The sequence below is a fragment of the Pseudomonas sp. AC463 genome (assembly GCF_979253585.1).
The window spans coordinates 1-114,030 of the sequence record NZ_CEEDDZ010000012.1; the positions used below are offsets into that span (position 1 = coordinate 1).

A 114,030-nucleotide genomic window follows, 5' to 3' on the forward strand; every position below is an offset into this window, starting at 1 on the left:
GTCCCCGCCACGGCCCCCTGCCCCCCCTGCCTCGAAGTCAAAACCGCTGGAGTTGCCGCCGGCGCCGCCGTTCCCGCCCTTGCCTCCGTTGACGCCACTGGCGCCACCGCCCCCATAGATATAGTCATTGTTGGTCAGCGTAAAAGAACTGCCAGAAACACCAGCACCACCGGCAGCGCCTGTACCGCCGCTGGCACCGGTGCCACCAGCGCCTCCGGCAGCAGCAAGACCACCCACCCCACCCGCTCCGCCATTCCCGGCCGAAAGCACGGATGAGCCCTGTCCGCCGAGTACGCCGCCATTGTTGGTGAGCGCGAAGAAACTCCCGCTGACGCCATTCGAAGCAGCGGTTGCGCCAGCCAGGTAGGTGCCGTTTTGCCCGGCGCCACCTGTGCCACCGGCACTGCCATCGGTCGCATAACCTGCGTCTGCGGCCCGGCCATTGAACCGGCCTGAAATCGCGGTGGCCAGCGTGCCGACGTTGGTCCCGTTCAATACCAGGGCACTGCCGCTACCGGCCAGGCCCGCGCCCGAAATGGTCAATGGCGCCGTCACATTCAACGTCGAGTTGTGGAGTACCGGGACATCCGAGTTGAGGGCAATGCTTTGGATACCTGGGTTGATCTCCAGATACCCCGCCTGGTCCAACCCTTCACGCAACGATCCCGCGCCCGAATCGGCGTCGGTGATGACGAGATAACGCGGCGCCGCCATCGCGCCGGTCGCCATGCTCAGCGACAGCAACGCCAGCGGCCAGACCACGGCTTTACGCGGCCCGGTAGAAGCGCGGGCGCACGTTTTCGACGTCGCCACTTCGGACACCACCTGCAATGCACCCTGGCTACGGTTCCATACCAGCCGAAAAACGCCCTTGTTCATCTCTACCGCTCCGTTTCTTTCAAGTCGTACAAGGGCGGTTCATTGAATCCGGACCCATTGAGTGTTGTGCCGCCGCCGATTCAGCGGCGCGAGCGGCGGCACTTTATCACTCAATTGATATCATAGCGCCACCATTCGGCGCACTGGCGCATGCCTCAAGGCTGCTTGCGATACATCCCCGTCAAATATTCCGGAAAGTCCGGCGCCGAGTTATGCTCGATCACCGCAAAATTCTTCACCAACTGAATGTGATAAGGCCCTGCACGGCCGCCCGCCTCGGGTTCGCGCACGATGATGAGGTTTTCGGTTTCCATCGGCACAGTCAGGTGGGTGGTGACGATGACCTTGTCGGTGCCGGTGTCTTTGAGCGTGAGGGTGAACTCCGCCAGTTCCCTGCCCTGGGCGTCGCGTTCAGGGAGGATTTTCAGGTCCAGGTCGCCGTCGCGGTCGAGGAAGTCGTCACGCATCTGGTAGTGGCCGTCGCGCTGGTCGCGGGCGACGTTGTCGATTTTTCCGAAGTCGGGTTCGCGGTATTCATCGCGCAGCTGGATCGCCATTTCACGGGTCGGCCCCTTGACGGCGCTGAGCCAGGTGCCGGTGTAGTCCTGCTTGATGTGCCAGACGCCGGTCTGATGCCCGTCGTCGCTGTATTCGTGCAGGTACAGGAAGGATTCGTCGCCATACTCGCCGCGATTGCCCACCAGCTTGATCAGCTTGCCATTGCCGTTCCTGGTGTAGCGCAGCTCGCCGATCATCACGGTGCCCTGTTGCTGGTACCAGAGTTCCACCGGGATCTTGCCGTTAAGCGTGCCGACCAGCCGCTGCGGGTCTTCATTGACCGGGCCCTCGAGCCTGGGCGTTTCCAGCCATTGACCGTCTTTCCACTCACCGGTGGTGCGCAGCATGTAACCGGCGGGCATGCTGTCGTTGGCGTCGCCATCGGTCGCCGGCACCTGTTCCTGGGTGTATGAACTGAGCTGCACCAGGTCGCCGTCGCGCATCTGCCAGATGCCCGAACGCGTCCAGCAGCAACCCCGGTCAACTTGCGTTTGGAGCGTGCCGTCCTTTGGATTGACCAGGAACATCCCGCCGAAGTTTTCGTTGGCCAGGTCGGTCAGGGGGCGGTTGAGCACCCACTGGGTTTTCTGCGAGTCTTGCAGGTACACGTCGTAGTTGAACTGGAAGTCCTTGTCGGCACCGTCGCCGTTACGGATCGCCAGGTCCTGGCGGCCATCACCGTTGATGTCGGCGAAGTACAACAGGCCGTACTGCCCCACCAGGTGCCCCTCGTCGGTTTTGCCGTGGCGGTCCAGCGGTACGTTGCCCGCCGGGGTTTCCAGTTGCTGGAGGATCGCCAGCGTGGTTTTGTCACGCACGGTGATCAGCGCGCGGGTCAGTTCGCGCAAGTCTTCGGGTACTTGCGGGAACAGCACTTCGACCAGGTAGTGGCCGCCGGGGTCTTCGACCGAGAACGAGCGGGGTTCGGCCATGGCCGGGGCGGCAAGCGCCGTGGAGAGCAACGCAGCGCTGACAAGCGAACGCATTCAAAGCATCCTTGCTGAAATTCGGGGGCGGCAGTGTAGCCTGTGTTTCCGAACAAATCGCTGTTTGGCGGCACGCGTTGACTGATATGTTTCGTGCCTCAAAAAGCCCAGGGACCTGCCATGGAACCGTTAGCCACAAACGCTGCGTTGATGATCATCGATATGCAACAAGGCATGGCCCAACCAGCACTTGGGCGACGCAACAACCCCGACGCCGAAGTGCAGATGCGCCAACTGCTCGAGGCCTGGCGCCAATCGGCACGGCCCATCGTGCATGTGCGACATATTTCCCGCACGCCCGGCTCAGTGTTTTGGCCGGGCCAGCCGGGCTGCGAGTTCCAGGCCGCGCTGCAGCCGCTGCCCCATGAACACGTAGTGGAAAAAAACGTCCCGGATGCCTTCACCCACACCGGGCTGGAGCGCTGGCTGCATGCGCGCGCGATCCGGCAGATAGTGATCGTTGGGGTGATCACCAACAACTCCGTCGAGGCCACGGCGCGCTCGGGTGGCAACCTGGGCTTTGAGGTGATCGTGGCGGCGGACGCCTGCTACACGTTCGACCAGACCGATCTGTCCGGGCGCCTTTGGCCGGCGGAGGATGTGCATGCGCTGTCGCTGAGTAACCTGGCGATGGACTATGCCAAGGTGGTGGAAACTGCCCAGATACTCACTGGTTGCGTTACACCAAAGGTTTGAACGCACCCGCTTGCTCCAACATCTCCACCAGCGCTTCTGGCCAGACGATTTCCTTCGTCGAACGCAACTGCTCGGCAGACCACCAATGATGATCCGCCATCACCTGAGTCTCTGCCAGCGTCCACTCAGCTCTGGAAAGCTCAGTGCTGACGGTGTGAACCAAGAAGTAGTGTTCAACCGCGAGCACCGTCTCACCGCTGGGCAGCATCAAGGCAAAACTGCGCTCTGCAATGGGCGCTGCCACAGCATTCACCTGCATACCGGTTTCCTCGCGCAGCTCACGGATGGCCGCCGCCTCGAAGGTTTCCCCCGCCTCCACGCCCCCACCTGGCGTCGCCCAGTAGTTGCGCCCGGCTAATGCACCGTCTTTATGCACGAACCTGAATAGCAGCACCTCATGGCAGGGGCTGATGACCAGCAGGCGTGAGGCCTTTCGTTGACGCATGAACTCTATTCCTTGCTTGATAAAACGTGTTGATGGGTCTGCAGGTAGGCGGTCAACAACAAGGTGGTCTGTTGTTCCAGACCGGCCTCGAAGGCAGGCGACGCATTGCCTTCGAGCAGCGTGCGCACCGGGCCGGCGATCGCGCTGAAGGAAATGGCCGCGGTCAGGTGAGGGTCGTCAAAATGCGCATCGGCGGCGGTCGCGAGCATTTCTGCGATCACCGCCACCACGCGCGTATTGACCCGAGCGACTAACTCAGCGCCACCCCGCTCGCCCGCGATGGCATACAGAGCTTTGGAAATGCCCTGGTCGCGCAGTTTGGCGGCGACCATCGCCGACACCAACCCGGCCGCCATTTCAACCACCGGCATGCCATGATGGCGGGCACAAGTCTGCTCCACAGTCTGGGCGAACCGTTCCAGGTGTTTCTCCAATACGGCGGCGAGCAAGGCGTCGCGGTTGGGGTAGTACTGGTAGACACTGCCCACCGAAATGCCCGCCCGCTCAGCCACGCGGGTGGTGGTGCAACGCACCAACCCCTGCTGGATCAAAACCTGAATAGTTGCCTGGTGCAGCGCCTCGACAGTCACCGCTGAGCGCGCCTGAACCGCCGATTTTCTTGGCTTCAATGAGGGTTTGGGAAAGCTCATGGAATGCGAATTCCAATATCTGAAGGATCCTTCATATTAGAGCCTTACTCAGTTGAAGCAAGGGCGACGCACATGACACGTTTGACAACTAGCGGCACATTCACCCTCGGCGACCGCCAGGTCAACCGCATCGGCTACGGCGCCATGCAGCTGGCAGGCCCCCATGTGTTCGGCCCGCCCAAGGATCGTGACGCGGCACTGGCCGTGCTGCGCGAGGCCGTCGCAGCCGGTGTGAACCATATCGACACCAGCGACTTCTACGGGCCCCACGTCACCAACCAGATCATCCGTGAGGCGCTGCACCCTTATCGGGATGATCTCACCCTCGTCACCAAAATCGGTGCCCGTCGCGACAATGAGGGCGGATGGCATGCCGCCGCGTCAAAAGAGGAACTGACCCAGGCCGTACACGACAACTTGCGCAACCTTGGGTTGGACGTGCTGGATGTGGTTAATTTCCGCTGCGCATATAACCTGATGGGGCCGGGCGAAGGCTCAATCGAAGCCTCATTGACCGCGCTTGCCGAGCTACAACACCAGGGGCTGGTACGCCATATCGGCATCAGCAACGTCACGCCGACGCAAGTCGCCGAAGCGCGTGCCCTGGTCAAGTTCGTCTGCGTACAGAACCTGTACAACATCGCCCATCAGCACGATAACGCCTTGATCGACGACCTGGCCGAGGACGGCATTGCCTATGTGCCGTTCTTCCCATTGGGTGGTTTCAACCCGGTGCAGTCTTCTACCTTGTCCAGTATTGCGCAGCAGTTGGAGGTGACGCCCAAACAACTGGCGCTGGCGTGGTTGCTGCACCGTTCACCCAATATCCTGCTGATTCCCGGCACTTCGTCGGTCGCTCATTTACATGAAAACCTGGCGGTGGGGGAACTGGAATTGTCGGATGACGTGGTGGCGCAGTTGAACGCCATCGCCGGTTGAGGTCTCAGCCCAGCAACTGCGCAATAGCCTTGCGCAGTTGCCCATGCACGTCTTCTGCATACGGCTGCGCATTGTTCCAGTCATAAAACCAGGCCGGCATCCGGCGTTTGTCGTCCGGCTCCGAGGCGTAGCGCGGGAACAGATGGCAATGCAACTCGGGCTCGGAATTACCCAGGATTTCGTAGTTCATGCGCAACGCGCCGGTGGCCTGCAACACGGCGTCGCCGAGGCGCGCCATGTCCAGCAGGTAGGTAGCACGGGCCTCGGTGTCCAGGTCGTTCAGACTCGCCACTACCGGGTCGGGCAGCAACAGGCAGTAGCCTGGTAGAAACTGCACATCCCCCATTACCGCCCAGCCGGAAGCCATGCGGCAGATGACTTTGTCGTTGGCGCCGTTGCGGGCCAGTGCTACGCGTTCCATGATCAGCGCCACGGCGTGTCCTTGATTAAGCAGAGTGGGAGCGGCATCTTAACGCGCTGCAACTCGATTTCCAGCACTGGAACCTGACCATGCGCATTGCCTGCCTGCACACCGCCGCCAGCAACATCGCCGTGTTTGACGCGGCCGCCCAAGCCTTGGGGATCGGCCCGCAAGTGCTGCGCCATGAAGTGCGTGCCGACCTCTTGGCCGCCGCCGAACAGGTTGGCCAACTGACGGCCGAGATCGCCGCGTCAACCGCATCGGCGCTGCTCGCGCTGGCGCGGCACGCGGAGGTGGTTGTCCTAACCTGCTCGACGCTGGGGCCGGTGGTTGAAGGGATCGCCACCAGCACGCCGATCCTGCGCACCGACGCAGCACTGGCCGCTTCAGCCGTCCAGGCTGGCGGCAAGGTCGTGGTGTTGTGTGCGGTAGAGACGACCCTTGAACCCACCTCGCGACTGTTCCGCGCGGCGGCGTTGCACTCGAATGCGACCGTCGAGGTGCAGCTGGTTCCAGGGGCGTGGGGATTGTTCAAAGCGGGTGACATCGACGGCTATCTGGCAGCTGTCGCCAAGGCCGCCGATGCCGCCTACACAGCGGGAGCGTCAAGAGTTGCGCTGGCTCAAGCATCGATGAGCGGCGCGGCCGCTTACGTCAGCGCAGGCCCACGCCCGCTCACCAGTGCGCTGGCCGGTCTTGAAGCCGCCGTGCGCTCAGTTGAGAACCCGCTCAAGGTAGGCCTCCAGAAGGTCGACCTGGGCTGACGACACAATCGCCCCGACATACCCATCGGGACGTACCAGCACCCAATCACCGATCGCCAGCCCATAGGCGCGTTGAAAATGGCCCTGGTCGTCGACCAGTTCACCTTGCGCGCCGAATGCATGGACATGCAGCCCGGGCCGTGGCGCTACCAGACCGCGGTTTACGCCGTAGCCCAGCAGCGTCCAGTGCGGGCCCTGCATAAGGTTGAACAGACGCACTGCTTGCCCGGCGGCGCCGCGGATCGGTGCATCCGGCGCGCGGTCGCCGGCAAGGAGTGTGGCCGCACGCGTTGGATGTGCCAGGGCCAGCGAGGACTGCGGGTAGCCGATATCCAACTGGTGCACTTCCCTGCCCCGGCGCATCTCGCCCTTTTTCATCTCGCCCAGCAACTGAGTCGACAGCCCGAGCACACTCGCGGCGACAGGGCGGCGCTCTTCCTCATAGCTGTCGAGCAGTTCATCCGGCGCACCGTTGATTACGGCGGCCAGCTTCCACCCCAGGTTATAGGCGTCCTGCACGCTGGTATTGAGCCCCTGGCCGCCAGTGGGCGGGTGGATATGCGCCGCGTCGCCCACCAGCAATACCCGGCCAACCCGGTACTGGTCGGCCAGGCGCGCATTCATACTGTAGGCCGACGCCCAAGCCACGGCATGCACCTGTATGTCAGCGCGGCCGGTGCGCTGGGCAACGATTGCGGTCAGGCCCTCGGCGCTGAAATCGATGTCGGCATCCGGCGCAATCGGCCCCTGGATCTGGAACAACTCGGTTCCGGCCAGCGGGCAGAGGGCAATCTGGCGCTGCATGTCGCCTTCGCCAAAGCGGTGCCAGTGGTCGCGTGATAAACCGCTCAACACCACATCGGCGACCAGCGCGCTGACGCCCAGGGTCTTGCCTGGAAAGCCGATATCAAGCGCATGCCGCACCAAACTGCGACCGCCATCGGCGCCGATCAACCAGCGTGCGCGAACGCGCTCTTCACCCGCCGGGCCCACTAGCTGGGCAGTGACGCCCTCCTGGGCCTGCACAAAGCCCACCAGCTCACAGCCGAACTCAGGCTGATGACCCAACTCCAGCAGGCGCTCGCGCAGCACCCGCTCGGTCAGAAACTGCGCCAGCATCAACGGTTGTTGATACGGTTCGGCCGGCGTCGGGGCCTGGGCTTCGATGAAATCCGCATCGCTGTAGCTGCCATCGTCGCGGTAGCGCCGCTCAGTCGGATAGACTCCCCCCAGTGCCACCAAACGGTCGAGAATCCCCAGGTCTTCGAAGACTTCCTGCGAGCGTGGCTGAATGCCTTTGCCGCGCGAACCGTGGAACGGTTGCTGGCTTTTTTCGATCAGGCGCAAGGTGACGCCCCTTCTGGCCAGGTCAATCGCCAAGGTCAGGCCGGCGGCACCGGCACCACAAATCAGTACATCGACAGCGGCTTGCTTGTTCATATGGATCACCTATATGTGCAATACGCACATATTAAGAGGGAGAAATTTAGTGTCAATTAAAAATGTGCAAAGCGCACATATATCCGCTCAGCTGCGCGACCTGCATGGCTCGCTGGTGGAGATCGTGGGTGTGATGAACCGCCCGCAACGCGACGAAGCCATGGTGCGCGAAGCCGGGATTGCCCTGGATCGCGCGCTGTTTCCGCTGCTGGTGCTGGTGGAACGGCTGGGCCCGATCGGCGTGGTCGAACTGGCCGACCGCGTCGGCCGCGACTACACCACCGTCAGCCGCCAGGTGGCGAAGCTGGAAAGCCTCGGCTTGATCCTGCGCCAGGCAAGCGCAGCCGACCGCCGCGTGCGCGAGTCGGTGATCACCGAAAAAGGCAAGGCCATGACCGACCGTGTCGATGAAACACGGGAGAAGATTGGCGTATCGATCTTTTCCACCTGGGACGAGGGTGACTTCGACAACCTGGTACGGCTGATGCGCAAGTTTGCCGACGAGCTGAAGGACGATTCGGACCGCGCCACCAAAGATATCTACTGACCGGCACTGTTGCCGCGCCAACAGTGCCTGGACAGCTTGTGCTGAATCAACACACGCCACTTTCCCGCACAACCGCTGTATCCCATTGAATTAAAAGTTTTTATTCCCCTGGCATGGGCCATGCAATCGCCTTCGCATCAACCCCGAAGGATGCACCCATGCCCCACACTCTGCCCCAGGCACTGTTGCGCCAAGCCCAAACACGCGGCACGGCGATTGCGTTGCGTTACAAGCGGCTGGGCATCTGGCATGAGCGGCGCTGGAGCGAACTGGCCGACGACATCGGCCAACTTGCTGGCGCCCTGCAACAACGCGGTGTCGGGTGCGACGATGACCTGTTGATCCTCAGCCAGGCGCGCCCCGAGGCCCTGCTGCTGGCGCTGGCCGCGCAATGGTTGGGCGCCAGCGTCACCCTGCTGGACCCCGACCGCGATAACCGCGCGCTGCTGACCCAACTGCGCCCGCGCTGGGTATTGGCACAAGACCTGGAGGCCGTGCAGCAGGTCGGTGAATGCGAGGCGGTGGTGTACCTCGACGGGCGCGGCCTGAATCAGCCCCAACACGCCCGCCTGATTGCCTATGCCGACCTGTGTGTCGGCGCCGCCACGCCGGCGTGCGCTGCTCATTCAAACGATCTGGCCTTCGTGTTCCATACCGACACCCGCGTGCAGTTGACCCATGCGCAGTTGCTGGCAGGCGCGCGCACACTGATCGCCCGCGAGCACCTGGGCAGCGACGAAGAAGCCCTGGCCGCACGGGTATTTGCCGCCAGCGGGCAGGCGCGCTACCTGCTCGCACCCTGGCTGCTCGCCGGGTTCTGCCTGAACTTCCCGGAAGCCCTGAGCACCCGCGACACCGACCGCCGCGAGCTGGGCCCCACCTTGGTGCTGGGCACTCGCGAGTCCTACGGGCGCCTTGAAGAATGGGTGCGCGAACGCCTGCCGCTGCCTGGCACGTTCAGCCATCGCGTGTACACCTGGGCCATGCAGCCAACCCCGTCGCCCGTGCGCCGCTGGCTGGGCCACTGGCTGGTGCGCCGGCCGCTGCGTGACGTACTCGGCATGAGCCGGCTGCGTGCGCCCTTGCTGGTGGGGCCGGCGTTGAGCCCGCACAGCGCAGCGTTTTTTGCCGCGCTGGGGATTCGCCCCGGCAACTGGCAGGAACCCTCCACGCGCCACGAACCCGTCGCCCCCCTGCTGTCTCAAACCGTCTGACGAGCCCGCCATGCACGCACCCACTGAAACGGTATTACTGCGGCTCGATGACATATCGCTGTCGTTCAAGGGCATCAAGGCCATCACCTCCATCAGCTTCGAGGTCAAGGCCGGCGATATCTGCGGGCTGATCGGCCCCAACGGTGCCGGCAAAAGCTCGTTGCTCAATGTGATCAACGGCGTCTACCAACCGCAGAGCGGCAGCATCCGCTACGCCGGCCAGACCCGCCGGCGCATGCGCGCTCACCAGGCCGCCGAGGGCGGTATCGCGCGCACCTTCCAGAACATCGCGCTGTTCAAGGGCATGAGCGTGCTCGACAACGTGCTCACCGGCCGCAACCTCAAGCGCCGCAGCAGTTGGCTCGAGCAAATGCTGCGCCTGGGCCGCGCCCCGCGTGAGGACGACGCGCACCGCCTGCATGCCGAACAGGTGATCGCGTTTTTGCAAATTCACCCCTGGCGCCACGTGCTGGTGGGCACCCTGCCCTACGGCCTGCAAAAACGCGTGGAACTGGCCCGCGCCCTGGCGTCCGAGCCGACCCTGTTGCTGCTGGATGAACCCATGGCCGGCATGAACGCCGAGGAGAAGGCGCAGATGAGCCAGTTTATCCGCGACATCAACCGCGAATACGGCACCACCGTGGTGTTGATCGAACACGATATCGGCGTGGTCATGGGCTTGTGCGACCACGTGGTGGTGCTTGACTACGGCCGCAAGATTGGCGATGGCACCCCGCAACAGGTGCGCGCCAACCCCGAGGTTATCGCCGCCTACCTGGGGAGCTGAACATGGAATTTTTCTTCGAGGTCCTTATCGGCGGCCTGCTGGCCGGCGTGATGTACGCCCTGGTGGCGATTGGTTTTGTGCTGATCTACAAGGCCTCCGGCGTGTTCAACTTTGCCCAGGGCGCCATGGTGCTGTTTGCCGCGCTGACCTTTGTCAGCCTGCTCGAACGCGGCGTGCCCTTTGCCTTGGCATTCCTCGCCACCCTGGCGAGCATGGTGGTGCTGGCGCTGCTGATCGAAAAAGTGGTGCTGCGCCCGCTGGTCAATCGCCCGCCGATCATCCTTTTCATGGCCACCCTCGGGCTGTCCTACATGATCGAGGGGTTTGCCCAGTTCCTGTGGGGCGCGCAGGTGCACGGGCTCGACCTGGGCATCGCCGACGAGCCCCTGGAAATCCGCGGCATGCTGCTCTCGCAATTCGACCTGTTTGCCGCCGGCACGGCCGCTGCGCTGGTGCTGGCGCTGTCACTGCTGTTCAACAAAACCCGTGTCGGTCTGTCATTGCGTGCGGTGGCCGATGACCCGTTGGCGGCCATGGCGGTGGGCATTCTCCTGCCGCGCATCTGGGCGCTGGTATGGGCGGTGGCGGGGTTTGTCGGGCTGGTGGCCGGCTTGCTCTGGGGCGCACGCCTGGGGGTGCAGTTCTCGCTGTCGCTGGTGGTGCTCAAGGCGCTGCCGGTGCTGATCATCGGCGGCTTCTCGTCGATTGGCGGCGCGATTGTCGGCGGCTTGATCATCGGCGCGGCGGAGAAAATCGCCGAGATCTACCTCGGCCCGATCATCGGCAGCGGTATCGAAAACTGGGTGCCCTACGTGCTGGCGTTGCTGTTTTTGCTGGTGCGGCCTGCCGGGTTGTTCGGCGAGCGTGCCATCGAACGGGTCTGATCGTTTTTAAGGAAATGCCTGCATGCTGTATCAAGAAGTCGGTCAAATCAGCACCTCCTACGCGGCCGAGCGCCGCACCTTCCGCCTGCGCCAGGACCGCATCGCACTCTGGCTGTTGCTGGGTTTTGCGTTTGTGGCCGTGCCGTGGCTGGGCAATGACTACTGGTTCAGCGCGATCCTGGTGCCGCTGCTGGTGCTATCCCTCGCCGGGTTGGGGCTGAACCTGCTCACCGGCTACGCGGGGCAACTGTCGCTGGGCTCGGCGGCGTTCATGGCGGTGGGCGCCTTTGCGGCCTACAACCTGCAACTGCGCGTGCCTGGCTTGCCGTTGCTGGTGAGCTTTGCCCTCGGCGGTGTGATCGCCGCGCTCGTGGCAGTGTTTTTTGGGTTGCCGAGCCTGCGTATCAAGGGTTTCTACCTGCTGGTGGCCACCCTGGCCGCGCAGTTCGTGGTCGAGTGGGTGCTCACCCGATTCAGCTGGTTTACCAACGACAACGCCTCCGGGGTGATCACCTCGCCGCCGCTGCTGATTGCCGGGCTGGATTTCAGCTCGCCCCGGGGCCGCTACCTGTTGACCCTGGCGGTGGTGGTCGCGCTGTTCTGGCTGGGTAAAAACCTGGTGCGCAGCGAGATGGGCCGCAACTGGATGGCGGTACGCGACATGGACACTGCCGCCGCCGTGATCGGTATCCGCCTGCTCAAGGCCAAGCTGCTGGCGTTTGCCATCAGCGGCTTCTACCTGGGCGTCGCCGGTTCACTGTGGGCATTCGCCTACCTCGGCACGGTGGAGCCCCATGGCTTTGACCTGAGCCGCTCGTTCCAGGTGCTGTTCATCATCATTATCGGCGGCCTCGGCAGCGTGCTTGGCAATGTACTGGGCGCGGCGTTCATCGTGTTGTTTCCGATCCTGTTGGGCAACCTGTTCGGCCTCTTGCCCAGCGGGCTGATGGACGCGGGCCAGCTGGAAAATATCCAGAAGATGCTGTTCGGCGCGCTGATCATCACCTTCCTGATCAAAGAACCGGAGGGGCTGGCCCGGCTGTGGCAGCGCTTTCGCCAACGGGCCAGGGTCTGGCCGTTGCGTTACTGACTTTCATCACCCCCCAGGAATACCCGCTATGACACACCGCTTATCGCTGCGCCGCCTGGCCTTGGGCCTGGCGTTGATCACCGCCGGGCTCACGGGCACGGCCCAGGCCGCCAACGAGCAGTACTTCCCGTTGCAGAGCTACCGGGTCGGACCTTACGCCGCCGGCGGCACCGGGTTCTTTGGTGGCTTTATCGACTACCTGCAATACATCAACGCCAAGGGCGGCGTGAACGGGGTCAAGTTGACCTGGAGCGAATGCGAAACCGAATACGTGGTGGAAAAAGGCGTCGAGTGCTACGAGCGCCTCAAGGGCGGGCTCAACGGCGCACCGGCTGCCGCCACCAACCCGCTGTCGGTGGGCATCGCCTACGCCACGCTGGACCGCTCCACCGCAGACAAATTGCCGTTGATCACCATCAACCACGGGCGCACCGATTCCACCGACGGCAGCGTGTTCCCCTATGTGTTCCCGCTGCAACTGAACCCGTACTCGGAAGTCTCGGCGATCATCAACTACATCGGCCAACGCGAAGGCGGCGCCGACAAACTCAAAGGCAAGAAAATCGCCGTGCTCTACCACGGCTCGCCCTATGGCAAGGAAACCAACGGCGTGCTGCAAACCCTGGCGAAAAACGCCGGTTTCGAACTGACCCTGCTGGAAGTGCCGCACCCCGGCAACGAGCAGCAATCCCAATGGCTGAACATCCGGCGCCTCAAGCCCGACTGGGTGATCCTGCGTGGTTGGGGTGTGATGAACCCGGTGGCGCTCAAATCCGCGCAAAAAGTCGGCTACCCGGCGGATCACATCATCGGCAACATCTGGAGCAACTCGGAAGAAGATGTGGTGCCGGCGGGCAGCGCGGCCAAGGGCTTTATCGCGATCACCACGCACCCGTCGGGCACCGATTTTCCGGTGCTGCAAGGCATCAAGCAAAGCGTGGTCGACGCCGGCAAGGGCAACCTGGCCGACCCTGAACGCTTCGGCACGGTGTATTACAACCTGGGCGTGGTCAACGGCATTCTCAACGTCGAAGCCGTGCGCCTGGCCCAGGAAAAATACGGCCACCAACCGCTGACCGGCGAACAGGTACGCTGGGGCTTCGAGCACCTGAACCTGGACGATGCGCGCCTGCAAGCCCTCGGCGCCAAAGGCCTGGTACAACCGCTGAAACTCTCCTGCGCCGACCACGAAGGCGGCGGCGCGGTGCGCTTCCAGCAGTGGGATGGCCAGCGCTGGAACCTGATCAGCGATTGGGTCCAGGCCGACCGCGCGTTGCTGCGGCCGATCATCGAAGCGTCGGCGGCGCAGTATGCGAAGGAGAAAGGCATCACCCCGCGCGATTGCAGCAAGGAACAGTAGAAAATGTGGGAGGGGGCTTGCCCCCGATGGCGGTGGATCAGCCAATGAATCTGTTGACTGACACACCCTCATCGGGGGCAAGCCCCCTCCCACATTTGGACCGCGTGGTGTCAGTTGACGCCGAGTTCCACCACGCCGTTGTTCAGTCGCACCGGCCACACCCGCAAGCGCTGGTTTGGCGCCTCCAGGCACTGCCCGTCGTGCAAACGGTAATGCTGCTTATAGATCGGCGCAGCCACCACCAGGTCGCCTTTGATACTGCCCACCAGCCCCCGGCCGATGACATTCGCGCCGGATTCCGGGTCATGGTTGTCGATCGCAAACAGCGTCTGGTCTTGGGCGCCGGGCAGGTAGAACAACGCGACTTGCGCGCCATCGAGCCACACCACCACGCCGGAATTGCTGACCAGATCGTGTTCGCTGCAGACGTTTCTCCAGGCAGTCTGGCTCATCAGGCAATCTCCTCGATGACGGGAATCAGGTTGAGTTCGGTGGCCATGATCGGCCGGCGCTGGCCGCGTTCCTGGACAAAGTGGATGTCCGGGTCGGGGCGTTTGTCATTGACGAAGGTGCGGAAGCGCTTGAGTTTTTCCGGGTCCTTGAGAGCATTCGCCCATTCGCATTCGTAGCGGTCGACCACCAGCTGCATCTGCGCTTCCAACTCGGCACCCAGGCCGAGGCTGTCGTGCAGGATCACGTCCTTGAGGAAATCCAGGCCGCCTTCCAGGCTTTCGCGCCATACCGAGGTGCGCTGGAGTTTGTCGGCGGTGCGGATGTAGAACATCAGGAAGCGGTCGATGTACTGGATCAGTGTGGCGTCGTCCAGGTCGGTGGCGAACAGCTCCGCATGCCGTGGGCGCATGCCGCCATTGCCGGCGATGTAGAGGTTCCAGCCCTTCTCGGTGGCGATCACGCCCACATCCTTGCTCTGCGCCTCGGCGCACTCGCGGGTGCAGCCGGACACCGCGAACTTGAGCTTGTGCGGCGAGCGCAGGCCCTTGTAGCGATCCTCGATCAGCAGCGCCATTTTCACGCTGTCCTGCACGCCGTAGCGGCACCAGGTGCTGCCCACGCAGGACTTCACCGTGCGCGTGGACTTGCCATACGCATGCCCGGTTTCAAACCCGGCGGCGATCAGCTCGGCCCAGATATCCGGCAGTTCATGCAGCTGTGCGCCGAACAAGTCGATGCGCTGCCCGCCGGTGATCTTGGTGTAGAGGTCATATTTTTTCGCCACTTCACCAATCACGATCAGCTTGTCGGCGGTGATCTCACCACCCGGAATCCGTGGCACCACCGAATAGGTGCCGTTCTTTTGCATATTGGCCATGAAGGTGTCGTTGGTGTCCTGCAACGGCACCAGGGACGCGTCCATGATCGGCTGGTTCCAGCACGACGCCAGGATCGAACCCACCGCCGGCTTGCACACGTCGCAACCGGTATGGCCACGCCCGTGTTTGGCCAGCAGTTCTTCGAAGGTGATCACCCCTTCCACACGCACCAGGGCATACAGTTCCTGACGGGTAAAGGCGAAGTGTTCACACAGGCTCTTGTCGACGCTGACGCCACGGGCAATCAACTCATGCTCGAATACCTGCTTGAGCAAGCCGGCGCAACCACCGCAGCCGGTGCAGGCCTTGGTCTGGGACTTGAGCAAACCCAGGTCGCTGCAACCGCCGTCGATGGCCGAGCAAATCGCGCCTTTGGTCACGTTATGGCAGGAGCACACGGTGGCCGACTCGGGCAACGCGCCGGGGCCAAGAGTCGGTGCGCCGGCGGACGACGGCAGGATCAGGCTGGCCGGTTCCGCCGGCAGCGCAATCGCGTTCTGCATGTATTGCAGCAGCGTGTCGTAATAGCTGTTGTCGCCGACCAGCACCGCGCCGATCACATGCTTGCCGCTCGCATCCACCACCAGGCGCCGGTAGCTGGCGCTGGCTTCGTCGATAAACTGATAGCTGCGCGCGCCCGGGGTGTGGGCATGGGCGTCGCCGATGGAGCCGACGTCGACGCCGAGCAGTTTCAGCTTGGTCGACATATCCGCACCCACGAACGGCTCGGCGGTCTGCTCGCACAACAGCGCAGCCACGCCTCGGGCCATCTGGTAGCCCGGCGCGACCAGGCCGAACAGGCTGCCGTTCCAGGACGCGCACTCGCCGATCGCGTAGATATGCGGGTCGCCACTCAAACATTCATCGTTGATCACCACGCCGCCGCGCGGGCCGATCTCCAGGCCGGCCTGGCGCGCCAGGGCATCCTGGGCGCGGATCCCGGCGGAGAACACAATCAGGTCGGTTTCGAGGAATTCCTCATTGGCGAAGTTCATCCGATAGCGATAATGCTCGCCCGCACTGATCGACTGCGTGGCGCGGGACAGATGCACACCGACGCCGAGGCGTTCGATCTGCGCCTTGAGCGCCAGCCCGCCAAAGTCATCCAGCTGCACCGGCATCAGGCGCGGCGCGAACTCCACCACGTGGGCTTCCAGCCCAAGGCTTTTCAGCGCGTTGGCGGCCTCAAGGCCCAGCAGGCCACCACCGACCACTACGCCACGGCGGGCATTGGCGGCGGCAGCGCGGATCGCGTCGAGGTCTTGCAGGGTGCGGTACACCAGGCGCGAATCGCCTTCGGCGCCTTCAATCGGCGGTACAAACGGGTAGGAGCCAGTGGCCAAGACCAACGTGTCGTAGGCCACGCAGCCATTGGCGGTGATCACCTCACGACGGGCGCGGTCGATTTCCAGTACCGGCACGCCCAAGTGCAAGGTCACGCCCGGCGTCTGGTACAGCGCCGCGTCGGAGAGTGCCAGCGACTCGGCATCGCGGCCGGTGAAATACTCGGACAGATGCACACGGTCATAGGCGCGCATCGGCTCCTCGCTGAACACATGCAGGTGGTAGTGATCCAGCGCACCGCGCTCGATCAGTTGCTCCACACAGTGATGGCCGACCATGCCATTGCCCACGACGATCAGGGTTTTCATCGGTTTGTTCATATCAGCACCTGACACCATTCATCACGGTTTAAAAAGCAAAAAAAAACGCCTGAAACCTTGCGGTTCCAGGCGTCTTTGCCTGTTCTTGTGGCGGGATCGGTTCGGCGACTGCGCCGGATCCATCGCTATTGCCCTTGTAGTCGATCGTCGTTGACCGAGGTGGGTTGAGGGTGGACTTGCAGGCGGCGTGCCAATCCGTAGATCGCCCGTGAATGCGCGCTCAAGCCGAATTCAACCGACGCAAATCCGCCTCCAACTGGTGCGCCACGCTTCATAACCGTGCACATAACTCCCTCGCCACAATAAGCACCTGTCCACAAAAAGCCACTGACCACAAGGGCCATGCCAAACCTGGCGCGTGACTTGCTAGAGACACCACTAACAAGCAGTCAACGCAGATTGCCCATTCACGACAAAGGCGCCGTGCAGCCCCCGTTTCCAACGGAGGGTTGCAGGGCGCTTTTTTTGTTGGCGAGAAAAAAGTTTCGAGGGTTACCGATGGCAAATCAAAGCGTACGCAGTGTGTGCCCCTATTGTGGCGTGGGCTGCGGCATCGTCATGCAGGTCGAGGACAATAAGGTGCTCAAGGTGATCGGCGACAAGGCCCACCCCACCAATTTCGGCCGCCTGTGCACCAAGGGCACCACCTGCGGCCAGGCCATCGCCGAGTCCGGCCGCATGGAAAACGCCTACCTGCGCGAACAGCGCGACCACGACCCGGTGCGCATCGCCATGGACACCGCCATCAGCGAAACCGCCGCGCGCCTGCGCCATATCCTCGACCGCGATGGCCCCGACGCGCTGGCGTTCTATGTGTCCGGGCAGATGTCGCTGGAAGCCCAATACCTGGCCAACAAATTGGCCAAGGGTTTTGTGCGCACGCAGCACATCGAATCCAACTCACGCCTGTGCATGGCCAGCGCCGGCAGTGGCTACAAACTCTCGTTGGGCTCCGACGGCCCGCCCGGTTCCTATGAAGATTTCGACCGCGCTGACCTGTTCTTCGTGATCGGCGCCAATATGGCTGACTGTCACCCGATTCTGTTCCTGCGCATGATGGACCGGGTCAAGGCCGGGGCGAAGCTGATCGTGGTCGACCCACGGCGCAGCGCCACCGCGGACAAGGCCGGCCTGCACTTGCCGATCAAGCCGGGCACCGACCTCGCGTTACTTAATGGCCTACTGCACCTGCTGGTAAAAAACGGCCACACCGACCCGGCCTTCATCGCCGCGTTCACCGAGGGCTGGGACGCCATGCCCGGGCTCCTCGCGGACTACCCGCCGCAAACCGTCGCCGAGATCACCGGCCTCGCCGAAGCGGACATCCGCCAAGCCGCTGACTGGATCGGCCAGGCCGCCGAGTGGATGAGCTGCTGGACCATGGGCCTCAACCAGAGCACCCACGGCACCTGGAACACTAACGCCCTGTGCAACCTGCACCTGGCCACCGGCGCCATTTGCCGCCCTGGCAGCGGGCCGTTTTCCCTCACCGGCCAACCCAACGCCATGGGCGGTCGCGAGATGGGCTACATGGGCCCAGGCCTGCCGGGGCAGCGCTCGGTGCTGGTGGAGGCCGACCGCGAATTTATCGCCAAGCTCTGGCAGATCCCCGCCGGCAACCTGCCGCGCCAGGCCGGCGGCGGCACCGTGGCGATGTTCGAGCAGATGGCCGCCGGGCAGATCAAGGCCTGCTGGATCATCTGCACCAACCCGGTGGCCAGCGCGCCCAACCGCCAAACCGTGATCGCCGGCCTGCAAGCCGCCGAGCTGGTAATCACCCAGGACGCGTTCCTCGACACCGAAACCAACCGCTACGCCGACATCCTCTTGCCCGGCGCGCTGTGGGCCGAGGCCGAAGGCGTGATGATCAACTCCGAACGCAACCTGACCCTGATGCAAAAGGCCGTCAACGCACCGGGCGAAACCCTGCCCGACTGGCAGATCATCGCCCGGGTCGCCTGCGAGATGGGCTTTGCCGACGCCTTCACGTATGCCGACGCCAGTGAAGTCTTTGAAGAAATCAAACACGCCTGGAACCCCAAGACCGGCTATGACATTCGTGGCGCCAGCTATGCGCGGCTGCGTGACACACCGCTGCAATGGCCGTGCGCCTCGCATGAAGCCGCCGACCGCAACCCCATTCGCTACCTCAACACCGGCACCCTCAAGTTCGCTACCGAAAACGGCAAGGGCCAGTTTTTCCCACGCCCGCATATGCCGCCTGCGGAGATGCCCGATGACGCCTTCCCCTTCGTGCTCAACACCGGCCGCGTGCAGCACCAGTGGCACACGCTGACCAAGACCGGCAAGGTCGCCACACTGAACAAACTCAACCCCGGCCCATTTGTGGAAATCCACCCCGACGACGCCGCGCGCCTGGGCGTCAAGGCCAAGGACTCAGTGGAGATCCGCTCCCAGCGCGGCCGCGCCGTGCTGCCTGCGGTGGTCACCGACCGCGTACGCCCGGGCAACTGCTTTGCGCCCTTCCACTGGAACGACGTGTTTGGCGACAACCTGGCGATCAACGCCGTGACCAACGACGCGGTCGACCCGATTTCGTTGCAGCCCGAGTTCAAGTGCTGCGCGGTCGCCCTCACCCGCGTCGCGCTGATCGATCACCAGTTTCTCGACACACCGGCAGCGGCTGCCGCTTCCCCTTTAACAGAGGACTCCACCATGTCGCGCCTCGACGCCTTCGCCGACATCACCGGCATCCGCAACCTAGCCAAACCGCACCTGAGCGACAGTGAACGCACCTACCTCGCCGGTTTCCTCAGCGGCCTGCAGGCCGGCGCCGTTGGCGTCCCGGTGATGCCGGCCAGCGCGCCGTTGGCAAAGGACGCGCGGTTATGGCTGGACGGCTTGCTCGGCGGCTTGTTCAGCCGTGCAGACAGCGTTACCACAGCGCCCTCCCCGGCCGTCACCCTGCTGTGGGCCTCGCAAACCGGCAACGCCGAAGCCCTGGCCGAGCGCTTTGCCAAGCGCCTGCACGACGCCGGTATCAGTGTGGAGCTGAGCGCCATGGCGGACTTCCCGCCGAGCAAACTGGCCAGCACCCAGAACCTGGCCGTGATCAGCAGCACCTTTGGCGACGGCGACCCACCGGACAACGGCGAAAGCTTCTGGCATGGCCTGAGCACCGTCGACACGCGCCTGGAGTCCCTGCGCTTTGCGGTGCTGGCCCTGGGCGATCCGAACTACGACCAGTTCTGTAACCACGGCAAACAACTCGACCAACGCCTGCTGGAATTGGGCGCCACCCGCCTGCTCGACCGCGTGGACTGCGACACCGAATTTGAAGAACGCGCCGACGCCTGGCTGCTGCAGTTCCAGCACAGCCTCAACCCGGCCAAGCCCGTAAGCCTGCCCACACCCGCCGGCAAAACCAAACTGCATGGGGCACGCCTGCTGCTCAACCGGCACCTGAACCCCCACAGCCGCCACAAGGAAACCCGCCAGTTCGCCCTCGACCTGGCCGACTCCGGGCTGACCTACGAGGCCGGTGATGCCTTGGGCGTACGGCCGCGCAACTGCCCTGAACTGGTGAGCGAACTGCTCGACCTGACCCGCCTGGGTGCCAACACCTCAGTGAACATCGACACCTTCGGTGACGTGCCCCTGCAACAGGCCCTCACCCAACACTTCGAGATTGCCCGCCCCGGCACCGAAACCCTGGCGTTTATCGCCGAGCGCAGCGCCAACCCTGGCCTTGAGCACTTGTTGCGGCCCGAGCACAAGGCCGAACTCAAAGACTGGCTCTGGGGCCGGCAACTGGTGGACGTGCTGCAGGAATACCCGATTGAGTGCTCGGCCGACGAACTGCTCGGCACCCTCAAACGCCTGCAACCGCGCCTGTACTCGATCGCGTCCAGCGCCAAGGCCCACCCGCAGCAAGCGCACCTCACCGTGGCCGCCGTGCGCTATGGCAAGCGCAAGGGTGTGTCCTCGACCTTCCTGGCCGACCGTGCCGGCGACTGCGAAGTGCCGGTGTTCGTGCAGCCGAACAAGCACTTTCGCACGCCCGCCGACGGCGACATCCCAATGATCATGATCGGCCCCGGCACGGGTATAGCGCCGTTCCGCGCGTTTTTGCAGGAACGCCGGGCCCAGGGGCATCAGGGCCGTAACTGGCTGTTCTTTGGCGAGCAGCACGCCGCCAGCGACTTCTACTATCAGGATGAGCTGCAAGGCCTGCAGCACGACGGCTTGCTCACGCACCTGAGCCTGGCGTTTTCCCGCGACCAGGCGCAAAAAATCTACGTGCAGGATCGCATCCGCGAACAAGGCGCCGAGCTGTGGCGCTGGCTGCAGGACGGCGCCAAGCTGTACATCTGCGGGGATGCCAGCCAGATGGCCAAGGATGTCGACCAGACCTTGCGCCACATCGCGCAAACCCACGGTGGGCTGAGCGCTGAGCGTGCCGGGGAGTACTGGCGCGAGTTGAGCGAACAGAAGCGTTATCTGCGTGATGTGTACTGATTGGATACAGAACAATCGACAATTGTATTGTGTACAAAAAACCCTAAAGATTTGCCGGCGACGGGCCGACACAGCAGTGATAGCAAATCGCCTCGCGTTTTTTTCGAAGCGCGACGATTTGGCCGCCCTCCACGCTGATGGTCGTCTCGATGAAAATAAAAAATAAGCTGGTACTGGCATTTGTCTCGGTCGCGTTTATCCCGGTAAGCCTGGTGGCCGTTATCTCTGTGATGAACACACGGACCCAGGCGGTCGACCAGTTCATCGACGGCAGCACGCGGGAAATCCGCCAGATCGACGGCAACATTCGCCAGTTCTTCGACGGCACGCTGCAGAACGTCGATCAGATGGCCACCGATCCTGTATACACCTCCGTGAACACCCTGAAGAACTACCAGCCCGCCGACGCCGCCAGCCAGCCGCTGCCGGCTGAGGCGCAAAGCGTGATCGAGCGCTTCGCAAGGTATGGCGCCACGCACCCGGCGGCGGCCATCCTGTCCATCGGCCTTGAAGACGGTACCTACGCCAAGTGGCCCGATGACCCACAACTGGCCAAGTACGACCCGCGCCCGCGCCCGTGGTACAAGGCGGCGATGGCCAGCCCCGGCAAAACCGTACGCACCCCGGCGTATTACTACGACAAAGACGACGTGGCGCTGGTGGGCACCGCGCGCGCCCTGCTGGATAACAGCGGCAAGGCCAAGGGCGTGTTTGTGGTCAGCGTGTCGCTCAAAAACCTCACCGAGCTGGTCAAGAGCATCAAGCTGGGCGAAAGCGGCTACGTGATGCTGATCGAAGACGGCGTGGTGCTGGTCGACCCGCGTGACGCCGCCCACAGCTTCAAGCCGCTCAAGGACCTCGGCGCGCCCTACGCGCACTTGGCCGAAACAACCCAGGGCTCCACCGAAGTGCAGATCAATGGCGTGCGCTACATGGCCAACGTGTGGACGTCCCCCGGCCTGGGCTGGCGTTATGTCGGGCTGATCGAACACCGCGAAGTGATGGCCGAGGCCACGCGCATGACCTACCTCACCGCCGTCATCGTCGGCGTGCTGGTGTTGATCTTCGGATTGCTCGCGGCAGCGTTCTCCAAGGTCATCGTCAAGCCGATCGGCCAGGTCAGCACCGGTTTGCAGTCCATCGCCCAGGGCGAAGGCGACTTGCGCCACGAACTGCAGGTGCAGGGCAAGGATGAAACCGCCGAACTGGCCGGATGGTTCAACAAGTTCCTCGCCGCCATCCGCCAGTTGATCCAGCATATCGGCGCGGCCTCGGCCAACTTGCAGAACGCCTCCAAGGTCAACAGCGAAGTGGCGCACAACATGAACGAAGCCGCCGGGCGCCAGCGTGAGGCGGTGGAATTGGTGTCCACCGCGTTCAACGAAATGGTCGCTACCGCCAACGAGGTCGCGCGCTCTTGCAGCGGTGCGGCCGAATCTGCCGAGAACGGCCATCGCCGCGTGGCGGAAGGCAAGCAGCAAATCGAAGTGACCACCGATAACGTCAATCGCCTGGGCCGCCGCCTCACCGAGTCGTCCCAGGCCATGGTCGAGCTGGAAGCCGGCAGCCGCAGCATCAACCAGATCCTCGGGACCATCCGCGCGATTGCCGAGCAGACCAACCTGCTGGCACTCAATGCGGCCATTGAGGCCGCCCGTGCCGGCGACCAGGGCCGTGGTTTTGCGGTGGTCGCCGACGAGGTGCGCGCGCTGGCCAAGCGCACCTCCGACTCCACCGGCGAGATCGAGAACCTGCTCGGCACCCTGGAAAACAAGACCCAGGAAGTCACCCAGAAAATGGGCAGTTGCCTGGACCTGTCACGGGCCAGTGTGTCGTCCATCGAAAGCGCGCGGGACAGCTTTGAAGGCATCCAGTTGTCGGTCAACGAGATTCGCGACCAGAACCTGCAAATCTCCGCCGCCGCCGAGGAACAACACAGCGTGGCCGAAGAGATCAACCGGCATATCCAGCAGATCTACGACGAGGCACGCCTGGTGGAAAGCCTGGCCAACTCGGCGCAGGACGACTCCGGGCGCTTGTCGCAGCTGTCGGATGAGTTGAATGGGTTGGTGGGCCGCTTCAAGTCTTGATGAAGTGCGAAATCTGCTGCCACATCGCCTGCGGGTAGGAGTACATCGGGAAGTGCCCGCAATCGGCAATCGGCGCCAGGCTCACGCCGTGGGCCAGCATCAGCGAGGTGAGACAAGATCACCTTGAGCGCCTGGTCTGCGCTGGCGAGGAACAGCCAGAGATGGCGAATGAGGCGAACGTTGATCATGGGCGTTGCATAGGCACGGCGTATGTAAGTGCAGGTGCAACGCCCCTACACCGATCTATCCTTGCACTGAAACCATCCAGTCCACAAAGGCCTGGAGTCGGATGCAGAATTGATCACCCTCGGCGCTCGGGTTTCTCGCCTCAAAGAGAAAGAACGCAACCTGCGTGACCCTCGCTGGGTGGTGCTGGACGAACAATGCCACATGCTCTTCGAGTGTCTGTGGCCAGCCTGCGGCTTCACGACACACTGTTTGCGTGGCACGCACCAACTTGCGCGAGGCCTCGCGCTGCAGACGCAGACGTTGCGGCTCGGTATCAGCCTGCGCAATTCGACTGAGGTAACCGGCTAACACCGGTTCAAAGTCACCATTGACGGCCATGGCGACTTCGCGCGAAGGCCGAAAGCGTTCGAAGTGAAGCGACAGGTCCTCACCCCACAGGCAGCGGCACTGGTGCTTGAGCCAGAAGCCCCAGCGGTTGTGGTTTTCATCCGCCAGGACTTGAGCCCGGTAGCCGATATCGAAATCCACCTTGCTGACCAGCGGATGACGCCGCTCCAGGTCGCAGCGGATCGCTTCCAACTGCGCCAATACCGGTGGCGTCGGCGACTCGTGCAACACCAGTGTGAGATCAAGGTCCGAAACACCCGGCGTAGCCTCGCCACGTGCGACGCTGCCATACAGATAAATGCCGCTCAGCCCCAGGGGGTTTGCCGAAAGCAACGTACACACATCCTCAAGCAATGGCTGAAACTGCGGCTGCACAGCCGCCTCGGGGAGGGTGAGGACAAAGCCCTCTGCGTCGACGCCGTTTGAATGTGGCGAGTTCACGAACGATGCACCTCAATCACCAGCCCCTCGTCCACACTCGGCACACAAAAGTGACGTGTGATCAGCTCGAACTCGGCATCGGTGGCGGCAAAATCATGCGCCCCCCGGGCATTGCGCGCATGCAAGCGGGCGCGGCAGGTTGCGTCGTCCAACTCAAGATAGTGCAGACGGTGGGGCCCACCCGCACCCTGCGCCAAGCACAGCAGCCATTCGCGATTGGCCAGGGTGTTGGCCGGGAAATCCAGCACCACATTGATGCCGGACTTGAGCAGGTCCACCACCAACGGCTCCAACACCCCACGAATGCGTTGGGCGAAGCGCAGGTAGTCGGTTATCGACAAAATTTCACCGGGGTACAGCTGAGCGAGCCAAGCGTCTTCACTTAGCAGGATGGCCGCGTGCTCGGCCACAAGTGCCTTCGCCAGCGTTGACTTGCCAGCGGCGATTTTGCCGCACAGCAGATGTAGGGTGGGCATGGGGCAAAATCTCCTCTTCTACTTTGAACGACGCTTGAAATGCTCGTAGAACGCCAACGCCGCCACATTCTTGTCCTTGGCTTCGAGCATGATGTCGAACCGATCAAAAAACTCCAGCGCGTAGTCGTTGGTCCAGCGGTTCCACATCTGCGCGCTGTGGGCGTAGAGGTCGCGCTTGGCGACCACCTGTAACAGCGCGTCCATTTCCAGCTTGTGCTCGGCGTCGAAGCCCATTTCCTGCAAGATCTCCTGGGGTTGGGAGTAATGCATGGTCGGGCGAATTCCGCGCCAGCTGTCAATCACGCGGCTGACCCGCTCGGCATGGGGGTCGATGTAGTCGTTTTCGTTGATCCAGCAATGGTGGATGTCCAGCACCACCGGCGCCAGGTCGGCGACTTGCAGGCAGTGGTCCAGGCCGTAGGTCTTTTCATCGTTTTCAAAAGTGATGCAGTTGCGCGCCACTTGCGACAAGCGCGACCACACCGCGCGCGTGCCCTCCACTCCCAGGCGCCCGGCGATGTGCACGTTGCACTTGAGGTCCTGGAACTGCCGGCCGTAGCCCATCATGCGGATCATGTCGGCGTGGTATTCGAACTCGGCCAGGCTGTTTTCCACCACGCCAGGGTTTTCCGAGCCGAGCACGCAATACTGACCCGGGTGGAAGGACAGGCGGATATCCGACGCACGTGCCAGCTCGCCGATGGCGGCAAAGCCGTCGATCAATTGGCGTTCGATGGCGGGGTCTTTATACGCGTCAGCAACTTTCGGGTGGCTGTAGAACGGCAGCAGATCACTGCTCAGGCGCAGCATGCGCAAGGTCGGCGGCAATTCAGCAACGTAGGCCAGCAGACGCAATTGTGCCGCCAGGTTATGGGTGACCACTTCGACCAGTTTGTCACGGGCCACCTGCGGCGCCACGCTGTCCATCCAGCGCAAGGTAGTGGTGCGCGGGTTGAACGGGCCTTCGATCAACTTGAGGGCGCTGGCCGACAGCAGCCGTTCGGGATGTTTGTACTGGCAAACAAAGCCAATGCGAGGGTGAGTCATGTAGGCGCCCGGCGAAAGGAAAGGTCGGAATGATACGGCGTTAGGTGTGGGCTTAGTCAGCGGGTTCATAATATTTGGAAACCAATCACGCTGAACTTTCTGATACGTGGTGCGTTCATTTCCTATGCGCTGCCCCGCCCCAGGGGCGTTGTACAACAAGGAGCCGCCACGCCTATGACTACCCTCCCCGCCTACCGCTACACACCCGGGCCGCTGCACGCGACCCTGCTGGCCGGCACCGTGCCGCTGTTTCTCGGAGCCTTGCTCAGTGACATTGCCTACGGCCAGACCTACCAGATTCAATGGGCAAACTTCGCCTCCTGGCTGATCGCCGGCGGGTTGGTGTTCGCGGGCTTCGCGTTTCTGTTCGCGCTGGTCAACCTGCTGCGCGCCGAGCGCAAGGCCGGGCAACCGACTCTTTATGTGCTGTTGCTGTTGGCCACTTGGGTATTGGGGTTGGTCAACGCCTTCCAACATGCCAAGGACGCCTACGCCATGATGCCCGCCGGCCTGGTGCTGTCGGCCATCGTGCTGGTGCTCGCGCTGGCTTCGACCTGGACCGGCCTGCGTTCGGGAGGTGCCCAATGAAAACATTCCACACACTGAGCCTGTTAAGTGCCGCGCTGTTGCTGAGCGCCTGCGGCGGTGCTGAAGGTGACAAAACCCAGGCCCGTGGCCCCGACCCGAAACTGCCGGAGCAGCAAAGCAGCCTGTTGCCGAGCATGAAGATCGCCGAGCCAACCCCTTGGGGCGAGCAGAAACCCAAGGTGCCCGAAGGCTATAGCGTGACCGCCATCGCCACCGACCTCGCCATCCCGCGCCAGACCCTGGTGCTGCCCAACGGCGACATCATTGTCGCTGAAGGCCGTGGCGGCAGCGCGGCCAAACTCAAGCCCAAGGACGTGATCGCCAGCCTGATCAAGGCCGAAGGCAATACCAAGGTCAAAAGTGGCAACCGCCTGACCCTGCTGCGCGACGCCGATGGTGACGGCACCTACGAGCTGAAAACCGTCTTTGCCGACAACCTCAATGCGCCCTACGGCCTGGCATTTGCCAACGGCAAACTCTACGTGGCCAACCAGGACGCACTGGTGAGCTTCGACTACGCCGACGGCCAGACCAAAGCCAGCGGCCCACCCAGCAAAGTCACCGACCTGCCGGCGCAGATCAACCACCACTGGACCAAATCACTGGCCGTAAGCGACGACGGCAGCCAGCTCTACGTGGGGATCGGCTCCAATAGCAACGTCACCGAGCGCGGCATGGAAGTGGAAATCGACCGCGCCATGGTCTGGCAGATCGACGCCGCCACCGGCGCGCACAAGCCTTACGCGACAGGCCTGCGCAACCCCACGGCGCTGACTATCCAGCCGGACTCCGGGAAGCTGTGGACGGTGGTGAACGAACGCGACGAACTCGGCCCCGACCTGGTGCCGGACTACCTGACCTCGGTACAGGAAGGCGCCTTCTATGGCTGGCCCTACAGCTATTGGGGCCAGAACGTCGACCCGCGCGCGCAGCCGCAGAACCCGGCCAAAGTCGCCGCCGCAATCAAGCCGGATTACAGCCTCGGCTCCCACGTGGCGGCGCTGGGCGTGGACTTCTCGATCCCGGCCATGGGCGAAAAATTTGCCGACGGCGTGTTCGTTGGCGAACACGGCAGCTGGAACCGCGACAACCCGGTGGGCTACAAGGTGATCTTCGTGCCGTTCAGCAATGGCAAGCCCTCCGGCGAGCCGATTGACTTCGCCACCGGCTTTCGCGGTGACGACGGCAAGACCCGTGGCCGCCCGGTAGGCGTGACGGTCGACCCGAAAGGCGCGCTGATCATTGCCGATGACCTGGCCAACACCGTTTGGCGGGTGACGCGTAATAAGTAGCGGCGTATGACAGGGGCGGCTTCGCCCCTGTCAGCTTTCACTCAGCAATTGCGTTTGCAGCCAGTTCAGCAGTGCCGAAACTTCGGCGCGGCTCTTGCCTTCCTGGTGCCTGTAGACCGAAATGGCTTGCGGCAAATGCACACTCTCCGCGCAGGGCCTGACCAGCGCACCACTCTCAATCAGGCGGCTCGCAGTACGTCGCCAGCCCATGGCGACGCCATGCCCCTCCACCGCCGCCTGCAACATCAGCGGGTAGCTATCGAAGGTGACCCCGTGCCCATCAGCGGCCAGTGACTGGCCAAACACCTGCAACCAACTGTCCCATTCCATCAAGTGCGGGGGATGGGCGCTGTGGTGCAGGAACGTGCAAGGCTTTAACGCATCCAGCGACAGCGGCTGCGCTGCACTGAGGTAAGCCGGACTGCACACTGGAAACACCTCATCGGAGGCGGTGAACATCAAAGGGTGCAAGCCACTGGCGCGCTGCGTGCTTTGCAGCGCGACGTCAAAGTGATCGTTGAATTCGGTCAGTGGGCGAGTGGAGGTCACCACCTGAATTTCGATATGCGGGTATTGCTGATGGAAGGTCGACAGCCGCGGCATCAGCCAATAAAACGCTTCGCACAACTGGCACAGCAACACCACGCGATGGCTGTGAAGTGAGCCCCGCAGGCGCGTGGCAGCGTCGCTGATACTTCGCAGCGAATCGCCGACTACCCGCGCCAACTCACGCCCTTCCTGCGTAAGAAACACGCCACGATTGCGCCGGCTGAACAGCTTTACGCCCAGGTCGTCTTCCAGCCCGCGAATCTGCCGGCTGATGGCGGCCTGGGTGATGTGCAACTCGTCAGCAGCCTTGGAGAAACTGGCCAGACGCGCGGCGGCTTCGAAGGGCAACAAGCTGGCCAGGGGCGGTAGGGTTTTGCCGAGTGTATTCATAATCTGAGGTTATGCATTCGGGGCCGAGAACTTGTTTGTAGCACAGCCCTGCGGGTGGGCACCATGAATCCATTACTTGATGGATAACCCTGATGACCTCTGCGCATACCTCAATCCTCGTTGGCGTGGCCCTTGCGGTCGTCGCGACGCTCGGCTGGGCGCTGAACTTCATTGCGCCCTACGTGACGGGTGACTACAGCCTTTACGACCTGATGGCCGTGCGCTTTCTGATCGCCGGCGCACTCGGCGTGATCGGCACCATCCTGTGTCGTGCCCAGCTGCACCTGCTGGGGCCAGGCCAACGGTGCCTCGCCGCAGCGCTCGGGGCATTGGGTTGCCTGGTCTACGGCCTGTGCATCGCGGCAGGCGTGATGTTTGGCGGCCCGGTATTGACGCCGGCGTTTGTCGGGATGGTGCCGGTGCTGCTGGCCCTGCTCGGCAATGCCAGGCACAGGAGCGTCCCGTGGCGCCGGCTCGCAGCGCCGCTGGCGTGCCTGACGCTGGGGCTTTTACTGTCGAACCTCGGCAGCCTCGAGCAGCCTTCGTTGGCGGCCGGTAACTGGCTGGCAGGGCTGTTGTTTTCGCTGAGTGCGCTTGGCGTTTGGCTGTGGTTCAGCGTGATCAACCAAAAGCACTTGGGAAGCCTGGCGGCGCAAGCGACCGGCCTGTGGACCGCGCTGATGTTGCTTGGCACCGGCGTCGCCGTGCTGTGCTTGATCCCGTTGGTCTACGCCCTCGGCTTGTTCAAATTGCCGACCCTTGGTTTTGGCCTGGCCCAGGCCGGGCCGCTGTATGCCTGGAGCCTGACCATCGCTGTGATGTCGACGGTAATCGGCGCCTGGGCCTGGAACGCTGCCACCCGTCGTCTGCCGATGGTGCTGAGCGGCCAATTGATCGCCCTTGAGTCACTTTTCGCCAGCCTGCTCGGCCTGGGATTCCATGGGCGCTGGCCCACGCCAATGGAGACGGCGGGCCTGGCCGCGGTGCTGATCGGTGTGGTGATGGCGGTGCGAATTATCCTCAGTGGTGCACGGCGCTCCTTGCACGCCCGCGCCTACGAGGAAAACCTTTGACATGGTTGCCTAAGGCAACAATATAATTGCCTCAGGCAACCATTCGAGCATTCGTCATGTCTACACCCCTGCTTGTCGAACGCGCCGGCATCGTGCGCGGTTTCAATCGCTTCTATACCCATCAGATCGGCGTGTTGCAGGAACACCTGCTGCAAAGCGAGTTTTCCCTGACTGAAATCCGCGTGATGTATGAGTTGTCGTCGCGTGGCGACCTCACCAGCGCCGACTTGTGCCAAATGCTCAGCCTTGATGCCGGCTACCTGAGCCGGCTGACCGGTGGCCTGGAGAAAAAAGGCCTGATCCAGAAAGTCCGCTCCGTCACCGATGCGCGCGCGGTGCTGTTGCACCTCAGCGATCACGGCCGCGCCGTGCTGGCGCCACTGGAGCAACAAACCCAGAACGAAGTGATCGCCCTGCTCGACGGCCTGCCTGAAGCCCAGCAACAGCAGCTCACCGACGCCATGCGCCGTATCCAGGCCCTGCTGCAAGGCACTGCGCCCAGCTACTTGCTGCGCGACCCGCAACCGGGGGACATGGGCCGCGTGGTGCAGGCGCAAGCGGCGCTGTATGCCCGCGAGTACCAGTGGAATTGGGAGTTCGAAGCGCTGGTGGCGGAGATTGTCGCCAAGTACCTGCGCGAGTTCGACCCGGCGCGGGAGCGTTGCTGGATTGCAGAGAAGGATGGCGAAGTGGTCGGCTCGGTATTCGTGGTGCGCCATGACGACGACACCGCCAAGCTGCGCATGCTCTATGTGGACGCCAGCGCCCGAGGCCTGGGCATCGGCCAGCGCCTGGTGGACGAATGCCTGCGCTTTGCGCGCCATGCCGGCTATAAAAGCATGCTGCTGTGGACCGTGGACATCCTCACCGACGCGCGCAAGCTTTATCAGAAAGCCGGTTTCGAGTTGGTGGAGGAAGAACAAATGCTCAGTTTCGGCAAGCAACTGGTCAGCCAGACCTGGGCCCGCGCGCTGTAAAAAAGGGGCCTGAGAAACTCAAGCCCCGGACCGATTACAGGTCAGTGATTTCCTTATGGCGTGGCACCAGCGTCTTCATCACGCTCCAGGCCACCAGGTACGCCAGGGCACAGATCGCGAACATGATCATGTAGCCGGTGTGGATATCGTTGATCGACTTGTAGTAGTCGAACACCCAGCCGCCGATCTTGGTCATGACCACACCGCCGATGCCGCCGGCCATGCCGCCGATGCCGACCACCGAGGCCACGGTTTTCTGCGGGAACATGTCGGACACGGTGGTGAAGATATTGCACGACCACGCCTGGTGCGCCGAGGCGCCCACACCAATCAACAGCACCGGCACCCAGAAGCTGATGTAGCCAAAGGGCTGCGCCAGCAACACCACCAATGGGAACAGCGCGATCACCAACATGGCTTTCATGCGGCCGTCATAGGGTGCATCGCCGCGCGCCATAAAGTAGCTGGGGAACCAGCCGCCGCCGATGCTGCCGACCATGGTCATGCTGTAGAGCACAGCCAGCGGCATGACGATATCGGCGCCTTTCATGCCGTATTGCGCCGACAGGTAGGTGGGCAGCCAGAACAGGAAGAACCACCACACGCCGTCGGTCATGAACTTGCCGAAGGCAAACGCCCAGGTCTGGCGGTAGGTCAGCAGTTTGAACCACGAAACTTTCTTCTCGACGCCGCCGGCCGGCGCCTGGGTAAATGCCTGCACAGGCTGGTCGCTGCGGATATAGGCCAGCTCGTCGGCCGACAAACGTTTTTGCTGCTCGGGCTTTTCATACACCGCCGCCCACACCGCGACCCACACAAAGCCGAGCATGCCGATCACCATAAAGGCCGCTTCCCAGCCCCACATGCCGGCAATCAACGGCACGCAGATCGGCGCCAGGATCGCACCGACGTTGGCGCCGGAGTTGAAAATACCGGTGGCCAGCGAGCGTTCTTTCTTGGGGAAATATTCCGCAGTGGCTTTGATCGCGATCGGGAAGTTACCCGCCTCGCCAATCGCCAGCACGGCGCGGGACAACATGAAGCCGGCAATCGACACCGGAATCACCGCCAGCCCAATCGCCCCGCTGACGGCGGCGATGCCCTCGCCCATCGGTACCGAAAACGCATGCATGATCGCGCCGGTGGACCAGATGCCAATCGCTACCACGTAGGCCGCCTTGGTGCCGATCTTGTCGACAAAGCGCCCGGCGAACAGCATCGAAATCGCATAGACAAACTGGAACACAGCGGCAATGTTGGCGTAGTCGGTGTTGCTCCAGCCAAATTGCGTCGACAACTGCGGGGCCAACAGGCTGAGCACCTGGCGGTCGAGGTAGTTGACGGTGGTGGCGAAAAACAGCATCGCGCAGATGGTCCAGCGATAGTTGCCTACAGCTTGGCCAACGCGGTGGGCGTTGATGGGCTCGTTCAAGTTCATGGCATCACTTTTTATTTTTGTTAGATAGGACATATGTAACGTCATATGTCGTCGTACAACTGCGACTTTTATATCGGGACGCCTGCCCGGTGTCAATCGCAAAGATTGGCGTATGTCCAGTGCTTACGTGGTTACGAAAAGTGTCAGATTGTCGCAGTTGTAGGATGACAAATGCGCATCACCCGGCTGGGCGCTTTGCCCGGCACATCGTCCAGCTCGCCGAACGGCTGCAGGCCGACCTTTTCCAGCACGCGGATCGACGCGGCGTGGTCCGGCCGCACCAGGCCATACACTGCGGGCAAGCCCAGGGTTTCAAACGCGAGCACCAGCGCATCGCGCGCCAGTTCGGTGGCGTAACCCTGCCCCCAGGCTTCCACGGCAAAGCGATAGCCCAGGTTGACGCGCGGTTGTGTGAGGTAGTTAAGCGGCGCAATGCCGCCAAACCCGATGATGTGCTCCGGCGCCTCAACGCGGGCGATGGCCCACCAGCCATAACCGAGGGTGGCCCACTGTTCGAGCCAATGGTCGAGCAGGCGCTGGGCGGCAGACAGGCTGGGCATCGGCCCGGCGGGGTTGAAGAGGTTAGTCTGAGGGTCACCGAAGATCGCGAACAATCGCTGCACATCTGTGGGTTTCGGCTGGCGGTAAATCAGACGTGAGGCGATGACACGCATGCGGAGATCTCCCGACCAAATCAACTAAGTTCAATCCATGCGCAAAAAAACCAAAATAGTGGTGAATTATTTCGTATGCAGTTGTATCTGAACTGACAGAGCGGTGCCATCGCAACGATGGCACCTCCCCTGTGTTCAGTTTTAGAGTGGCCCGCATGAAATTACGTAAGAAAAGCGTCAAACCCATCGGTTTGAAAGACATCACCATCGTCGACGACGCCAAGATGCGCAAGGCGATCACCGCCGCCGCACTCGGCAACGCCATGGAATGGTTCGACTTCGGCGTCTACGGGTTTGTCGCCTATGTGCTCGGTAAAGTGTTCTTCCCCGACGCCTCGCCCAGCGTACAAATGATCGCCGCACTGGCGACCTTCTCGGTACCGTTCCTGATTCGCCCTTTGGGTGGCCTGTTCTTCGGCGCCCTGGGGGATAAATACGGGCGACAGAAAGTCCTCGCCGCCACCATCGTGATCATGTCCCTGAGCACCTTCGCCATCGGCCTGATTCCGGGTTATGCCTCCATTGGCATCTGGGCACCGATCCTGTTGTTGCTGTGCAAGATGGCCCAAGGCTTCTCCGTGGGCGGCGAGTACACCGGCGCATCGATTTTCGTCGCCGAATACGCCCCCGACCGCAAGCGCGGCTTCCTCGGCAGCTGGCTCGACTTCGGCTCCATCGCCGGTTTCGTGCTCGGTGCTGGCGTGGTGGTGCTGATTTCCAGCGTGCTTGGCGAAGCCGAATTCGAGTCCTGGGGCTGGCGCCTGCCGTTCTTCCTTGCGCTGCCTCTGGGCCTGATCGGCCTGTACCTGCGCCACGCACTGGAAGAAACCCCAGCCTTCCAACAGCATGTCGACAAGCTCGAGCAAGGCGACCGCGAAGGCCTGACCCACGGCCCCAAAGTTTCGTTCAAGGAAATCGCCACCAAGCACTGGCGCAGCCTGCTGACCTGCATCGGTATCGTCGCGGCCACCAACGTGACCTACTACATGCTGCTCACGTACATGCCGAGCTACCTCTCACATAACCTGCACTACTCGGAAAACAGCGGCGTACTGATCATCATCGCGATCATGGTCGGCATGCTGTTCGTGCAGCCGTTCATCGGTTTTGTCAGCGACAAGATCGGCCGCAAGCCTTTCATCATCGCCGGTAGCATCGGCCTGCTGTTCCTGGCGATTCCGGCGTTCATGCTGATCACCAGCGGCAAGACCGGCTTGATCTTCGCCGGCCTGCTGATTCTTGCGGTGATCCTGAACTTCTTCATCGGAGTGATGGCCTCGACGCTGCCCGCGATGTTCCCCACTCACCTGCGCTACAGTGCATTGGCCAGTGCGTTCAACGTTTCGGTGCTGATTGCCGGCGTGACCCCGACCGCCGTGGCCTGGCTGGTGGAAAGCACCAACGACCTGTTCATGCCCGCCTACTACCTGATGGTATTTGCGGTGGTCGGCCTGATCACCGGCCTGACCATGAAGGAAACTGCCAACAAGCCCTTGCGCGGCGCGGCCCCGGCCGCCTCCGACATGGAAGAAGCCAAGGAACTGCTGCAGGAACACCACGACAATATCGAGCAGAAAATCGAAGACATCGACGCCGAAATTGCCGAACTGGAAGCCAAGCGCCAGAATCTGGTGCAGCAGCATCCGCGTATCAATTAAGCCCCTACCCGGCATGGCGGCCCTTGCCGCCATGCCTTTGGAGTGTTCAGCATGCTTCCAAGCGTCACCGCCCCACAGTCTTTGCTCAGCGCCGACGAACGCGCTGCCATCGCCGAAATCGAAGCCACCACCAGCATCCTGCAACTGGTCACCCGCCTGACCGGCATGCGCTTTGCCGGGATCGCCAAGTTCACCGACCTGGAGTGGGTTGTCTGCTCGGTGCACGACACCGCCGACATGGGCATCCACGTCGATGACGTGCTCGACCTCGAAACCACCCTGTGCAGCGAGTTTTGCATCAACCCGCAAACCTTGTTCATCCCGCAAATCAGTGACAACGGCCGTTTCGCCACACGCCCGGTGGTCAAGCAGTTCTCGATCGAGAGCTACGCCGGTGCGCCGATCTTCCTCCCCGACGGCCGCCTGTTCGGCGCACTGTGTGCGCTGGACTCACGGGGGATGCTGTTCGACGACCCCAACCTGCCGGAAACCCTCAGCCTGTTTGCGCGGCTGATCGGCTGCATTTTCTACGCTAACTTGACCGCGACTGAGCAGTGATGGTCGGCTTGCCGCGTAGCGTCGCCATATCGCGTTTGGGCGGCACGCCAAACAAGCGGCTGTACTCACGGCTGAACTGCGACGGGCTTTCATAACCCACCTTGAAGGCAGCGCTGGACACGTCCTGCTGCTCGTTCAACATCAAGCGCCGCGCCTCGTTGAGGCGCAGCCACTTCTGATACTGCAAGGGGCTCATCGCCGTCAGCTGGCGAAAGTGATGGTGAAAAGTCGCCGCGCTCATTTGCACGCGTGCGGCCAACTCATCCACGCGCAGCGGCGCGTCGTAGTTGAGCTTCAGCCAGTCGACCGCCCGCGCAATCCGATAGCCCTGCCCGTCTACCGCGCAAATCTGGCGTAAGCGGCCGGCCTGATCACTTTGCAAGAGCCGGTAATGAATCTCGCGCTGGATCAACGGCGCGAGCACCGGTATGGCTTCGGGCTCATCCAGCAGCGCCACCAAACGCGCGAACGACGCCAGCATGCCCTCGGTCACCACGCCAATCCCCACGCCCTTCAGCACCGCCCGCTCGCGCTTGGGCGGCAGCTCACTCTGGGCGATCAGCTCGGCGAGGATGCGCAGGTCCAGCTTGAAGGTCAGCCCCAGGCACGGCTGCTGTGGGCTGGCCGCGAGCACTTCGGAATTGGCCGGAATGTCCAGCGAGGTCACCAGGAATCGCGCCGTGTCATACGGGTAGCCTTCACCACCGACCCACAGCTGCTTTTCACCTTGGGCGACGAGCACGATGCTTGGCGGCACCATGCATACCACCGGCCGGCAGGGTTGCTCGCGCCGGTAAAAACTCAGGCCCGGGACGCCCGTGGGTTCGTCGCCGGGGGTAAAGATCCGCGAACCGATGGCGTGCACCAGCGCGTCCAGAGTGTTGTTCATAACCCGCCCTTTTTGTTCGTCAGCGCACTTTACCGCGCACCGCCCTTGGCGTCCCCGTTCACCGGCGAGACTCGGAGGATCAGGCAAGTAATCCAGTGGAACGCACTACAGATCGCAGGTACAGGCCGGGAAAATGTGCGGACCAACCGCCTCAAGGATTCCCCCATGAAACGCCTTTTACTTGCCCTGGGTTTGCTGGTGACTTCTCTTTCCTCATTGGGAGCCGATATGTCCAACGGTGCTGACAACTTCTACACAAGCGACACGGTGACCGTCGAAAAAATCACCTTCAACAACCAATACGGCCTGAAGGTGGCCGGCAACCTGTTCGTGCCCAAAAACCTTGCCTCGGGCGCAAAAAGCCCGGCGATTATCGTCGGCCACCCCATGGGCGCCGTCAAAGAGCAAAGCGCCAACCTGTACGCCACCAAAATGGCCGAGCAAGGCTTTGTCACCCTGTCCCTGGACCTGTCGTTCTGGGGCGAAAGCGCAGGCACGCCACGCAATGCGGTGTTGCCCGATCTTTACGTCGAAGACTTCAGCGCCGCCGTGGACTATCTCGGCACTCGCCCCAACGTCGACCGTGAACGCATCGGCGTCATCGGCATCTGCGGCAGCGGCAGCTTCGCCATCGCGGCGGCGAAGATCGACCCACGCCTCAAGGCCATCGCCACGGTCAGCATGTACGACATGGGCGCCGCCAACCGCAACGGCCTCAAGCAGGGCGTGACGCTGGAGCAGCGGCGCCAGGTGCTGTTGCAGGCGGCGAACCAGCGCTATGTGGAATTCCAGGGTGGCGAAACCCTCTACACCAGCGGCTCGCCGCTCAAGCTGACGGGCAACCCGATTGGCGATGAGTTCTTTGACTTCTACCGCACGCCACGCGGCCAGGTCACGCCGGCCGGTGCGTCGGCGCAAACCACCACCATGCCGACGCTGACCAGCAATGTGAAATTCATGAACTTCTACCCGTTCAACGACATCGAGACGATCTCGCCGCGCCCGTTGCTGTTGATCACCGGCGCCAACGCCCACTCCCGCGAGTTCAGTGAGGACGCCTACAAGCGTGCCGCCGAGCCCAAGGAGCTGCTGGTCATCCCCGGCGCGGGCCATGTCGACCTGTACGACCGGGTCAACCTGATCCCGTTTGACCGACTCACCACCTTCTTCAAAGGCAACCTCAAGTAATGTCCAATACCCCTCACACGGCCCGCTGGGGCGCGGTGTTCGCCATGTCGCTGGCGGCATTCACGCTGGTTGCGTCGGAGTTCATGCCCGTGAGCCTGCTGACGCCACTGGCTGCCGACCTCGGTATCACCCAAGGCCAGGCCGGCCAGGGCATTTCGGTGTCCGGGCTGTTTGCCCTGCTCACCAGCCTGGTTATCGCGGCCGTGGCCGCACGGGTGGACCGCAAGCGCCTGCTGCTCGCCTTGACCCTGCTGATGATCGTTTCCGGCAGCGTGGTGGCGTTCGCGTCGAACTACCTGATCTTCATGCTTGGCCGCGCGCTGATCGGCGTGGCCATCGGCGGCTTCTGGTCGCTGTCGGCGGCCACGGCCATGCGCCTGGTACCCGATTCGCAGGTGCCACGGGCGTTGGCGTTGGTCAACGGTGGGAATGCACTGGCGATGGTGATTGCGGCGCCGCTGGGCAGTTTTCTCGGTGGGATCATCGGCTGGCGGGGTGCGTTTTTCTGCGTCGTCCCCGTGGCCGTCATCGCGGTGGTCTGGCTGCTGGTGAGCCTGCCGTCGATCAAGGCGGATGGCAGCGCGAAAACCGGCAATGTGTTCCTGCTGCTGAAGAACCCTCCGGTGGCGCTGGGCATGCTCGCCGTCAGCGTATTTTTCATGGGCCAGTTCATGCTGTTCACCTACCTGCGGCCGTTTCTGGAGAGCGTCACTCAGGTCAGTGTGCCCCTGCTGTCAGGGATGCTATTGGTGCTGGGGCTGGCCGGGCTGGCGGGGACGTTGCTGATCGAACGCTTCCTGAAGAACGGCCTGTACCCCACGTTGATCGCCATTCCGCTGCTGATGGCGGTGATCGCATCGGCGCTGATTGCATTCGGCAGTTCAGCACTCGTCACCGCCTGCCTGCTGGGAGGCTGGGGCCTGGTGGCCACCGCCGCACCCGTGGGTTGGTGGACCTGGCTGGCACGCACGCTGCCCAAGGACGCCGAGGCCGGCGGGGGGTTGATGGTCGCGATCATTCAACTGGCGATTGCCGCCGGCGCCACGGTCGGTGGCGTGGCGTTCGACCTCAGTGGTTACCAGGCCACCTTCGAACTGAGCGCGGGGTTGCTTTGCGTGGCGGCGATACTGGCGTGGGCCGCATCCTGCCCCCCCGCGCGGACGGCAACCGCCGATGCCTAGGCTCGTGATGGACGGATGTTGCGCATGCGCCCATCCGTCCGAAACCTTCATTATTTTGCGCCGCCAGCCGATGCCATTGGATACCCCTGACGTGCAGTCGCAAGCTGCGGGAAATAATGCCGAACACTCTTACGCCCCTTGTGCGCCAGCTCTCCATTCGCACCAGCCTGTCCCTGACCCGTACCTCGCTGTTCAATTTCATTGCGCTACTGACCCTGGTATTTGCAGCCGCCGCTTATTCGTTGGTGTTCCTCGCCCAGGAGCTGGACCACTCAGAGCAGGAGGAAAGTGCGTTTTACACCCGTAAAGCCATGCAATCCCTGGAGAAGTCGCTGCGCGTCACCGTCAAGGACTATGCGTTCTGGAGCGACACCTACAAGCACATGCACCAGCAGGTGGACACGGACTGGGCCTACACCCGCGGTAATCTCGGGGCGACACTGTATGAGGATTTCGGCTTTCAGGGCCTGTTTGTGGTCAACGGCGTCAACCACACCGTATACGCCGTGATCGAGGGCAAGCTTGCGCCCGTCGAACTCACGCAATGGCTCGGCCACCCCCTGACCGAAATTATCGAGCAGGCGCGCGCCGACGCGGACAATGAAACCCCGGTCACGGCCTTCGTCAACGTGCACGGCAGCCCCGCGCTGGTGGCCGCCGCCGCGATCACCCCCGGCACCGACCCGACGGTGCAGGCCGACGACCGGCCAGCGTCGGTGCTGATCTTCGTCGACCTGTTCAACAGCGCCAAACTGACCGCGATCGGCCAGGACTTCGGCGTGGGCAACCTGCACGTCGCCACCCCCGATGACATTGGCAAGACCCTGGTTTTCCCCCTTGGCCTCGACGGCTCCGCCGGCAGCCTGCACTGGGACCCTGCGCGGCCAGGCGTGCGGCTGATGGCGGTCGGCCTGCCGCTGTTGGGGCTCGCTGCCCTGCTGGTGTGCCTGATGACCTGGGTGATTTTGCGCCGCGCCACTGCCGCAGCCCTCGACCTGGATGCCAGCCACGCCTCGCTGCTCAATAGCCAGAATGCGCTGGCCACCAGCGAGGCGCGTTTTCGCGATGTGGTGGAAGCCAGTTCCGACTGGGTGTGGGAAATCGATGCGCGTTGGCGCTTTACCTACCTGTCGGAGCGTTTCGAGAGCGTCACCGGCCTGGCGCGGCACGCCTGGATCGGTGTCGCCATGAGCGACTTGCTCGACACCGAAGGCGCCCATCTATCGCAGTGGCTAGAGGCCCGGGAGCGGCATACGGCGATCAGTGTGCAGTGCCGCTATGTCGATGCCCAAGGCCAGGAACGCAGCACCCGATTGTCGGCGCGGGAAATGCCCTGCGGCGGTTTTCGCGGTACCGCCACCGACGTCACCGAAGAAGTCGAGTCGCGCCGGCGCATCGAGTTTTTGTCCCAGCATGACGCCCTGACCGGGCTGCCCAACCGCACGCGCCTGCAAGCGTTCCTGGAGGGCAAGCTCAAGGCACTGCCCGCTTCGGAACATTCTTTGGTGATGCTCAGCCTCGACCTTGATCGGTTCAAACCGGTCAACGACTTGCTCGGGCACGCGGCCGGCGACCGGGTACTCAACGAAGTGTCCGCGCGCCTCGCCGACTGCGTGCGCCATGGCGACCTGGTGGCACGCGTCGGTGGTGATGAATTTGTGCTGATCCTCAGCGAGGCCGGTACCCAGGAGGAAGTCGAAAGCCTGTGTAAACGCCTGATCGAGTCGATTGAGCAGCGCATCCGCATCGACGAACAGGACGTCTTTATCAGCGCCAGCATCGGCATTGCCATCGCCCCCGACGACGCGCGTGAAGCCAGCGAATTGCTGCGTTACGCCGATATCGCGCTGTACGAGGCGAAGTCCGCCGGACGTAACACCTGGCGGTTTTACTCCGGCGAAATGAACGCACGGATCATCGAACGCCGGCGCCTGGAAAGCGACTTGCGGTTTGCGATCAAACACGCCGAGTTACGCCTGCACTTCCAGCCCCGCTACCGCATCGGCGACGGGCAAATGGTCGGCGCCGAAGCCCTGGTGCGCTGGCAGCATCCGACGCGCGGGTTGATCGCGCCGGACACGTTTATTCCGATTGCCGAAGAATCCGGGTTGATTCTGGCGCTCAGTGACTGGGTCCTGGAAACCGCCTGCGCGTGCGCGGCGCAATGGCCGCACGCACTGTTTGTGTCGGTCAATCTGTCGCCCACCGAGTTCAAACGCGGCAACCTTGTGGAGCGGGTGCGCGACGCGCTGCAGACATCGGGCATCGATCCGGCGCGCCTGGAGCTGGAAATCACCGAAAGCGTTATGCTCGACGACGCCGCCGGAGCCCTTGAGGTGATGCGCACGCTCAAGCAATTGGGCATCCGCATCGCCATGGACGACTTCGGCACCGGTTATTCGTCCCTGAGCTACCTGCGCAGCTTTCCGTTCGACGGTTTGAAGATTGACCGCAGTTTTTTGACCCGGCTGGAGGAAAGCGCCGACGACCAAGCGATCATCCAGGCCATTGTCGGGCTGGGCCATGCCCTGGCGCTCACGGTGACTGCAGAAGGGATTGAAACTGCCGAACACCTGGCCATGCTCAAGGCGGTGGACTGTGACGAGGGCCAAGGCTACTACCTCAGCCGGCCACTGGACCTCAACACGTTCACCGGCCTGCTGGAGCTGCACGCAGGCGGCATCAACGGAAAAAATGACTCGGCGTCTTGCCAAACTGTTTCTTGAACATGCTGGTAAAGGCGCTGGGGCTGTCGTAGCCCAGTTCCAGGGCCACGTCGATAATCTTCTCCCCCACCGCAATGCGCTCAAGCGCCAGCAGCAACCGCGCCTGCTGGCGCCATTGGCCGAAGGTCATGCCGGTGTCCTTGCGGAACACGCGCTGGATGGTTTTCTGGTCCAGGGCCAGGCGTTCGCTCCAGTCGGCCACGGTGGAGGCATCGCCCGGGTCGTGCTGCCAGACCGCGCAGATCTGCTGGATGCGCGGGTCGGCGGGCTGTGGCAGCGACAGCGGCAAGGCCGGCAACAGCGCGAGTTCGTCGAGGATCAAGTGCATGATCCGCGCATCCCGTGAGTCTTCGGCATACGGCGGCTTCAAACTCACCGAAGCCTTGATCAGCTCGCTCAGCAGCGGCGAGATGCTCACCGCTTTGGTCTCACTGGGCAGATTGGGGAAGCTGTCCGGGCGCACAAACACGCTGCGCATTTTCAGCGCGCCCACGCAGCGCAGGGAATGCACGTGCCCGCACGGCATCCAGAAACCGCGATTGGGCGGCACCGTCCACTGGTTCTGCGCCGAGTGCACCACCATCACGCCTTCGGTGGCGTAGAGCAACTGGTGTTTTTCATGGCTGTGGTCGGGGATCACCCAGTTTTCCGGGTAGTCGGTGGCCGAACTGATGACGGCCCAGTCGCCCTCATCGATCTCCTGCAGAAATTTATCCAGTGATTTGATCATTTCGCCCTTTTTGCGACGGTTGCCTCCCGAATTTCGCGAGACAGGCATGGGTGGCGAATCTAGCATAACCGTCGCAACAATTTGAAATGGTCAGCCGGCCAAGCACTGGCTACCCTGTTCGCTGCCTTGATATGGAATGCCTGCATGACGACCCTCACCGCCTCACCCACCGCAACGTCAAGCCCGCCCCAAGCAAGCCCGCTGGTCATGCGCATCCTCGGCGCCTGTGCCCTGGCGCACCTGATCAACGACTTGATCCAGGCCGTGCTGCCGTCGATCTACCCGATGCTCAAGGCCAACTACGGGCTGAGCTTCACCCAGGTCGGCCTGATTACCCTGACCTTTCAGCTGACTGCTTCGCTGCTGCAACCCTGGATCGGCTACCACACCGACCGCCATCCCAAGCCGTGGCTGCTGCCGGCGGGCATGGTGTGCACCCTGGTGGGCATCCTGATGCTGGCGTTTGTCGGCAGCTTCCCGATGATTTTGCTCGCGGCCGGCCTGGTGGGCGTGGGTTCGTCAACCTTCCACCCGGAAACCTCGCGCGTCGCGCGGCTGGCCTCCGGCGGGCGTTATGGCCTGGCGCAATCGACCTTCCAGGTCGGCGGCAACACCGGCAGCGCGTTGGGCCCATTGCTCGCGGCGGCGATCATCATCCCTTACGGCCAGGGCCATATCGCCTGGTTCGGGCTGTTTGCAGTGTTCGCGATTCTGGTGCTGTACGGGCTGAGCCGCTGGTACCGCCACCACCTCAACCTGTTCAAGCTCAAGCAAGGCGGCAAAGCCACCCATGGCTTGTCCAAAGGCCGCGTGACGTTTGCCTTGGTGATTCTGGCGCTGCTGGTGTTTTCCAAATACTTCTACATGACCAGCCTGACCAGCTACTTCACCTTCTACCTGATCGAGAAATTCCAGCTGTCGGTAGCGAGTTCGCAGATGTACCTGTTCCTGTTCCTCGGCGCGGTGGCCGTGGGCACCTTTGCGGGCGGGCCGATCGGCGACAAGATCGGCCGCAAGAAGGTCATCTGGTTCTCGATCCTCGGCGCCGCGCCCTTCACCCTCGCCCTGCCCTACGTCGACCTGTTCTGGACCGCCGTGCTCAGCGTGGTGATCGGCTTCATCCTGGCCTCGGCCTTCTCGGCCATCGTGGTGTTTGCCCAGGAACTGGTGCCCGGCAATGTGGGCATGATCGCCGGGGTGTTCTTCGGCCTGATGTTCGGCTTCAGCGGCATCGGCGCGGCGTTGCTGGGTTTGCTCGCCGACAGCCATGGCATCGCGTATGTCTACACGCTGTGCTCGTTCCTGCCGCTGGTGGGCATCCTGACAATACTGTTGCCCTCGACCAAAGGCGTCTAGACTGCCGATCATCGGCTGGCCGTAGGCCAGCACGATGAAAGCTCCGAAAAACCTGCGTGTGCGCTTACAATCCCGGTTTTCAACGCACACCAGGCAGACCCGGCAAGACATGACGCTCGACCCTCCTACGATTTTGGCACTGACAGTTGCCTTGGCCGCCGCCGCGGCCCTCTACCTGGCTGTTGAATGGCGCAGCGTGCGCGAGCCGTCGCTGCTGTTCTGGAGCGCCGGTTTCGCCACTATCACCATTGGCTCCACCCTCGCCCTGCTGCGCATCAACGGTTATCTGGTGATTGGCATCTGGTTCGCCAATGGCTTGCTGGTGAGCGCGCATTGCCTGTTTTTGCTCGGTGTGGCGCGGTTTACTCAAGTGCGCCTCTCGCCGCTGTGGTTGCTGATGCTGGTGGTCTGGCTCGGCATGCTGATGCTGCCGGCCGACCTGCCCTGGTCCAAAGCCATGCTGGGGGTGCAGTCGCTGCTGGTGGCGCTGCCGACCCTGCGCGCGAGTTTCCTGCTGCGGCCCCATGGCAAATCCCTGAGCATCGGCGCGGTGCAACTGCGCTATGTGCTGCTGATCCACGGGATTTTCTATGTGATCAAGGCCGCGTCGGTGCTGATCCCCGGCACCTTGATCGACCTGGCCGCGTTCAAGGGCGAGATCATCCAGATTTCCCTGGTGGAAGGCGCGATGGCGATCATGCTGATTGCCCTGTCCATGACCGGCTCCGAACGCTACCGCCGCGAACAGCAGATCGCCCGCCTCGCCGCCCGCGACCCACTCACCGCCCTCTACAACCGCCGCGCCCTGGACTTACGCGCGCCGCGCCTGCTCGCCCAGGTTTCCCCGGCGCAACCGGGTGCGCTGCTGCTGATCGATATCGACAATTTCAAAGGCGTCAACGACCTCTACGGCCATACCGCTGGCGACCGTTTGCTGATCGCCTTGAGCGAGATGATCCGCAGCGTGGTGCCCCAAGGCGCGCTGGCTGCACGCCTGGGCGGGGATGAATTTGTAATCCTGCTGCACCCGGCCGCGACCGCGCAGATCGTCGAACTGGGCAGCAGCCTGCGCGAGCAGTTCCAGTACCTGGCCGCGCAAACCTGCGCCACCCCGGCGCCGGTGACCCTGAGCATCGGCGCCAACCTGTTCGACCAGCCACCGGCCAGCCTGGCCGCGTTGATCGAACAGGGTGATACCACGCTGTATGAAACCAAGCGTGGCGGGCGTGACAGCATTCGCTTGGTGGACCGCACCGGGGCCTACAGGTCGTAATTGACCGCCACACTGCGCCCGGTCTTCACCGACTCCAGCGCACAATCCGCCAGGTGCAAGGCATACAACCCGTCGCGCACGCTGGTGGGCAAGGCCTGGCCGTGGTTCAGCGCATCGATGAACTGGGTCAGCTCATTGCGATAGGCATCGGCATACCGCTCCAGGAAAAAGTGCTGCAACGGTTCCAGCGCTTCGGTGTGCTCGGCGCTCCAGTGGCGCAAGGTGCTCGGGCGGTGGTTGTCGGTGAGCAGCACGCCATGGGCGCCGGACACCTCGACGCGCTGGTCATAGCCATACACCGCCTGGCGGCAGCAGTTGATATGGCATTGCTTGCCGGAGGCAGTGCGCAGCAGCACCATCACGCTGTCGTAGTCGTCGATCTGCTCCAGGCTCGGGTCCACCAGGCGGCTGGCGATGGCGCTGACTTCCACCGGTTCTTCGCCGAGCAGATGGCGGGCGGTGTCGAAGTCGTGGATGGTCATGTCGCGCAGGATGCCGCCGGAGTGTTCAAGGTAATCGCGCGGCGCCAGGCCGGGGTCGCGGCTGGTGATGATCACTTGGCGCACGGCGCCGATTTGCCCAGCGTCGAGGGCCTGGCGCAGGCGCAGCATGTCGGGATCGAAACGGCGGTTGAAGCCGAGCATCACCTTGCCGCCCTGGCGCTCCACGGCCTGGGCGGCGCTGCGGGCCTTGGCGATATCGAGGTCGATGGGTTTTTCGCAGAGCACCGCCTTGCCTTCGGCCACCGCCGCCAGCAGCAAGTCGATATGGGTGTCGGTGGGCGTGCCGATGACCACGGCGTCGATGTCTTTGCGGGTCAGCACCGCAGCACAATCGTAGGCCGCCTCGCAGCCCAGTTGCGTGCTCAGCGCATCGACGCCCTCGCGCCAGGGGTCGGCCACCAGCACCAGCGTGGCATTGGGGTGAGCGGCGACGTTGGCAGCGTGGATCTTGGCGATGCGCCCGGCACCTAGAACGGCGATACGTAGCATGGGTGAACTCCTGATGTTGTTTTTGAAGGGAGTGCTCAGTCCGGCAGGTTGAACGGCGTCACGATCTGCACCTGTGACGGCGCAATCGGCCCGGCCTTCCACAACCGGTGGTGTTGCAGGATATGCAGGAACACATTGCGGGCATCGATCTGCAGGTTGTGGTCGATGATCGCGGCGATTTTTTCGTCGATCAGCAACTGACGGTTTTCTTCGTCGAGGTCGTGGCCGATAAACACCTCCAACGGCCGATCAAGGGCGGCGAAGGCGTCGACAATCGCGCGGTTGCCGCCGCCGACGCTGTACACCGCCTTGAGGTCGGGGTTGTGTTTCAAAGCCTGGGTGACACGCTCGAAGGTGCGGTCATACACACCGTAACCGCCGCTGATATCCAGCACGCGCAAGTGCGCCGCGCGCCCGCGCAGCCAGGCACGAAAGCCCATCTCGCGTTCTTCTTCGCCACGGAACAGTTCGCTGCCGATCACCACGGCCACGTCCTGGGGCTGCGCCGGCAGCCAGCGCGACATCAGGTAAGCAGCGGTCTGGCCGGCGGTGCGGTTGTCCATGCCGACATAACCGATGCGCTCGCTTTGCGGCAGGTCCGTCACCAACGTCACCACCGGAATCCCCGCCGCGATCAGTTGCTTGACCGCCTGGTTTACGGCCGGCTCATCGGCGGCCTTGAGCACCACGCCCTGGCTGCCGGTGTCCAGGCAGCGCAGCAACTGGTCGTGCATGGCCTGGGGCTCGATCTCTTCGAACAGGTGAAAACGCGGGGCAATCCGAAACGGCGCCAGGCTGGCCAGTTGCGCGACGATTGCCGCCTGCACCGCCGCACTGAAGCGTTGCGGCGTGTGCATGATCACGTCGACATGAAATGTGCGCCCCACCGCCAGGCCGTTTTTCTCCTGAGACTCCAACTCCTCCAACGCCTGCTCGATACGCCGCCGGGTCTGTGCGTGCACGCTGCCGCGCTGGTGCAACACGCGGTCGACCGTGGCTTTGCTCACACCCGCCTGGGTGGCGAGCTGTTTGATGGAGAAGTGTTTGGCGCGTTCGAGCATGGCGTTCGCCTGAGGTGTTTTTGAGGTTTTTTTTGGGCGTTACTGAGGTTTGGCAATGCTAGTCTCAGTTTCGCCCGGCGTCGAGCCTGGCGATGAACAACAACAAAAAACTGGAGAAGCCCATGCCTCACACCGACCTCGCCACCTCGTTCAGCGGCCAATACTTTGTCGTCACCGGCAGCACCCAAGGCCTGGGCGCCGCCGTGGCCCACACCCTGGCGCAACGGGGCGCCGCCGGGCTGATCATCTGCGGGCGCCGCCGCGCCCAGGGCGAGGAACAGGTAAGGCAACTGGCGCAGCTGGACTGCCCGGCGTTTTTTGTCGAGGCCGACCTGGAAAAGGTCGAGGATTGCCGCGCAATCATCGAGGCTGCGCGCACCCACTTCGGCACCTTGCACGGGCTGGTGAACTGCGCCGGCATGTCGGACCGCGGCACCATTCTCGACACCTCGCCGGAGCTGTTTGACCGGCTGATGGCGGTGAATGTGCGCGCGCCGTTCTTCCTGATGCAGGAGGCGTTGAAGCTGATGATCAGCAACGGCGTGGAAGGCGCGGTGGTGAATATCCAGAGCGTCACCGGGCATGGCGGGCAGTCGTTCTTGAGCGCCTATGCGGCGTCCAAGGGCGCGCTGGCGATCCTCACCAAGAACGTCGCGTTCAGTGCGCTGCGCAACCGCATCCGCGTGAATGGCTTGAATATCGGCTGGATGGACACGCCTCATGAGGATGACATCCAGCGCCAGTACCACGGTGCCCTGGACGGCTGGCTGGAAAAGGCCGAAAGCGCGCAGCCGTTCGGGCGCCTGCTCAAGCCGGCGGAAGTGGCGCAAAGCGTGGCGTTCTTGCTGTCGCGCGAGTCGGGGATGATGACCGGTTCGGTGATCGACCTGGAGCAAGGCGTGGTGGGCTGCACCGACGCCGGCAGCCCGCAACCGCATCAGGCCCTGAGCCTGACGGGCGGTGTGTGATGTCGGTGTTCGTTACGGCCGACGCCGTGCGCATCGAAGACTTCCAGCGCATTTGTGCGCAGCAGGCGCGTGTCGAGGACTATCCGCTGGCCGCTGGAGTGCTGAGGAACGTACCGATCTACCAGGCCCACACCTTGCGCAACAGCGACCGCCTCTCGGTGATGAATGAACTGCACCGCCTGTTCAGCGACGGGCCGGGAGTGATGGTGGTGCGCCGCGCCTTTGAGGACCTGGAAGTGGTGGACCGTCATAGCCAGGTGTTCGAAGCGATCTTCGCCCAAGAAGCGCAACACGGTGCGGGCGCCGACCACTTCGCCAAGGCCGGCACCAATGGGCGCATCTGGAATTCATTGCAAAAGGCCGCGCTGCAATCGCCGGAATCCTTTGCCGAGTACTACGCCAACCCGCTGCTGGGGTTGATTGCCGAGGCGTGGCTGGGGCCGAGCTTTCAAGTCACCGCCCAGGTCAATGTGGTGCACCCCGGCGGCCAGGCGCAGCAGCCGCACCGTGATTATCACTTGGGCTTCCAGACCCATGAGGTCGTGGAGCGCTTCCCCTTGTCGCTGCACCAACTGTCCCAATACCTGACGTTGCAGGGCGCGGTCGCCCACTCGGATATGCCGCTGGAAACCGGCCCCACCCAGTTGCTGCCGTTCTCACAGCAATACGCCTTGGGCTACCTGGCCTGGCGGCGCGCGGAGTTTATCGACTACTTCCAGCAGCACGCGGTGCAGCTGCCGTTGAACAAAGGCGACCTGTTGTTCTTCAACCCGGCGCTGTTCCATGCCGCCGGCACCAACCGCACCCCGGACCGCCAGCGCATGGCCAACCTGCTGCAAATCTCCTCGGCCTTCGGCAAGCCCATGGAAGCCCTCGACCGCGAGCGCATGATGCTGGCGATCTACCCCGCGCTACTGGCCAACCCGGCCCTGGACGCCCAGGCCGTGGTCGCCTGCACCGCCGATGGCTATGCCTTCCCCACCAACCTCGACACCGACCCGCCGTTAAAGGGCCTGGCCCCGCAAACCGGGCAGGAACTGATGCTGCAAGCCCTCAACGAGCGCTGGCCCATTGCCGACTTCGCCGCGGCCGTGGCGCAGCAGCGGGCCAAGCGTCAGGCATGAATCGCTTTAACAACAACAAAAACAGCGGAGCACCATGATGAAAAAGCAACTCCTTGCGGCACTGTTTACCCTCGCCATCAGCCCCTGGGTCCTGGCCGATATACGCATCGGCGTGAGCATCGCCCAGGTCGACGATGTGTTCCTCGCGCAAATGCGTGACTACATGGCCGCCCATGCCAAGGAACTGCCCGGCGTGACCCTGCAGTTCGAAGACGCCCAGGGCGACGTGGTGCGCCAGCTCAACCAGGTGCAGAACTTCACCGCCCAGGGCATGGACGCAATTATCGTCAACGCGGTGGACACCGCCGCCACCCAGAAAATGACAGTGAATGCCCAGCAGGCGAAGATCCCGCTGGTGTATATCAACCGCCGTCCCGAGTTCAAGGACGTGCCGCCGGGGGTGGGTTATGTGGGTTCGGATGAGATCAAGGCCGGCGAAATCCAGATGCGCTACCTGGCCGAGAAAATGGGCGGCAAGGGCAACCTGGCGATCATGCTGGGCCTGCTCTCCAACAACGCCACGCACAACCGCACGCTGGGGGTAAAAAATGTGCTTAAGGACTACCCCGGCATCAAGATCGTCGAGGAGCAGAGCGCCGAATGGCAGCGCAGCAAAGCGATTGACCTGATGAACAACTGGATCGTGTCGGGCCGAAAAATCGATGCCGTGGCCGCAAACGCCGATGAAATGGCCATCGGCGCAGCCATGGCGATCAGCCAGGCAGGCATGCAACCGGGCAAGGACATCCTGGTGGCCGGCAGCGATGGCGGCGCGGCCGGGCTGGATGCGGTGAAAAAAGGCCTGTTGCTGGTGACGGCGTATCAGGACAACAAGGGGCAAGCGGTCGGCTCGATTGACCTGGCGGTGAAGATGGTGAAAAAACAACCCTACGAGGCTGAGTTGACCATTCCTTACCAGCAGATCACCAAAGACAACTACCAGGCGTTTCTCAATCCTTGATTTGAAGCCAATGAGTTCTATGTGGCGAGCGAGCTTCTTGTAGCGAGCTCGCCACAAAAAAATCTCCCGCCCACCACTCACTCATCCCGCCACCCATTCACCACGATATACAACAATGGTCCCACCGACACGAACACCGCCGTCAGCAGAAAATACGGCAGCAGTGACGCCACCGACCGTCCGCGCCGCCGCGCATCGCGGTACATCCACACGCAGGCCAGCGCGGCCATCAGGTACAGGTCGATCACCACCTGCGCCGTGTCCGGGCGCGCCATCAATTCGCGCCCGAAGGCCAGCAGTGACTGCTCGGCCGTGAGCATCGTGAACAGGGTGTACAGCGAAAAACCGAGCAACGCGGCCAGGGCCAGAAAGGGTTTGCGCATGGGGTCTTCCTTGAAGTGATTGAGGCCCACCCTAGTGATAAGGTGGCAGCCCTCGCAATGACCTCGGAGGTCATGAACCCGTCATGGAAAACCCTGCTACCGCCGGCGCACAGCTGCGCCAATTGCGCCGACACGCCAAGCTGAGCCAGCTCGACCTCGCCCTGATCACGGGGGTTTCCCAGCGCCACCTCAGTTGCCTCGAGACCGGCCGCGCCAAGCCAAGCCCCGGCACATTGCATAACCTGCTGACCGCACTGGAGGCACCGCTGGAGCAGTGCAACCAGGTGTTCCTCGCCGCCGGCTTCGCGCCCCGCTACACCGCCACCCCGCTCGCGTCACCGAGCATGGCGGCGATTCGCGAGGCGGTCAGCCATGTGCTGCACGCCAACAATCCGGCCCCGGCGATCCTGCTGGGCAGCCAGTGGGAAGTGCTGGCGGCGAATGCCAGCACCGGCGTGTTGTTTGCGTTGGTGGGTATCGCGCCGGACGCGGCAGACGGTCTGAACCTGCTGACCACCCTGCTGCAACCCGGCGGCCTCGGCGATCACCTCATCAACGCCGACGAGATCCGCAGCCTGGCCTGGCAGCGCGCGACCCGTGAGGCGTTGGGCAACCCGGCATTGGCGACCTTACTGGCGAGCCTGCCAGCCCCCAATAGCCGCGAAATGCCCGAACAGATGCCGCCCCTGGTACTAACCCGCATCCGCTCAACCCAGGGCGAGCTGAATTTTCTGTCGACCTTCACCACCTTCGGCATGCCCCAGGACATCACCCTCACCTCCCTGCGAATCGAGCACCTGATTCCCGCCGACGATGCCACCTGGCAGGTGATGCGCGCCGCCTATGAGGAATATGCCGCACTGGTTTTGTGAAATATCTGTACGTAGACTGCGGCCATACCCCCATCTGAAGGCGGCGAAAAAAACCTGATGCAAGTTACCGAAGTCTCCATTGCCCAATTGCGCGCGGCGCTTGAAAGCGGCCAGACCACGGCCGTTGAACTGGTTCACGCGTACCTGGCGCGCATCGATGCCTATAACGGCGAACTCAACGCCGTGGTGGTGCGCAATCCCGAAGCCCTTAAAGAAGCCGAGGCATCCGATGCGCGCCGGGCCAGGGGCGAAACCTTGGGGCCATTGGATGGCATTCCCTATACCGCCAAAGACAGTTACCTGGTCAAGGGCCTGACCGCTGCATCCGGCAGCCCGGCCTTCGCCAACCTGGTTGCCCATCGCGACGCCTTCACCATCGAGCGCCTGCGCGCCGGCGGCGCCATTTGCCTGGGCAAGACCAATATGCCGCCGATGGCCAATGGCGGCATGCAGCGCGGCGTGTATGGCCGTGCCGAAAGCCCGTATAACGCCGATTACCTGACCGCGCCATTCGCCTCCGGCTCGTCCAACGGTGCCGGCACCGCCACCGCTGCGAGCTTTGCCGCGTTCGGCCTGGCCGAAGAAACCTGGTCCAGCGGGCGTGGCCCGGCGTCCAACAATGGCCTGTGCGCCTACACCCCGTCGCGTGGGGTGATTTCGGTGCGCGGCAACTGGCCGCTGACCCCGACCATGGACGTGGTGGTGCCGTACGCGCGCACCATGGCCGACCTGCTCGAAGTGCTCGACGTGGTGGTCGCCGAAGACCCGGACACCCGTGGCGACCTGTGGCGCCTGCAGCCGTGGGTGCCGATCCCGAGCGTGGCCGACGTGCGCCCGGCCTCTTACGCTGAACTGGCTGTGCCGGCTGAATCCCTCGTCGGCAAGCGCTTTGGCGTGCCGCGCATGTATATCAATGCCGACCCCGAGGCCGGCACCAGCGAAAAACCCGGCATCGGCGGGCCGACCGGGCAGAAGATCAACACCCGCGCCAGCGTGATCGACCTGTGGCAAGACGCACGCCAGGCGCTGGAAGCCGCCGGGGCCGAAGTGATCGAGGTGGATTTCCCGCTGGTGTCCAACTGCGAAGGCGACCGCCCTGGCGCGCCGACCGTGTTTACCCGTGGCCTGGTGTCCAGGGAATTTCTCCACGATGAGCTGTGGGAGCTGTCGGCCTGGGCCTTCGACGACTTCCTGCGCGCCAACAACGACCCGAACCTGAACCGCCTGGCGGATGTGGACGGGCCGCAGATCTTCCCCCACGACCCCGGCACCCTGCCCAACCGCGAAGACGACCTGGCCGCCGGCATGGACGAATACGTGCGCATGGCGGAACGCGGTATCACCCCGTGGAACGAAATCAGCACCGTACCCGACGGCCTGCGCGGCCTGGAACAAACCCGCCGGGTCGACCTGGAAGACTGGATGGATAAGCTCGGGCTCGACGCGGTGCTGTTCCCCACCGTCGCCGACGTGGGCCCGGCGGATGCCGACGTGAACGAGGCCAGCGCCGACATCGCCTGGAGCAACGGCATCTGGGTGGCCAACGGCAACCTCGCGATCCGCCACCTGGGCGTCCCCACCGTCACCGTGCCCATGGGCGTGATGGCGGATATCGGCATGCCGATCGGGCTGACCTTCGCCGGCCGTGCTTATGATGACTCGGCACTGCTGCGCTTTGCGGCGGCGTTTGAAGCGACAGGCAGCAAACGCCTGATTCCGCCGCGAACCCCAGCGCTGCCGTCTGAATAAACGCGGTCAAAAATGTGGGAGGGCGGTGCGACGATTCGACTTACACCCTCCCATATTGGATCTGCGCCACGCTGTGATCAGGAAGTGCCTGTCTCGTAAAGGCGACTTTTCCGACATCGTTCACCGATAACAAAACTTTACTCTTCGGGCTTTCGCGTCCAGGAGTAAAGGGAATGACTTCCAGCGTACTACCGAGCGTCTTTTTCGACCACAGCCGGCACACCCTGAATGTGCGCGAGGTCAAAGCCCGGCTCGATGTCTTGGCCTTCAAGGGCCACGAACACCTCAGCCAGCCCTACACCTACACCGTGGAATTCACCAGCACCGAGCGTGACCTGGCGGCAAACACCTTGCTCGGCCAGGACGCCCGTTTCAGCCTGCACGCCGCAGCGCAAAAAAAACGCTCGTTTCTGGACCTTAGTGCAGAGGAAATCAAACCGCTGCGCACCCTGTATGGCGTGGTCACCGGCTTCAAACGCAACTCCGGCTCCAGCGACCAGGCCAGTTATGCCGTCACTTTGCAGCCGCGCCTGGCGCTACTGGCGCGCGGTCGGCAGTACCGCATCTACCAGCACCAATCCGTGCCGGAAATCGTCGAAAGCATCCTGCGTAACCGCCACGGCTTCCTTGGCCAGGACTTCCTGTTCAGCCTGAAACGCGACTACCCCCGGCGCGAACAGGTGATGCAATACGGCGAAAGCGACCTGGACTTTATCGCCCGCCTGCTGGCCGAAGTCGGCATCTGGTACCGCTTTACCGCTGACGACCGCCTGGGTATCGACGTGGTCGAGTTCTGCGACGATCAACGCCTCTATCAGTTCGGCCTTGAGCTGCCATTGCGCCCGCAGTCCGGGCTCGGCAGCAGCGGGCAGGACGGTGTGTGGCAACTGCAATCAAGCCACGCGGTGGTCGAGAAGCAGGTGCATATCCGCGCCTACCAGCACCGCGACGCCCGCGCCGACCTGAGCGGCGAGATCGACCAGACGCGCGGTGCAACCACCACCTACGGCGAGGCTTACCACTACGCCGAACCCTACAGCGCCCTGGGCGACCGCCTCGATCAAGACGAGCGCCTGCTAAGCGAAAGCGGCTACTTCTATGCGCGCCTGCGTCACGAGCGCTATCTCAACGAGCAAACCCAACTCAGTGGTATCAGCAGCAGTGCCGTTCTGGTACCGGGGCAGGTGCTCAAAGTGTCCGGCGGTGCGCCTGAGGCCTTCACGCTCGGCGCAGTAATCACCGGGCTGACCACCACGGCCGCGCGCGACAGCAGTTTCATCGCCACTTTCAAGGCGATGCCCTATTCGGAAAGCGTGTGCTTTCGCCCGCCGCTCAAGGCCAAACCCCAAATCGCCGGCACCGTCCCGGCCCGCGTCACCAGTTCGCGGGTCAACGACCCGTATGCGCATATCGACCTGGAAGGCCGCTACCGCGTCAACTTCCTGTTCGACCGTGACAGCTGGAAAACCGGCCAGGAAAGCGTCTGGCTCCGCCTGGCCCGCCCGTACGCCGGCGACACCCACGGCCTGCACCTGCCGCTGATAGCCGGCACCGAAGTCGCCATCGCCTTCGAACAAGGCGACCCGGACCGCCCCTACATCGCCCATGCCCTGCACGACAGCCGGCATGTGGACCACGTGACCATGCGCAACGACAAACGCAACGTGCTGCGTACCCCGGCGAACAACAAGCTGCGCATGGACGACCAACGTGGGCAGGAGCACATCAAGCTCAGCACCGAACACAGCGGCAAGAGCCAGCTCAACCTGGGGCATTTGGTGAATGCCGAACGTAAAAAACGGGGGGAAGGGTTTGAGCTGCGCACCGATGGCTGGGGCGCGCTGCGTGGTGGCAAGGGCATCTTCATCAGTGCAGATATTCAACCCAAAGCTCAGGGCCAGATGTTGGAAATGAGCGCTGCCCTCGGCCGCTTACAGCAGGCCGGTGAGCAGTTGGACGGTTTGTCGGTTGATGCCCAGGCCGCTAATGCAGACGCTGCGGATGTGCAGGCCCAGTTGAAGTTGCTCAAGCAGGATCTGGAGCAACTCAAGTCATCCGTATTGATGCTCAGCGCTCCCGATGGCATGGCATTGACCAGCGGCCAGCACCTGCAATTGGCGGCGCAGAACAACCTGATGATCAACGCCGGAGCCGAGGCGGATATCAGTGTGGTCAAGCGCATGTTCATCGGCGTGGGGCAAGGGTTGAGCGTGTTTGTGCGCAAGTTGGGGATCAAGCTGATTGCCAACCAGGGTCCGGTAAAAATCCAGGCACAAAACGACACGCTGGAGCTGATGGCCCGCCAAGGCTTGGAGATCATCAGCAGCGAAGATGAAATTCGCATCGTGGCGAAAAAGAAAATCACCCTGAATGCGGGCGGCAGCTACATCACCCTGGATCGAAGCCGCATTGAGTCAGGGACGGTGGGGGACCACTACATCAAGGCGGCGCACTTCGACTTCCTCGGGCCGGCCAGCATGAAGGCCGCACATCCGGAGTATCCGCAGAGTCTTTCAAAGCAACTGCTGCGATTCAGCCTGTCGCAAACCCCTAATGCACCGGGTAAAGGCTGGGCGGGGATGCCGTACACGCTCTTCGCCGACGGTGCAGTGCTCAAGGAGGGTGTGCTGGATAAGGCCGGGCAGGTTTCCATCGATCATCAGGCCGTCACCCAGCAATACCGGATAGAGCTGGCCAACGGCGTGAACTACCAGATACCGGTGCCGAGTGAATACCGCAATTGCGAGCAAGCGAACCTGGCCAACGGTGGTTTTCACAACCACCCCACGCAAACGGATGGCCACGTGAACCAACCCCTATCGCACACAGATCACCGCGCTCGATACACCGCAATGCTCAGCGCAACTAATGCTTGGGAGGAAAAACCTCATGACTGACCCTGACATCGTTGTCCCCGTCGCTCTGCAACATACCCAGCAGGCAACCTGTACCGCGCCCTGGTATGTACATGACAGTGAATATCATCCCGTTGAGGCCACCTATAAGCCACTAGTTAATGGCGAAGAAACCTTCGAGGCCGTGCACCTGGCTATCGCCCAAGCCACCAGAACTGTCGACATCATCTGCTGGGGATTTCAACCGTCGATGTTCTTTATCCGTAACGGCAGGAGCCCGAGTATCGGTGACCTGCTCAAGGCCAAGGCTCGAGAAGGCGTCAAGGTCCGCGTGTTGGGCTGGGAAATGCCGTTCAATTGCGCAGGCTTTGCCGGTGAGGCCAACCTGCCGGGCAAGGGCTTGATCCGTATCAAAGATCGGGCGTTGCAAAGTTCAACGCAGGAACAATACGACAATGATCGTCGCTGGTTTGCCGAATGTGCGGTTGCGGGTAACAAGGCCGCTCTTCGAGCAGAGACCAGAGTTCCGCTGTTCGTCAGCCGCGGTTTCCGTTGGGAAGATAGATCGCGGATTTCCGATGAGGTGGAACACGAAGGCCTCGACCCGCAGATCAGCGAAAAAATGCGCAACACACTGATGCTGACCGTCACCCATCACCAGAAAAGTGTACTCGTAGACTATGAAGTACCTGACAGCGCCGTTGGGTTTGTGATGGGCCACAACATGCTCGACGAGTACTGGGACACAGATGCGCATTCGGCGCTGAATCGAACCGAAAGCAGCAAACCCAAGCCCGACATCGGCCCGCGTGGTCATAGCCCACGACAGGATATTTCGAGCCAGGTCAGCGGGCCCATTCTGGAGCACCTACACCACAACTTTGCCAGTGCCTGGCTAACGGAGACCGGTGAGGACTTGATCGATCTTCGTCAAGCCAAGCAAGTCGGGCTGCAGCTGCAATGCACGCCCGGCGCCACTCGCCAACTGGCCCAACTGCTGCGCACCCAGGCGCAGGACGGCAAGCGTGATATCGAGAAGCTCTACCTGAAAGCGGTCAACAACGCGACGCAGTTTATCTATATCGAAAACCAGTATTTCCGTTGGCCGCCATTGGCAGACGCGATCAAGCAGGCGGCAGCTCGCCAGACAGCCAAGGGCCGTGATCCAGGCCTGCATGGTGCTTTGCACCTGTTCGTGATCACCAATGCGAGCGAAGACAGCGTGGATTCGGGCTCGTTGACGACCCAGCGCATGCTCGAAAGTTTGGGGCGCGCGAATGTCATTCCGGGGGTGACGAAGCTGCGGATTGCCAAGCAGGTCAAAAAAGACGCCCCGCCCCAGCCGACGCCAGATCCACGTGATCACGTCGGGCAGCGGGAGTTGGCTAAATGGCAGGCCGAACTCGATCAAACAACCAAGGCCATGCAGGACAGTGCGGTAGTCCCGAAGGAAATACCTGGGTTGAAAGTTCACCTGTGCTCACTCGTGGCGCCGGATTCACCGGCGGGTAAGCCGTGGATGCCCGTGTATATCCACTCCAAGTTGATGATTGTTGACGATGTGTTTACCACGCACGGCTCAGCGAATATCAACACGCGCAGCATGCAGGTGGATAGCGAACTGAATATTGCGCATGAGTGGGTGAGTGTGACGCAGGCGTTGAGACGCAGGTTGTGGGGGCTGCATACGGGCGGGAAAGGCGCGCAGGATGATCCAGAGAAGGCGTTCAACGTATGGGCGGAAATCATCAACACAAACAAAGAACTGCAAGAGATAAAAATGATCCCTGATGCTCCGCTAATCGAATTCTACTACGGCAAAGCTACCCTGAAGGACCTCGACTGATGCGCCGGATCCTTCTGCTCTCAAGCCTGCTGCTGGCCGCCTGTAATAACGGTGGTCCCCTTACTCACTTGAACCAGGAAATGCCCATGAACCCAATCAGTGAGGCTAAGCAAAAACTAACCTTCACCTGTGTGCATGAGACCATTCCTGAGTCGCCTGCCGAAGCCGATATTTTATTTCGGTACGCCCGCTGGTTGCAGAAAAACAACCTGCTCAAGCAGGACAAGAGCGTCTATGCAGAGATTGAGCGGCTGTATCGCATTGCTGCAGAGAACGGTCATTACAAAGCCAATATCAACTTGCAGAATGGCGCTATGCGTGGAGAGTTCAAACTCAGAGAAGGCGAGTATCTGCGTCTGGGCCAGCAACTGATCGACGCCAGAGTGGCGACGGGTTATTACTTAATTGGGATACTCCTCCAACAGGGGGCTGCTGGGTTAAAGCAAGATACGGAAATGTCGCTGCGCTATTACCGCAAGGCGGCCGATCAAGGTAACGCTCAAGCCCAAGCCTATGTAGCTGGGAAGCTAGCGCCGATTGACATTGCGCCAGCCATTGCTCGGCAGATGCGCCACTGTGCAGCGGAACAGGGGAATGGCAAGGCTGCGGTGGCTTTGGGCATTCATCTTAAAGTCAAGGAAGAATACCAAGCTGCCCTGAAGGTCTTTCAAATGGGCGTTTTAGCAGGAGACGATGGTGCTGCGGGTTGGCTGGAAGAGGCTTTTCGCGGCCCTCCTGCTACAGATAAGTTTTACTTCCTCGGCCAACAGCAAGATCTTGAACGCGCCGAGCGCTATGAAAAAATCTGGCGGATTCTCACAAGGTATTCCTACGCCGACCCCAAAGTCCCCGAAATCAACGAAATCCTCCCCTTGCCCCCCGCCAAGCTCCCCGCCTGGGACGGCAAACTCCAATGGCTGGAAGCGCGCCTGGCCAACATCCCGCCGCCCAAACCCAGCGAAGCACTGATCCATCAGTTGGCCAAGGCCAAACACCTTGAACCGGCAACCGGCAGAGCCACGCCGGAGTCTCCCGCGTTCATCAAGGCCAGCTACCCCCAACCGATGTGTTCCAGCGGTCAGGCCTGCCCGCAGACGGGCTACTGGCAGGCATACAGCCTGACTCGCGATGTGTACGTGCGGCTCAAAGAGGGCGCCGCGCAACGTTTCGAAGCGAACGAGATCATGCCTACCCTGAGTGTTCAGTTTCGCCAACCGCGCTTTTTGCTGCCCGACATCATCACGGTCAATGACGAAAACATCGAATGGCGGCTGTTGGGGTAAGGCATGAAGAACACACTCCTCCCACATTTTTTGACCGCGTTTTACATCGGCACCGCAATCAACAAGATTGCCGTGCCATGGGCCAGCGTCGCCGCCAGCACCCCGAAACGCATGCGCACCAGCGCGCAGGCCAGCCCTTCGAGCAGGGTAAACAGCAACACCGGCCAACCCAGTTGGGTAACACTCAGGGCCAGGAAAGCATGGCAGGCCGCAAACGCCACGCCACTGAGTAATGCCGCACGCAGCGGCGTCACCTGTTGTTCCAGGTACCCCTGCAAAAACCCGCGAAACAGCACCTCTTCCAGCGCATTGCCACCATAAGCCAGCACCACCATACCCGGCAGCCACGCCCAATAGCCGGGAATCGCCTGCGCCTCAATGCCTTGATAAAGCCGCAATGGCACACCGATCAAACAGCCAACGGCCAGCCCCACCACCAGCCCTGTCGCCAGATGAGCTTTGGTCCACACTACCAGCCGCCATAGCTGCGGCGCCACCCGCGCGAGCAGCGCAATCATCAACAGCGACAGCCCACCCAAAGCCGCCAGTACAAAGGTATTGGCGCTGAAGCTGATACTCACCGCATTGCTGAGCGCCCACATGCCCAGTGGCGTCATCGCGTCGCGCATCAGCACAAACGCCCCCAGCAGAATCAGGATACGCAGAGCTGTCAACGCCTTGGGCGTGAGAGCAAACCACAGGCCGAACAGCGCCAGGCCCGGCGCGAGGTGAGTGCCGTAGTGGGTCAGAACCACCATGCCTTGGCTAACCATCGTGCTCAGCCCTGGGCCACAGCAATCATATCGACCTGCACCGCCGCCGAGAGGGTCATGCGCGTTTTCCCTGGTTGCGACGCTGCCATTCATCCACCACATCACCGAGGGTCTTGGGCTGGTCGTTGCGAATCCAGGCCATGAATGGCCGGTCGAATTTAAACCCCGGGCCGCAGTGCTCCAGCATGAAACGGCGTACGTTCTGGGTGTTTTTATACTGAGGGGTCACGGGCGTGGCGCGGGTGATGGGGTCGCTGTGCCAGTCAAAATCCATTTGCTTGCGTCTCTGAAATCACAGGAGCACGCAGCATAACCAAAAAATGCCACGCTCGGCGCCGACTCACCGGCGCCGAGCGTGACTTTTTTCAGCGCGTCATGCAGCGAAACCGGCGTCTCGGGTATTCACGAACAGCGCATAGATCGAATGGCTGCCGGCCATGAACAGGCGGTTGCCTTCCTTGCCACCAAAACACAGGTTGGGGCAGCGTTCCGGCAGTGAGATATGCCCGATGGCCTTGCCCTGAGGGTTGAATACGCGCACACCGTCGAGCTTTTCCAGGTCGGCCTTGGGGTCGCCGTTGCCGCCCCAGCCACACCAGAGGTTGCCGCTTTCGTCGCACTTGATGCCGTCCAGCGCGGCGTACTCCAGGCCTTCAATATGCTTGCGGCGCGCACCGAGGGTGCCGTCGTCCTTGACGTCGATGGCCCAGATCAGCCGGTTGGGTTTGGCCCGGCCTTCCACCACATACAAGGTCTTTTCGTCCGGCGAGAAGCACAGGCCGTTGGGACCGTTGAGGTCATCGATCACCCGCGTGACCTTGCCGCTGTCCGCGCCAATCCGGTAGACCCCATGGGGCTGGGTGGGGGTGATCTTGTGGCCTTCGTAGTTGTTGCCGGTCTGGAATGGCGGGTCGCTGAACCACACCGAACCGTCGCGCTTGCACACGATGTCGTTGGGCGAATTGAAAGGTTTGCCGTCGAAGCTGTCGGCCAGCACGGTGATGCTGCCGTTGTGCTCGGTGCGGGTGATGCGCCGCCCTTCCTTGAAGGTGGTCGAGCCTTCGCAGACCAACAGGCGGCCCTGGCGGTCGCGGCACATACCGTTGGAGAAATTCGACTGTTCGCGGTACACCGACAGGCTGTCGGTGACCTCGTCCCAACGCACGATGCGGTTATTGGGGATATCGCTGAGCAGCAGGTAGCGCCCGTCACCAACCCACACTGGCCCTTCGGCCCACCGCAAGCCGGTGGCGAGTCGTTCGACGCTGGCGTTGAACAACCGCAGCTCGAGGAAACTGTCATCGAGCACCTTGACCAGAGGGTCGGGGTAACGCTGGCTCAACGGCTCTGCCGCGTCTGCCAATCGAGGCAGGTTGCCCAGCACCGCCACCGAGGCGGAAACCGCCAGCGAACGCTTGAGAAAGACGCGGCGGCTGTGGTCCGTTTGGGCAGGCAAAGGGGAAATATCCATCATGTGTCTCCGTTATTTTATTGTTAGACGGGAGGCCATTTTTAACGCGTGATGAGACATCGTACAAGACAGAATCAAATAGATACCCGAGCAATCACACCCATACGCGAAATTTAACTTTCCAAATCACCCCAATCTATTGCATGTTGTACGACAACACATTTAGTAACGTGTTATCCGAACATCCCCAACAACAATAAGGAAACACCCATGCAAAACGTCAAAGTGCTGATCGGTTTTCTGTGCCTGTTCAGCGGTTATGTCGCCGCCGCGCCGGCCCCCGCCGAAAAGGAAGTGGCCCAAGCGGTCGACCAACTGACCCAAGCCATGCTGCACCTGGACCTCAAGCAGTTGCACGCGCTGACCAGCGATAAACTCACCTACGGCCACTCCAGCGGCAAGGTGCAGAACAAGGCGCAATTCATCGCCGACCTGGAAACCCACACCAGCGCGTTCAAGACCCTCGAAATGCAGAACCAGACCGTCACCCTGCAAGGCGACACCGCCCTGGTGCGCAACCACTTCCACGCCCTGGCCGTGAACAGCGGCGTTGAAGTGCCGACCGATATCGACAACTTCCAGGTCTGGCAGAAGCAGAAAGGCAAGTGGCTGCTGATCGGTCGTCAGGCTTACAAATACTGATACCGGCTCACCACGCTACCGCCCTGCGCACCTTTACCAAGGCTTCGCGCAGGGCACCCATCTCCACCGACCCCAAGGCCAGGCGCAACGCGTGGGGCACATGGGCCGAGACGGCAAACGGCTCGGCGGTGGAGACGCAAATGCCCTCGCGCTGCAAGCTCATGGCAACCTGATCGGCGCGCGCGTCTTCGGCCAGCGGCAGCCATAAAAAATACGACGCGGGATGGCTGACATACCCCAGCCCTTGCAGGACCTGCGCCGCCACAGCCTGCCTGGCCCGGGCATCCTCGCGTTTTTGCGCTTCCAATTGCGCGACCGTACCGTCCTCGATCCACGCCACCGCAATCGCGCTCATCACCCCCGGCACATTCCAGGTGGTGGCCATGATGGTGCGCTCCAACGGCTTCACCCACGCCAGCGGTGCAGCGATAAAGCCCACGCGCAAACCGGTGGCGACACTCTTGGAAAGCCCGCCGACATACACCGTGCGCTCCGGCGCCAGGGTGGCCACCGGTGGCGGCGCGTCCTCGGCGAGAAACGCGTAGGCCGCGTCCTCGATGATCATCAGGTTGTGCTGCCGGGCGATGCTCACCAAGTGCTCGCGGTGCGCCAGGCTGAGCACCCAGCCGAGCGGATTGTGCAGGGTCGGCATGCAGTACACCGCGCGCACCGGGCGTTTACGGCACAGGCTGTGCAGCGCGTCCAGGTCCGGGCCACTGGCGCTGACCGGGATCGCCAGCATTTCCAGGTGCAGGGTCTCGGCCAATACCTTGAAGCCTGAGTAGGTCAGAGCGTCGACGGCGATCACATCCCCCGGTTTGAGCAGCGTCATCAGGGTTACCGCCAAGCCGTGCTGGGCACCGTTGACCACCAGCACTTGCGCGGCGTCCACCGTCAGCCCTCGGTTGAGCAGATGCCGCGCCACGGTGGCGCGCTCATGGGCGCGGCCGGCATGGGGCTGGTAACGCAACAAGGCTTCCAGGTCGCCCGACAGCGCCAGCTGGCGCAGCGCCGTGCGCAGCAGGTCGGCCTGGCCGGGCAATGACGGGTAATTGAAATTGAGGTCGAGCATGCCCGCCGTGACCGTCATCTGCCCACTGCCCTGCCCCGGCGGCAGCGAAATTTCACGCACGAAGGTGCCGCGCCCGGTTTCCCCGCTGACCAGGCCCATGGCCTCAAGCTCGGTGTACACGCGGCTGGCGGTGACCAGCGCCAGGCCATGCTCGGCCGCCAGCTGGCGGTGCGTGGGCAGGCGCGTGCCGGGCGCCAGGCTGCCCGAGCGGATCGCTGCGGCGAAGGTGTCGACCAATGACTTGTAGCGGGCGCGTGGCATAGGCGATGTATCCATGACAATTTTTTGATTGTCTTAATCCTCGCTTCTAGGATGGCGACCACGCAACCCCTCTTTTCGAGCACACCTTAATGGAACGTACCCTCAGCACTCAGGACACCAGCAAAGCAGGCTGGATCAACGGCTTTATCGGCGTGGTGATCTTCAGCGGCTCGTTACCGGCCACGCGCCTGGCAGTGATGGAGTTCGACCCGGTGTTCCTGACCATGCTCCGCGCCGCCATTGCCGCCGTGCTGGGCGTGCTGATGCTGTGGCTGCTCAAGGAAAAACGCCCCGCGCGGCAGCAGTGGATGCCTTTGGTGATCGTCGCGCTGGGCGTGGTGATCGGCTTTCCGCTGCTCACGGCCTTGGCGCTGCAATACGTGACCTCCGCGCACTCCATCGTGTTTATCGGCCTGTTGCCATTGGCCACCGCCGTGTTTGGCGTGCTGCGTGGCGGCGAACGGCCGCGCCCGGTGTTCTGGCTGTTTTCGTTGCTGGGCAGCGCGCTGGTGATGGGCTATGCCGTGGCCCAGGGCTTGAGCGCGGCGCCGCTGGGCGACCTGCTGATGCTGCTGGCGGTGCTGGTGTGCGGCCTGGGGTATGCCGAAGGCGCCACGCTGTCGCGCAGCCTCGGCGGCTGGCAGGTGATCTGCTGGGCGCTGGTGGTGGCGTTGCCGGTGGTGCTCCCGTTGAGCCTGATCCTAGCGCCACCGAGTTTGCGCGGCATCAGCCTGCCGGCCTGGCTGAGCCTGGGTTATGTGTCGCTGTTCAGCATGTTGATCGGTTTTGTTTTCTGGTACCGCGGGCTGGCCCAGGGTGGCATCGCCGCCGTTGGCCAGTTGCAGTTGCTGCAACCGTTTTTTGGCCTGGCCCTGGCGGCGGGCTTACTGCATGAGCACGTCAGCCTGGGCATGCTACTGGTGACAGTCGCGGTGATCGGCTGCGTGGCCGGCGCGAAGCAGTTCGCGCGCTAGCGCTGCGGCGCGACCATCTTGAACTTGATGTTGATGTCGTTGGACACCACGCTGTTGCCCGCCCACTCGCCCTCGCCGATCTTGAAGTCGCCGCGCTTGAGGATGAATTCACCGTCGAACACGCCGATGCCGCTTTGCTCCTTGAGCACCACGTCCACCTGCACCGGCCGCGTGGTGCCCTTGATCGTCAGGTTGCCGCTGATCGTGTAGCGGTTATCCCCCAGGGCGGTGACGCCAGTGGATTCATATACGCCGACCGGGTAGGTCGCGGTGTCGAACCAGGACGCGCGCTGCAGCTCGTCGTTGGCGTCGGGGCTGCCGGCATCGATGCTCGCCAGCTGGATTTTGAGCAGTGCGTGCCCGGCCTCGGGCTTTTGCGTATCGAAGCTCAGCGTGCCCTCAAAGTCACTGAAGGTGCCATACACCCGTTGCCCCAACTGCTTGTAGGTAAAGCTGATCTGGCTGGCGGTGCGGTTGACGTCGTTGTACTCCACCGCCTGCGCGCTGGCGCAAACACCAAGGAGGACAGCCAGGTAAATAAGAGGCTTCATGCAACGCTCCACAAGAGGACAGCACACAGGCACTGAGCTAACACCTTATCCCACGGTTTTATTCCCATGCGCGCCCTGCTCTGATAAACAGGATAGCCGCCCAAAATAATAAGGACGTTACATGCAAGCCCCTTCACTCCAGGACATCACCGCACCGCAAGGCATCTGCTACGGCTGCGGCGCCAGCAACCCCCATGGCCTGCACATCAAGAGCCGCTGGGATGCGGACGGCGTGCACGTAGTCGCCGAGCATCTGCCCGACGCCCAATACAGCGGCTGGCCCGACCTGGTCTACGGTGGCCTGATCGCCATGCTGGTGGACTGCCATTCCAACTGGACCGCCATGGCCTACCACTACCGCGCCGAACAACGCGAGCCCGGCAGCCTGCCACGTATCGACTGCGTCACCGGCAACCTCGGCGTCAAATTTATCAAGCCAACGCCCATGGGCGTCACCCTCACCCTGCGTGCCCGGGTCGAAGGCGAGGTAGGGCGCAAAAGCCGCGTGGTCTGCGAGGTGTACGCGGGCGAGGTGCTCACGGCCATCGGCGATTCGCTGTTCGTGCGCGTGGACACCGGCCAACTGGCCGCCGCCGCCCATGGCCGCGAGGGCTGAACCTGGTCTACATTGTCTGCCACCGCTAATCGAGGATTGCACCGATGACTCGTCTGACCGCGAAAGACTTCGCCCCCGAACTGCTGGAGCTTTACGACGGCTACGCCCACGGCAAGATCAACCGTCGCGAGTTTCTCGACCGTGCCGCGCTGTTCACCTTTGGCGGCCTGACCGCCTCGGCCCTGCTGGCGGCCATGAGTCCCAACTATGCGTTGGCCGAACAGGTGAAATTCACCGACCCGGACATCGTCGCCGACTACGTCACCTACCCCTCGCCCAAGGGCAACGGTACCGTGCGCGGCTACCTGGTGCGCCCAGCCAAGGCCGCCGGCAAATTGCCGGCCGTGGTGGTGGTGCACGAAAACCGAGGCCTCAACCCTTATATCGAAGACGTCGCCCGACGCCTGGCCAAGGCCGGTTTTATCGCCCTGGCGCCAGACGGCCTGACCTCGGTGGGCGGCTACCCCGGCAATGACGAAAAAGGCGTGGCGCTGCAACAGACCGTCGACCCGACCAAACTGATGAACGACTTCTTCGCCGCCATCGAATGGCTGATGCACCACGACAGCAGCACCGGCAAAGTCGGCATCACCGGCTTCTGCTATGGCGGCGGCGTGACCAATGCGGCGGCGGTGGCCTATCCGGAACTGGGCGCGGCGGTATCGTTTTATGGGAGGCAGCCGGAGGCCAAGGATGTGCCACGCATCAAGGCACCGATCATGTTGCATTACGGCGAGCTGGATACGCGGATTAATGAGGGTTGGCCGGCGTATGAAAAGGCGCTGAAGGCCGCTGGCACGACGTACGAGGCATATATCTACAAGGGCGCCAACCACGGTTTCCATAATGACTCGACGCCGCGTTATGACGAGGCTGCAGCGAATCTGGCGTGGGAGCGCACCTTGGGCTGGTTCAAAAAATACCTGGCCTGAAGACAATCCAAATGTGGGAGGGGGCTTGCCCCCTCCCACATTGGTTTTTCAGCAGATTGTGGATCAGTGTTCCAGGGCGTAGCGCCGGCAATGGTTGAGATAGCCTTGCTCATGGCTACCCACCAACTGCACCACGCTGGTCCATAGCCACGACGGTGCATCCAACTCCTTTGAGCGATTCTCCTGCAGCACCGCCATCCAGTCCTTGCGAGCGGCGCGGTCCATCTGCCGGGCATGGGCGATACCGACGACGCGCGCCAGGTAGCCGGCAGCGTGCATGGCGTCGGTTTCACTCAACTCGTCCAGCTCCAGCTTCATGTCCTGGGGCAGCAGTTCACGGATAAAAAAACCGTGATCCAGAAACCGCGTCGCCAGCATGCGCTCACCCAAACCGGGTGACAGTTGGCGCGCGGCCTCCACCACTCGGCGGCCGTTGTCCCTGGGCATCTTCGCCCGCGCGGCACGCGGTGCGGCCGCGCCGACGGCTTCCTTGATGTCGATCAGGCAATATTCCTGATCATCCTTGTCGCCCACGCCGAGCAAAACCGCATAACGCAACAGCCCGAGGGAGCTGCAGCCCTTGACCCAATAGGCGGAGTCCAGCAGTTCAACCTTGGCGTCCTTGGGTCGGCCTTTGAGCGAGGTAACCAACTGGTGGATTTCATCCGACGCACAGAGGTTTTCCAGCGCGGTTTTTTCCGCCCGTGACAACGCCCAGAAATGCTTGCCCAATGGGATGGTCGGCCGCACGTTGTCGATACGCTCGCGGGCCAGGTTCTTCCAGGTGCGCTCCACCGCGCTGCGCATCCCGGCCTTGACCTGGGACGGGCGCGGCGGCGTCGCATCGGGTTTGTCTTTGAAGGCTTGCTCGTAACCCACCATCATCTCTTCGAGCATGCGCGCAGTGGTTACCCCCGGCAGGTCCGAGCCGCGCGCGGCGGTGGCCAGGGACAGGGCCAGGCGCACCAGGTCGTGGGCCGGGTTGCCGATCACCGCCTGGTCCAGGTCGCGGATATGCATATCGATGCGGCCCTTGTTGTCCCCCGTGGGGCCGAGGTTGCCGGCGTGGCAATCGCCGCAGATCCAGATGGCCGGGCCGTGGGGCAAGCGGCGCCCGGGCAGGCTGTGCAGCCAGTCGTAGAATTGCACGGTACTGCCGCGTACATACGCGTGGGCCGAGCGCGCCATCTTCAGGTTTCGCAGTTGGGTCAGGTGAGGCATACGAGCGGAGGGGCGCGGTGTTTTCATGAAAGAACTCAGTGCAGGTGTTGCGGTAGAGCGTTGGCCATCGGCAAATGTTTCATTATGTTTCTGAAATATTCTTTTTGCCTTGGGCGTGTGAACTGCCTACATTTGCCCTCGCCCGCGCAGGCGCTTGGTTCGATCGATCATTTTCATGGAAGCGTAAACATGTCCCAACATTTGCTGACTGGCGTGCGTTGTTTCACGGCAATCGCAGCCCTTCTCGCCGCCGGCAACTGCCTGGCCGCCAGCGATTTGCAGGCGGTGGTGGATGCCAGCGTCAAACCGCTGATGCAGCAGCAGGCCATTCCCGGCCTCGCCGTCGCGGTGATCCAGGACGGCAAGGTGAACTACTTCAACTATGGCGTCGCCGACCAGAGCACGCGCCAGCCGGTCAGCGAAAACACCTTGTTCGAAATCGGCTCGGTGAGCAAAACCTTCACCGCGACCCTCGCCGGTTATGCCGTGGCCACCGGCAAGCTCAAGCTCTCGGCACCGGCCAGCCAGTACCTGCCCGCACTGGCGGGCGGCAAGTTCGACCACATCAGCGTGCTCAACCTGGGCACCTACACCGCCGGCGGCCTGCCCCTGCAATTCCCCCCAGAGGCGGACAACTCTCAAGGCATGATCAGCTACTTCCAGCATTGGAAACCCGACTTCGCCCCCGGCACCCAACGCCGGTATTCCAACCCCAGCCTGGGCCTGTTCGGCTACCTCGCGGCGCTGAGCCTGAAGCAGCCGTTCGATGTGGCGATGGAAAAAACCCTGCTGCCGCTATTGCAGCTCAAGCACACCTTCCTCAAGGTGCCCGCGAGCCAGATGTCCCTTTATGCCCAGGGCTACGGCAAGGACGGCAAACCGGTGCGCGTCGGCCCCGGCGCCCTGGACAGCGAGGCCTATGGCATCAAGACCAGCGCCAAGGACCTGCTGCACTACGTGGCCGTCACTATGAACCCGGCAGGCCGAGGCAAAGACATCCAACGTGCAATCGCCATCACCCACACCGGGTATTACCGGGTCGACGGCATGACCCAGGGCCTGGGTTGGGAAATGCACCGCTACCCTATCCAGCTCAAGGCATTGATTGACGGCAACTCCACAGCCATGGCCATGGAGCCGCACAAGGTCGAATGGCTGACCCCACCGCAGGCGCCCCACGCTGACAGCCTGGTAAACAAGACCGGTTCCACCAACGGGTTTGGCGCGTATGTGGCGTATGTGCCGGGCAAGTCGATGGGCGTGGTGATCCTGGCGAACAAGAACTACCCGAATGCCGAACGGGTGAAAGTGGCGCATGCGATTTTGAGTGCGATGGATAATTAACGCCGGATGCAAAATCATGAGGGAGGGGGCAAGCCCCCTCCCACACTTGAGCTGTGTTACATGCCGAGCCAGTGCGGTAAGGCCAGGGAGATAAACGGCAAGTACGTGACCATGATCAGGAACACCAACAAAATCATCAGCCACGGCAACGCCGCGCGAATGGTCTGCCCCAGGCTCAACCCTGTCACCGCCGAGGTCACGAACAGGTTCAAGCCCACCGGTGGGTGCACCAGGCCGATTTCCATGTTCACCACCATCACGATCCCCAGGTGAATCGGGTCGATCCCCAGCTTCATCGCAATCGGGAAGAAGATCGGCGCCAGGATCAGCACAATCGCCGAAGGCTCCATAAAGCTGCCGGCGATCAGCAGCACCACGTTAACCATGATCAAGAAGCCAATCGGCGTCAGCCCTTCGGAGATCACCCAGGCGGTGATTTCCTGGGGGATCTGCTCGGTGGTCAGCACATGGGCGAAGAGCATGGCGTTGGCGATGATAAACATCAGCATGATCGCCAGGCGCCCGGATTCCAGCAGCACCTTGGGGCAATCGCGCAGCTTCATGTCCTTGTAGACGAACAGCGCGACAAACGCCGAGTACACCGCTGCCACCGCCGCCGCTTCGGTGGGGGTGAACATGCCGCTGTAGATACCGCCGAGGATGATCACCAGCAGCAACAGGCCCCAGAATGCCCGACGGGCGCAGGTCAGCCATTCACGCAACGTGGCGCGTGGCTGGGCCGGCAGTTTCTTGATGCGCGCGACGATGTAGATCGCGATCATCAGCATCAGCCCCAGCAGCAACCCCGGGATCACCCCGGCCATGAACAGCTTGCCCACCGAGGTTTCGGTGGCAGCCGAGTACACCACCATCACAATCGACGGCGGAATCAGGATGCCGAGGGTGCCGGCGTTGCAGATGATCCCCGCGCCGAATTCCTTCGGGTAACCGGAACGCACCATGCCCGCCACGGCAATCGAACCCACCGCCGCCACCGTGGCCGGCGATGAGCCGGACAACGCCGCAAACAGCATGCACGCCAGCACCGCCGCAATCGCCAGGCCGCCACGGATATGCCCGACACAGGCATTGGCAAAGTCGATCAGGCGCTGCGCCACGCCGCCGGTGGTCATGAACGCACCGGAGAGCAGGAAGAACGGAATGGCCAGGAAGGTGTAGGCGTCGGAGGTTTCAAACAGCTTGATCGCCAACGAACTCACCGAGTCCTGGCTGAACATCAGGATCGACACCGCGCCGGACAACCCCAGGGAAATGGCGATGGGCACGCCGAGGAACATGAACACAAACAACAACAGGAATAGACAGAGCACGGCCATCAGTGACGCTCCTCATGGCTGCCGGCCAATTTGCTGGCCTCACCGGCCTCGTCGGCCAGCCCCAACCCGACCTGACGGTGGGTAAAGATGCGGTAGAAAATTTCCAGGTAACGGATAAACACCAGGGCAAAACCGATGGGCACGATGATCACGATGTCGCCCACGTCGATGCCGTACTGGTCAAGGTCTTCGGCGCCGATATGCGCGTTCATCACCGCGCTCACCCACTTGTAGCTGGCGACCATGAACAGCCCGGCATAGGCCAGGCAGCACAGGCAGGCGAGCATGCCCAGCAAGCGTTGCACCGGGCGTTTGGTCAGCTTGACCAGCGCATCCACCCCAAGGTGGCCGGCGGTGCGTACGCCGTAGGAAATGCCGAAGAAAATCAGCCAGCCGAACATGGCCTTGGTCAGCGCTACGCTCCAGGTCATGTCCTGGGCCCAGGTCATGCTGTGGTCGCCCAGGGCGCCGAAGAAGCTGCTGCTCACGGCCCACTTATCCGCCAGTGAGTAGAACAGCGTGTAGATGTTGTTGAGCATGACGTAGACGAATGTCACCAGGGTCATGGCGGCCAGCAGGAAGGCGATAAAACCTTCCTCCAGGTGCTCCCAGACGCGCCTTAGCGTTTGCATGGCAAAACCTCGCGAAAGCAAATGAGATGTCAGGGTGGAGACCAGCTTAAATGTGGGAGGGGGCAAGTCGAATCGTCGCACCGCCCCTCCTACATTGGATCTCGGTGGCCCCTGAAATTACTGATTGGAAGCGTCCGCCGCCTTGATCAGGTCAGCTCCGATCTCACCCTCGAACTTCTGCCACACCGGGCGCATGGCTTCGCGCCACAGCTGGCGTTGCTCAGGCGTCAGCTCGATGATTTCGCTGGTCTTGGAATCGATGATCTTCTGCTTGGCCGACTGGTTCAGCGCCTCGGCCTGCTTGTTCACCTCGACGGTGACCTCGACCATGATCTGCTCCAGGGTGCTGCGGATATCCGGCGGCAGGCCGTTCCAGAACGTGGCGTTGGTGATCACCATGTAGTCGATCAGGCCATGGCTGGATTCGGTGAAGTACTTCTGCACTTCGTTGACCTTCTGGCTTTCATAGTTCGACCAGGTGTTCTCGGTGCCATTCACGGTACCGGTCTGCAAGCCCTGGTACACCTCGGCAAAGCTCATCTTGCGCGGGTTGGCGCGGATCGCCTTGAACTGCTCTTCGAGCACGCTGGAGGCCTGCACGCGGAACTTCAGGCCACGGGCATCCTTGGGTTCATGCAGGGCTTTGTTCGCAGAGAGTTGCTTGAGGCCGTTGTGCCAGTAGGCCAGGCCGAGGATGTTCTTGCCCTGCATGGAGGTCAGCAGCTCCTTGCCCTGAGCCGCCTGGAAGCGGTCGACGGCCGCTAGGTCGTTGAACAGGAATGGCAGGTCGTAGATCTGTACTTGCTTGGTGTATTGCTCGAACTTGGCCAGTGACGGCGCCAGCATTTGCACGTCGCCCAGCAGCAGCGCCTCCATCTCCTTGCCATCGCCGAACAGCGACGAGTTGGGGTACACCTCGACCTTGACCTTGCCCGGCAGGCGCTCCTCGGCGAGCTTCTTGAACAGCAGCGCGCCCTGGCCTTTAGGGGTGTTTTCGGCGACCACGTGGGCGAACTTGATCACAATCGGGTCGGCCGCCTGGGTGAGGCCCGCGGCAAACAAGGTGGCGGCGCACAGCAGCGCCCTGGAGAGCTTGAGCATGGAAAATCACCTTCTTATTGTTGTGTTGTAAGGCAAGGTGCCTGATGTCACGCGTGTAGTGAATTTCGAATTTTAGATACCTGCGTTCGGCATGGACGAACACCAATCCCGTAAACCATGCAGATCAACTGTGGGAGGGGGCTTGCCCCCTCCCACATTTTGATTGGGTTGGGTTAGCTACAGCTGGGCGGCCAGCAGCCGTTGCGCGCGCAGCAGCACCGGCGCATCCACCATCTGCCCATCGATCTGGTAGGCCCCTGCCCCGTGGGCGCCGGCGTCCACCACGCGTTGCGCCCAGGCCAGGTCTACGGCGCTCGGTGCCAAGGCTTCGTGGATTACCGCGACTTGCTTGGGATGAATACACAGCGCGCCGGCGAAGCCCATTTCATAGGCATGCCGAATTGAGCGTCGCAGGCCCTCGGGGTCGTCGATGGCCGGGTGCACGCCGTCCAGCGGCGCCACCAGGCCGGCGGCGCGGGAATGCACGATCAGCGCCAGGCGCGCCTGGTCCAGGGCAAAATTGGCGGCCGCCGAATTGCTGCTCAAGTTCAAATCCAGCGCCAGGTCCAGCCCCCCAAACGACAGGCGCTGCACCTGCGGCGCGTGGGCGATTTCGGCCACCGCCAGCAGCCCCTTGGCGCTTTCGATAATCGGCCAGATCACTTTGCCGGTGGCCGCCACCACGGCCACCTGGGCCGCGCTTTCCACCTTGGGCAGCAGCACGCCGGCCACATTCGGGTGAGCTTTGCAAAACGCCACATCCTCAAAATGCTCGGCATGTTCCGGCGCGTTGATACGCACCCACACCCGGGCCTCGGGGTTCGCCGTCAGAAACGCCCCAAGGTTGTCCCGCGCCTGGCGCTTGAGCGGTTCTTCCACCGCGTCTTCAAAATCCACAATCACCGCGTCGGCACCACTGCCCAGCGCCTTGTAAAAGCGCTCCGGGCGGCTGCCGGGTACAAACAACGCCGAACGAACTATTGGCTTTGGCATCACGAAATTCCTCTGTTAGATAACGCCGCGCGCACGCAAGCTGTCGATGGCGTCGCCCGTGTAACCGAGCTGTTCGAGAATGCCCTGGCTGTGTTGCCCCAGCGCCGGCACGGCATCCATGCGCGGGCTGAACGCGGCATTGCGCGCCGGCGGCAACAGCGACGGCAAAGGCCCGGCCGGGCTATCGACTTCGCGCCAGCTGTCGCGCGCCTTGAGTTGCGGGTGGTCCCACACGCCTTGCATATCGTTGACCCGCGCGCTGGCGATTTGCGCGTCTTCAAGGCGCTGGATCACCGCTTCGGCGTCCAACTGCGCAAAGCTTGCGACAATGATCTGGCGCAGCACCTCACGGTTGGCCGAGCGCTTGAAGTTGGCACTGAAGCGCTCATCGGTCGCCAAGTGCGGCGTGAGCAGCACCTTGTCGCAGAACGCCGCCCACTCGCGCTCGTTCTGCAAGCCGAGCATCACCGTGCCGCCGTCGCCGGTGGGGAATGGCCCGTAGGGGTAAATGGTCGAGTGTGCCGCGCCGGCACGCGGTGGCTGCGGCGCGCCGTCGAACGCGTAGTACATCGGGTAGCCCATCCACTCCACCAGGCTGTCCAGCATGCTCACGTCGATGCGGCTGCCCAGCCCGGTTTTGCCGCGCAACAGCAGCGCCGAGAGTATGCCGCTGTAGGCGTACATGCCGGCGGAGATATCGGCGATGGAGCAACCGGCCTTGGCCATCTGGTCGTCACCGGGGCCGCCGGTCACCGACAGAAACCCGCCCTCGCTTTGGATCAGCAGGTCGTAGGCCTTCTTTTTCTCGTAGGGCCCGCCTTCGCCATAACCGGAGATGTCGCAGACGATCAGCCGTGGAAAACGCGCATGCAGCGCCTCGAACGACAAGCCCATGCGCGCCGCCGCGCCGGGTGCGAGGTTTTGCACCAGCACATCGGCGTCGGCCAGCAGCGCGTCGAGGATGTCCCCCGCCGCGTCCTGCTTGAGGTCCAGGGTCAGGCTTTCCTTGGAGCGGTTGGTCCAGACGAAATGCGAGGCCAGGCCGCGCACGCGCTCGTCGTAGCCCCGGGCAAAGTCGCCGGCGCCGGGGCGCTCGATCTTGATTACGCGGGCGCCAAGGTCGGCCAGTTGGCGCGTGCAGAATGGCGCCGCAATCGCGTGCTCCAAGCTGACAACAGTGATGCCATCCAGCGGTCGTGGGTTAGTCATGATGGTTCCTCAAAGCCAATCGGCCATGGACACGGCATTGCGCAAGTCCCAGACCTTCTCGATCAATGCGTCGGCCTGGGCCGGGGTGCGGGCGCCACTGAATTGGCACAAGCGCTGGAATTTATCCGCCAGTTCCACACGGCTCAGGGTGTTGCCCGGGTCGCCTTTGGGTTCGTCGATGGCGCCGTGCAGCGTGCGGCCATCGGTGGTGGTCAGCGTGACACGGCCCAGCCAGCGCTGCGGGTAGGCCGCGTCAACGTCGGGGTCGAGGGTCATGCTGACCTTGTCGCGAAACGCCGCGACGGCCGGGTCGGTCAACGCCAGCTCCTGAAACTCGGTGAGCCCGGCCTTGCCATGCACGGCGATCAGGCCCAGCACGGTGCCCATGGAGAACTTGGCCTGGTGCACGCTGGCGGGCTTGGTTACGCGACCGAGCACATCAATTGCGCCCTGATGCACACGGGTTTGCACCGTAGCGATATCGACGGCTTCGAGGCGTTCGCGCTGCATCAAATCCAGCAGCGCATCGGCGGCAGGATGGGTATGCCGGCACGAAGCGTGGAACTTGAATGAGGTTTCCAGCAACGCCCAGCGGCTGCCGAGATCGGCGGACAGCCTGCTCGGTTCGGCATCGCTGGACATACCGGCGGCCATCCCCTGGTCGCCTTCAAGGATATTTCGCGCGCCCGTCAGCCCATCCACCGTGAGGTACGCGGCGAGCAAGCCATCCGCCGCCGCCTTGGCCGTGTGCAGTTGCTTGGAATCGGCAGCATCGCGCAGAAACTCCCACAGCCCGGCGGCCTGGGTGCCGGCACTGCCGAGCAGATTGATAAATTGCTCTTGGTTGAAGTCCAGCAACTTGCCCACCGCCACCGCCGCCGCGAGAGTGCCGACCGTGGCCGTGGTGTGGAAAGTGCGGTAGTGGGAGCGGCCCATGAATTCGCCGATGCGGATCCCCGCTTCGTAACCGGCCACCGAGGCCAATAGCAGCTCGCGGCCGGACTTGCCGAGGTCCTGGGCAGCAGCCAGCGCGGCGGGAAACACCACCGTGGCCGGGTGCAGCACCGAGCTGTTATGCAGGTCATCCTGCTCGACCAGGTGGGACGAGGCGCCATTCACCAATGCGGCGAAATACGCGCTGCTGCTGCCGCCATTGACGATCACCTGCGCCGGGCCATTGCGGGGGCCCATTTTTTGCGCGTAGCGCTCGAACAGCGGGATGGGGTGCGCGCCCTGGCTGGCCAGCGCCGAGGCGAGCCAGTCCAGGTAAAGGTCTTCGGTGCGCGACAGCACGGCTTCGGGCAATTGCGCGTAATTCAGCTCGGCAAGGAACCGACACAGGGCTTGGGTATGGCTCATGGTCGGCCCCTCAGAAGCTGCGTGGCAGTTCGAGCAAATGCTCGGCCACGTAGGACAGGATCAGGTTGGTGGAAATCGGCGCCACCTGGTAAAGGCGCGTCTCGCGGAATTTGCGCTCCACGTCGTACTCGCAGGCAAAGCCGAAGCCGCCGTGGGTTTGCAGGCAGGCGTTGGCCGCTTCCCAGGAGGCCTTGGCCGCCAGGTACTTGGCCATGTTCGCGCTGGCTCCGGCATTCGCGCCGCTGTCGTATTCCTCGCAGGCGCGCCAGCGCATCAGGTCTGCCGCTTCGATTTCGATATGCGCTTCGGCAATCGGAAATTGCACGCCCTGGTTCTGCCCGATGGGCCGGCCAAACACCACGCGGTCGCGGGCATAGGCGCTGGCTTTTTCGATAAACCAGCGACCGTCGCCGATGCATTCGGCGGCAATCAAGGTGCGTTCGGCGTTGAGGCCGTCGAGGATGTAGCGAAAGCCCTTGCCCTCTTCGCCAATCAGGCTGTCGGCGGGGATTTCCAGGTTGTCGAAGAACAGCTCGTTGGTTTCGTGGTTGACCATATTGGCGATGGGCTGCACGGTCAGGCCGTTGCCGATGGCTTCGCGCAGGTCAACCAGGAAGATCGACATGCCTTCGGACTTTTTCTTCACTTCGGCCAGCGGCGTGGTGCGCGCCAGCAAAATCATCAAGTCGGAATGCTGCACCCGTGAGATCCACACCTTTTGGCCGTTGATCACGTATTTATCGCCGCGCTTGACGGCGGTGGTCTTGATTTTGGTGGTGTCGGTGCCGGTGGTGGGCTCGGTGACGCCCATCGATTGCAGGCGCAATTCACCGCTGGCGAGCTTGGGCAGGTAGAAGCGTTTCTGCGCCTCGCTGCCGTGGCGCAGCAGGGTAAACATGTTGTACATCTGGCCGTGCACCGTGCCGGAGTTACCGCCGCAGCGGTTGACTTCTTCGAGGATCACCGAGGCTTCGGCCAGGCCCAGGCCGGAGCCGCCGTACTCTTCAGGGATCATCGCCGACAGCCAGCCAGCCTCGGTCAGCGCCTTGACGAAGGCTTCTGGGAAGCCCTTTTCTTCATCGACCTTGCGCCAGTAGGCTGCATCGAATTCGGCACACAAGGCGCGCACGCCTGCGCGGATGGCATTGAGTTCTTCGTTGTCATTCGGGTTCATTTAACGGCTCTCCGCCTGTTGTTCTTGGATTATTCGAAGTGGACTTCAGCTGTCTGAGCCAGGCCATCCGCATTGCCGGCCCACAGTTGGGCCACACCGTTTTCCGTCACTCGTCCAGCCACTTGAAACGCCTGCGGTGCGATTAACGGGCGCACGCCGCGATAGGCAAAACGGCGCAAAGTCGCTTGCGGATGGGCCCGGCAAAAGGCGCGCAGGCTCAAGCTAGCGATCAGTGGCCCATGTACCACCAGCCCGGTATAGCCTTCGGTGCCGGTGACGTAGGGGTAGTCGTAGTGAATGCGGTGGCCGTTGAAGGTCACGGCGCTGTAGCGAAACAGCAGGGTTGGGGTGGGGTCGATCGCTTCAACCCATTCGCCCTCGACCAGAGCGTCGCCACTGCCCTGCTTGGGCGGCGTGGGTTCGCGGTAGACGATGTCCTGTTCCTCGCGGATGGCCAGGCGCCCGTCCTGGAAATAGTCGTGGCGCACGGTGACAAACAGCAGCGAGCCGGTGCGCCCGGTCTTTTCTTCAACCTGGGTGATGGTCGACACGCGGGTGGCGGCCTCACCGGCACGCAGGGCGTGCAGAAACTCGATGCGCCCGCCGGCCCACATACGATTGCGATTGTCAGCCGGTGGCAAGAACCCGCCACGGGCCGGGTGGCCGTCGCTGCCCAGGGCGCTTTCCGGCAGCGGGTCCTGGAAGAAACACCATTGCCACAGCGGCGGCAGCGCGGCGCCAGCCTCAGGCACGGCCTCGCCAAAGGTGGCGGCAATGCGCTTGAGCAGGTTATGGCTCAGGTGGTCGTAGGCGGTTTCGCTTCGGCCGATCCAATCAGTGGCGCTCATCGGGTGCAGGTCCTCGGGCAGTGGGTGTCTGCCCCGGATCATGCAAGCGCCCGCCCGTTCTGAGAATTTGCATTTCAATAAACCAGCGTTCGGTTATGCTGAACGCCGCCCACCCCACTGCAAATCCTATGTGGGAGCTTTGCAGTGATGAGATTCATGTACACACCGGAGCCGCCCCATGCACTTCGATCTCGCCGACCTGCGCCTGTTCATCCATATCGCCGAATCCCCCAGCCTGACCCAGGGTGCCAGGCGTGCGTTCCTCTCGCCGGCGGCTGCTAGTGCGCGGATCAAGGCCCTCGAAGGCCAACTCGACACGCGCCTGTTGTACCGCGATAGCCGTGGCGTGGAGGTCACCCCGGCGGGCGAGCGGTTGCTGCACCATGCACGGCTGATCATGCGCCAGGTGGATTACCTCAAGAGTGAGTTCACCCAATACGGTGTGGACTCCGCCGGGCATATCCGCATCTTCGCCAATACCACGGCGGTCACCGAGTTTTTGCCGGAGGTGCTGGCGGGTTTCCTGTCCCTGCGCCCCGGCGTAACGGTGGACCTGCAGGAGCGCCTGTCCCGCGATATCGTGCGCGGCGTGCTGGACGGCACCAGTGACATGGGCATCATCGCCGGCCCGGTGGAGGCCGCGGGGTTGCAGGTGCTGCATTTCAGCACCGACGAATTGGTGCTGATGGTGCCCGTTGGCCATCCCTTGGCGGACCAGCCATCAGTCACCCTGGACCAGACCCTCGCCTATCAGCATATCGGCCTGCATGAAGGCAGCACCTTGCTGAGCTTTTTGCGTGAACACGTCGAGCGGTTGGGCAAGCACCTGTCGCTGCGTATTCAGGTGTCGAGTTTCGAGGCGATTTGCCGGATGGTCGAGGCCGGCGTGGGCATCGGCATCATTCCCGAGTCTGCCGCCGTGCGGCACAGCCGCACGATGCAGTTGGTGGCCGTGAAGCTGGATGAACCGTGGGCGATTCGCGAACGCAGCATATTGGTGCGCGAGCTTGAGGCCCTGCCCGGCACCATTCGTGCGTTGATCGCCACGTTGATGCCGGACACGCTCAGTGCAAGCTGATGTTGCGCTGGCTGGCGCCGTCAACCGTGATGTGGCTCAAGCGCCCCTGATCGTCGAATAGCAGCCAGCCCTCGCCGGTGCTACGGATGTTTACCTCCGGCCACGGCCACTGCACCACCGCGCACAGGCGGTCACTGCTGCGGTGGATGAAGTGCCAACAGGTATCGAATTCACCCGCCATGTAGCCAATAACCAACCATTGCGCGTCCAGCGCAATGCGCACGGGCACGCCATCCGTGAAGCCGTCGTCATAGCCGGGCATGCGGTAGCCCTTGCGCGTGCCGTTGACCATGATCACCAGAATGGGCGCTTCGCCCTCGGGATGCTTGACCAGAAACTCGAAGGTCTGGGCGAGTGGGCAAAACAGCGGGCTCCCCTGCTCCGTCTGCGGCAGCGGCTCACGCCCCGCCAGGCGGCGCTCGGGCAACCGATAGTGCCAGCGCTCGCCGCCGTGTTGCGGGTCATGGAGCCACAGGAATTCATTGTGCTCATCGCTTTTGAACACGCGGACAGTTCCGGGCAAGTCGCTGACATGCCACAAGATCTCAAAGCCGCGATCCACGTCCACCACACGCAGTTGCCGGCCTTGGCCGATGGTCCAGGTGCTGCCGTCAAACACGTTGGCGAACACATCCAGTAGCAACATCCCGAGGTCAGTCGCCGTGCGGTTTAGCAGGTCCAGCTTGCTGATCCGCCACCCTGTGTCGCGGCGGGTCAGCACCAGTGCCATCTGCTGGCTATGGGCCAAGACGATACGTTGCGCCGGCACGGCGAAGTGAAACAGCGCCTTGCCGGTTGCATCCGTCACCATCGCGCCGGCCTCGCCCAGGGCCACCAGGTAGCGCCCGTCTGCCAACAACACCGCATCCTGTAACGGGCGGCTGCCCATCGCCGGGGCGGGCCATTCAAGCGGGCTGCCCACGCGGTCGAGGGCGCGCACCGGAGGACGCTTGAGCGCCTGGCCCGGCAGGTCTGCCAGCAGGTACTTGTCGCGGCTCATTTTGACCAGCAGTTGCAGTTGGTTGAAGCTCAGCCCGCCACGGCCACTGAGCTGGTCCGCCAGCACGGCGTGCACAGTGGCGCCGGCAAGCCAGGCCAGGGCGGCGCTTTCGGACTTATGCGCCAACAAGGCATGTGCCAGGGCATCACGTTCGAGGTAACGCTCAGGATCGTCGCGTAGCTGTTCGAGCCAGGCGCCGTAAGCGTGCAGGGTCTCGGGCAGCAGAATCGCGCGTTTTACCAACGCCCCCATCGCCAGGCGCCCACCGGCCGCCTCGGCATTGAGCAGCCATCGCGCGGCGCGCGGGCGTTCGGCAGGCAGGCTCCAGACCACCTCGACGGCTTGCAGCCACTGGCCCTTGGCGATCAGCGACTCAGCCCATTCCAGACGCAAGCGGTCGGCCGTTTCCGGCTGCTTGGCCTGAAGCATCACCACCGCCTCGGCAAACGCATTATCACGACGCGCCACCAGCAGGGCGCGCTGCCAGTTCTCGGCCAGGCACAGCAGACGCACGATCACCGCCGCCGGCATGTCCCAGGCCAAGGCCAGGTCGGCAGCTTGCTGATGGCGTGCGTGTTTCTCCAGGTAGTCGAGCGCTTCCTGGCGCTCCTTGAGCAGCTCGGCGAGGACAAACACTGCCTCCTCGATGCGGCCCTCACGGGCCAGGCGCTCGTAAGTCTGGCGATAGACCCGGCGCAGGTGCTCGGTCAGCCCTTCCTCGAACAGGTAGGAACGGCCGTGCCCGTTCTGCTGGCTAAGGGTCAGGTCGTCCCTGCGCTGGGGCGTGCCGAAGTTCTGTTCCACCGAGGACTGCTCGCCGCCCAACGGGATCGCGTGGCGCAAGGCCTCGGAGAAATCGCCGTTTTCGAACATCTCCAGCATGCGCTGCATATAGGCGGCCTGACGCTTGCCATACAGCCTGGAGAGTTTTGAATTCAGGGTCAGGCGGGTCAGCCAACGGCGCCACATGACCGGTTTACGCTGACCCGCCTGAGCCCGTTGGCTGATGTTTGGCGCAGCCGGGGCACGCGGCGGCGCGTGGATGACCGGCGTGCCGCGCTGCAGGAATTTGTTCAGCCCGAGCAATAACAGGGTAAAGACCACGCCACTGATGAGCATCCCCAGAATAACGCTGCCGGCGTGCTCGTTGGTCGGGGCGTGAACCGCTGACGGCGGCGCGGATTGGCCCTGCACTGCCATCCAGATCAGCCCCGCCACCAAAGCCAGGGTCGCGCCGAGTTTCAAGGCCGGGTATTGCGCCGGCGTCGTCGTGTCCCATTGGCTTTGCGCGCGTGTGGGGGCTGGTGTGGGCGCCGGCGCCTGGCGCTGGCGTTCCAACAGCGCCTGCATGACCCCTGCCTGTTCCGGACTGACCGGCTGCAGAGACCCGCCGAGAATCTCGCGCACATCGGTCACCACTGCCTCCGGCAGAGACTGTGCAATGGGCGCGTGGCAATCATAGGTGTCGAGCAAGGTGTAGGCGCTGATGTCGAGCCACTGCCCTGGCTCCAACGCCTGGGCATCACGCAGGTGCAGGGCATGCACGTGGCTGCCGCGCACCAGCCACAGGTCGGCGGGCGGCAAGGCACGCAACTCCTCGGCCGCCAGCCGGGCTGAACACAGGCCACGGCCCTGGCGCACCAGCGGCCACCCGGCGAGGGCTTCGCAGTGCACCGAGACGGGCGCTGCGAACCGCAGCATATCGCCCTCGGCAAAGCGCGATGCGGCAGCGCCCGTGTGCCAGTGCGCGAGGATCAGGCGCGCACGTTCCTGTAGCGCGTAGCGCTCGGCGGACAGCCAAAGGCCATCAATCTGCTGATGACCAGTCAACAGCGGCCGGCGGATCACCAGGGGTTCCTGTTCAAGCATCGGAGCCTCCTTGCTTCAGGTCACACATCACTTGCAAACGCATGGCGCGCTCGGCAAGGGCGTAGACCAATAGTTCACGCGTGGTGGTCAGCACCGCCACCAGGCCGCTCATGGGGCAGAAGCTCGCCCGGGCAATCGGCGCCGAGGTGGTGAACAGAACCCGCGCCTGCCCTTGGACGTACAGGCCGACGGTGTGCTGGTTCGGCCCCAGCAGTACCAACGAGTAGCGCTCTTGCGCGCCATCTTCGTGGTGCAGGCCGATGGCCTTCCAGCCAGGCGGCAGGTCGATCTGGGCTTTTTTCGTGGGGAAGCTGTCATGGGTGACCAGGCGCCAACTCTGATGGCTGCCATGTTGGCTGAGCAATGCGCAGCCACCAAAGTCGTGTGCCCAGCGCGCTGCGCTGGCAAACAGCACCTGGCTGACGCCGGCAGCGGCACCGACCGCGTAGCCCGAGGCCCTGGGGCCCGCAACGGTGGCCGGGTAGATCACCACCTGCGCGCCTTCGCTACGGGCGTAAACCAGCCGCATGGTGTCTACCTGCGCCAGCCCCAGGACGTCGCTCGTCACCCCGCAGCCTGCATCCTCCGGTAAACGCCGACCGCGTTCCTGCCAGTAGGCGAGCTGGCCTTTGCTATCCAGCACGTACAGGCGCTCGGACTGCTGGCCGCGCAGCCACACCGCCGGCAGAAAGGTCGCCGTTCCCGGCGGCAGGTGCATTTCTTCGCGCGACGGCTTGGGCGTGGAAACGATGGTGGGGATGTTCCAGAAATCCAGGTTGTTCTCATCCCCCAGCAGTGCGCCGAGGCTGCGATGGTGAAAGGTCGCGGCGAGCACATGCTGGTGTTTGCCCCACAGGCGGCGCCGCACCTCGATGGCTTTTTTCTGGTTTTTGTGGGGCAGCTTGATCACCACCATCCCAGGCTCGTCCAACATCCGCAGGGCCACATAGTGGCCCGAACCGGAGATCACCGGCGGCAGGGTCAAGGCCACCCGAGGCACCTTGCCGGCAGCGGTCGGCCCTGGCGTGTGCACCTCGTTTTCGAAGTGGCCCTTGAGCAATCGCACGCCCTGTTGCTCATCCGGTAGCGGCAACGACACACGTTGCGTCTGCCCAGGCTGCATGGCGAACGACAGGCTGTGCCCATCCAGGCTGCGCTGAATCTGCACCCGGTGCGTGCACACCTTGGGATCGGTAGCCGGCAAGCGCTGCCCGACCACCCAGCATTCGCCGGTGGCCTGGTCGGCCAGGCAGTCGCGCCATGCCAGCCAATGGCTGTCGCTTACCGTTTCATAGGTACGCGCATTGAGCAGGCGTTTGAGCTGCGCCGCTGAGTCCAACTCATGCAGCACCGGCGCGCCTTGCAGAATCCCCCAGCGCAGTTGCGCCCCGGCATCGCTGGCTCGCCGCGCCAGCAACATCAACAGCGCCAGGTGAACCAGGCGCGCGGCCCCCAGTTGCAAAGGGCCCGCATCGAACAACACGACAATCAGGCGGTTCGCCTCACGGGCACGATACTGGGGGGCGAGGAACATATGCTCGCCCCCCACCGCCCGGCGCAGGAATTCGTCGGGCACTTCATCGGCCAGTAACCATTCGCTGGAGAGCAGCCGCTCGTAGGGCCCGCGGCGCTGCAGATCGCCCAGGCCATCGGGCTCTGGCACGCCGCCCTGGTGCCGGCCACGCAGCGGCCCGAGCACCGGGTTGATGCGGCCCAGCAGGTCAGCGAACAGTGGCAAGTGCTGCGGGGCAAACCATTCCAGCCATTGTCGCCACGGTTGCAGCGCTTCAGGCAGTTGCATGGCGCGCCCCCCAATAGGTTGCGATTCGCTGCAAGACTTCAGGCGACACGGTCTGCAGGCGGTCCAGTGGGATCACCACCTGGGGCTCGCGCCACACCAGCAAGGGCAAACGCTTGAAGCGCGCCGACAAGGCCTGACCGAGCAAATCCTCCGGCACATCCGGCGCCCAACGGGTAGGCAACCAGAGCCCTGGCGCGCAGGCGCTGGGCGCGGCGTAGGCCACCGCGTCGACCCAGGGCAAATCGGCAGTCATACCGGTCACCACCAGCACATCGCCGTTGGCAGTGGCTTGCAGGCGTGCGGCATGTTCGGCGGGGATCAACGCCAGGCGCCGGTGCAAGCGCCTTGCCGCATCGCCCCAGGCCACGGCGGCCTGGGGCTCGGCCGGCACCTGCCGCGAACGCCAGGCCCAGGGCTGCGCTAGCGCACTCATTCGGCAGGGGTCAGCAAGCGAGTGAGTTGCCCCCGCGCCTGCTGCAATGGCTCGGGCAGGGTCTGGCTGTCGAAGTTGGCATCGATCTCGCGCAGCAAGCCTTCCAGCACGGCACTGGCCGGCGGCTCGCTGCGGGCGAGGTAGTCTTCGGCCGTTTCCAGCAGGCGGTTGAACCGCGACATCGGCTGCAAGGTGGCCTCTTCTACCGCACTGAACAGATGGCTGTTGCTCGACGCGGCAAACAGGTCGCGCAACACCTCACGACCATGTTGCTGGGTTTCCTGGGTCGGCAGCACGTACAGCAGCGGCCACAGGTCGGCTTCGCTGGCCTCCAGGCGGCCACCCAGCAGTGCGGCGGCGGCGATCAGCCGCTGGGATTTGACGATGCGCCGGTCGGACAACTGAATGCCGGCTTCGCGCAGGCGGCGAATGGCCTGGGCCAGGGCTGGACGAACGTTGCCGAGGTCGACGCTTTTCATCGCTTGGCTGAGTGTGTCCAGTTGCGTAAGCCCCAGCAACTGTTGGACCGGCCGCTGTTCCGACTGCCAGCCGCCCGCCAACATGGCTTCCAACTGATTGTCCGGTACCGATTCAACAAACAGGTGCAGCAGGAACCGGTCACCGAAGGCCGCCAACGCTTCGTCGTCCGGCAGGCCGTTGGCCGCGCCGACGCACACCCGCAACGGGCATTGAACCTGGGTATGACCACGGCGAAAACGCCGCTCGTTGAGCACGCCCAGCAGGGTATTGAGGATGGCGGTGGAACCGAGGAAGACCTCGTCGAGAAACACGATATCGGCTTCCGGCAGCATGCCGCTGACATCGGTTTCCACCGTGCCTTCGCGCAGCTTTTTCAGGTCCACCGCGCCGAACAGTTCGGATGGCTCGGTAAAGCGCCCGAGCAGGTACTCAAAATAGCGCCCGCCCATGGACTGCGCCACGCGCCGTACCACGGCACTTTTGGCGGTGCCGGGCGGCCCGATGACCAGGATGTGCTCCTGGGCCACGGCAGCCAGCACAATCAGCTCGGCCAGTTGTTCACGCCCGACCAGGCCTTCGGTGGCCGCACGCACGGCTTGGCGAATTTGCGCGGCAGCGCTGTGCAACTGAGCAATCATGGGTGTCTTCCCTGAAACCAAAGCGAGGAATCTTGCCTGAGGCTAAGGTATTAGCAAAGTGTTGTTACACAGTCTTGATCAGGAGTCAGCCCATGCAGCTTGAAGGTTCCTGCCATTGCGGCGCCGTGACGTTCAGCCTCACCAGTGCCCACCCCTACCCTTACCAGCGCTGTTACTGCTCGATCTGCCGCAAGACCCAAGGCGGCGGCGGTTATGCTATCAACCTGTCCGGCGACAGCAAGAGTTTGAAGGTGCGCGGGCGCAAACAGATTTCGATCTACCATGCCAAGCTCAAGCCGGCGGGCGCCAGCCGCGCTCACGCCAGTACCGCCGAGCGCCACTTTTGCTCGCAATGCGGCTCTGCGCTGTGGCTGTTCAGCCCGGAATGGCCGGAGCTGATCCATCCGTTTGCCAGCGCCATCGACACGCCGTTGCCGGTGCCGCCGGAGCATACGCACCTGATGCTGGGGACAAAGGCGCCGTGGGTCGAGGTCAGCCTGCGCAAGGGTGATTTGCAGTTCGATGAATACCCCGAAGAGTCGATTGCCAGGTGGCATGAGCGGCTGGGGCTGAGCCTTTAATGTAGCCTGCAATCTTTAACGCCTTTACTAGGGAGTGGTATGCGCAAGGAATACCTGGCGTTCTTCGTTTCGTTGTTTCTGTCGCGGCTGGCGGACCAGATTCTGCTGTTTCTGGTGCCATTGATCGTGTTCCAGGCCACCCAAAGTGTGGCCTGGGCCGGGCTGGCGTTTTTTGTCGAGTCGCTGCCGCGTTTTCTCGCGTTCCCGGTGTGCGGCGCCTTGTGCGACAAGTTCTCGCCGGTGCGCATCCTGCATATCAGCCAGATGTACCGGGCGCTGGCCTGTGTGGTCGCGGTAGCGTTGTATGGGGTATTCGATGGCATCTACTGGCTGGTAGGCCTGTCGGCACTCTGCGGGGTGTTGACCACCCAAGGCGTCATGGCCCGCGAAGTGTTGATGCCGCATATCTTCGCGCAGTACAGCTATGCCAAGACACTGTCGTACTCGCAGATCGCCGATCAATCCGGCCTGGTGCTGGGGCCGCTGGTCGCCGCACTGATGTTGGAGGCAGGAGCCTGGCATTGGGTGGTGCTGGGGGTTGCCGTTCTGTTCGGGCTGGCGGACCTGGCGATGCGCGCCTGGCAACGCAACACCACGGTGGCGTGGGAAAGCCACGCACAGCACCGGGATATCTGGGTGCAACCGCTGCGCATCGCCTTCGGGCATATCCGCGAGCTGGCGGGGCTCAAACGCCTGATTGCGCTGACGGTGGGCGTGAACCTGATCATCGGCGTGACCCTGGCCACCTCCGCCGCCATGGTCACTGGCCAATTTGCCGCCGGCAAGGATGCCTACGCGCTGTTGCAAGCCGCAGGCGCGCTGGTGACTATCGCGATTCTGTTTTACCTGGCGCGCGCGACCTTGCCGCTGAAGATCCTCGGCGCCGTGTCCTACGGGCTGATCGCCATCGGCGCGTTGATCACAGCGCTGAGCCCCAACCTGTGGGCGTATTCAGTGGGTTTCCTGCTGGTGATCGGCTTCGACAAAATGTACAGCGTGTATATGCGCAGCGTCCGGCAAAAGGTTATCCCGGTGCAGGACTTCGGCAAGACGGTGGGCGTGATCACTTTGCTCAACAACCTGCCCCAACCCTTGGCAGGTCTGGTGGTTGCGCTAGTGGCTGCGCCCTTGGGCACGCAAACGGTGATCCTGCTGCTGACCGGCATCACCGCACTGCTCGGCGTGGCCGTTGCCTCAGGCTGGCACGCCACTGTGAAAGCGGAACTCGATGTCGGGTGATTCGATCAGTTCCTGCTCGACCGCCCTCACCCGCTCGATCACCTGGGCGATGTCCTTGGCATCGCCGTACTGGTAAGCCAGTTTCAGGTAACCCTGGAAGTGCCGCGCCTCGCTTTTCAGCAGGCCGAAGTAGAACTTGCCGAGTTCTTCGTCCAAATGCGGCACCAGCGCTTCGAAACGCTCGCAACTGCGCGCTTCGATAAACGCGCCGACCACCAGGGTATCCACCAGCTTGACCGGTTCATGGCTGCGCACCACCTTGCGCAAACCCGAGGCATAGCGCCCGGCGTGCAACTGGCGCAACTCGACCTTGCGCTTTTTGATCAGGCGCATGACCTGCTCATGGTGCACCAGCTCTTCGCGGGCCAGGCGCGACATCATATTGATCAGGTCAACATGCGCGTGGTACTTGGCGATCAGGCTCAGGGCAGTGCTGGCGGCCTTGAATTCGCAGTTCTTGTGGTCGATCAGCAGGGTGTCCTGATCGGCCAGCGCGGCCTGGACCCAGGCGTCAGGGGTGCGGCAGCCGAGGAATTCGTGGATTTCGGGCAGGTTCATCGGGCTCACGGGCAAAAGGATCACAAAAGGCCGGCGATTATACCGACCGCGCCGCAGACCACCAGCCACTGGCCTTGATGTGTATCAACATGACGGCGGCCGGCCAGCAACTATAGTTATTCCACGCCCACCCTTTTGGAGATCCCGCTCATGCAAGCCATCCGCAGCATTCTCGTGGTGATCGAACCCGAACATTCGGAAAGCCTGGCGCTCAAGCGCGCCAAACTGATTGCCGGGGTTACCGGCGCGCACCTGCATTTGCTGGTCTGCGACAAAAAACACGAGCATTCGGCGCTGTTGAGCCTGCTCAAGTCGGGGCTGCTGGAGGATGGCTACAGCGTGACCACCGAGCAGGCCTGGAATGCCAGCCTGCATGAAACCATCATCGACGTGCAGCAGGCCGAGGGCTGTGGCCTGGTGATCAAGCAGCATTTCCCCGACAGCCCGCTGAAAAAAGCTTTGCTGACCCCGGCGGACTGGAAGCTGCTGCGCTACTGCCCGACGGCGGTGCTGCTGGTCAAGACCGCCACGCCGTGGGCCGGCGGGGTGATTCTGGCGGCCATCGACGTGGGCAATACCGATGGCGAGCATCGGGCCCTGCACAATTCCATCATCGACCACGGCTTCGACATCGCCAGCCTGGCCAAGGCGCAGTTGCATGTGATCAGCGCCCATCCGTCGCCGATGCTGTCGGCGGCCGACCCGACCTTCCAGCTCAAGGAAACCATCGCGGAGCGCTACCGCGAGCAGTGTCGGGCGTTCCAGGCCGAATTCGACGTGGATGACAAGCACCTGCATATCGAGGAAGGCCCGGCGGATGTGTTGATTCCGCACCTTGTGCACAAATTGCAGGCGGCGGTCACCATTATCGGCACCGTTGGACGCACCGGGGTGTCCGGCGCGTTGATCGGCAACACGGCGGAGGTGATTCTGGATGCGGTGGACAGCGATGTGCTGGTGCTCAAGCCCGAGACGCTGATGGATCATCTGGAAGAGTTGGCGACCAGGGCCTGACAGTGTCCGTCCCACATTTAAATGATTAGTGTCAGGTAGATAGCGCATCTTTCAAGAATCCAGGTGCGATATAGCGCTGGTAATGCGCCTCGGACAGGATAAAAAACTCACGATCAATCGCATCACGCAAATCCGGCAGGCTCCACTCACGAAACTCCGGCAGCAGCACCATGCCATACGCCTCCAAGTTGGAAATCACCCGCGCGCCCCGCGCGATCAACTGGTAGGCCCAGCAGTACTCGGACTGGTGCGGCACGAAGCGGATCTTGCGCTGCTCCAGTTGGCCGCGCAGGGTCTTGGGGTCGAAGATCTCCAGCTTGCCGGCCATTACCTGTACCAGCAACTGCTCCAGACGCAGCCACACCGCGCGTTTTTCTTCTTCGTTATAGCCGTTCCACTGGATCACCTCGTGGTGGAAGCGCTTGCAGCCACGGCATACGAGATCGCCGTAGACCGTGGAGCACAGGCCGACGCAGGGGGTTTTGATGGCTTGGTTGGACATGGGCAACAACACGCAGATCAGCGAAACAGTGCGCCATGTTAGCCCTTTGTCTAAGGTTGATCACCCAGCAAACTTAGCGTGGCAACTTACCTTTAGATTTTTTTTGCCGTAGAATCACCCGGCCTTGTAAGGCGCCAATAATCCGCTGGAAGCTGTTTTCAAAGCGTCACGAGCACAGTCGTTCCTTCAGAACGGTGTTGGCGATGGTTATTACCCGGTAGGTCAATAGCCAGCGCCAACCCTCATCAGCCCCGTTCTGCAGGCGTAAAACTTTGAAAGCAGCTTCTGTGAGGAATGCCGGCAGCGCTGGCTTTGCGGCCCAAAAAGCCCCCGAGCGCATGCGTGCCGTTCATTTCTGGATGAGCGTCCCGTGGGACCACTGATGAGGGTAATAACTGTGCTTGAAGCCTACCGCAAACATATCGAAGAGCGTGCAGCCCTGGGTATTGTTCCCCAGCCGCTTAACGCCGAACAAACCGCAGGCCTGGTCGAGCTGCTGAAAAATCCTCCGGCTGGCGAAGAAGAATTTCTCGTTGACCTGATCACCAACCGCATTCCACCAGGTGTTGACGAAGCTGCCTACGTCAAGGCCGGTTTCCTGTCTGCCCTGGCCAAGGGCGAAGCCACTTCCCCCCTGATCGACAAGAAACGCGCTGTTGAACTGCTTGGCACCATGCAAGGCGGCTACAACATCGTGACGTTGGTCGAGCTGCTGGACGACGCCACGCTGGCGCCTGTCGCCGCCGCCCAACTCAAGCACACCCTGCTGATGTTCGACGCGTTCCACGACGTGGCCGAAAAAGCCAAGAACGGCAACGAGCACGCCAAAGGCGTGATCCAGTCCTGGGCTGACGGCGAATGGTTCCGCAACCGCCCTACCCTGGCCGACAAGATCAGCCTGCGCGTATTCAAGGTCACCGGCGAAACCAACACCGACGACCTGTCCCCTGCCCCGGACGCCTGGTCCCGCCCTGACATCCCGCTGCACGCCCTGGCCATGCTGAAAATGGCCCGCGAAGGCATCGTGCCGGACGAGCAAGGCAAGACCGGCCCGATGAAGCAGATCGAAGAGATGCGCGGCCAAGGCTTCCCGATCGCCTACGTCGGTGACGTGGTCGGTACCGGTTCGTCGCGTAAATCGGCAACCAACTCGGTGCTGTGGTTCTTCGGCGACGACGTTCCTTACGTGCCGAACAAGCGCGCCGGCGGTTTCTGCTTCGGCAGCAAGATCGCTCCAATCTTCTACAACACCATGGAAGATGCTGGCGCACTGCCAATCGAATTCGACGTCACCAACATGAACATGGGCGACGTGATCGACCTGTATCCGCATGCTGGCAAAGTCTGCAAACACGGCACCGATGAAGTCCTGACCACCTTCGAAATGAAGACTCCGGTGCTGTTGGACGAAGTCCGCGCCGGCGGCCGTATCCCGCTGATCATCGGCCGCGGCCTGACCGACAAGGCACGTGCCGAACTGGGCCTGGGCCCTACCGACCTGTTCAAGCTGCCTGAAGCACCGGTTGACACCGGCAAGGGCTTCACCCTGGCACAGAAAATGGTTGGCCGCGCTTGCGGCCTGGCAGAAGGCAAAGGCGTTCGTCCTGGTACCTACTGCGAACCGAAGATGACCACCGTAGGTTCCCAGGACACCACCGGTCCGATGACCCGTGATGAACTGAAAGACCTCGCGTGCCTGGGCTTCTCGACCGATCTGGTAATGCAGTCCTTCTGCCATACCGCGGCTTACCCAAAGCCGATCGACGTGACCACCCACCACACCCTGCCTGACTTCATCATGACCCGTGGCGGTGTATCGCTGCGTCCAGGCGACGGCATCATCCACAGCTGGCTGAACCGCATGCTGCTGCCGGATACCGTCGGCACCGGTGGTGACTCCCACACCCGTTTCCCGATGGGCATCTCGTTCCCGGCCGGTTCCGGTCTGGTCGCGTTTGCCGCAGCCACAGGCGTAATGCCACTGGACATGCCGGAATCGATCCTGGTGCGCTTCAAAGGCAAAATGAAACCTGGCATCACCCTGCGTGACCTGGTTCATGCCATTCCTTACTACGCGATCCAGGCTGGCCTGTTGACCGTAGAGAAGAAAGGCAAGAAAAACGCCTTCTCCGGCCGCATCCTGGAAATCGAAGGCCTGAACGACCTGACGCTGGAACAGGCTTTCGAGCTGTCCGACGCCTCGGCTGAACGTTCGGCTGCCGGTTGCACCATCAAGCTGTCGAAAGATTCGGTGACCGAGTACCTGAACTCCAACATCACCCTGCTGCGCTGGATGATCGGCGAAGGCTACGGCGATGCACGCACCCTGGAACGTCGCGCCCAAGCGATGGAAGCCTGGGTTGCCAACCCTGAGCTGATGGAAGCCGATGCCGACGCGGAATACGCCGAAATCATCGAGATCGACCTGGCCGAAATCAACGAGCCGATCCTCTGCGCGCCAAACGACCCGGACGACGCCCGTCTGCTGTCGAGCGTTGCCGGTGAGAAGATCGACGAAGTGTTCATCGGTTCGTGCATGACCAACATCGGTCACTTCCGCGCTGCCGGTAAGTTGCTGGAACAGGTCAAGGGTCAGCTGCCAACCCGTCTGTGGCTGTCGCCGCCGACCAAGATGGACGCTCACCAACTGACCGAAGAAGGCTACTACGGCATCTACGGCAAGGCTGGCGCGCGCATGGAAATGCCGGGCTGCTCGCTGTGCATGGGCAACCAGGCACGTGTTGAGCCGAATTCGACCGTTGTGTCGACTTCGACCCGTAACTTCCCGAACCGTCTGGGTGACGGCGCGAACGTCTACCTGGCCTCGGCCGAGCTGGCGGCAGTCGCATCCACCCTGGGTCGCCTGCCGACCGTCGAAGAGTACATGGGCTACGCAGCGAAACTGGACACCATGGCCAGTGACGTCTACCGCTACCTGAACTTCGACCAGATCGCCGAGTTCCGCAAGATCGCAGCAAGCGCCAACATTCCGGTGATTCAAGCCTAAGATGTTGATGCAATAAAAACGCCGTGCATCTCTAGATGCACGGCGTTTTTTTATGCCTGAAATACAGTATTCGCAACACCACAAAACAAATGTGGGAGGGGGCTTGCCCCCGATTGCAGTGGCCCAGTCAACCTCTTCATTGACTGATTCACCGCCATCGGGGGCAAGCCCCCTCCCACATTTGGATCTGTGAAGTCATACAGACCGCATCAGGCCTTAAGCAATAAACGAATACACCAACGCCGTAATCGCCACCAAGCCTACCGCCGTCACAAACACATTCGATGCCTGTCCACGGTACTTGGCCATGGCCGGCACCTTGCGGATCGCATACATCGGCATCAGGAACAGGATCGACGCAATGATCGGCCCGCCCAGGGTTTCGATCATGCCGAGAATGCTTGGGTTGAGCGTGGCGACAGCCCAGCACACCACCAGCATGAACGCGGCGGTCATGCGGTCCAGGGACTTGACGGCCGGGCGACGACCGGTTTTCAGCACCAGGCCCTTGAGGCCCTCGCTGGCGCCGATGTAGTGGCCCAGGAACGACTTGGCAATCGCCACGAACGCAATCAACGGTGCGGCGAAGGCGATGGTCGGGTTGTCGAAGTGGTTAGCCAGGTACGACAGGATCGACAGGTTCTGCGCTTTCGCCTCGGCCAGCTGCGCCGGCGACAGCGTCAGCACGCAGCTGAACACGAAGAACAGCACCATCACCACCATCAACAGGTGGGCGCGGGACAGGATCTGCGAGCTGCGCTCATCGGCGTTGGCGCCGTACTGACGCTTCTGGTCCACCGCAAAGGCCGAGATGATCGGCGAGTGGTTGAACGAGAAGACCATGACCGGAATCGCCAGCCACAGGGTGTTGAGCAATGCCGAAGGCGCCGGGACTTCACTGGCGGTGCTGAGGATGCCACCGGTCCAATGCGGGATCAGGTACACCGCCAGGAACAGCAAGGCGACGATAAACGGATACACCATCAGGCTCATGGCCTTGACGATCACCTGCTCACCACAACGCACCACGGCCAGCAAACCGAGGATCAGCACCAGCGAGAGGATCGCCCGTGGCGGCGGCATGATATGCAGCTGGTGCTCCATGAAACTGCCGACGGTGTTGGTCAACGCCACGCTGTAGATCAGCAGGATCGGGAAGATCGCAAAGAAGTACAGCAAGGTAATCAGTGCACCGGCCTTGATGCCGAAGTGTTCTTCAACCACGTCGGTGATGTCGGAACCTTCGCGGCCGGACAGTACGAAACGGGTCAGGCCACGGTGGGCAAAGAACGTCATCGGGAAGGCCAGCGCGGCCAGGATCACCAGGGGCCAGAAGCCGCCCAGGCCGGCGTTGATGGGCAGGAACAAGGTACCGGCGCCAATGGCGGTGCCGAACAGGCCGAGCATCCAGGTAGTGTCCTGACGGCTCCAGCTTGCGAGGGTTGCAGGTGTCGTTGCATAGCGTTCGTCGACGCTATTGGCCTGATCATTCATCCGGTCGGATCTCCGCATTTACACAGCCGGGACGAGTCAGAAAAACCTGACAGGCAGCGCCCCGACCATAGAAGGGGCCGGATTGTCCGGGATTCTCGTTAATAAGCAAAGACTTAGCTGAGGAACGGTTGGCCGGTGCAGAGACTCAGGGTTCGCCCCACGCACCGGTTTCGTGGGCATTGGCACGCTACAGCTAATACATTCCCATAAAAATCTATTTTAGAATCCCTTGCCTTCCTGTAGCTTTCACACAGCACCCGCCGTTTATCCTGTGAGCCCCGCCATGCCTCGCGTCTCCCGCAAACAAGCCGAACTCAACCGCGAAATCATCGTCGAGGCCGCCACGCACCTGTTTCGTGAGCGTGGGCTGCACGGCATCAGCCTGTCGGACGTGATGGCTGCCGCCGGCCTGACCCACGGCGGTTTCTACGGGCACTTTGCGTCCAAGGAAGCCTTGGCGACAGAAGCCTGCCAACAGGCGTTCGTGCATGCCAACCAGGGCTGGCAGGACAAGATCAGCCGCAGTGAAGACCTGCCGGCGGCCCGGCAGGCGGTATTGGCCCCGTACCTGTCTGCGACCCACCGTGACAACCCGGGGGACGGCTGCCCGATCTCGGCATTTACCCCGGACATGTGCCGCGAGCCCGCCGACACAGCCTTGCAGCACGCGTTCATTGCGGGCGTCGAGCAGTCGCTGGAAATCTTCGCGCAGCTCGAAGGTGGTGACCGCCAGAGCATGCTGGCCAAATACGCCATGATGATCGGTGCCATTACCCTCGCGCGCGCGACACGCGGCAGTGAACTGTCAGATGAATTCCTTGACGCTGTACGGAACACACTATTGCCCGTTGACATGCCTTCGCCTGCCGCAGCATGATCGGGCCATGAATTTGACTCGGTTGAACCTCACCCGCACCACCACCACGACCGCTTACGGCGGGTCGCGCGGTGGCTGTGAGGGTTAGCCAAACACTTCACAGTTTCAACCCAAGGCCCCGCCAGCAATGGACGGGGCCTTTTTATTGCTCCGCCATCTGGCACTCACAAGGAGCACCACCATGGCTGACGCCCTGCTGATCATCGATATGCAAACCGGCCTTTACGATGGCCCGGAAAAACCCTTCGAGCGCGAGCGCGTGCTGGGCACCATCAACCAGCTGATCCAGCGCGCCCGCCAGGCCGGCGCACCGATCTTCGTCGCCCGCCACACCGGCCCGGCGGGCTCACCGATTGAGGCAGGCAGTCAGTTGTGGCAGCTGTGGCACGAACTGCAGATCGATGAGGCCAACGATCACCTCTTCAACAAAACCCGCCCCAGCTGTTTCCTGGGCACCGACCTGGCGCAGCAACTGAAGGCCGCCAACGTGAGTGAACTGGTAATCGTCGGCATGAAAACCCAGTTCTGCATCGACACCACGTGCCGGGTGGCGGTTGAGCTGGGGTTTTCAGTGGTATTGCCTGAAGACGGCCATACCTGCATGGACACCCCGACGCTTGCGGCCGAGGCGATTATCGAGCATCACAATGCAACGTTGGCTGGCGCGTTTGTGAAGCGCGTGAAAGCCGCCGATATCGACTTCTAAGCAAACAAACACGGCAGGTGCGCGCAAGCTCGCGCCTGCCGTAAACTTTTTCGCGCATACTCATTCCCCTCAAACCCTTCAGGAAGAGCGTTCCGATGACCACCACTGTTCTGGTTCTGGTTGAAACCATCAACGAATACCTGCAAATCATCGAGAGCAATGACTTTCACGTGATCCTGGCGCCGACGCCCGCCGAACGCGCCCAGGCCATCAAGGCCCATGGCGGCCAGATCAAGGCCGTGCTGACCCGTGGCCCGCTGGGCTTGTACGCCGAGGAAATCGCCGCCCTGCCGCTGCTGGAGATCATCTGCGTGATCGGCGCCGGCTACGAGCATGTGGACCTGCAGGCCGCCAGCAACCGTGGGATCGTGGTCACCAACGGCGCCGGCGTAAACGCACCGTCGGTGGCCGACCACGCCATGGCGCTGCTGTTGTCGCTGGTGCGCGGTATCCCGCAGACCGACGCCGCCGTGCGTCGCAGCGAGTGGCCCAAGGTGATGCGCCCGTCCCTGGGCGGCAAGCAGTTGGGCATTCTCGGGCTGGGCGCGGTGGGGCTGGAAATCGCCAAGCGCGCCGCCCTGGGCTTTGGCATGGAGGTGAGCTACCACAACCGCCAGCCGCGCGATGATGTGGACTACACCTACTGCTCCACCGCAGTGGAACTGGCGCGCACCTCGGACTTCCTGATTCTGGCCACGCCCGGCGGCGCCAGCACCCGCCACCTGATCGATCGCAACGCCCTCGACGCCCTCGGCCCCAATGGTTACCTGGTGAATATCGGGCGCGGCAGCGTGGTGGTCACCGCCGACCTGGTGGCCGCCCTCGAGCAGCGGCGTATCGGCGGCGCAGCCCTGGACGTGTTCGACGACGAACCCAAGGTGCCCGACGCCCTAAAGCGCCTGAGCAATACCGTGCTCACCTCCCATGTGGCCGGCCTGTCCCCCGAAGCCGCCCACGACACCGTGCAGCGCGTGGCCGACAACCTGGTGGAATACTTCGCCGGCCGGCCGGTGCTCACGCCGGTCACGTTGCCCACGCCTGAAAAATGACCGATCAGGCACGCTGATCCTCCTTCAACACGCTAACCTATTAAGCCGCCCCGACCTTGTCGCTGGGCGGTTGCGCGCATTAGATTAGGAAATAGTCCAAGGCCTTTAGAATAAGCAGAAGGGATAAGCATGGCGCTGAACGACCAATCGACCCAGATTCGCCCAGGCGAAGAACTTGATGCCAGCCTGATCGATCCCTACCTCAAGGCCCATATCCCGGGCCTGCACGGCACGCCCACGATCAGCCAGTTCCCCGGCGGCGCGTCGAACCTGACCTACCTGCTGGAATACCCCGGCCAGGAATTTGTGCTGCGCCGCCCGCCCTTCGGCCACAAGGCCAAGTCCGCCCACGACATGGGCCGCGAATACCGCATTCTCAATCAGCTTAAAGACGGCTTCCCGTATTGCCCCAAGGCCTACGTGCATTGCACCGACGAATCGGTGATCGGCGCGGAGTTCTACGTGATGGAGCGCGTCAACGGCATCATCCTGCGTTCCGATCTGCCCGCCGAGCTCAACCTGGACGCCGCCAAGACCGAAGCCCTGTGCAAAAGCTTCATCGACAAGTTCGTCGAACTGCACCAGGTCGACTACAACGCCTGCGGCCTGGCCGACCTGGGCAAGCCTGAAGGCTATGTAGAACGCCAGATTCGCGGTTGGAGCGATCGTTACGAAAAAGCCCTGACCCCCGACGCGCCAAAATGGGAAGCCGTACGCGCCTGGCTCAACGACAAGATGCCGGCCGACCACCCTACCTCCAGCATCGTGCACAACGACTACCGCTTCGATAACGTGATCCTCGACCCGCACAACCCGATGCAGATCATCGGCGTGCTCGACTGGGAGCTGACCACCCTCGGCGACCCGTTGATGGACCTGGGCAACACCCTCGCCTACTGGATCGAAGCCGGCGACCCGGCACCGGTGCAATTGATGCGCCGCCAGCCGAGCAACGCGCCGGGCATGCTCACCCGCCGCGAGTTCGTCGACTACTACGCCGAACGCTCAGGCATCCAGATCGACAATTTCGACTTTTACTACACCTACGGCCTGTTCCGTCTGGCCGGCATCGTGCAGCAGATCTACTACCGTTTCTTCCATGGCCAGACCCAGGACAAACGCTTTGCGCAGTTCATCCACATGAACACGCTGCTGGAGCAGATGAGCCTGAATGTCATCGGCAAATCCGCGCTCTGATCGCCCATAACAAGGAACTCCCATGTCCAAGACCCACCTGTTCGACCTCGACGGCAAAATCGCTTTCGTTTCCGGCGCCAGCCGTGGCATCGGCGAGGCCATCGCCAAGTTGCTGGCCCAGCAAGGCGCCCACGTAATCGTCTCAAGCCGCAAGCTCGAAGGCTGCCAGCACGTGGCCGACGCGATCATCGCCGACGGCGGCAAGGCCACGGCGATTGCCTGCCATATCGGTGAAATGGAGCAGATCACCCAAGTGTTCGCCGGCATTCGCGAGCAGTTCGGGCGCCTGGATATCCTGGTCAACAACGCGGCCACCAACCCGCAGTTCTGCAATGTGCTGGACACCGACCTCGGCGCGTTCCAGAAAACCGTCGACGTGAACATTCGCGGCTACTTCTTCATGTCGGTGGAAGCCGGAAAGCTGATGCGCGACAACGGCGGCGGCAGCATCATCAACGTCGCGTCGATCAACGGGATTTCACCCGGCGTGTTCCAGGGCATCTATTCGGTGACCAAGGCCGCAGTGATCAACATGACCAAGGTGTTCGCCAAGGAATGCGCGGCGTTCGGCATCCGCTGCAATGCGCTGCTGCCGGGCCTGACCGACACCAAGTTCGCCTCTGCACTGGTGAAGAACGACGCGATCCTGAAAATGGCCCTGGCGCAGATCCCGCTCAAGCGCGTGGCCGACCCGAGCGAGATGGCCGGCGCAGTGTTGTTCCTGGCCAGCGATGCATCCAGCTACACCACCGGTGTATCGCTGAATGTGGATGGTGGTTTCCTGTCCTGAGTCAGCCTGAGCCTCTACTGATCGATTTACGCGTAACCTTGGCGTAGATCGATTTGCCTCAGGATGAAACATGGAACTGCATATTGTCATCAAGGGCCGCAAGGACCTGGCCGCCCAGCTGTATCAGCAGTTACGCGAAGCCATCTCGGCCGGGCGCCTCGCGGCGGGTGCGCAACTGCCACCCAGCCGCCTGTTGGCCGAGCAATTAGGCGTATCGCGCAAGACCGTGTCCGATACCTATGCCACGCTGACCTATGAAGGCTTGCTGGTGGGCCAGATTGGCCGCGGCACCTTCGTCAACGCCTGGGCACCCGACCAGGATCGCGTGCAAACCGCCACCGACCTGGCTTGCGCCGCCAACCTGGCGAAATGGCAGGCATTGCCCTCGCCCATGCGTCACCCCACCCGCGATGACACCCTGCGCTACGAATTCCTCGGCGGCGCCACCAGCCGCCACCAGTTTCCCCAGGATGAATGGCGACGCTGCACCCAGGACGCGCTGCGGCGTATCGCCCAGAACAGCGGTTACTACAGCCAGCCCGAAGGCTTGCCGGCACTGCGCAGTGCCATCGCCGGGCATATCGCGTTTTCCCGCGGGGTCAAATGCCGTGACAGCGATATCGTGGTCACCAATGGCGCGCAGCAGGCCCTGGACCTGATCGCCCGGGTGGTGCTGGAACCGGGCTGCATCGTCGCCATGGAAGACCCCGGCTACAGCCCCGCGCGCCAGCTGTTCCAGGCCATGGGCGCGAGCGTCGCGAGTGTGCCGGTGGACGCGCAGGGCATCCAGGTCGAGCAGATCCCCGACGGCACGCGGCTGATCTACGTGACGCCGTCCCACCAGTTCCCCCTCGGCATGCCCATGAGCCTGCCCCGCCGTGAAGCCCTGCTGGCGCGCGCGTTCGAGCTGGGCGCGATCATCATCGAGGACGACTACGACAGCGAATTCCGCTACGAAGGCCGCCCTACGGATTCGCTGCAAAGCATGGACACCCGGGGCGTGGTGACTTACGTGGGCACCTTCTCGAAAACCCTGCTGCCGGAGTTGCGCCTGGGCTATGCGGTGCTGCCGCCGGCGATCTATGGCGCGGTGCTCAAGGCCAAGCAACTGACCGACCAGCACAGCTCGACCCTGCCGCAATGGGCGCTGGCCAAGTTTATCGACGAGGGCTACCTGCTCAAGCATATCCGTCGCTGCCACACCGTGTACGCCGGGCGCCGCGAGCGCATCCTGCAACGACTGGCGGGGGATTTGTCGCCGTGGTTCGAGGCGGTGCCGACAGTGGCGGGCTTCCATATGGCCGCACTGTGCAAGGTAGCGGTGAATATCCCGCTGCTGATACAACTGGCGCGCCAGGTGGAAGTGGGCCTTTACCCGCTGGACGTGTTCTTCCACGACGCGCCGGTAAGGCCGGGGCTCATCATCGGCTTCGGCGCCATCGAAACCCTGGACATCGACCCGGCGCTGGACAAGGTGCGCGATATTCTGCAGCAGATTGGCTAGGGAGTTTTCCGCAGGATTGGTTATTGGTCAGCGATGGCACGCGGCGTAGGGTGAACGGGTCTCGAACCACTCGGAAACTTCGCCATGAAACGCCTGCTCGCTACCAGCCTGATGCTCACCTCCCTCAGCGCTTTTGCCCATGAACCGGTGTACAACCAGGAATCCATCAAGGTGTTGCAAGAACACGCCCTGACCAACGTACCCGGCAAAAAAACCATCATGCTCACCGTGGACTACGCCCCCGGCCAGGCCACCGTGCCCCATAGCCACACCGGCACCGCCGTGGCCTATGTGCTGCAAGGCGCGATTACTTCGCGGGTGAATGACGAGAAGGCGAAGACCTACAAGGTGGGTGAGTCGTTCTACGAACCGGCCGGCTCTCGGCACTTTGAATCGAGCAATGCCAGCCAGACAAAGTCCGCCAAGCTACTGGTGGTGATGGTGCTGGATGACAAGGCCGAGGTGCTCACCCCGCTGCCCAAGTAACCCACCCCCTCCCACATTTTTGATCTCTATACATCCGGGATTCAGGGACGCTTGAACTGGCGGCGCAGTTGCTCGATCCGAGGTCGGCAGGCGCAACCTTCGAGATGATCGTTGACCATCCCCATCGCCTGCATCAGCGCATACATCGTGGTCGGGCCCACAAAGGTCCAGCCGCGTTTCTTCAAGGCTTTGGACAAGCGCACCGAGGCCGGGGATGTCGGGTTACCCGTCCAAAACGCCAGGTCCACCACGGCCGGTCGCTCATCGGGGGTAGGCTCAAACGCCCACAACCAGCGCGCCAGTGACCCGGTTTCATCCACCTGCTCACAGGCCCTGCGCGCATTGTTGATCGCGGAGAGGATCTTCGCCCGGTTGCGCACGATGCCGGGGTCCTGCATCAGCCGTTCAATGTCTGCTTCGCCATACTGCGCCACCCGGCGAAAATCAAAGCCCTCGAACGCCGCGCGAAACTGTTCGCGCTTGCGCAAAATGGTGATCCACGCCATGCCCGCCTGGAAGCCCTCCAGGCAAATCTTCTCGTACAGCTGGATATCATCCGCCACCGGCACGCCCCACTCATGGTCGTGGTAATGCGGGTATTGCGGCGCAGCCGTGCGCCAGGTGCAGTAGGTTTGCCCGGTTTCGTCCGTGGTCAGTCCTGGTGTGTCCATCCGTCACCTCTAATGCCGAGCGGCGGATGATAAGCGAAAAAATTTCCAGCCCGCCAACCGCTCAAGCATCGCCCTCGCCGACCTACTGGTCAGACCGGGACCTGCCGACCGCCGAATATTTACTTGTGATTTGAAAAAAACCCAGCGTAGACTGGCCCCGCACTGGACATACCGGTAAGACCACAACAATTAAGCCCTGGAACCACCAGGGCACCGAATAGAGATCCCTCCCATGCTCAGATGGTGCTCGCGTTCGATTTTCCTCCAAGTCGTGATTGGCCTGATGCTCGGCATCGCCTGCGGCCTGGCCCTTCCCGAATTCTCCTCGCAACTCAAACCCCTCGGTGACGGCTTTATCAAGCTGATCAAGATGCTGATCGGCCTGATCGTATTCTGCGTGGTGGTCAGCGGCATTTCCGGTGCCGGCGACTTGAAGAAGGTCGGTCGCATCGGCCTCAAGTCGGTGATCTACTTCGAAGTGCTCACCACCATCGCCCTGGTGATCGGCCTGATCATGGCCTTCAGCACCGGTATCGGCCAAGGCGCCAATATCCATCTGGAGCAGCTTTCCTCCGCCGGCTTGAATGAACTGGCCGACAAGGGCCAGCACATCAAGGGCACCAGCCAGTTCCTGATGGACCTGATCCCCAACTCGGTGATCGGCGCGTTTGCCGACAACAATGTGCTGCAAGTGCTGCTGTTCTCGGTGCTGTTCGGCAGCGCGTTGAACCTGGTGGGTGAAGCCGCCTCAGGCATTTCGCGGCTGATCAACGAGCTGAGCCACGTCATCTTCCGCATCATGGGCATGATCGTGCGCCTGGCGCCGATTGGCGTGTTCGGCGCCATCGCCTTCACCACCAGCACCTACGGCCTGGACTCGCTGCAACACCTGGGCAGCCTGGTCGGTTTGTTCTACCTCACCTGCTTTGCCTTCGTCGCGCTGATCCTCGGCCTGGTGATGCGCCTGTCGGGCCTGCGCATGTTGCCGCTGCTCAAGTACCTGCGCGAAGAACTGCTGATCGTGATGGGCACCGCCTCCTCCGACGCCGTGCTGCCACAGATCATGCGCAAGCTGGAACACTTAGGCATTGGCAGCTCCACCGTGGGCCTGGTGATTCCGACCGGGTACTCGTTCAACCTCGACGGTTTTTCGATCTACCTGACCCTGGCCATCGTGTTTATCGCCAACGCCACCGGTACACCGCTGTCGATGACGGATCTGATGACCATCCTGCTGGTGTCGCTGATTACTTCCAAGGGCGCCCACGGGATTCCCGGTTCGGCGCTGGTGATCCTGGCGGCAACGCTGACCGCGATCCCGGCGATTCCGGTGGTGGGCCTGGTGCTGGTGCTGGCGGTGGACTGGTTCATGGGCATCGGCCGCGCGCTGACCAACCTGATCGGCAACTGCGTGGCCACCGTGGCCATCGCCCGCTGGGAAAAGGACATCGACATCCAGCGCGCCAACAAGGTGCTGGACGGTCAGCAAGGCTATGCCTTCCAGGCCAAGAAACCAGTATTGCCGGCGCATCAAGAGTTTTGATCAAGCAACTCAGACCCAATGTGGGAGGGGGCAAGCCCCCTCCCACATGTGCAACATCAAGGAGCCATTGACGTGATCAGCACCTCAACCGTCGTCAATTCAGTCGTAGAAAAACTGCGCGCCGCACTCAAGCGGGGCCAGTGGCGCCGGGGCGAAATGCTCCCCGGCCAGCGTGAACTGGCCGAACAGATGGGCATCAGCCGCCCCAGCCTGCGCGAAGCGGTAATCGTGCTGGAAACCCTCGGCCTGGTGCGCTCCATGCCCGGCAAAGGCGTGGTGGTGCTGGAAACCAGCGTCAGCGAGCCGCAATCCAGCGATGCGGTGGCCGCCGCCAGCCTCGAAGACATCCTGCAACTGCGCTACACCCTCGAACCCTTCATTGTCGGCCTGGTGGCCCAGTCCATCAGCAGCAAGGAAGTCGGCCAGTTGCGCCTGAACCTGATGGACATGCGCGAAGCCCTCGACGCCGGTGACGCCGAAGCGGGGATGAACGCCTACATCGGTTTTCATGAAGAACTGTTCGCCCTCACCTCCAATCCGATTTTCCAGAACGTGGTGCAGCAAACCAGCAACGCGCTCAAGCAAAGCGCCCAGGTGCTGCGCAACTCACCCGAACACCTGGCCGAGCGCCTGCAGGAAAACGAAGCCGTGGTGCGCGCGATCCGCAACAAGAACAGCGCCCTGGCCAGTGCCGAGATGCGCCGGCACATCCTCCAGGAAGGCCTGCGCATGGGCATCCGTTTGAACATCCCGGACGACCACCTGGGTAGCTGATTTTCAGGAGAACGGCCATGACCGCCTACGCCTTGCAACGCGACCCCCTGCTGCCCACCCTGCGCCTGGTGGCCGGCAAAAAACCTTCGGTGGATGACATCTACCCACGGCTGTTCGACGCCATCCTCGAACAACGCATCGCCCCGGCCAGCCGTTTTACCGAGGAAGGCCTGGGCGAAACCTTTGGCGTAAGCCGCAGTGTGATCCGCCGGGTACTGGCCAAGCTGTCCCATCAGCAAGTGATCATCCTGCGCCCCAACCAGCGCGCCCAGGTGGCAGCGCCGGATGCGCAGCAGACGCGGCAGATTCTGGAAGCACGGCGCATGACCGAAATGACCGTGGTGCAACTGGCCTGCGCCCAAGCGACGGCTGCGCAGATACGCCAATTGCGCGAACTGATCGCCCGCGAGCGTGACTGCATCGAGCGCGACCAGCGTGGACCGGCGATTCGGTTGTCGGGGGAGTTTCATCTGCACTTGGCAGTCATGGCTGGCAATGGGCCGCTGGCGCAGTTCCTCAATAGCCTGGTGCCGTTGACCTCGTTGATCATTGCGCAATTTGAGGCCAAAGCCTGCACGTATTGCGCTTGGCAGGAGCATGTGGCGATTGTGGATGCGGTGGAGCAACGGGATGCGAATGCCGCTGCGGCGTTGATGACCGAGCACCTGGATCACCTGGAATCCAAACTTCTCAAGCACCATTAATCTCCAGACAAATCGAAGGCTAAATGTGGGAGGGGGCTTGCCCCCGATAGCGGTGTGTCAGCCAACCTATTCATGACTGACACACTGTCATCGGGGGCAAGCCCCCTCCCACATTGGCCCTTTGTTGCTATATAAATCGCGTTCCAACAAAAAGCCCCTGCATCTCACAATGCAGGGGCTTTTGTTTTACCGAGGGATCAAGCCGGTTGCAGCACCGACTGACCGCTCAACGCCAGGTCCAGCAGCTCACGGTTGGCCACCGCATACATGGCGTAGTCCGTGCCGACCGCAGCACGGATTTCCACCATCATCGCGCGCCAGCGATCCGCCATGTCCTGGTGCTGCTCAAGCCACAGGGCCACTCGGGCTTCCATGTCGTGTGGCGCGTCGGCCATTTGCAGTACCGAGATGGTGATCGCGCGTTGCTGCCAGTCCACATCGTCGCGGAACGCTTCGCGGGCCTGGGCCTGCCAGTTGTTGGCCACCGGCAGATCGCTGATCTGCTGCAGGTACCACGGCAAGTCCAGGGCGCTGCCGACGGCGAAGTAGGCCTTGGCCACTTCGGCGGCGTCATGCCCGGTCACGTCGGCGGCTTCGATGATCGGCAACAAGGTGTACAGGTGGGTGGTGCCTGCAACCATGCGCGCCAACAACTCCGGTACACCGGCTTCGGTGTAGGCCTGGTAGCGGTTCTGCCAGCCTTCGCGGGTCGGGCCTTCCAGCAGTTCGTCAAGCTTGAGGCCCAATGCCGCCAGGTGCGGACCGAAATGCGCGGTGTCGCGGCCGGCGTCCTGCTCGTTGCGACGGCTGCGCAGGAACCAGCGCGTCGCGCGACGGCCCAGGCGCATCAGCTCATCCATCAGCTCCAGTTGCACGTCGGCGGACACCTGGTGGTCCAGGGCTTCGATCTGACGGAACCAGTGCGGGAGGTGGAAGATGTCGCGCACGATCACATAAGCGCCAGCCACGTTCGCCGGGCTCATGCCGGTCGACTCTTTGAGTCGCTGCACGAAGGTGATGCCCATGTGGTTGACCAGGTCGTTGGCGATCTGGGTGCTGACAATCTCACGCTTCAGACGGTGACGACGCATGGCTTCGCCGAACTTGGCGACCAGGCTCGGCGGGAACGCGGTCTCCATGTCACGGGTCAGGTACTCGTCATCCGGCACCAGCGACTTGAGCAACGCTTCCTTGAGGTCGATCTTGCTGTAGGAGATCAACACAGACAGCTCCGGACGGGTCAGGCCCTTGCCGGTGGAAGCGCGCTCGACAAGCTGCTCCTCGGTCGGCAGGTACTCGATGGCACGGTCCAGCTTGCCACGGCCTTCCAGGTCGCTCATCAGACGCTTGTACTCGGCGGCACGCTCGTAGGCACGGCGCGCGGCCAGGGACAGGGCCTGGGTCTGCTTGTAGTTGTTGCCCAACACCAGGTTGCCGACTTCGTCGGTCATGCTCGCCAGCAGCTGGTTGCGCTGCTTGTCGGTCATGTCGCCGGCCTGCACCACTTCGTTGAGCAGGATCTTGATGTTCACTTCGTGGTCGGAGCAGTCCACACCACCGGCGTTGTCGATGAAGTCGGTGTTGGAACCGCCGCCATTGAGGCCGAATTCCACACGACCCAGCTGGGTCATGCCGAGGTTACCGCCCTCGCCCACCACCTTGCAGCGCAGCTCGTTGCCGTTGACGCGCAGCGCGTCGTTGGCCTTGTCGCCCACGTCGGCATGGCTTTCGGTGCTGGCCTTGACGTAAGTACCGATACCGCCGTTCCACAACAGGTCCACCGGTGCCTTGAGCAAGGCGTTCAGCAGTTCGGTCGGGGTCAGCTTGTCGGCCGAGATGTCAAAGCGCTCTTTCATCTGTGGCGAGATGGCAATGCTTTTGGCGCTGCGCGAGAAGATCCCGCCGCCTTCGGACATGATGCTGGTGTCGTAGTCGGTCCAGGCCGAACGCGGCAGCTCGAACATGCGCTGACGCTCGACGAAGCTGGTGGCCGGGTTCGGGTTTGGATCGATGAAGATGTGCAGGTGGTTGAAGGCCGCGACCAGTTGCAGCTTGTCCGACATCAACAGGCCGTTACCGAACACGTCACCGGCCATATCGCCGACGCCCACTACGGTGATGCTGTCTTCCTGCACATTGATGCCGCGCTCACGGAAGTGACGCTGCACGCCGACCCACGCGCCCTTGGCGGTGATGCCCATTTTCTTGTGGTCATAACCGGCCGAACCGCCGGAGGCAAATGCATCGCCCAGCCAGAAGCCATAGTCGATGGCGATGCCGTTGGCGATGTCGGAGAAGGTCGCCGTGCCCTTGTCTGCTGCAACCACCAGGTACGGGTCATCGTCGTCATGGCGCACGACGTTGGCCGGTGGCACCAGGGCGCCGTCCTTGAGGTTGTCGGTGATGTCCAACAGGCCCGAAATGAAGATGCGGTAGCAGGCAATGCCCTCGGCCGCGATCTCATCCCGGGTGCCGCCCAATGGCAGGCGACGCGGCAGGAAGCCGCCCTTCGCGCCCACCGGCACGATGACCGAGTTCTTCACTTGCTGGGCTTTTACCAGGCCGAGCACTTCGGTACGGAAGTCTTCTTCACGGTCAGACCAGCGCAGGCCGCCACGCGCGACGTTGCCAAAGCGCAGGTGTACGCCTTCGACACGTGGCGAGTAGACGAAGATTTCAAACTTCGGCACCGGCTTGGGCAGCTCCGGGATCGCACGCGGGTCGAACTTGAAGCTGAAGTACGACTTGTTCTGGCCGTTGGCGTCGGTCTGGTAGAAGTTGGTACGCAGGGTGGCCTTGATCAGGTCCAGGTAGCGACGCAGGATGCGGTCTTCGTTGAGCACCTGCACATCGTCCAGGGCCGTGAGGATTGCTTGCTCCAGGCGTTGCTGCTTGTCTTCGAGGTCGTCGGCGGTGAGCTTGCGCGCCAGGTAGAAGCGCGTCTTGAACAACCGGGTCAACTCGCGGGCGATGTCGGTGTGGTTGTTCAAGGTGCTGGCGATGTAACCGAGGTCGAAGCCCAGGCGGATCTGCTTCAGGTAACGCGCGTAGGCACGCAGCAGCGCCACGTCGCGCCATGGCAGGCCGGCGGTCAGCACCAGGCGGTTGAACGCATCGTTCTCGGCGTCGCCATGCACGATGTGCACGAAGGCGTCCTGCAGGGTGTCGTTGAGCTGCTGGATATCCAGGTTCACGCCTTCGGCGGCGATGAACGCAAAGTCATGGATCCAGAACTCACGGCCATTCGCATGACGCAGGCGGTACGGGAATTCACCCAGCACGCGCAGGCCGAGGTTTTCCAAAATCGGCAGCACGTCGGACAGCGCCAGCGGGGTATCGGCGTGGTAGAGCTTGCAATGCAGCTCGCGCTGGCCGGAGACCTGGCCCAGCGGCTGGTAGAAGCTCATCACCAGCGGGTTGGCTTCGGTGAGGCTGTTGAGGTGCTGCATGTCGACCACGGCCGAATGCGCGGCAAAACGCTCGCGATAGCCGGCCGGGAAGCCTTTCGGGAAGTCGGCCAGCACGTTGGTGCCCTGGGCTTCGCCGAAGCTTTCGACGACGAGGCTGGAGTAGTCGTCCTGCCAGCTGCGGCAGGCCTGCACCACTTCTTTTTCCAGTTGCAGTGGGTCGATGTCCAGGCGGTTCTTCGGGTCTACCCGCAGAATCAGCTGCACACGGGCCAGTACGGACTCGGAGAAGAAGGTCCAGAACTCGCAATCCGAGGCTTTCAGGCGATCCATCAGCACTTGCTGGATCTTCTGGCGCACTTCGGTGGAATAGATGTCGCGCGGCACATAGGCCAGGCAGTAGCAGAAACGACCGTACGGGTCTTTGCGCAGGAACACGCGGATCTTGTTGCGCTCCTGGATCTGCACGATCGACATCACGGTGCTGAACAGTTCGTCCACCGGGGTCTGGAACAGATCGTCACGCGGCAGCACTTCAACCACCTGGGCAAGCTCTTTGCCCAGGTGCGCCTTGGGCTGGAAGCCCGAGCGGCGTTCGATCTCTGCAACCTTGCGGCGGATATACGGGATCACGCGCACGCTTTCGCCGTACACCGACGAGGTGTACAGGCCCATGAAGCGGTGTTCCTTGAGGACCTTGCCGTCAGCGTCGATCTCGCGGATCGACACGTAGTCCGGGTAAGCCGGGCGGTGCACGCGGCTTGGGTGCGCGGCTTTGGCGAACGACAGCACGGTCGGCTCACGCAGGTACGCCACGGCGTAGTCTTCGATGCGCAGGTCGTCGGCGGTGAGGCCGGCGCGCAGCAGCTTGGTCAGACCGAGGAAGGAGCTGGCGTCATATTCGAGATGCCCGCCGTCCGCCTCGTCACGTACCACGAATTCTTCATAGCCGAGGAAGGTGAAGTGGTTGCCCACCAGCCATTCGAGGAAGTTCTTGATCTCGGCTTTTTCTTCGCCGTCGATCGCAAATTGGCTGGCGTCGATACCGGCGAGCAGGTCCTGGACCTTGGCTTTCATCGGTTCGAAATCGGCCACGGCCACGCGCACTTCGCCCAATACCTGCTCAAGCTCTTTGCTCAGCACGTTGAGTTCGGCGGCGTTGGCGCAGCGGTCGATTTCCAGGTACATCAGCGATTCTTGCTGGATGCCTTCGCCCTGGGTGCCTTTTGGCAGGATTTCCAGCAGCTCGCCCTTCTTGCCACGGCGCACGCTGAGTACGGTGGTTTGCAGGGTGTGGATGCTGTAGCCACGGCGGTTCAGCTCGGTGCGTACCGAGTCCACCAGGAACGGCAGGTCATGGTGCAGCACTTCAACCGCGGTGTGGGTCGACTGCCAGCCATGACGTTCGTAATCGGGGTTGTAGACCCGCACTTGCGGTTGGGTGTGGTCAAAGCGCTCAAGCAGGCGCCAGGCAGACAGGGTGCAACCGGCCAGGTCGGAAAGGCGACGCTGGGTCAGTTCGTCCAGGGAAATGATGCCGAAGAATTGCTCAGCGAACAGCGCCACTTGTGGCAGTGCCTGTTCACTGATGTGCTGCGCCAGTGCCGCTTGCAGTTGATGCTGGAAGTCGGCCTTGCTGGCTGCGGTGAAGAACGCCATCTGTGGTACTCCGCTTGGGCTTGTTATTGATGGAAGCGTCGCGTGTTATCCCCTTGCGGGGAGACCGTCAGCGCTGTTCGTAAATAGCCATGCGACTAACCATAAACGAATCAGGGTGACAGGTGGGTGAAGCTGGACAAGACAACGAGGTCACATACAACTTCCATAAGATGCACACCTTGCCGGGTGACGGTACGACGGGCAGGTCAGACGCCTTGCACGTGCACATCCGTTGCGCAGCTTAACGAGTGTAGGAAGACAGCTGCTTGCGACGCTGCGACATATTCGGTCATCGGTAAGCAGGCCCCGGGTTGCAACTTGGGCAACCGAGGTTTTCTGGCAGAAAAACCAGCTGTTTCCTACCCACCGGGTACCGGAAATGACTGATGTGGCCCGTCAGGTCATGCACGGGTTCTGACACAGGATGCAGCACAAAATTCGTCGCAATGGCACAATTGCCCTCCCCCAGACAGGATTCCCCCCATGCTGCAACTGAAAACCGACGCACTGATGGCCACCCCGTGCGACGACGAAGAAGACAACATGGCCATGCTCTGCTGCCACGGCAAGAACGGCGAGATGTTCATGCTCAGCCGTTACCCGGACGAGGACGAAGTTGAGCTGACCTGGGATTACGAGCCGTCGACCCTGGACGGGTTGAAGGTCACCCTGAGCGACACCACCCTGCTGGTGGAGCTCGCGGCAGGCGATGCCGATGCCTTGGGCGGCAAGGACCAACTGCAAATCACCCACGCCACCGCCGCGTCGGACATGGCCGAGCTGGAACACACCCTGCAGAACATCCTCAAGGGCACCGGCACCTTCAACCGGACTTAAGAACACAAATGCTTAAATGTGGGAGGGGGCTTGCCCCCTCTCACATTGACCCCGTTCCAAAACAAAATTCCTACAAGTTTTGCCAAAAATACCCGTCACGCCGTTAGTCGCCACCCCCCGCGATGCATTAAAGTAGACGCCCCAGGCCTTGGCAGTTTTCACACGCACAGGCTCATCTCTCCAGGAACCGTCATCGATGGAACATCGTGAAGCGCTGCTTGCGCTGCGAACCTTTCTTTCTACGCAGATTCTCGGCCAGGAAAAACTCATCGATCGCCTGCTGATCGCCCTGCTCGCCGACGGCCATATGCTGGTGGAAGGCGCACCGGGCCTGGCCAAGACCAAGGCGATCAAAGAGCTGGCCGAAGGTATCGAAGCGCAGTTCCATCGTATCCAGTTCACCCCCGACCTGTTGCCCGCCGACATCACCGGCACCGAGATCTATCGCCCGGAAACCGGCAGCTTCGTGTTCCAGCAAGGTCCGATCTTCCACAACCTGGTGCTGGCCGACGAAATCAACCGCGCCCCGGCCAAGGTGCAATCCGCCCTGCTGGAGGCGATGGCCGAGCGCCAGGTCAGCGTCGGGCGCAGCACCTACGACCTGTCGCCGCTGTTTCTGGTGATGGCCACGCAAAACCCCATCGAGCAGGAAGGCACCTACCCGCTGCCCGAAGCCCAGCTCGACCGGTTCCTGATGCACGTCAAGATCGGCTTCCCGGACGCCGCCGTCGAACGGCGCATCCTGCAACAGGCGCGTGGCGAGGCCCTCAACGGCGAAACCAAGCCCGAACGCCGCGTCAGCCAGCAGGCGATCTTCGCCGCGCGCAAGGAAATCCTCGGCTTGTACATGGCTGACGCCGTGGAGGAATACCTGGTGCAGCTGGTGATGGCCACGCGCACCCCGGCCAAGTTCGACCCGGAAATGGCCGAGTGGATCGCCTACGGCGCCAGCCCGCGCGGCTCCATCGCCCTCGACCGCTGCGCGCGCGCCCACGCCTGGCTGGCCGGTCGCGACTTCGTCAGCCCGGAGGATATCCAGGCGGTGCTGTTCGACGTGCTGCGCCACCGCATCATCCTGTCCTTCGAGGCCGAAGCCGCCGGGATTGACCAGGACCGCGTGGTGCAACGCATTCTCGACGTCGTTGCCGTCGCTTGAAGTCCATGAACGCCAGCGATGGAATCCGCGTCACACTCAGCGAGCTGATTGAGATGCGCCACCGCGTGCGCGAAGTGCAGCTGTTTTCCACGCCGAGCCAGCGCAGCCCGTTGATTGGCCTGCACCACTCCAAGCTGCGCGGGCGCGGCGTCGACTTCGACCAGGTGCGCGTCTACCAGGCTGGCGACGACGTACGCACCATCGACTGGCGCGTCACCGCGCGCACCCAGGAGCCGCACACCAAACTGTTCCACGAAGAGCGCGAACGGCCGATTTTCATCATGGTCGAGCAAAGCTGCCGGCTGTTTTTCGGCTCGGGGCAGATGTTCAAATCGGTGCTGGCCGCGCAAGCCGCCAGCCTGATCGGTTGGGCCGCGCTGGGGCACAACGACCGCGTTGGCGGGCTGGTGTTCGGCGATAACGAGCATTACGAAATCAAGCCCCGGCGCAGCAAACAAAGCCTGCTGCAATTGCTCAACCGCCTGGTGCGCGTCAACCAGAGCCTCAATACCGAAAGCCGCCCGGAGGCCGACGCCCTCGGCATGGCCCTGCGCCGTGGCCGCGAAGTACTGCGCCCGGGCAGCCTGGTGATTGTGATCTGTGACGAACGCGCGCTCACCGAAGGCGCCGAGCAACAACTGAGCCTGCTGTCGCGGCATTGCGACCTGCTGCTGTTGCCGATCTCCGACCCGCTGGACCACGCCCTGCCCGCCGCCGGGCTATTACGTTTCGCGGAGCGTGGCGCGCAACTGGAGCTGGACACGCTGAATTACGATTTGCGCCAGGCGTATAAAGCCCAGGCCGAAGCGCGCATCGCCCGCTGGGAGCTGCTCGCGCAAAAACTGCGGATCCTGTTGATGCCCCTGAGCACCCAGAGCGAAATGGTCGAGCAACTGCGCGAATACCTCAACCCGCAACGCCCGGTTAAAAAGCAATGAGCAGCCTCGACCAACTGCAACCGCTGATCGCCCCGCCGGCTATTGGCTTCTGGCCGCCTGCGCCGGGGTGGTGGCTGCTGTTGCTGGTCATCCCGTTGCTCGGCTGGGGGCTGTGGTCGCTGCGCCGCTTCCTGCCCGCGCGCCGCCCCGTGGCCCGTGCCGAACAGCCGCTGGACCCGCTGCGCATCGCCGCCCTCGCCGAACTGGCGCTGATGCCCAAGCCCTACGACGGCGCCCCCGCCGGTGCCTGGCTGCAACAACTCAATGGCCTGCTCAAGCGCCTGTGCCGCAACGACTACCCCTACAGCCAGAGCCACACCCTCAACGGGCGCAAATGGCTGGCCTTCCTCGACAACCGCTGCCCCGCCGCCGGCCTCACGCGCTGGATGGTGCTGGTGGAAGGCGCCTACAAACCCGAATGCAAACTCGACGACAAGGCCATCGCCGGCCTGACCCAGGCCGTCGACACCTGGATTCGCAAACATGTTTGAGTTCGCCTGGCCGTGGGTCTTCGCCTTGTTGCCCTTGCCGTGGTTGATGCGGCTTATCCTGCCGGTGGCCGACAGCGGTGAGCCGGCGCTGAAAGTCAGCTACCTCAGCGACCTCGAAGGCCTGGCTCGCCGCCGCGCCCGCGTCAACCTGCCGGGCTGGCGCCAGCAAGCGCCGTTCGTGGTGTTGTGGTTGCTGTTGCTCACCGCCGCCGCGCGCCCGGAATGGCTCGGCGAACCCCTGCCGATTGCCGCCAGCGGCCGCGACCTGCTGGTGGCGGTGGACGTGTCCGGCTCCATGGATTTCCCCGACATGCATTGGCAGGACGAGGATGTCAGCCGCCTGAGCCTGGTCAAGCACCTACTCGGCGACTTCCTCGAAGGCCGCGAAGGTGACCGCGTGGGCCTGATCCTGTTCGGCAGCCAGGCTTACCTGCAAGCCCCGCTGACCTTCGACCGCCGCACCGTACGCACCTGGCTGGATGAAGCGCGCATCGGCATCGCCGGCAAAAACACGGCCATTGGCGACGCCATCGGCCTGGCCCTCAAACGCCTGCGCCAGCGCCCGGCGCAAAGCCGCGTGCTGATCCTGGTCACCGACGGCGCCAACAACGCCGGGCAGATCGACCCGCTGACCGCCGCGCGCCTGGCCGCCGAAGAAGGCGTAAAAATCTACCCGATCGGTATCGGCGCCGACCCCGAGCAAACCGGCTCCCTCGGTATCCTCGGCGTCAACCCGAGCCTGGACCTGGATGAGCCCGCGCTCAAAGCCATCGCCGAGGCCACCGGCGGCGAGTATTTCCGTGCCCGTGATGGCGAGGACTTGCAAACCATCAAGGAGACCCTTGACAGACTCGAGCCGGTGGAACAGCAACCGACCCAGGCGCGCCCGGCCCAGGCGCTGTACAGCGGGCCCCTGGCCCTGGCGTTGATCCTGAGCATGTTGCTGGTGATTCAGGAGCGCTGGCCGAACAATGCGCTGCAACGGCTGTTCAACAAATTGTCGAGCAAGGGGATTTTCCTGCAGCAACACCCGGAATGGCGCCAGCGCCTCAAACGCCTGCGTTTGCGGAGGCGTCGATGATCGACCTGTGGCCGCACTGGTTCCGCCCCTGGTGGCTGTTGCTGCTGCCGCTGCTCGGCTGGTTGCTGTGGCAGCTGTGGCACCGGCAAAAGCGTGCCGGGCGCTGGCAGATCATCCTGCCGCCGGCCTTCCACGCGGTGCTGCTCAGTGGTGGCAGCGGGCGCGAGAGCAAATCGCCGTGGGTGGTGCTCGGCATCGCCTGGTTGTTGGCCGTGCTGGCGCTGCTCGGGCCCAGTTGGCAAAGAGTTGAGCAGTCCAGCCAGAAGCCGTCCGACCCGCTCGTGGTGTTGCTGGAACTGACCCCGGAAATGCTCGCCACCGACAGCCCGCCCAACCGCCTGGAACAGGCGCGGCGCAAGCTGTATGACCTGTTGCAGGCGCGCAGCGATGCGCAAACCGCCATCGTCGTCTACGCCGGCAGTGCCCACACGCTGGTGCCGCTGTCGGACGACCTGGCCACCAGCCGCAACCTGCTCGAAGCGCTGCGCCCCTCGCTGATGCCCGAAGCCGGCCACCGCGCCGACCTGGCGGTGGAAAAAGCCCTGGACCTGCTCAAGCACGGCGGGCTGGGCCAGGGCCGCCTGCTGCTGATCGGCTCGTCGTTGTCCAAGCAGGAGCGCCAGGGTATTCGCCTGCTGCTGCAAAGCAACCAGTCGCCGTCGCTGTCGATCCTCGGCATCGGCAGCCGCGAAGGCACGCCGGTAACCCAGGAAAGCGGCGAATTCCTCAAGGACGAACAAGGCGCGATCCTGGTGCCGCGCCTCGACAGCCCGACCCTCAAGGCCTTCGCCAGTGAAATGGGCGGCCGTTACCGTGCCGCGCGCCTCGACGACAAAGACCTGCGCCAGCTCGGCGTACTCGACACCCCGCAAGCCCTGCGCAACGACGGCCAGTTGCTGCACCTCGACACCTGGGCCGACCAGGGTTACTGGCTGCTCCTGCCGCTGCTGTTGCTCGCCGCCTGTGCCGGGCGACGTGGCTGGCTGTTCTGCCTGCCGCTGCTGCTGATGGCCGCGCCGCAACCGAGCTATGCCTTCGGCCTGCAAGACCTGTGGCTGCGCCCCGACCAGCAAGGCCAGTACCTGCTGAAGAAAAAACGCCCGGCCGAAGCCGCCGAACACTTCGAAGACCCGCAATGGCAAGGTGTAGCCCTGTACGAGGCCGGCAACTATGCCGAGGCCATCAAGCGCTTTGCCGAGGGCAATGACGCCTATTCCCACTACAATCGCGGCAATGCCCTGGCCCGCGCCGGCGAGCTGGAAGCCGCGATCGACGCCTATGAACAAGCCCTGGAAGCCCAGCCCGACCTGCAGCCGGCGCTTAAAAACAAGGCGCTGGTGGAAACCCTGATGCAGGAACAGGTGACGCCTGAGCCCGAACAGCCGAAAAAAAACCAGGATGACGAAACCACCCAACCCGGCCAAACTGCGCAACCGGGCGCCAATGGGCAGCAGGCTGCGGGTGGCGAGCCGTCATCCCAGGGCCAGGGCGAAGCCGGCACCGGCGAAACCCAACCCGGCGCCAAGCCCCCCGGCGGCAACGAAGTACCGGGCAGCGA

98 protein-coding genes and 2 pseudogenes (1 of these 100 only partly in view) are annotated in these 114,030 nt (G+C 62.7%); 57 read left to right on the plus strand and 43 right to left on the minus strand.

The features are described from left to right. Together AC0IYH_RS16300 and AC0IYH_RS16305 are read right to left on the minus strand one after the other, a co-directional pair. A partial coding sequence (locus tag AC0IYH_RS16300) for an ESPR domain-containing protein (RefSeq protein WP_471835125.1) occupies positions 1-879 on the minus strand: 879 nt, incomplete at its 3' end. A 155-nt stretch (positions 880-1,034) separates the two neighbouring features. Continuing rightward, positions 1,035-2,423: an XAC2610-related protein gene (locus AC0IYH_RS16305; protein ID WP_471835127.1), complete on the minus strand. Its 1,389-nt coding sequence runs from the start codon at positions 2,421-2,423 to the stop codon at positions 1,035-1,037. A gap of 120 nt (positions 2,424-2,543) precedes the next feature. Here AC0IYH_RS16305 and AC0IYH_RS16310 point away from each other — a divergent pair, with 120 nt between their 5' ends. Beyond that, on the plus strand, positions 2,544-3,119 hold the full coding sequence (locus AC0IYH_RS16310) for a cysteine hydrolase family protein (protein WP_471835129.1): 576 nt from the start codon (positions 2,544-2,546) through the stop codon (positions 3,117-3,119). Here AC0IYH_RS16310 and AC0IYH_RS16315 read toward each other — a convergent pair. Beyond that, on the minus strand, positions 3,103-3,564 hold the full coding sequence (locus tag AC0IYH_RS16315; protein WP_471835131.1) for an NUDIX hydrolase: 462 nt from the start codon (positions 3,562-3,564) through the stop codon (positions 3,103-3,105). The genes AC0IYH_RS16310 and AC0IYH_RS16315 overlap by 17 nt on opposite strands. 5 nt (positions 3,565-3,569) lie before the next feature. Next, on the minus strand, positions 3,570-4,214 hold the full coding sequence (locus AC0IYH_RS16320; protein WP_471835133.1) for a TetR/AcrR family transcriptional regulator: 645 nt from the start codon (positions 4,212-4,214) through the stop codon (positions 3,570-3,572). Between the two features lie 72 nt (positions 4,215-4,286). Between AC0IYH_RS16320 and AC0IYH_RS16325 the strand changes: the two genes are divergently transcribed. Continuing rightward, complete coding sequence (locus tag AC0IYH_RS16325; protein WP_471835134.1) at positions 4,287-5,153, plus strand: aldo/keto reductase family oxidoreductase; 867 nt, start codon at positions 4,287-4,289, stop codon at positions 5,151-5,153. Positions 5,154-5,157: 4 nt separating this feature from the next. Here AC0IYH_RS16325 and AC0IYH_RS16330 read toward each other — a convergent pair whose 3' ends face one another. Beyond that, on the minus strand, positions 5,158-5,586 hold the full coding sequence (locus AC0IYH_RS16330) for an HIT domain-containing protein (RefSeq protein WP_116627735.1): 429 nt from the start codon (positions 5,584-5,586) through the stop codon (positions 5,158-5,160). A gap of 77 nt (positions 5,587-5,663) precedes the next feature. On the opposite strand from AC0IYH_RS16330, the gene AC0IYH_RS16335 reads away from it, so the two are divergent. After that, on the plus strand, positions 5,664-6,338 hold the full coding sequence (locus AC0IYH_RS16335; RefSeq protein ID WP_471835136.1) for an aspartate/glutamate racemase family protein: 675 nt from the start codon (positions 5,664-5,666) through the stop codon (positions 6,336-6,338). On the opposite strand, the gene AC0IYH_RS16340 is transcribed toward AC0IYH_RS16335, so the two are convergent. Next, positions 6,288-7,778: an FAD-dependent oxidoreductase gene (locus AC0IYH_RS16340; RefSeq protein ID WP_471835137.1), complete on the minus strand. Its 1,491-nt coding sequence runs from the start codon at positions 7,776-7,778 to the stop codon at positions 6,288-6,290. The two genes, AC0IYH_RS16335 and AC0IYH_RS16340, sit on opposite strands and share 51 nt — an antisense overlap. A gap of 49 nt (positions 7,779-7,827) precedes the next feature. On the opposite strand from AC0IYH_RS16340, the gene AC0IYH_RS16345 reads away from it, so the two are divergent. From AC0IYH_RS16345 to AC0IYH_RS16370, 6 genes are all read left to right on the plus strand, one after another. Next, positions 7,828-8,325 (plus strand): MarR family winged helix-turn-helix transcriptional regulator, encoded by a 498-nt coding sequence (locus tag AC0IYH_RS16345; RefSeq protein WP_471835139.1) that lies wholly within the window; start codon positions 7,828-7,830, stop codon positions 8,323-8,325. Positions 8,326-8,483: 158 nt separating this feature from the next. Continuing rightward, on the plus strand, positions 8,484-9,539 hold the full coding sequence (locus AC0IYH_RS16350) for an AMP-binding protein (protein WP_471835140.1): 1,056 nt from the start codon (positions 8,484-8,486) through the stop codon (positions 9,537-9,539). Positions 9,540-9,549: 10 nt separating this feature from the next. Beyond that, the gene (locus tag AC0IYH_RS16355; protein ID WP_471835141.1) at positions 9,550-10,326 is read left to right on the plus strand and encodes an ABC transporter ATP-binding protein; all 777 of its coding nucleotides are present in this window, start codon (positions 9,550-9,552) and stop codon (positions 10,324-10,326) included. 2 nt (positions 10,327-10,328) lie between these two features. Further along, entirely contained in the window at positions 10,329-11,210 is an 882-nt protein-coding gene (locus tag AC0IYH_RS16360; RefSeq protein WP_471835143.1) for a branched-chain amino acid ABC transporter permease, read from the plus strand. 22 nt (positions 11,211-11,232) lie between these two features. After that, positions 11,233-12,300 (plus strand): branched-chain amino acid ABC transporter permease, encoded by a 1,068-nt coding sequence (locus AC0IYH_RS16365; protein ID WP_471835144.1) that lies wholly within the window; start codon positions 11,233-11,235, stop codon positions 12,298-12,300. Between the two features lie 28 nt (positions 12,301-12,328). Beyond that, positions 12,329-13,660 carry an ABC transporter substrate-binding protein gene (locus tag AC0IYH_RS16370; protein ID WP_471835146.1) on the plus strand — a complete coding sequence of 444 codons (1,332 nt, stop codon included), beginning with the start codon at positions 12,329-12,331 and terminating at the stop codon, positions 13,658-13,660. A gap of 110 nt (positions 13,661-13,770) precedes the next feature. On the opposite strand, the gene nirD is transcribed toward AC0IYH_RS16370, so the two are convergent. Together nirD and nirB are read right to left on the minus strand one after the other, a co-directional pair. After that, positions 13,771-14,112: a nitrite reductase small subunit NirD gene (nirD, locus tag AC0IYH_RS16375; protein WP_471835148.1), complete on the minus strand. Its 342-nt coding sequence runs from the start codon at positions 14,110-14,112 to the stop codon at positions 13,771-13,773. Beyond that, a complete protein-coding gene (nirB, locus tag AC0IYH_RS16380) occupies positions 14,112-16,655 on the minus strand; it encodes a nitrite reductase large subunit NirB (RefSeq protein ID WP_471835149.1) in 2,544 nt (847 codons plus the stop codon). Before nirB ends, nirD begins: the two co-directional genes overlap by 1 nt. Before the next feature lie 498 nt (positions 16,656-17,153). On the opposite strand from nirB, the gene AC0IYH_RS16385 reads away from it, so the two are divergent. From AC0IYH_RS16385 to AC0IYH_RS16395, 3 genes and pseudogenes are all read left to right on the plus strand, one after another. Continuing rightward, positions 17,154-21,134 (plus strand): molybdopterin-dependent oxidoreductase, encoded by a 3,981-nt coding sequence (locus tag AC0IYH_RS16385; protein WP_471835150.1) that lies wholly within the window; start codon positions 17,154-17,156, stop codon positions 21,132-21,134. 230 nt (positions 21,135-21,364) lie between these two features. Beyond that, positions 21,365-22,369 (plus strand): annotated as a pseudogene (locus AC0IYH_RS16390) (cache domain-containing protein); the annotation flags it as partial. Positions 22,370-22,456: 87 nt separating this feature from the next. After that, positions 22,457-23,224 (plus strand): methyl-accepting chemotaxis protein, encoded by a 768-nt coding sequence (locus AC0IYH_RS16395; protein ID WP_471835349.1) that lies wholly within the window; start codon positions 22,457-22,459, stop codon positions 23,222-23,224. On the opposite strand, the pseudogene AC0IYH_RS16400 reads toward AC0IYH_RS16395, so the two are convergent. The 4 genes and pseudogenes from AC0IYH_RS16400 to AC0IYH_RS16415 form a co-directional block, all read right to left on the minus strand. Continuing rightward, a pseudogene (locus AC0IYH_RS16400) lies at positions 23,214-23,318 on the minus strand (alpha/beta fold hydrolase); the annotation flags it as partial. The gene AC0IYH_RS16395 and the pseudogene AC0IYH_RS16400 sit on opposite strands and share 11 nt — an antisense overlap. Before the next feature lie 149 nt (positions 23,319-23,467). Next, the gene (locus tag AC0IYH_RS16405) at positions 23,468-24,241 is read right to left on the minus strand and encodes a nucleotidyltransferase domain-containing protein (protein ID WP_471835151.1); all 774 of its coding nucleotides are present in this window, start codon (positions 24,239-24,241) and stop codon (positions 23,468-23,470) included. Then, the gene (locus AC0IYH_RS16410; RefSeq protein ID WP_471835153.1) at positions 24,238-24,717 is read right to left on the minus strand and encodes a P-loop nucleotide/nucleoside kinase family protein; all 480 of its coding nucleotides are present in this window, start codon (positions 24,715-24,717) and stop codon (positions 24,238-24,240) included. The genes AC0IYH_RS16405 and AC0IYH_RS16410 overlap by 4 nt, the downstream gene beginning before the upstream one ends. 18 nt (positions 24,718-24,735) lie before the next feature. Beyond that, complete coding sequence (locus AC0IYH_RS16415) at positions 24,736-25,764, minus strand: UV damage endonuclease UvsE (RefSeq protein WP_471835154.1); 1,029 nt, start codon at positions 25,762-25,764, stop codon at positions 24,736-24,738. A gap of 174 nt (positions 25,765-25,938) precedes the next feature. Between AC0IYH_RS16415 and AC0IYH_RS16420 the strand changes: the two genes are divergently transcribed. Then, complete coding sequence (locus AC0IYH_RS16420) at positions 25,939-26,352, plus strand: DUF2231 domain-containing protein (protein ID WP_116627708.1); 414 nt, start codon at positions 25,939-25,941, stop codon at positions 26,350-26,352. Then, positions 26,349-27,644, plus strand: coding sequence for a PQQ-dependent sugar dehydrogenase (locus tag AC0IYH_RS16425; protein WP_471835155.1), 1,296 nt, complete (start codon positions 26,349-26,351; stop codon positions 27,642-27,644). Before AC0IYH_RS16420 ends, AC0IYH_RS16425 begins: the two co-directional genes overlap by 4 nt. A 30-nt stretch (positions 27,645-27,674) precedes the next feature. Here AC0IYH_RS16425 and AC0IYH_RS16430 read toward each other — a convergent pair whose 3' ends face one another. Further along, a complete protein-coding gene (locus tag AC0IYH_RS16430; protein WP_116627706.1) occupies positions 27,675-28,583 on the minus strand; it encodes a LysR substrate-binding domain-containing protein in 909 nt (302 codons plus the stop codon). 92 nt (positions 28,584-28,675) lie between these two features. Here AC0IYH_RS16430 and AC0IYH_RS16435 point away from each other — a divergent pair, with 92 nt between their 5' ends. Together AC0IYH_RS16435 and AC0IYH_RS16440 are read left to right on the plus strand one after the other, a co-directional pair. Next, positions 28,676-29,656 carry a DMT family transporter gene (locus tag AC0IYH_RS16435; RefSeq protein WP_471835157.1) on the plus strand — a complete coding sequence of 327 codons (981 nt, stop codon included), beginning with the start codon at positions 28,676-28,678 and terminating at the stop codon, positions 29,654-29,656. A 56-nt stretch (positions 29,657-29,712) separates the two neighbouring features. Next, positions 29,713-30,633, plus strand: coding sequence for a bifunctional helix-turn-helix transcriptional regulator/GNAT family N-acetyltransferase (locus tag AC0IYH_RS16440; RefSeq protein WP_471835159.1), 921 nt, complete (start codon positions 29,713-29,715; stop codon positions 30,631-30,633). Between the two features lie 34 nt (positions 30,634-30,667). Here AC0IYH_RS16440 and AC0IYH_RS16445 read toward each other — a convergent pair whose 3' ends face one another. Both AC0IYH_RS16445 and AC0IYH_RS16450 read right to left on the minus strand, forming a co-directional pair. After that, positions 30,668-32,071, minus strand: a complete 1,404-nt coding sequence (locus AC0IYH_RS16445) for an MFS transporter (protein ID WP_116627703.1) — start codon at positions 32,069-32,071, stop codon at positions 30,668-30,670. 143 nt (positions 32,072-32,214) lie between these two features. Beyond that, positions 32,215-32,745 (minus strand): GNAT family N-acetyltransferase, encoded by a 531-nt coding sequence (locus AC0IYH_RS16450; RefSeq protein ID WP_116627702.1) that lies wholly within the window; start codon positions 32,743-32,745, stop codon positions 32,215-32,217. A 155-nt stretch (positions 32,746-32,900) separates the two neighbouring features. Between AC0IYH_RS16450 and proP the strand changes: the two genes are divergently transcribed. Then, the gene (gene proP / locus AC0IYH_RS16455; protein ID WP_122772006.1) at positions 32,901-34,403 is read left to right on the plus strand and encodes a glycine betaine/L-proline transporter ProP; all 1,503 of its coding nucleotides are present in this window, start codon (positions 32,901-32,903) and stop codon (positions 34,401-34,403) included. 51 nt (positions 34,404-34,454) lie between these two features. Next, positions 34,455-34,961 carry a GAF domain-containing protein gene (locus AC0IYH_RS16460; RefSeq protein ID WP_471835162.1) on the plus strand — a complete coding sequence of 169 codons (507 nt, stop codon included), beginning with the start codon at positions 34,455-34,457 and terminating at the stop codon, positions 34,959-34,961. On the opposite strand, the gene AC0IYH_RS16465 is transcribed toward AC0IYH_RS16460, so the two are convergent. Beyond that, positions 34,936-35,850: an AraC family transcriptional regulator gene (locus AC0IYH_RS16465; protein WP_471835164.1), complete on the minus strand. Its 915-nt coding sequence runs from the start codon at positions 35,848-35,850 to the stop codon at positions 34,936-34,938. The two genes, AC0IYH_RS16460 and AC0IYH_RS16465, sit on opposite strands and share 26 nt — an antisense overlap. A 165-nt stretch (positions 35,851-36,015) precedes the next feature. On the opposite strand from AC0IYH_RS16465, the gene AC0IYH_RS16470 reads away from it, so the two are divergent. From AC0IYH_RS16470 to AC0IYH_RS16480, 3 genes are all read left to right on the plus strand, one after another. Further along, positions 36,016-37,038 carry an alpha/beta hydrolase gene (locus AC0IYH_RS16470; RefSeq protein WP_471835165.1) on the plus strand — a complete coding sequence of 341 codons (1,023 nt, stop codon included), beginning with the start codon at positions 36,016-36,018 and terminating at the stop codon, positions 37,036-37,038. Further along, positions 37,038-38,219, plus strand: a complete 1,182-nt coding sequence (locus AC0IYH_RS16475) for an MFS transporter (protein WP_471835167.1) — start codon at positions 37,038-37,040, stop codon at positions 38,217-38,219. The genes AC0IYH_RS16470 and AC0IYH_RS16475 overlap by 1 nt, the downstream gene beginning before the upstream one ends. 116 nt (positions 38,220-38,335) lie before the next feature. Next, complete coding sequence (locus AC0IYH_RS16480; protein ID WP_471835169.1) at positions 38,336-40,945, plus strand: bifunctional diguanylate cyclase/phosphodiesterase; 2,610 nt, start codon at positions 38,336-38,338, stop codon at positions 40,943-40,945. Here the strand turns inward: AC0IYH_RS16480 and AC0IYH_RS16485 are convergent. Beyond that, on the minus strand, positions 40,902-41,723 hold the full coding sequence (locus AC0IYH_RS16485) for an AraC family transcriptional regulator (RefSeq protein WP_122772001.1): 822 nt from the start codon (positions 41,721-41,723) through the stop codon (positions 40,902-40,904). The genes AC0IYH_RS16480 and AC0IYH_RS16485 overlap by 44 nt on opposite strands. 96 nt (positions 41,724-41,819) lie before the next feature. On the opposite strand from AC0IYH_RS16485, the gene AC0IYH_RS16490 reads away from it, so the two are divergent. Beyond that, positions 41,820-43,031: an MFS transporter gene (locus tag AC0IYH_RS16490; RefSeq protein WP_116627694.1), complete on the plus strand. Its 1,212-nt coding sequence runs from the start codon at positions 41,820-41,822 to the stop codon at positions 43,029-43,031. Positions 43,032-43,140: 109 nt separating this feature from the next. Beyond that, positions 43,141-44,304 (plus strand): GGDEF domain-containing protein, encoded by a 1,164-nt coding sequence (locus tag AC0IYH_RS16495; RefSeq protein WP_471835171.1) that lies wholly within the window; start codon positions 43,141-43,143, stop codon positions 44,302-44,304. Here AC0IYH_RS16495 and iolG read toward each other — a convergent pair. Further along, positions 44,292-45,296 (minus strand): inositol 2-dehydrogenase, encoded by a 1,005-nt coding sequence (iolG, locus tag AC0IYH_RS16500; RefSeq protein ID WP_116627692.1) that lies wholly within the window; start codon positions 45,294-45,296, stop codon positions 44,292-44,294. The two genes, AC0IYH_RS16495 and iolG, sit on opposite strands and share 13 nt — an antisense overlap. Positions 45,297-45,331: 35 nt before the next feature. After that, on the minus strand, positions 45,332-46,357 hold the full coding sequence (locus AC0IYH_RS16505) for a LacI family DNA-binding transcriptional regulator (protein ID WP_122771998.1): 1,026 nt from the start codon (positions 46,355-46,357) through the stop codon (positions 45,332-45,334). A gap of 122 nt (positions 46,358-46,479) precedes the next feature. Between AC0IYH_RS16505 and AC0IYH_RS16510 the strand changes: the two genes are divergently transcribed. The 3 genes from AC0IYH_RS16510 to AC0IYH_RS16520 are packed head-to-tail and all read left to right on the plus strand — an operon-like array spanning position 46,480 to position 49,410. Next, positions 46,480-47,325: an SDR family oxidoreductase gene (locus AC0IYH_RS16510; RefSeq protein WP_471835173.1), complete on the plus strand. Its 846-nt coding sequence runs from the start codon at positions 46,480-46,482 to the stop codon at positions 47,323-47,325. Further along, on the plus strand, positions 47,325-48,449 hold the full coding sequence (locus tag AC0IYH_RS16515) for a phytanoyl-CoA dioxygenase family protein (RefSeq protein WP_471835175.1): 1,125 nt from the start codon (positions 47,325-47,327) through the stop codon (positions 48,447-48,449). Before AC0IYH_RS16510 ends, AC0IYH_RS16515 begins: the two co-directional genes overlap by 1 nt. Before the next feature lie 37 nt (positions 48,450-48,486). Next, a complete protein-coding gene (locus AC0IYH_RS16520; protein WP_116628165.1) occupies positions 48,487-49,410 on the plus strand; it encodes a sugar ABC transporter substrate-binding protein in 924 nt (307 codons plus the stop codon). 77 nt (positions 49,411-49,487) lie between these two features. Here the strand turns inward: AC0IYH_RS16520 and AC0IYH_RS16525 are convergent, their stop codons facing one another. Further along, the gene (locus AC0IYH_RS16525; RefSeq protein WP_116627689.1) at positions 49,488-49,793 is read right to left on the minus strand and encodes a DUF2834 domain-containing protein; all 306 of its coding nucleotides are present in this window, start codon (positions 49,791-49,793) and stop codon (positions 49,488-49,490) included. Positions 49,794-49,876: 83 nt separating this feature from the next. Here AC0IYH_RS16525 and AC0IYH_RS16530 point away from each other — a divergent pair, with 83 nt between their 5' ends. From AC0IYH_RS16530 to AC0IYH_RS16550, 5 genes are all read left to right on the plus strand, one after another. Next, a complete protein-coding gene (locus AC0IYH_RS16530; RefSeq protein ID WP_471835178.1) occupies positions 49,877-50,665 on the plus strand; it encodes a helix-turn-helix domain-containing protein in 789 nt (262 codons plus the stop codon). 54 nt (positions 50,666-50,719) lie between these two features. After that, positions 50,720-52,414 (plus strand): amidase, encoded by a 1,695-nt coding sequence (locus tag AC0IYH_RS16535; protein WP_471835351.1) that lies wholly within the window; start codon positions 50,720-50,722, stop codon positions 52,412-52,414. Between the two features lie 173 nt (positions 52,415-52,587). Continuing rightward, the gene (locus AC0IYH_RS16540) at positions 52,588-55,311 is read left to right on the plus strand and encodes a type VI secretion system Vgr family protein (RefSeq protein ID WP_471835180.1); all 2,724 of its coding nucleotides are present in this window, start codon (positions 52,588-52,590) and stop codon (positions 55,309-55,311) included. Then, on the plus strand, positions 55,304-57,115 hold the full coding sequence (locus tag AC0IYH_RS16545) for a phospholipase D-like domain-containing protein (protein ID WP_471835182.1): 1,812 nt from the start codon (positions 55,304-55,306) through the stop codon (positions 57,113-57,115). Before AC0IYH_RS16540 ends, AC0IYH_RS16545 begins: the two co-directional genes overlap by 8 nt. Further along, entirely contained in the window at positions 57,115-58,398 is a 1,284-nt protein-coding gene (locus tag AC0IYH_RS16550) for an SEL1-like repeat protein (protein WP_471835183.1), read from the plus strand. Before AC0IYH_RS16545 ends, AC0IYH_RS16550 begins: the two co-directional genes overlap by 1 nt. A 41-nt stretch (positions 58,399-58,439) precedes the next feature. On the opposite strand, the gene AC0IYH_RS16555 is transcribed toward AC0IYH_RS16550, so the two are convergent. The 3 genes from AC0IYH_RS16555 to AC0IYH_RS16565 all read right to left on the minus strand — a co-directional run bounded on the left by AC0IYH_RS16555 (position 58,440) and on the right by AC0IYH_RS16565 (position 60,642). Further along, positions 58,440-59,171: a CPBP family intramembrane glutamic endopeptidase gene (locus AC0IYH_RS16555; RefSeq protein ID WP_471835185.1), complete on the minus strand. Its 732-nt coding sequence runs from the start codon at positions 59,169-59,171 to the stop codon at positions 58,440-58,442. Between the two features lie 55 nt (positions 59,172-59,226). Beyond that, positions 59,227-59,445 carry a DUF6434 domain-containing protein gene (locus tag AC0IYH_RS16560; protein WP_471835187.1) on the minus strand — a complete coding sequence of 73 codons (219 nt, stop codon included), beginning with the start codon at positions 59,443-59,445 and terminating at the stop codon, positions 59,227-59,229. Between the two features lie 99 nt (positions 59,446-59,544). Continuing rightward, positions 59,545-60,642, minus strand: coding sequence for an SMP-30/gluconolactonase/LRE family protein (locus AC0IYH_RS16565; RefSeq protein WP_471835189.1), 1,098 nt, complete (start codon positions 60,640-60,642; stop codon positions 59,545-59,547). 210 nt (positions 60,643-60,852) lie between these two features. On the opposite strand from AC0IYH_RS16565, the gene AC0IYH_RS16570 reads away from it, so the two are divergent. Next, on the plus strand, positions 60,853-61,284 hold the full coding sequence (locus AC0IYH_RS16570; protein WP_122771992.1) for a nuclear transport factor 2 family protein: 432 nt from the start codon (positions 60,853-60,855) through the stop codon (positions 61,282-61,284). A gap of 7 nt (positions 61,285-61,291) precedes the next feature. Here the strand turns inward: AC0IYH_RS16570 and AC0IYH_RS16575 are convergent, their stop codons facing one another. Beyond that, positions 61,292-62,617, minus strand: a complete 1,326-nt coding sequence (locus tag AC0IYH_RS16575; protein ID WP_471835191.1) for an aminotransferase-like domain-containing protein — start codon at positions 62,615-62,617, stop codon at positions 61,292-61,294. An 89-nt stretch (positions 62,618-62,706) separates the two neighbouring features. Between AC0IYH_RS16575 and AC0IYH_RS16580 the strand changes: the two genes are divergently transcribed. Continuing rightward, on the plus strand, positions 62,707-63,591 hold the full coding sequence (locus AC0IYH_RS16580) for a DMT family transporter (RefSeq protein WP_471835193.1): 885 nt from the start codon (positions 62,707-62,709) through the stop codon (positions 63,589-63,591). On the opposite strand, the gene AC0IYH_RS16585 is transcribed toward AC0IYH_RS16580, so the two are convergent. Beyond that, on the minus strand, positions 63,588-64,142 hold the full coding sequence (locus tag AC0IYH_RS16585; protein ID WP_122771989.1) for a YceI family protein: 555 nt from the start codon (positions 64,140-64,142) through the stop codon (positions 63,588-63,590). The two genes, AC0IYH_RS16580 and AC0IYH_RS16585, sit on opposite strands and share 4 nt — an antisense overlap. A gap of 121 nt (positions 64,143-64,263) precedes the next feature. On the opposite strand from AC0IYH_RS16585, the gene AC0IYH_RS16590 reads away from it, so the two are divergent. Both AC0IYH_RS16590 and yghX read left to right on the plus strand, forming a co-directional pair. Next, the gene (locus AC0IYH_RS16590) at positions 64,264-64,758 is read left to right on the plus strand and encodes a hotdog domain-containing protein (RefSeq protein WP_122771988.1); all 495 of its coding nucleotides are present in this window, start codon (positions 64,264-64,266) and stop codon (positions 64,756-64,758) included. A 44-nt stretch (positions 64,759-64,802) separates the two neighbouring features. Then, entirely contained in the window at positions 64,803-65,690 is an 888-nt protein-coding gene (yghX, locus tag AC0IYH_RS16595) for a YghX family hydrolase (protein WP_471835195.1), read from the plus strand. Between the two features lie 63 nt (positions 65,691-65,753). Here the strand turns inward: yghX and AC0IYH_RS16600 are convergent, their stop codons facing one another. Then, complete coding sequence (locus AC0IYH_RS16600) at positions 65,754-66,938, minus strand: DUF2252 family protein (RefSeq protein ID WP_116629018.1); 1,185 nt, start codon at positions 66,936-66,938, stop codon at positions 65,754-65,756. Between the two features lie 162 nt (positions 66,939-67,100). Between AC0IYH_RS16600 and ampC the strand changes: the two genes are divergently transcribed. Beyond that, positions 67,101-68,255 carry a class C beta-lactamase gene (ampC, locus tag AC0IYH_RS16605; RefSeq protein WP_471835197.1) on the plus strand — a complete coding sequence of 385 codons (1,155 nt, stop codon included), beginning with the start codon at positions 67,101-67,103 and terminating at the stop codon, positions 68,253-68,255. A gap of 56 nt (positions 68,256-68,311) precedes the next feature. Here ampC and dctM read toward each other — a convergent pair whose 3' ends face one another. From dctM to AC0IYH_RS16645, 8 genes are all read right to left on the minus strand, one after another. Beyond that, entirely contained in the window at positions 68,312-69,592 is a 1,281-nt protein-coding gene (dctM, locus tag AC0IYH_RS16610) for a C4-dicarboxylate TRAP transporter large permease protein DctM (RefSeq protein ID WP_122771985.1), read from the minus strand. Then, positions 69,592-70,224: a TRAP transporter small permease gene (locus tag AC0IYH_RS16615; RefSeq protein WP_122771984.1), complete on the minus strand. Its 633-nt coding sequence runs from the start codon at positions 70,222-70,224 to the stop codon at positions 69,592-69,594. Before AC0IYH_RS16615 ends, dctM begins: the two co-directional genes overlap by 1 nt. Before the next feature lie 117 nt (positions 70,225-70,341). After that, a complete protein-coding gene (locus AC0IYH_RS16620) occupies positions 70,342-71,325 on the minus strand; it encodes a TRAP transporter substrate-binding protein (protein WP_122771983.1) in 984 nt (327 codons plus the stop codon). A 177-nt stretch (positions 71,326-71,502) separates the two neighbouring features. Further along, positions 71,503-72,318, minus strand: a complete 816-nt coding sequence (locus AC0IYH_RS16625) for an HpcH/HpaI aldolase/citrate lyase family protein (RefSeq protein ID WP_471835200.1) — start codon at positions 72,316-72,318, stop codon at positions 71,503-71,505. Between the two features lie 15 nt (positions 72,319-72,333). Next, positions 72,334-73,527 (minus strand): CaiB/BaiF CoA transferase family protein, encoded by a 1,194-nt coding sequence (locus AC0IYH_RS16630; RefSeq protein WP_471835201.1) that lies wholly within the window; start codon positions 73,525-73,527, stop codon positions 72,334-72,336. Positions 73,528-73,536: 9 nt separating this feature from the next. Next, complete coding sequence (locus tag AC0IYH_RS16635) at positions 73,537-74,886, minus strand: MmgE/PrpD family protein (RefSeq protein WP_471835203.1); 1,350 nt, start codon at positions 74,884-74,886, stop codon at positions 73,537-73,539. Between the two features lie 10 nt (positions 74,887-74,896). Further along, positions 74,897-76,060 (minus strand): acyl-CoA dehydrogenase family protein, encoded by a 1,164-nt coding sequence (locus AC0IYH_RS16640; protein ID WP_122771979.1) that lies wholly within the window; start codon positions 76,058-76,060, stop codon positions 74,897-74,899. Positions 76,061-76,089: 29 nt separating this feature from the next. Beyond that, a complete protein-coding gene (locus AC0IYH_RS16645; protein WP_471835205.1) occupies positions 76,090-76,908 on the minus strand; it encodes an HTD2 family dehydratase in 819 nt (272 codons plus the stop codon). Between the two features lie 178 nt (positions 76,909-77,086). Between AC0IYH_RS16645 and AC0IYH_RS16650 the strand changes: the two genes are divergently transcribed. Next, a complete protein-coding gene (locus AC0IYH_RS16650; protein WP_122771977.1) occupies positions 77,087-77,986 on the plus strand; it encodes a LysR family transcriptional regulator in 900 nt (299 codons plus the stop codon). Here AC0IYH_RS16650 and AC0IYH_RS16655 read toward each other — a convergent pair. The 4 genes from AC0IYH_RS16655 to AC0IYH_RS16670 are packed head-to-tail and all read right to left on the minus strand — an operon-like array spanning position 77,973 to position 84,207. Further along, positions 77,973-80,855 (minus strand): bpX6 domain-containing protein, encoded by a 2,883-nt coding sequence (locus tag AC0IYH_RS16655; protein WP_471835207.1) that lies wholly within the window; start codon positions 80,853-80,855, stop codon positions 77,973-77,975. The genes AC0IYH_RS16650 and AC0IYH_RS16655 overlap by 14 nt on opposite strands. Beyond that, a complete protein-coding gene (locus tag AC0IYH_RS16660; RefSeq protein ID WP_122771975.1) occupies positions 80,848-82,656 on the minus strand; it encodes a hypothetical protein in 1,809 nt (602 codons plus the stop codon). The genes AC0IYH_RS16655 and AC0IYH_RS16660 overlap by 8 nt, the downstream gene beginning before the upstream one ends. Beyond that, positions 82,643-83,089: a bpX5 domain-containing protein gene (locus tag AC0IYH_RS16665; RefSeq protein WP_122771974.1), complete on the minus strand. Its 447-nt coding sequence runs from the start codon at positions 83,087-83,089 to the stop codon at positions 82,643-82,645. Before AC0IYH_RS16665 ends, AC0IYH_RS16660 begins: the two co-directional genes overlap by 14 nt. Then, positions 83,086-84,207 carry an AAA family ATPase gene (locus AC0IYH_RS16670; RefSeq protein WP_122677175.1) on the minus strand — a complete coding sequence of 374 codons (1,122 nt, stop codon included), beginning with the start codon at positions 84,205-84,207 and terminating at the stop codon, positions 83,086-83,088. The genes AC0IYH_RS16665 and AC0IYH_RS16670 overlap by 4 nt, the downstream gene beginning before the upstream one ends. Positions 84,208-84,299: 92 nt before the next feature. Here AC0IYH_RS16670 and AC0IYH_RS16675 point away from each other — a divergent pair, with 92 nt between their 5' ends. Both AC0IYH_RS16675 and AC0IYH_RS16680 read left to right on the plus strand, forming a co-directional pair. Beyond that, complete coding sequence (locus AC0IYH_RS16675) at positions 84,300-84,788, plus strand: GFA family protein (RefSeq protein WP_122771972.1); 489 nt, start codon at positions 84,300-84,302, stop codon at positions 84,786-84,788. A gap of 39 nt (positions 84,789-84,827) precedes the next feature. Then, positions 84,828-86,027, plus strand: coding sequence for an MFS transporter (locus tag AC0IYH_RS16680; RefSeq protein WP_471835209.1), 1,200 nt, complete (start codon positions 84,828-84,830; stop codon positions 86,025-86,027). On the opposite strand, the gene AC0IYH_RS16685 is transcribed toward AC0IYH_RS16680, so the two are convergent. Continuing rightward, positions 85,983-86,585, minus strand: a complete 603-nt coding sequence (locus tag AC0IYH_RS16685; RefSeq protein ID WP_471835210.1) for a MiaE family protein — start codon at positions 86,583-86,585, stop codon at positions 85,983-85,985. The genes AC0IYH_RS16680 and AC0IYH_RS16685 overlap by 45 nt on opposite strands. A 150-nt stretch (positions 86,586-86,735) precedes the next feature. On the opposite strand from AC0IYH_RS16685, the gene AC0IYH_RS16690 reads away from it, so the two are divergent. Next, the gene (locus AC0IYH_RS16690; protein WP_471835212.1) at positions 86,736-87,599 is read left to right on the plus strand and encodes a universal stress protein; all 864 of its coding nucleotides are present in this window, start codon (positions 86,736-86,738) and stop codon (positions 87,597-87,599) included. 31 nt (positions 87,600-87,630) lie between these two features. Here the strand turns inward: AC0IYH_RS16690 and AC0IYH_RS16695 are convergent, their stop codons facing one another. After that, a complete protein-coding gene (locus AC0IYH_RS16695; RefSeq protein WP_471835214.1) occupies positions 87,631-88,101 on the minus strand; it encodes a DUF1289 domain-containing protein in 471 nt (156 codons plus the stop codon). 397 nt (positions 88,102-88,498) lie between these two features. Between AC0IYH_RS16695 and acnB the strand changes: the two genes are divergently transcribed. Then, positions 88,499-91,108, plus strand: coding sequence for a bifunctional aconitate hydratase 2/2-methylisocitrate dehydratase (gene acnB, locus AC0IYH_RS16700; RefSeq protein WP_116629010.1), 2,610 nt, complete (start codon positions 88,499-88,501; stop codon positions 91,106-91,108). Between the two features lie 216 nt (positions 91,109-91,324). Here the strand turns inward: acnB and AC0IYH_RS16705 are convergent, their stop codons facing one another. After that, the gene (locus AC0IYH_RS16705) at positions 91,325-92,602 is read right to left on the minus strand and encodes a serine/threonine transporter (RefSeq protein ID WP_471835216.1); all 1,278 of its coding nucleotides are present in this window, start codon (positions 92,600-92,602) and stop codon (positions 91,325-91,327) included. A gap of 283 nt (positions 92,603-92,885) precedes the next feature. Here AC0IYH_RS16705 and AC0IYH_RS16710 point away from each other — a divergent pair, with 283 nt between their 5' ends. The 7 genes from AC0IYH_RS16710 (at position 92,886) to AC0IYH_RS16740 (ending at position 99,211) form a co-directional block, all read left to right on the plus strand. Then, entirely contained in the window at positions 92,886-93,479 is a 594-nt protein-coding gene (locus tag AC0IYH_RS16710; protein WP_122771968.1) for a TetR family transcriptional regulator, read from the plus strand. Positions 93,480-93,660: 181 nt separating this feature from the next. Beyond that, positions 93,661-94,185 (plus strand): cysteine hydrolase family protein, encoded by a 525-nt coding sequence (locus tag AC0IYH_RS16715; RefSeq protein ID WP_122771967.1) that lies wholly within the window; start codon positions 93,661-93,663, stop codon positions 94,183-94,185. A gap of 95 nt (positions 94,186-94,280) precedes the next feature. Next, complete coding sequence (locus AC0IYH_RS16720) at positions 94,281-95,234, plus strand: 2-hydroxyacid dehydrogenase (RefSeq protein ID WP_471835218.1); 954 nt, start codon at positions 94,281-94,283, stop codon at positions 95,232-95,234. Between the two features lie 129 nt (positions 95,235-95,363). After that, a complete protein-coding gene (locus AC0IYH_RS16725) occupies positions 95,364-96,431 on the plus strand; it encodes a phosphotransferase family protein (RefSeq protein ID WP_471835220.1) in 1,068 nt (355 codons plus the stop codon). A 22-nt stretch (positions 96,432-96,453) separates the two neighbouring features. After that, a complete protein-coding gene (locus AC0IYH_RS16730; protein WP_065885280.1) occupies positions 96,454-97,221 on the plus strand; it encodes an SDR family oxidoreductase in 768 nt (255 codons plus the stop codon). Positions 97,222-97,291: 70 nt separating this feature from the next. Further along, positions 97,292-98,725 (plus strand): MocR-like pyridoxine biosynthesis transcription factor PdxR, encoded by a 1,434-nt coding sequence (pdxR, locus tag AC0IYH_RS16735; RefSeq protein WP_116629004.1) that lies wholly within the window; start codon positions 97,292-97,294, stop codon positions 98,723-98,725. 84 nt (positions 98,726-98,809) lie between these two features. Next, the gene (locus AC0IYH_RS16740; protein ID WP_471835222.1) at positions 98,810-99,211 is read left to right on the plus strand and encodes a cupin domain-containing protein; all 402 of its coding nucleotides are present in this window, start codon (positions 98,810-98,812) and stop codon (positions 99,209-99,211) included. 41 nt (positions 99,212-99,252) lie between these two features. Here the strand turns inward: AC0IYH_RS16740 and AC0IYH_RS16745 are convergent, their stop codons facing one another. Continuing rightward, complete coding sequence (locus tag AC0IYH_RS16745) at positions 99,253-99,882, minus strand: DNA-3-methyladenine glycosylase I (RefSeq protein ID WP_471835224.1); 630 nt, start codon at positions 99,880-99,882, stop codon at positions 99,253-99,255. Between the two features lie 217 nt (positions 99,883-100,099). On the opposite strand from AC0IYH_RS16745, the gene AC0IYH_RS16750 reads away from it, so the two are divergent. The 3 genes from AC0IYH_RS16750 (at position 100,100) to AC0IYH_RS16760 (ending at position 102,903) form a co-directional block, all read left to right on the plus strand. Then, positions 100,100-101,425, plus strand: coding sequence for a C4-dicarboxylate transporter DctA (locus AC0IYH_RS16750; RefSeq protein WP_177411974.1), 1,326 nt, complete (start codon positions 100,100-100,102; stop codon positions 101,423-101,425). Between the two features lie 72 nt (positions 101,426-101,497). Beyond that, complete coding sequence (locus AC0IYH_RS16755; protein WP_116629000.1) at positions 101,498-102,199, plus strand: FCD domain-containing protein; 702 nt, start codon at positions 101,498-101,500, stop codon at positions 102,197-102,199. Positions 102,200-102,216: 17 nt separating this feature from the next. Continuing rightward, positions 102,217-102,903 (plus strand): GntR family transcriptional regulator, encoded by a 687-nt coding sequence (locus tag AC0IYH_RS16760; protein ID WP_471835226.1) that lies wholly within the window; start codon positions 102,217-102,219, stop codon positions 102,901-102,903. 197 nt (positions 102,904-103,100) lie between these two features. Here the strand turns inward: AC0IYH_RS16760 and AC0IYH_RS16765 are convergent, their stop codons facing one another. Beyond that, positions 103,101-107,969 carry an NAD-glutamate dehydrogenase gene (locus tag AC0IYH_RS16765; protein WP_471835228.1) on the minus strand — a complete coding sequence of 1,623 codons (4,869 nt, stop codon included), beginning with the start codon at positions 107,967-107,969 and terminating at the stop codon, positions 103,101-103,103. Positions 107,970-108,452: 483 nt separating this feature from the next. Between AC0IYH_RS16765 and AC0IYH_RS16770 the strand changes: the two genes are divergently transcribed. The 6 genes from AC0IYH_RS16770 to AC0IYH_RS16795 form a co-directional block, all read left to right on the plus strand. Continuing rightward, on the plus strand, positions 108,453-108,806 hold the full coding sequence (locus tag AC0IYH_RS16770) for a hypothetical protein (RefSeq protein ID WP_471835230.1): 354 nt from the start codon (positions 108,453-108,455) through the stop codon (positions 108,804-108,806). Positions 108,807-109,002: 196 nt separating this feature from the next. Further along, complete coding sequence (locus AC0IYH_RS16775) at positions 109,003-109,962, plus strand: AAA family ATPase (protein ID WP_003174327.1); 960 nt, start codon at positions 109,003-109,005, stop codon at positions 109,960-109,962. 5 nt (positions 109,963-109,967) lie between these two features. Next, positions 109,968-110,900 carry a DUF58 domain-containing protein gene (locus AC0IYH_RS16780; RefSeq protein ID WP_116628994.1) on the plus strand — a complete coding sequence of 311 codons (933 nt, stop codon included), beginning with the start codon at positions 109,968-109,970 and terminating at the stop codon, positions 110,898-110,900. Beyond that, a complete protein-coding gene (locus AC0IYH_RS16785; protein WP_058424110.1) occupies positions 110,897-111,391 on the plus strand; it encodes a DUF4381 domain-containing protein in 495 nt (164 codons plus the stop codon). The genes AC0IYH_RS16780 and AC0IYH_RS16785 overlap by 4 nt, the downstream gene beginning before the upstream one ends. Further along, the gene (locus tag AC0IYH_RS16790; protein ID WP_471835233.1) at positions 111,384-112,472 is read left to right on the plus strand and encodes a vWA domain-containing protein; all 1,089 of its coding nucleotides are present in this window, start codon (positions 111,384-111,386) and stop codon (positions 112,470-112,472) included. The genes AC0IYH_RS16785 and AC0IYH_RS16790 overlap by 8 nt, the downstream gene beginning before the upstream one ends. Further along, on the plus strand, positions 112,469-114,030 hold the 5' portion of the coding sequence (locus AC0IYH_RS16795; protein ID WP_471835235.1) for a tetratricopeptide repeat protein. 175 nt of this gene lie beyond the right edge of the window; 1,562 of the gene's 1,737 nt are visible here — the first part of the coding sequence; it begins with the start codon at positions 112,469-112,471; its stop codon lies off the right edge, out of view. The genes AC0IYH_RS16790 and AC0IYH_RS16795 overlap by 4 nt, the downstream gene beginning before the upstream one ends.

What these genes read in the sequence shown, in the direction of transcription:
- AC0IYH_RS16305 (WP_471835127.1), bottom strand. Translation starts at nt 2,423, where the DNA reads ATGCGTTCGCTTGTCAGCGCTGCGTTGCTCTCCACGGCGCTTGCCGCC.
- AC0IYH_RS16310 (WP_471835129.1), top strand. Translation starts at nt 2,544, where the DNA reads ATGGAACCGTTAGCCACAAACGCTGCGTTGATGATCATCGATATGCAA.
- AC0IYH_RS16315 (WP_471835131.1), bottom strand. Translation starts at nt 3,564, where the DNA reads ATGCGTCAACGAAAGGCCTCACGCCTGCTGGTCATCAGCCCCTGCCAT.
- AC0IYH_RS16320 (WP_471835133.1), bottom strand. Translation starts at nt 4,214, where the DNA reads ATGAGCTTTCCCAAACCCTCATTGAAGCCAAGAAAATCGGCGGTTCAG.
- AC0IYH_RS16325 (WP_471835134.1), top strand. Translation starts at nt 4,287, where the DNA reads ATGACACGTTTGACAACTAGCGGCACATTCACCCTCGGCGACCGCCAG.
- AC0IYH_RS16335 (WP_471835136.1), top strand. Translation starts at nt 5,664, where the DNA reads ATGCGCATTGCCTGCCTGCACACCGCCGCCAGCAACATCGCCGTGTTT.
- AC0IYH_RS16340 (WP_471835137.1), bottom strand. Translation starts at nt 7,778, where the DNA reads ATGAACAAGCAAGCCGCTGTCGATGTACTGATTTGTGGTGCCGGTGCC.
- AC0IYH_RS16350 (WP_471835140.1), top strand. Translation starts at nt 8,484, where the DNA reads ATGCCCCACACTCTGCCCCAGGCACTGTTGCGCCAAGCCCAAACACGC.
- AC0IYH_RS16355 (WP_471835141.1), top strand. Translation starts at nt 9,550, where the DNA reads ATGCACGCACCCACTGAAACGGTATTACTGCGGCTCGATGACATATCG.
- AC0IYH_RS16360 (WP_471835143.1), top strand. Translation starts at nt 10,329, where the DNA reads ATGGAATTTTTCTTCGAGGTCCTTATCGGCGGCCTGCTGGCCGGCGTG.
- AC0IYH_RS16365 (WP_471835144.1), top strand. Translation starts at nt 11,233, where the DNA reads ATGCTGTATCAAGAAGTCGGTCAAATCAGCACCTCCTACGCGGCCGAG.
- AC0IYH_RS16370 (WP_471835146.1), top strand. Translation starts at nt 12,329, where the DNA reads ATGACACACCGCTTATCGCTGCGCCGCCTGGCCTTGGGCCTGGCGTTG.
- nirD (WP_471835148.1), bottom strand. Translation starts at nt 14,112, where the DNA reads ATGAGCCAGACTGCCTGGAGAAACGTCTGCAGCGAACACGATCTGGTC.
- nirB (WP_471835149.1), bottom strand. Translation starts at nt 16,655, where the DNA reads ATGAACAAACCGATGAAAACCCTGATCGTCGTGGGCAATGGCATGGTC.
- AC0IYH_RS16385 (WP_471835150.1), top strand. Translation starts at nt 17,154, where the DNA reads ATGGCAAATCAAAGCGTACGCAGTGTGTGCCCCTATTGTGGCGTGGGC.
- AC0IYH_RS16395 (WP_471835349.1), top strand. Translation starts at nt 22,457, where the DNA reads ATGAACGAAGCCGCCGGGCGCCAGCGTGAGGCGGTGGAATTGGTGTCC.
- AC0IYH_RS16410 (WP_471835153.1), bottom strand. Translation starts at nt 24,717, where the DNA reads ATGCCCACCCTACATCTGCTGTGCGGCAAAATCGCCGCTGGCAAGTCA.
- AC0IYH_RS16415 (WP_471835154.1), bottom strand. Translation starts at nt 25,764, where the DNA reads ATGACTCACCCTCGCATTGGCTTTGTTTGCCAGTACAAACATCCCGAA.
- AC0IYH_RS16420 (WP_116627708.1), top strand. Translation starts at nt 25,939, where the DNA reads ATGACTACCCTCCCCGCCTACCGCTACACACCCGGGCCGCTGCACGCG.
- AC0IYH_RS16425 (WP_471835155.1), top strand. Translation starts at nt 26,349, where the DNA reads ATGAAAACATTCCACACACTGAGCCTGTTAAGTGCCGCGCTGTTGCTG.
- AC0IYH_RS16430 (WP_116627706.1), bottom strand. Translation starts at nt 28,583, where the DNA reads ATGAATACACTCGGCAAAACCCTACCGCCCCTGGCCAGCTTGTTGCCC.
- AC0IYH_RS16435 (WP_471835157.1), top strand. Translation starts at nt 28,676, where the DNA reads ATGACCTCTGCGCATACCTCAATCCTCGTTGGCGTGGCCCTTGCGGTC.
- AC0IYH_RS16440 (WP_471835159.1), top strand. Translation starts at nt 29,713, where the DNA reads ATGTCTACACCCCTGCTTGTCGAACGCGCCGGCATCGTGCGCGGTTTC.
- AC0IYH_RS16445 (WP_116627703.1), bottom strand. Translation starts at nt 32,071, where the DNA reads ATGAACTTGAACGAGCCCATCAACGCCCACCGCGTTGGCCAAGCTGTA.
- AC0IYH_RS16450 (WP_116627702.1), bottom strand. Translation starts at nt 32,745, where the DNA reads ATGCGTGTCATCGCCTCACGTCTGATTTACCGCCAGCCGAAACCCACA.
- proP (WP_122772006.1), top strand. Translation starts at nt 32,901, where the DNA reads ATGAAATTACGTAAGAAAAGCGTCAAACCCATCGGTTTGAAAGACATC.
- AC0IYH_RS16460 (WP_471835162.1), top strand. Translation starts at nt 34,455, where the DNA reads ATGCTTCCAAGCGTCACCGCCCCACAGTCTTTGCTCAGCGCCGACGAA.
- AC0IYH_RS16465 (WP_471835164.1), bottom strand. Translation starts at nt 35,850, where the DNA reads ATGAACAACACTCTGGACGCGCTGGTGCACGCCATCGGTTCGCGGATC.
- AC0IYH_RS16470 (WP_471835165.1), top strand. Translation starts at nt 36,016, where the DNA reads ATGAAACGCCTTTTACTTGCCCTGGGTTTGCTGGTGACTTCTCTTTCC.
- AC0IYH_RS16475 (WP_471835167.1), top strand. Translation starts at nt 37,038, where the DNA reads ATGTCCAATACCCCTCACACGGCCCGCTGGGGCGCGGTGTTCGCCATG.
- AC0IYH_RS16480 (WP_471835169.1), top strand. Translation starts at nt 38,336, where the DNA reads ATGCCGAACACTCTTACGCCCCTTGTGCGCCAGCTCTCCATTCGCACC.
- AC0IYH_RS16485 (WP_122772001.1), bottom strand. Translation starts at nt 41,723, where the DNA reads ATGCCTGTCTCGCGAAATTCGGGAGGCAACCGTCGCAAAAAGGGCGAA.
- AC0IYH_RS16490 (WP_116627694.1), top strand. Translation starts at nt 41,820, where the DNA reads ATGACGACCCTCACCGCCTCACCCACCGCAACGTCAAGCCCGCCCCAA.
- AC0IYH_RS16495 (WP_471835171.1), top strand. Translation starts at nt 43,141, where the DNA reads ATGACGCTCGACCCTCCTACGATTTTGGCACTGACAGTTGCCTTGGCC.
- iolG (WP_116627692.1), bottom strand. Translation starts at nt 45,296, where the DNA reads ATGCTACGTATCGCCGTTCTAGGTGCCGGGCGCATCGCCAAGATCCAC.
- AC0IYH_RS16505 (WP_122771998.1), bottom strand. Translation starts at nt 46,357, where the DNA reads ATGCTCGAACGCGCCAAACACTTCTCCATCAAACAGCTCGCCACCCAG.
- AC0IYH_RS16510 (WP_471835173.1), top strand. Translation starts at nt 46,480, where the DNA reads ATGCCTCACACCGACCTCGCCACCTCGTTCAGCGGCCAATACTTTGTC.
- AC0IYH_RS16515 (WP_471835175.1), top strand. Translation starts at nt 47,325, where the DNA reads ATGTCGGTGTTCGTTACGGCCGACGCCGTGCGCATCGAAGACTTCCAG.
- AC0IYH_RS16520 (WP_116628165.1), top strand. Translation starts at nt 48,487, where the DNA reads ATGAAAAAGCAACTCCTTGCGGCACTGTTTACCCTCGCCATCAGCCCC.
- AC0IYH_RS16525 (WP_116627689.1), bottom strand. Translation starts at nt 49,793, where the DNA reads ATGCGCAAACCCTTTCTGGCCCTGGCCGCGTTGCTCGGTTTTTCGCTG.
- AC0IYH_RS16530 (WP_471835178.1), top strand. Translation starts at nt 49,877, where the DNA reads ATGGAAAACCCTGCTACCGCCGGCGCACAGCTGCGCCAATTGCGCCGA.
- AC0IYH_RS16540 (WP_471835180.1), top strand. Translation starts at nt 52,588, where the DNA reads ATGACTTCCAGCGTACTACCGAGCGTCTTTTTCGACCACAGCCGGCAC.
- AC0IYH_RS16545 (WP_471835182.1), top strand. Translation starts at nt 55,304, where the DNA reads ATGACTGACCCTGACATCGTTGTCCCCGTCGCTCTGCAACATACCCAG.
- AC0IYH_RS16550 (WP_471835183.1), top strand. Translation starts at nt 57,115, where the DNA reads ATGCGCCGGATCCTTCTGCTCTCAAGCCTGCTGCTGGCCGCCTGTAAT.
- AC0IYH_RS16555 (WP_471835185.1), bottom strand. Translation starts at nt 59,171, where the DNA reads ATGGTTAGCCAAGGCATGGTGGTTCTGACCCACTACGGCACTCACCTC.
- AC0IYH_RS16560 (WP_471835187.1), bottom strand. Translation starts at nt 59,445, where the DNA reads ATGGATTTTGACTGGCACAGCGACCCCATCACCCGCGCCACGCCCGTG.
- AC0IYH_RS16565 (WP_471835189.1), bottom strand. Translation starts at nt 60,642, where the DNA reads ATGGATATTTCCCCTTTGCCTGCCCAAACGGACCACAGCCGCCGCGTC.
- AC0IYH_RS16570 (WP_122771992.1), top strand. Translation starts at nt 60,853, where the DNA reads ATGCAAAACGTCAAAGTGCTGATCGGTTTTCTGTGCCTGTTCAGCGGT.
- AC0IYH_RS16575 (WP_471835191.1), bottom strand. Translation starts at nt 62,617, where the DNA reads ATGCCACGCGCCCGCTACAAGTCATTGGTCGACACCTTCGCCGCAGCG.
- AC0IYH_RS16580 (WP_471835193.1), top strand. Translation starts at nt 62,707, where the DNA reads ATGGAACGTACCCTCAGCACTCAGGACACCAGCAAAGCAGGCTGGATC.
- AC0IYH_RS16585 (WP_122771989.1), bottom strand. Translation starts at nt 64,142, where the DNA reads ATGAAGCCTCTTATTTACCTGGCTGTCCTCCTTGGTGTTTGCGCCAGC.
- AC0IYH_RS16590 (WP_122771988.1), top strand. Translation starts at nt 64,264, where the DNA reads ATGCAAGCCCCTTCACTCCAGGACATCACCGCACCGCAAGGCATCTGC.
- yghX (WP_471835195.1), top strand. Translation starts at nt 64,803, where the DNA reads ATGACTCGTCTGACCGCGAAAGACTTCGCCCCCGAACTGCTGGAGCTT.
- AC0IYH_RS16600 (WP_116629018.1), bottom strand. Translation starts at nt 66,938, where the DNA reads ATGAAAACACCGCGCCCCTCCGCTCGTATGCCTCACCTGACCCAACTG.
- ampC (WP_471835197.1), top strand. Translation starts at nt 67,101, where the DNA reads ATGTCCCAACATTTGCTGACTGGCGTGCGTTGTTTCACGGCAATCGCA.
- dctM (WP_122771985.1), bottom strand. Translation starts at nt 69,592, where the DNA reads ATGGCCGTGCTCTGTCTATTCCTGTTGTTGTTTGTGTTCATGTTCCTC.
- AC0IYH_RS16615 (WP_122771984.1), bottom strand. Translation starts at nt 70,224, where the DNA reads ATGCAAACGCTAAGGCGCGTCTGGGAGCACCTGGAGGAAGGTTTTATC.
- AC0IYH_RS16620 (WP_122771983.1), bottom strand. Translation starts at nt 71,325, where the DNA reads ATGCTCAAGCTCTCCAGGGCGCTGCTGTGCGCCGCCACCTTGTTTGCC.
- AC0IYH_RS16625 (WP_471835200.1), bottom strand. Translation starts at nt 72,318, where the DNA reads ATGCCAAAGCCAATAGTTCGTTCGGCGTTGTTTGTACCCGGCAGCCGC.
- AC0IYH_RS16630 (WP_471835201.1), bottom strand. Translation starts at nt 73,527, where the DNA reads ATGACTAACCCACGACCGCTGGATGGCATCACTGTTGTCAGCTTGGAG.
- AC0IYH_RS16635 (WP_471835203.1), bottom strand. Translation starts at nt 74,886, where the DNA reads ATGAGCCATACCCAAGCCCTGTGTCGGTTCCTTGCCGAGCTGAATTAC.
- AC0IYH_RS16640 (WP_122771979.1), bottom strand. Translation starts at nt 76,060, where the DNA reads ATGAACCCGAATGACAACGAAGAACTCAATGCCATCCGCGCAGGCGTG.
- AC0IYH_RS16645 (WP_471835205.1), bottom strand. Translation starts at nt 76,908, where the DNA reads ATGAGCGCCACTGATTGGATCGGCCGAAGCGAAACCGCCTACGACCAC.
- AC0IYH_RS16650 (WP_122771977.1), top strand. Translation starts at nt 77,087, where the DNA reads ATGCACTTCGATCTCGCCGACCTGCGCCTGTTCATCCATATCGCCGAA.
- AC0IYH_RS16655 (WP_471835207.1), bottom strand. Translation starts at nt 80,855, where the DNA reads ATGCTTGAACAGGAACCCCTGGTGATCCGCCGGCCGCTGTTGACTGGT.
- AC0IYH_RS16660 (WP_122771975.1), bottom strand. Translation starts at nt 82,656, where the DNA reads ATGCAACTGCCTGAAGCGCTGCAACCGTGGCGACAATGGCTGGAATGG.
- AC0IYH_RS16665 (WP_122771974.1), bottom strand. Translation starts at nt 83,089, where the DNA reads ATGAGTGCGCTAGCGCAGCCCTGGGCCTGGCGTTCGCGGCAGGTGCCG.
- AC0IYH_RS16670 (WP_122677175.1), bottom strand. Translation starts at nt 84,207, where the DNA reads ATGATTGCTCAGTTGCACAGCGCTGCCGCGCAAATTCGCCAAGCCGTG.
- AC0IYH_RS16675 (WP_122771972.1), top strand. Translation starts at nt 84,300, where the DNA reads ATGCAGCTTGAAGGTTCCTGCCATTGCGGCGCCGTGACGTTCAGCCTC.
- AC0IYH_RS16680 (WP_471835209.1), top strand. Translation starts at nt 84,828, where the DNA reads ATGCGCAAGGAATACCTGGCGTTCTTCGTTTCGTTGTTTCTGTCGCGG.
- AC0IYH_RS16685 (WP_471835210.1), bottom strand. Translation starts at nt 86,585, where the DNA reads ATGAACCTGCCCGAAATCCACGAATTCCTCGGCTGCCGCACCCCTGAC.
- AC0IYH_RS16690 (WP_471835212.1), top strand. Translation starts at nt 86,736, where the DNA reads ATGCAAGCCATCCGCAGCATTCTCGTGGTGATCGAACCCGAACATTCG.
- AC0IYH_RS16695 (WP_471835214.1), bottom strand. Translation starts at nt 88,101, where the DNA reads ATGTCCAACCAAGCCATCAAAACCCCCTGCGTCGGCCTGTGCTCCACG.
- AC0IYH_RS16705 (WP_471835216.1), bottom strand. Translation starts at nt 92,602, where the DNA reads ATGAATGATCAGGCCAATAGCGTCGACGAACGCTATGCAACGACACCT.
- AC0IYH_RS16710 (WP_122771968.1), top strand. Translation starts at nt 92,886, where the DNA reads ATGCCTCGCGTCTCCCGCAAACAAGCCGAACTCAACCGCGAAATCATC.
- AC0IYH_RS16715 (WP_122771967.1), top strand. Translation starts at nt 93,661, where the DNA reads ATGGCTGACGCCCTGCTGATCATCGATATGCAAACCGGCCTTTACGAT.
- AC0IYH_RS16720 (WP_471835218.1), top strand. Translation starts at nt 94,281, where the DNA reads ATGACCACCACTGTTCTGGTTCTGGTTGAAACCATCAACGAATACCTG.
- AC0IYH_RS16725 (WP_471835220.1), top strand. Translation starts at nt 95,364, where the DNA reads ATGGCGCTGAACGACCAATCGACCCAGATTCGCCCAGGCGAAGAACTT.
- AC0IYH_RS16730 (WP_065885280.1), top strand. Translation starts at nt 96,454, where the DNA reads ATGTCCAAGACCCACCTGTTCGACCTCGACGGCAAAATCGCTTTCGTT.
- pdxR (WP_116629004.1), top strand. Translation starts at nt 97,292, where the DNA reads ATGGAACTGCATATTGTCATCAAGGGCCGCAAGGACCTGGCCGCCCAG.
- AC0IYH_RS16740 (WP_471835222.1), top strand. Translation starts at nt 98,810, where the DNA reads ATGAAACGCCTGCTCGCTACCAGCCTGATGCTCACCTCCCTCAGCGCT.
- AC0IYH_RS16745 (WP_471835224.1), bottom strand. Translation starts at nt 99,882, where the DNA reads ATGGACACACCAGGACTGACCACGGACGAAACCGGGCAAACCTACTGC.
- AC0IYH_RS16760 (WP_471835226.1), top strand. Translation starts at nt 102,217, where the DNA reads ATGACCGCCTACGCCTTGCAACGCGACCCCCTGCTGCCCACCCTGCGC.
- AC0IYH_RS16765 (WP_471835228.1), bottom strand. Translation starts at nt 107,969, where the DNA reads ATGGCGTTCTTCACCGCAGCCAGCAAGGCCGACTTCCAGCATCAACTG.
- AC0IYH_RS16770 (WP_471835230.1), top strand. Translation starts at nt 108,453, where the DNA reads ATGCTGCAACTGAAAACCGACGCACTGATGGCCACCCCGTGCGACGAC.
- AC0IYH_RS16775 (WP_003174327.1), top strand. Translation starts at nt 109,003, where the DNA reads ATGGAACATCGTGAAGCGCTGCTTGCGCTGCGAACCTTTCTTTCTACG.
- AC0IYH_RS16780 (WP_116628994.1), top strand. Translation starts at nt 109,968, where the DNA reads ATGAACGCCAGCGATGGAATCCGCGTCACACTCAGCGAGCTGATTGAG.
- AC0IYH_RS16785 (WP_058424110.1), top strand. Translation starts at nt 110,897, where the DNA reads ATGAGCAGCCTCGACCAACTGCAACCGCTGATCGCCCCGCCGGCTATT.
- AC0IYH_RS16790 (WP_471835233.1), top strand. Translation starts at nt 111,384, where the DNA reads ATGTTTGAGTTCGCCTGGCCGTGGGTCTTCGCCTTGTTGCCCTTGCCG.